The following is a 113,708-nucleotide window of genomic DNA, read 5'->3' as shown; positions in this document are numbered from 1 at the left end:
TATGCAGGAAGAACATATGGCGTTCGTATTGATCGAGAATATCGCCGATCACCTGTTCCTTGGTGTAGCCGGCCAGGTCGTAGCCTTGGCCACCCTCACCGATGTGCACTTCCTGGCGGTAATAATGCGAGCCAGCCCCGGTTGCGCGCATGGCGAACGCCGGCATGGCGCACCGACGTGGCCAGATCTGGTAAGTGAAGTCCTGCTCGCCGCCCAGGTCCACGTTCAGTTCAAGGTGCTCGTCTTCGCCAGTCACCTCGACGACCTCCACCTTGAAGCCTTTCTCGGCCAGCACTTCATGGATCGACTCCATCGCCGGCTTACCCACTTCGCTCAGAAAACGTTGCACCTGTTCATGGCTGGGGAAGCTCATCGCCCGGGCCAGCCGCTGCCGCCAGTTATGCGCGCCGCCTGCATCGAGCATGGTGCGCCCGGACAGGTAGCCGGCCATGCTGCCGCGATAACTGTCTTCCTTGAGCCCCTCGACCTTCAAGGCCTTGTACAGCCCCAACATCATCAAGAACAGCGTCACGGCAAAGGGCAGCCCCATGATCACTACGGTGCCTTGCAGCGCGCCGAGGCCGCCAGCCATCAATAAGGCCAGGGTCAACACCCCGATGATCGCGGCCCAGAGCACACGCATCCAGGCCGGCGCATCGTTGTTGGGGTCGCGCAGCACCGAAGTCAGGTTGGACAACACCAGCGAGCCGGAGTCGCCCGAGGTGACGAAGAACACGATGGCCAGAACGGTCACCACCCCAGTGGTCAGCCCCACCCAGGGGAAGCTTTGCAGAAACAGGTAAATCGACGAACCCGGATTGTTCATGGCTTGCACGCCAAACTCCGCGACGCCCGTGTCGGTCATCACCAGATCGATAGCGCTGTTACCCATGATCGACATCCACGCCATCATGAACGTCAGCGGCAGGATCAGCGTGCCGGCGACGAACTGGCGAATGGTCCGCCCGCGGGAAATACGCGCCAGAAACAGCCCTACAAATGGACCCCAGGCGATCCACCAGGCCCAGAAAAATACCGTCCAGGCATTCAGCCAGTCGGTGGGCGGATCAAACGAGTAAGTGTTCAGCGACAGGCTGGCAAAATTGCCAATGTAATCGCCGATGTTCAACACCAGGGTGTTGAGCAGGAACAGGGTTTTACCGGAGAACAGCACAAACAGCAGCAGGAGCATCGCCAGCAACATGTTGAACTCGGACAGGCGGCGAATGCCCTTATCGACCCCAGTCACCGCAGAGATTGCGGAAAAGACCACGATCAGCACCGCCAGAACCGCCTGGGTGAGCGTGCCCTCGGGAACATCAAACATGTAGTTGAGGCCGAAATTGAGCTGGATGATGCCGATGCCCAGACTGGTCGCAATACCGAAGACCGTGCCCAATACGGCGGCGATATCCACCGTGTGGCCGATGGCACCATGGATGCGCTTACCGAAGATCGGGTAAAGAGCCGAGCGGATGGTCAGCGGCAAACCGTGCCGATAGCTGAAGAAGGCCAGCGACATACCGACCAACGTGTAGACCCCCCAACCCGAAACGCCCCAATGCAGGAAGGTCAGCTCCATGGCATGGCGAGCGGCTTCGACAGTACCGCCCTCGCCCACTGGCGGCGCCAAAAATTGCGTCACCGGCTCGGCGATGCAGAAAAACAGCAGGTCGATACCAATGCCCGCGGAAAACAGCATGGCCGCCCAGGTGATCACATTGAAGTCGGGGGTCGAATGGGCCGGGCCGAGCTTCAGATTACCGAAGCGCGACAGGCCAATGCAGATGACGAACAGCAAATACGCCACCACCGAAACGAAATAGAACCAGCCGAAGCTGTCGGATATCCAGGCCAGGATGGTGTTGATCACATTACCGGCCGACTGGGTAAACATCATGGTCCAGAGGGCGAAGGCCACAATGCCGATAGCCGAGCCGTAGAAGACGATAGGGTTGATGCGGTCCTTGGGCTCAGCCGGGGTTGCTTGCGTGCTCTCGGATTCGTTGGACATGCCAGTCTCCTTGAGGAGAAGCCAGTGCCATGCAGCCCAGGCATAACCAACAGCTGTCAGGTCAGATCGGCTAACGCTGGCACTCGGAAAAACGCCCCGAACGACAGTCCGGGTAACAGGCATAACGATAGTCAAGAATTCGCACCGAGAGCCAATAACCCGAAGACTGGCAATCAATGCCGGCCTGATACCTGCCAAACACATTCTTGTTCAGCCGTTTAGCCGCATTAACCACGGGGAGCTAACACTGAGAGCGTTGACTCAGGCTCAATGCACCAGTCGAGTGGCGCCTGCGAGCTTCGGGGGTCACGCATCCACCTCCCGAACTTGAACAAAGCAATTGCAGCCTAGAGCCCGCGCAAACGCCCCTCTCAGCGCATGCAGTGATAGTCACGAAGGTCCGGCACATGAGTCAGACGACGATAGGTGAAGGTATAACCCGGCCAGTTATTGGTGTTCTTGCCGGAGGCGGTCTTGTACCAACTGCTGCAGCCCTGCGCCCAGATCGTTTGCCGTACGCTCGCCTGAATCTGCCGGTTGAAGCGCAGCTGCACTTCGGCTTTCACATCCAGGTAGCGCAAGCCTTGGCGCTTCAACGCCTGAATGCAGCCCAGCACATAACTGAACTGGCTTTCCAGCATGTAGATGATCGAGTTGTGGCCAAGGTTGGTGTTCGGTCCATAGAGAATGAACAGGTTGGGAAAGCCGCTGACACTGATGCCCTTATAGGCCTCGGCACCGTCCTTCCAGGCCTGGTTCAACTCCAGCCCGTTGCACCCGGTGATACGCATCGGCGCAAGAAAATCCGTGGCGGTGAAGCCGGTGCCGTAGATCAACACATCGCAGCCATGCTCGCGGCCGTCGGCGGTGACGATGCCGGTCGGGGTAACCTCCTGGATCGGCTCACTGACAATCTGCACATTGCTTTGCGCCAGCGCCGGATAGTAATCGTTGCTGATCAGAATGCGCTTGCAGCCCATCGGGTACTCCGGCAACAGACTGCGGCGCCGTTCGACATCGGTCATACCCCGGGCCAGGTGCCACTTGAAACTCAACTGCAACGGCTTCATCAACCAGGGGCAACTGATGAAAGCCAGAGCTCGCGTCTCGTGCTGGATGTACTTGAGCGCCCGGTCGATGCGCTGCAGCCAGGGCAGCCGGCGCATCACCTTCAGCTCCCAGTCGCGGTAGGCGCGATCCGGCTTGGCGATCACATAAGCCGCCGAACGCTGAAACAGATGCAGGCTCTGCACTTTAGGTTGAATCTGTGGCACGAACTGGATCGCCGAGGCGCCTGTACCGATCACCGCCACCCGCTTGCCGGTCAAGTCCAGATCGTGCCGCCAGCGCGCCGAATGGAAGACAGCGCCGGCAAAACGCTCGATACCGGGTATCGCCGGGTAAGCCGGGTGATTGAGCTGGCCACAGGCACTGACCAACGCCTGGGCGCTGAGCACCTCGCCACTGCTCAGGGTCACCTGCCACAGCCCGGCCGACTCATCGAAGGCTGCTGACTGCACCTCACTGCTCAGGCGAATACGCGAACGCAACTGGTACTTCGCCACACAGTGCCGCAGGTAGTCGAGGATCTCCGCCTGGGGTGCGAACTTGCGCGTCCAGTCGGTTTTCAACTCGAAGGAGAACGAATACAGGTGCGACGGCACATCACAGGCCGCACCCGGGTAACTGTTATCGCGCCAGGTGCCCCCTACTTCACCGGCCTTCTCCAACAACAAAAAATCCTCGATCCCGGCCTGCTGCAAGCGAATAGCCATACCCAGGCCGCCGAAACCGCTGCCAATAATCAACACGCGCAACGGCGCGCCTGACTGGGATTTGTTGTGCATGGTTATCTCCCCAATCGCAGGTAGTGCGAATGCCAGCATGCTACTCGCCCCGCCAGAATAGCGTGATGGCATAGCCGCCAAGCCTTGCTACGTCTCGGACACCCAGGCGTACCTAGTATTCACCGCACCATATCGGCGAGCTGCGTCCGACACGGCAATGCCGAGTTTCAGGCTTGTGAGCAAAACAACTTCAGGCTTGAGCCGCGCACGCGGCTTCGGGCAGACTGCCGGCATCCTTATCCAAGGCGAACCAACATGGACGTGGTCAAAACCCTCAAGCCCGGCAAGAACGGCACCAAGCGCCTTGTCGAAATCTACGGCGACGACCTGGTCGCCGTGCGCTACCGCCTCGATTCCAAACGGCAACTCAGCTATACCACCGTCGAACTGATCATCGAGCGCAAGCCCGCACCCGATAAAGGCATCAATCGCACAGCCCAACGCATTTACCAGAACCGGCAAACCGTTGGCTTGCGCATACTCCGACACGAAACAGATTTGCAGCGACTGGTAAAAAGCCACGGCGCCAAATGGCAACCTGCCCGGCAGGTGTGGCTGATGCGTCGGGGCGATGCAATAAAGCTGGGACTCAGCGAGCGGATCATCGAACCATGATGGTCAGATATGGATACGCGATGCCTACATATGGCTACTGTTACCAGATACGGAAACAGTGGTCATATGTAGGCATGTCGCATAATTATAGTTACATCCCTTGCAGGGCCATATGCATTCATGAAAAAGACGAAGAAAGACCCCCTAGAAATTCTTCTATATCTCTCTATTCTTGGAATATTCATAGGGCTAGCGCTATCAATCTATTTATACAAAAGTATTTTCAATGGCGAGTTTTCTACTGAGTCTGCCGACTGGTCAGCATTAGGCTCTTTCATTGGAGGCATTTTTGCACCAACAGTTTCGTTTGTGACTCTAGTGGCAATATTAATCACAATAAGGCTGCAGAAGAAAATGCTGGAAACTCAAGCAAATGAATTCTTGAAACTTCACGAGATACAAATAAAAACCTTAGAAACACAAGAACATCAACTATCACACACAAAAGCAATTTTGGACAACGAAAAGATAGCGTCCTACAAGCAAACAATCTTTGGCGTTGTAGCACAACAAATCGACTTACATCAAAAAGTAATTGATCGCTCTTCACGCTCCTCGGAATATATGCTTGAAAAGAAATTAGAACATCCAGGAATTGATCTAGGCACAAAGCCGAATGAAATACTTAACCAAAAAGAAGAGTATGAGAAGAAAGTAAGTGACCTTGCTAATCTCTCGATCAGAATCGCAACAACTAAATATCAGTCGATCGCCGAGTTAGACAAAGCATTCGCAGAAGCATATATAAAGCTGTAGCGTACGGCATGTAACAACTGGTTCAAATCGTTCGCTACGCTCACTGGGACGGGCTAAAGCCCGCCCCTTAACCAAACGTTAGACACAAGGACGTATCCGTGGAAATCGAAACAATATTTAAATTAGTAACTGCTGTGTTAGGCATACTCGGAGTTGCAAAAATAATTTATGAATTCACTACCAGCAGCAAAAACAAGCTTCGTGAAGAATACAGATTCGCAAAAGAATTCCTACGTGATATCGCTCAAGAGCCAAAGCTGCACCCATTGGCAATAGAGAAAGGCTACTACGCTATTGCGGGAACAACCTCCATAAAAAGCAAAGAAATAGAATACGTATTGTCACTTGAAAACCCAGACACCTGCCTTAAGGATTACGCATTATCCCGGCAATATCTTGAGCACATCTCCCAAAATGGAAATTTCAAGATCGAGTTCTCCCAGAAATATAAAAGCGACTTTTCCCGAAACTGGAGAAAGACAGTACACGTACTTATATATTTCTTCGGCGCATTTATAGCCCTCTCGCCGCTCCTATTATTCAAACCTCTAGGTCTTAACATAAATCAGTTCATGGGCTTGGCCATCATAACAATGCCAGTATTTGGCTTCTTCGCCTTTGATTCACTAAAATCATTCATAAAAATTAAGCGTGGCGAAAAATTAGTTAGCAGCCAAGGCAAACACACGAAATTAATAATAGTTAAAAACCAGTCCGCGCAACCTTATGTCTAACAAGTGGTTCAAGTCGTTCGCTTCGCTCACTCGGGACGGGCTAAAGCCCGCCCCTTAACCAAACGTTATATTCGCAGAGATATCACGAATGTCTGATGGAAAAGATTACGAAAAATTCGTAAAAAGCCTCCAGCAAGCACTTTTGGACTCGGAGAAATTCTCCGAACAAAAGAACATCGAAATCGAGATAAATAAGAAGATACTTGATAACTTCGGGATTGAGCGCGAATTTGACCTGTACTGGGAATACGAATTAGCTGGTGTAACATACAAAACAGTAATTGAATGCAAAGATTACGCCTCGCGCGTCTCAATTGAAAAAATTGATGCCCTTATTGGGAAGATACGCGACATACCAGACTTAAAGCCAGTATTCGCAACCAAGACAGGCTACCAAAGTGGCGCAGAGGCAAAGGCAAAAGCCAACCGAATGGACCTTCTAATTGTCCGCAAGCAACGTGATGATGACTGGGAAGACAAGGACGGAAACCCACTAGTTAGAGAAATCAACATTGAAATGCAGATTCTACCCTGCCCAAGAATAACCAATTTCCGGCCTCGCATAGACGGAAACTGGGCAAAAGAAAATACAAACCTAAACACAAGCTCACAATTAATTTCGTCCGGCATGAATAATGAAATCTTCATTGAAGACGCTGTAAAGAATGAAACTTACTCACTATATGACTTAGCATATAGATTAGACTCAAAAGCGAATGGAGAGTACGGAGACTTAACCCATTCGGAGACTTTTCAAGAAGCGTATCTCATTAACAATGGGCTAAGACTTAAAATGCTTTCTTATGAGGTTGATTTTTTTCGACAAAAACCAATCATCAACCCAATAAATATTGATTTCTCAAAAGAGCTGGTCGGCGTAATTGAGTATCTACATAAGGGCTCCTCAACGGCAATCTTTAAGGACAGAATCATTAAAGATTGGAAGTAGAATATAACAACTGGTTCAAACCGTTCACTTCGCTCACTGGGACGGGCTAAAGCCCGCCCCTTAACCAAACGTTATACAACATGAGCAACCATGGCTAAATTCCTTTCAAACGGCACGCCTGATATTGATATCACCATAATTAAAGACACTGAAGTCGACAGGAAATCATTAATTAATTTAAAAAACCATGAAAAGCTAGGCGATGGTGTTGATTTAATCTACATGTACAGCCTAGAAAACGAACAGATTAATTACCCCAAGCAAGATGGAAATATCTTATACATTGGCGAAGCAGGAAGACAGAAAAAAACTGGCATGCGGTTTACTCAGCACATCAGTACAGAAGCTACTATTGGCGGCGACACGGGAACCAACTACACACTGTCATATTACTATTGGTCCGGAAAGAAAATTCGCCTAAAAATATTTATACTTGATACAGAAAATGATTCAAAATCCCGAAAAAATATTGAAATTCAAATAATCAGGCATCATCTCAAAAAATATGGCTCCCATCCAATTGCACAAGGTGCATCCGGAGAAAACTATACAGTTTCAAGCATCGAAAAACTAGAAGCGCCTTGTATTATTGAACAAATCATTACTTCACAAACCAACTGACCACTACGGAAAGCATTAATCCGCATGAAAATTAAAGAAATAAAAAACTTAGTCGCCACTGGAATTATAATTCTAATTAGTGGTTGCGGGTGGAGCCCGTCAGAAGAAGAAAAAATAATGTCTGAAAAGGCGTGCAAAAATTTACTTGATGAATCTATGCGAATTTTTACTACCGGAGAAAATGCTCCTAAAGTCTTTGACACCTACACAAAAAATGGGAAATTAGTCATGGAAATTGGCTATAAAATAGTTAAATATCAAGGCCATACCGAGCCTTATTCTGTTCGGCTTTGTGTAGTAGACTTAGAGAAAAAAACAGTAACTCTACCTAGCCCACTAAACTACAGCGAATGGCGCAAGTAAGCATAGTATAACAAGTCGCTCAAATCGCTCACTTCGTTCGCTGGGTCGGGCTAAAGCCCGCCCCTTAGCTTAATCATTAGACCCAGATCATGAACGGACTCACCCGAGAAAATTCATCAACAATTGCCTTTATCGTGAATTGCTACCTCAGCAACTCAATTAGCACAGATGAATTGCAGCAATGGGCTACACGAATCATGGAATCAGCTGAAGCATACCCTGATTACATAGTTGAATTGCTGAACTTTGATGCTCCTCGCTTCCATATCTACAAGACAATCGGCTTCAGCCCTAGCCGTAGTTTTACCGCGACTAAAGGGGTCGGAGTGATTTATTTTTAATCACTCTGACCCCTTTAGCGCTCTTTAGCGAACTCCTATAACAACTGCTTCAAGTCGTTCGCTTCGCTCACTCAGGACGGGCTAAAGCCCGCCACTTAACCAAACGTTATATTCCTAAGGTACGTATGCAAATCGACACAGCCACAAAAAGCGACTATTTGGCATTAATAGAAATCTGGGAGTCATCAGTGCGTGCCACACATGATTTCCTGGGCGAAGATAATATTAAATCTCTTAAACCTCTAATACTTGAGCACTATTTCGACGCAGTAGACTTGCGAGTTGCTAAAGATGAAAGCAATGCAATCGTTGGCTTCATTGGGGTCGCAGAACAAAATATTGAAATGCTTTTTATATCTCCATCGCACAGAAATAAAGGCATCGGATCACTATTACTAAAGAATGCTATAAAAAACCAGGATGCGCGAAAAGTTGACGTTAACGAACAGAACCCTGATGCAACCGGATTTTATGAGCATTTAGGCTTCAGTGTAACTGGTCGCTCCCCATTAGATGGGCAGGGCAATCCATTCCCACTACTCCACCTGGAGCTAACCGGAATATAACAATGTGTATATGGACTCTCTTCACCAGCGCCGAGTAACGCCCTTCCAGCCCTGTCGTCAGTACGGTTGCATTGGTATATCCGGCCGGTGCTGGGCGTTGCCGCCCCGCGGCCACCTGTAGTTCGCGCAATTGAAGTGGGCACATTCGTTGCTCTGATCGACAGCACGCCCCGCACACCAACAGCCCTACTCCGTCATCGCTGCTAGCGCCTGCTGCAGATCGCGGCGCAGGTCGTCGACATGTTCGATGCCCACCGAAAGCCGCACCAGGTTGTCGCTGATGCCGATCTGCGCACGGCGCTCGGCGGGGATCGAGGCGTGGGTCATCTTCGCCGGTTGGCTGATCAGGCTTTCCACCCCGCCCAGGCTCTCGGCCAGGGTGAACAGTTGAGTGGCCTCAAGAAAACGCCGGGTGCCTTCGGCATCGGTGGCCAGGTAGATAGTGATCAGACCGCCGAAGCCACTCATCTGTCGCGCTGCCAGCCCATGCTGCGGGTGGCTGGGCAGGCCGGGATAGAGCACCGACGCCACCTGGGGCTGCTGCTCCAGCCAGGTGGCCAGCTCAGTGGCATTGTCGACATGCCGTTGCAGGCGCAGCGCCAGGGTGCGCATGCCGCGCAGGCAGAGAAAGCTGGAGAACGGATCGAGAATGCTGCCCACCGAGTTGTGCAAAAACGCCAGTTGCTCGGCCAGCTCCGGCCTGTCGGCCACTGCCACCAGCCCGGCGATCACGTCGGAGTGGCCGTTGAGGTACTTGGTGGCCGAGTGCACGACGATGTCGAAGCCGTGCTCCAGCGGCCGTTGCAGGTAAGGTGAGGCGAAGGTGTTGTCGGCCACCGTGAGGATGTCGCGCGCCCTCCCCAGTTGGCCGACCTGAGCCAGGTCGCAGAGTTTGAGCGTGGGATTAGTCGGCGTCTCGACCCAGATCATCCGGGTCTCGGGCCTGAGTGCAGCGGCCAGGGTTGCAGCATCGGCGTCGGCCGGCACATAGCTGATTTGCAGACCCGCGCTTGGCTTGCGCACCCGCTCGAACAGACGATAGGTGCCGCCATACAGGTCATCCACCGCGACTATGTGGCTGTTGGCCGGCAGCAGATCCACCACTGTGGCACAGGCCGCCAGGCCGGAGGAAAAAGCATAGCCCTGGGTGCCACCCTCGAGCTCCGCGATAGCGCGCTCCAGGGCCTGGCGCGTGGGGTTCTGGCTGCGCCCGTATTCGTAACCGGCATGCACCCCCGGTGACTGCTGGCGAAAGGTCGAGGTGGCGTAGATCGGCGGCATCACCGCGCCGGTCCAGTCCGGCTCATAGCCGGCGTGCACGGTCAGGGTCTCGAATTCGCTCATGCTGCCTCCATTAGGTAATTGGATCGCCAGCTGACATGACCTGCGTGTAGGAGCCAGCTTGCTGGCGATCCCCGGTGACTGTTGATGGGTCGTCCAGTGGTGCTATTCATCGATTCGCTATCCATCCCGGCTTCACGTTCAGGCCACGGCGCATGGGTATCGCTGCGCTCAACCCATCCTACGCGCCGCCGGGTGAGTAGGAGTCAGCTTGCTGACGATCCGCCAAGCCGCTAATGATCGCCAGCAAGCTGGCTCCTACAGGGTTGTATCTGCGGTGCCGTCTGCCTTCTAGTTCGTAGGATGGGTTAGTCACGCAGCGGCGTTACCCATCGATTCGCTATCCATCCCTGCGTCACGTGCAGGCCACGGCGCATGGGTATCGCTGCGCTCAACCCATCCTACGCGCCGCCGGGTGAGTAGGAGTCAGCTTGCTGGCGATCCGCCAAGGCCGCTAATGATCGCCAGCAAGCTGGCTCCTACAGGGTTGTATCTGCGACGCCGTCTGCCTTCTAGTTCGTAGGATGGGTTAGTCGCCCAGCGGCGTTACCCATCGATTCGCTATCCATCCCGGCGTCACGTTCAGGCCACGGCGCATGGGTATCGCTGCGCTCAACCCATCCTACGCTCCGCAGGGTGAGTAGGAGTCAGCTTGCTGACGATCCGCCAAGGCCGCCAATGATCGCCAGCAAGCTGGCTCCTACAGGGTTTATCCACGGCGCCTCACCGGTATGGGAACTCTGCCCTTAACGCAGGGTGCGGCGCCAGAGGTTGAGTACATCGCTCTTGGTGATCAGGCCGAGGAAACGACCCTGTTCGACGATCAGTGCGACGTGGCCGGCATCGAAGGTTTGTAACAGGCGGTCCAGCGGCACATCCGGGTCCAGGGTCTGCAAATGGGTGACCATCGCCTTGCTGACCGGCAGCTGGAAATGCTCCGGGGCATCCTTCACCGCGCGCAACAGATCCCATTCATCGATCAGGCCGACCACCCGGTCGCCGTCCATCACCGGCACCTGATCGATGTCATGAAAACGCATGCGCCCATACACCGCTGCCAGGGTTTCCTCGGGCTTGCAGGTGACGGTGGTGCCCTCGTCGTATCGGCGCGCGATCAGGTCGCGCAGGTTGCCTGCCTGGGGTCGCTCGATCAGCCCCTGGTCGATCATCCAGTAGTCGTTGAACATCTTCGACAGGTACTTATTGCCGCTGTCACAGATGAAGGTCAGTACACGTTTGGGCGTGGTTTGCTCACGGCAGTAGCGCAACGCGGCGGCCACCAGGGTGCCGGACGAGGAGCCGGCCAGCACCCCCTCCTGCTGCAGCAACAGGCGCGCGGTGTGCAGGCTTTCGGCATCAGGGATGCGGTAGGCCCGCTTGACCAGAGAAAAGTCGGCGATGGCCGGCACGAAATCTTCGCCGATGCCCTCGACCAGCCAGCTGCCGGCCTCGCCGAAGTGGCCGGTCTCCACGTAGTCGGCCAACACCGAGCCTTGCGGGTCGGCCAGAACCATCTCGACCTGGGGCGCCACCCGCTGAAAAAAATGGGTCAGGCCGCCAAGGGTGCCACCCGAGCCCACGCCGACCACCACGGCATCCACCCGCTGTTCGAGCTGTTGCCAGATTTCCGGGCCGGTGCCGCTTTCATGCGCCCAGGCATTGGCACGGTTGTTGAACTGGTCGATGTAGAAGGCATCCGGCATCTGTTCGGCAATGCTGCGCGCCAGATCCTGGTAGTACTCGGGGTGGCCCTTGCCGACATCGGAGCGGGTCAGACGGACTTCGGCGCCCAGGGCCTTGAGGTGGAAGATTTTCTCGCGACTCATCTTGTCCGGCACCACCAGCAGCATGCGATAGCCCTTCTGCGCAGCTACCAGGGCCAGGCCCAGGCCGGTATTGCCGGCGGTGGCTTCGATGATGGTGCCACCCGGCTTCAGCTCGCCACTGCGTTCCGCGGCCTCGACCATGGTCAAGGCGATGCGGTCCTTGATCGAGCCGCCGGGGTTCTGATTCTCCAGCTTGACGAACAACTGGCAGGGGCCGCTATCCAGGTGGCTGAGCGGCAGTATCGGCGTATTGCCGATCATCTCGAGCAGTGGGTTGGTAGACATCGGCATGGCCCTCTTCAGAGCAGCCGATACGTCGTGGCGTTGGCGCGTTCGGCATAAGGGCCGAGGTGCAGGCGACGGCCGATCGGCCATGCCTTAGTTATAGGCAGCTCACCGCCCCAGGGCCAGCCGAGAAGTGGTTCCCTGGACGTGCGGTGCCAGTCTGTCCCGAGAGAGGCTGAGCACCCAGGTAACGGAATGCCGTGTAACCCAGCGCGGCAGCGGCAGCGCTGACGAGCTCATGAACTGTAGCCCGCGCCCCCTTACCACGCATGGCAAGGGGCGCAGATCGAGGCGTCACGCCCCGTCGTTCAACTTCAGCTGGGAACGGCCTTATTCCGCCCTGCCCGATATGCCATCCGTGACTCCGGCGGTGTTATCCAGCAGGCTCTTGGTGGCCGTCTGCAAAAAGGCTTCGAGGTCCTGTTGCAACTCGGGATCGATGTCTCCGGGTACTCGCTCGGCTTGCGGATGCGCGCCGAGCTGGTAGCTATACAAGCGCGGTTCGAAGTCCTTGGGCTGAATCAGGATGCGCTCGGGGGTGACGATGGCGACGGTCTGGTCGCCGCCGGACGGCTTGATCACACCGATGCCCTGATCTCCGGCCGGCAGGTTGAGCAGGTCGCGGCCCCAGCACTGGTGACGCACCTGCCCGCCGAGACGGCCCATGATGGTCGGCACAATGTCGATCTGGGTGCCGACGGTATGGCTGATGCTACCGAACTTCTCCTGAATACCCGGGGCGATCAGCAGCAGCGGCACGTTGAAGCGAAACAGGTCCATTTCGGTCAACTGTTCATCGCTGCCGAAACCATGGTCACCGACCACGACAAACAGGGTGTCCTTGAAATACGGCGCCTTGCGGGCCTTCTCGAAGAACTGGCCGAGCGCCCAATCGGCGTAACGCATGGCGGTGAGGTGCTCATCCCAGCTGCCGTAGCCGCTGACAGGCTCGACCGGCAGCTTGGCCGGCAGTGCATAGGGCGTGTGGTTGGACAGGGTTTGCAGCAGGGCATAGAACGGCTTGTCGCCGTAGTTTTGCGCCAGCTCGGCGGCGCCCCGGTCGAACATATCCTGATCGGACACGCCCCAGGTCGGGTCCATGAACACCGGGTCGACGAAGTCTTCGCGGCCGATGAAATTAGTCATGCCCTGGTTGCTGAAGAAGCCGGACTGGTTGTCCCACTGAAAGTTGCCGTTGTAGACGTACAGGTTGTCGTAATCACGGGCGCTGAGCAGCTGCGGCAAACCCGAGAACTGGTGCGCGCCCTCAGGTGTGCGCATCAGGTACTCGAAGCTCGGCAGGTTGGGGAAGCAGGCCATGGTGGCGAACATGCCCTGGTGAGTATGGGTGCCGTTGGAGAAGAAGCGGTCGAACAGCAGACCCTCGCTGGCCAATTTGTCGAAGTTCGGCGTGATATTGCTTGGGGAGCCCAACGCACCCACGAAGTGGCCGGCGAAGCTTTCCATGAGGATCACCACCACGTTGCGGATCGGCAAGGTGCCGTCGGCCGGTGGGGTGAAGTCGCGGCGAATCGCGGCGGTGTCAGCATCGACCAGTTGATCGTTCGGCGTCAGCAGCAGCTTGCGCACGGCTTTTAGCGCCTGCTCGTCGGCCATGGTCGATTTCCAGGCGTTGTCGCGGTGCGAGGAGAAGCTGGCCATGGCGGCCGAGGCCAGGGTCAGGGTGCCGTTCAAGCCGAGCTGGTTGGCGAACATCGAATCGGTGGTGTAGGCATCGCCCCAACGCAACGGCGGGCCTTGGCGCAAATGACCGCGAGCGGCGATCACCGCCACCAGCAAGCACAGCACGAAGACGCTGCCGCGCCAGTACCAGGCCGGCGCACGCGAGCTAGTCGATTTGGTTGCTTGCACAGGTGGCCGGCTGAGCAGATCCAGGCCCTTGAACAGCTTGGCCAGCAGCCAGGTAGCGATCACCCAGGCCAGCAGATAACGGCCAACCGGGAAACCGTTCCACAGCATGCTCAATACGGTCTGGGTGTCCTCCTGAAAGTACTGGAATACCAGACTGTTCAGGCGCTGGTGGAACTCGTGATAGAAGTCCAGTTCGGTGATGCCTAGGAACAGGGTGATGCTGGCGAACCCGGCCAGCCAGATGCGCTGCAGCCCCCGCGCGGCCATGGCGCGCACGCTGAGCAAGGACAGCAACAGCGGCACGCAGGCGTAGACCACCAGACGCAGGTCGAAGCGCAAACCGTTGTAAAAGGCCTCGACAAAGGTCGCCGCCGGCGTGGCGCCGATCAGTTCGCGGTTGTAGACCAGCAAGGCGACGCGCAACAACGCATAGAGCAGCAGCAAAGCCGCTGCGCTCAATGCGGTGAAGGTCAGGTGGCTGCTAATGCTCGGGTGAGACAAACGCGATGAGGACGACGAGTTACTCAGGGCATCCGTATGGGCCATTTGGTTCAAGATCCGCTGGGTAGACGAGTGAGTTCGAGAATGCGATCACGGCCTTGCTCGGCCACCAGGTAGTTGCCCGGAGTCGAAGCGATGATGGTTTGCACGGAACGCATGTGATCGAGGATGACCTGCAACTGTCCCTCTGGGTCCAGTAGCAGCACACGGGCCATGTGCGTGGCATCTTCGGTGATCCACAGGCCGTCGGCGCTGCACAGCAAAAAGCCTGGCGCGTTGAGGCCAGCCTGCACCAGGGTGTCCTCGCCGCTGGCTTGCCACTGTTTGACCCAGCCTTTGCTCTTCTCGGTATAGAACAACCGGCCGTCGGCGCAGGCGGTGATGGCTTCGCCTTCATCCAGACCGTCACGCAGGGTCACAACCTCGCCGCTAAGCGGGTCGAAGCGCAGCAGACGGCCGAGCTTCTTGTCCTCGATGGCATACAAGAAGTGCCCGTCACTGGCCAGGCTCTCGACGTCGTCGGCCCCAAACAAGGGTTCAGTCTGATTGCCCCGCAACAACAGTACGGGAAATTTCCCACCTTCCTGCCCTACTGCCACGCCGCCGCCATACAGGGCCAAACCATCGGGCTTCGACAGACCGCTCAACATGGTGGTGAGACTGCCATCGCTCTCACGCTTGAGAATGCTGCCCTTGCCGCCGGAGAGCTCCTGGCTGATGAACAGCGCGCCCTGCTCGTCCTGCACCAGCGCACTGACCTTGGGAATGTCGGCGTGAAAGACTTGATAGCCCCAACCCTGAGAGGCCGCCACTGGATATAAGTGGCGCCAGGCAGGGTATCCAATTGCCGGCACGAGCGAGATGCCGAGCACGAGCATCAGCCAACGTAGGTACTTCTGACGCAGTTGCATCGACATAAACACAGCTACTCCACACAACTTGATAAAAGAGTGGAGTGAGTGTGCTAAATGCGATGTGAAAATTCTGTCGAGAAGGCTCTAGCAAGCAGATCCTGGGTTAGGACCAACTTCCGGCGGGTTAATCGAGACTTTCGCAGTCAAGACTGCTCCCACAGGGCCAGACTCTTCGCAGCTCTTGTGGGAGCGGCCTGGGCCGCGAAGCTTTTGCTTGAGAGCATGAAAAAGGACCCGCAGGTCCTTTTTCATGCATTCGGCGGCTTAGTCGTTGCTAGGTTTGTTGATCGCCTGCAACACATATTGCGGCAGGGCGAAGGCGCCGATGTGGATCTCCGGGTTGTAGTAACGGGTGACGATGCCACTGCCGGCGAAGCGTTGGCGCAGGGTGTCCAGCGGCAGTTTGCGGTAGTCGCTGTTGGTGCTGCCCCAGGCGAAGGTCATGCTGCCACCGATATAGGTCGGCACCGCTGCCATGTAGAAGTGCCAATCAGCGAACAGACCATGCATGCGCCCGGCGGTGGTTTGCACTTCGGACAACTGCATGAACGGTGTGCCGTTCTGGGTCACCAGGATGCCCCCGTCATTCAGGCAGCGGCGGCAAGCCTGGTAGAAATTCTCGGAGAACAATACTTCACCGGGGCCAATCGGGTCGGTGGAGTCGGAGATGATCACGTCGAACTTGTCTGCGCAGGTGGCGACGAAGCGCATGCCATCGTCGATCACCAGGTTCAGGCGCTGATCATCGAAGCTGCCCTTGGAGTGATTGGGCAGGAATTCCTTGCACATCTCGACCACGGTGCCGTCGATCTCGACCATGGTGATGTGCTCGACGCCGTCATGTTTGCACACCTCGCGCAACATGCCGCCGTCGCCGCCGCCGATGATCAGCACGCGCTTGGCCAGGCCGTGAGCGAGGATCGGCACGTGGGTGAGCATCTCGTGGTAGATGAACTCGTCGGCCTCGGTGGTCTGGATCACACCGTCCAGGGCCATCACGCGGCCCATGCGCGGGTTCTCGAAAATCACCAGATGCTGGTGCTCGGTACGTACCTCATGCAGCAGCTTGTCCATGCGAAAGCGCTGGCCGTAACCGGTGTACAGAGTCTCTTGGTAATCGCTCATGACGCTGTCCCCTGATGCGGTGAAATAAGGCTGGCGAAGCATATGGATGTGAGCCGTGGAGCCCGCCTATCAATGCCTGTCCATAAAGCTAGGCATTCTATGTTGCCCTGCATGACAGGTCGAACCGTGCCCTTTGAAAGTCAGTTGTGCGCTGACAAGCCCATCGACTGCAGTTATCGTCCTGAGATGAATACAGCCGCCGAACACTGCCTGCACCTGCCCTACCAGCCCCCCTGGGATTGGCAGCAATTCCACAGTCATTACGCCCTGCGCGCCCTGCCCAGCGTCGAGCGTCTCACGCCCTCAAGCTACAGCCGCAGCTTTCGCCTGGGTGAGATCAGCGGCTGGTTCAGTGTGCGCCCCCTGGTCGAGCAGAGTGCGCTGGAGCTGCGCTACAGCGCCTCGGCAGCTCCTTGCCTGAGCGAGTTGCAGCAACGCGTGCGGCGGATGTTCGACCTGGACGCCGAGCCACAGCGGATTACCGCACACCTGGCCGACGATCCCCTGCTTGGCCCGCTGGTCACGCGCAACCCCGGCCTGCGTTTGCCGGTCGCTTTCGATCCCTTCGAACAGGCGGTGCGGGCGATAGTCGGCCAGCAGGTCACGGTGAAAGCCGCGGTCACCATCACCGGCCGCCTGGTCAGCCGCCTCGGTGAGCCCCTGTTGCCAGGCACCGACGGTCTCGAACGCTTGTTCCCCAGTGCCGCGACGATTGCCGGCGCCACCCTCGACGGCATCGGCATGCCGGGTAAGCGGGTGCAGACCCTGCAATATTTTGCCGAACTGGTCGCCAGCGGCGAGCTGCGTCTGGATCTGCAACAGGGCAGCGCGGCCTTAATCGAGCGCCTGTGCGCGCTGCCCGGCATTGGCCCCTGGACCGCTGAGTACATCGCCTTGCGTGCCTTCGGCGAAGCCGATGCCTTCCCCGCCAGTGACCTGGGCCTGCTGAAAGCGCCGCTGTGGGGCAGTGAGGGCATCAGTGCCAAGCAACTCAAGAGCCGCGCCGAAGCCTGGCGCCCTTGGCGCGCCTACGCCGCCGCGCATCTGTGGCACAACTATTCGGGAGGTTGAGTCGATGTTCTATCGCTACCACGAGAGCCCTATCGGTCGCTTGCTGTTGAGCGGCGACGCGCAGGGTTTGCAGCAACTGCTGATGGAGATAGAGAGTAAACCCTGGCGGATTGACAACGATTGGCAGCTCGCCAATGGCGAGCTGGATCAGGTGTGTCGTCAGCTGGATGAGTACTTCGCCGGTCGTAGGCAACGCTTCGATCTGCAGCTGGCGCCGCAAGGCACCGAGTTCCAGCGCGCCGTGTGGCAGGCACTGCAAGGCATTCCATTTGGTCAGACCCGCTGCTACAGCGCACTGGCTGAACAGATCGCCCGGCCCAAGGCGGTGCGTGCGGTGGGCGCGGCCAATGGCGCCAATCCGATCGCGGTGATCATTCCCTGTCACCGGGTGATTGGCCGCGACGGTAGCCTGACCGGCTATGCCGGCGGCCTGACGCGCAAAGCGCTGTTATTGCAGCTGGAGGGCGCACAGTTGCCAAAACAGGCCTCGCTGGCGCTATAAGCAGTATTCCCGCCTAAAACGCAGACCGGCTTTCTTGGCCTTCCGTTAGCCGGCGCCCCGCTCTGCGCGATTGCTCTCAAGGCGGTGGAATACGCGCCAGCACCTGCGCCGGCACCTTCAGCGGCCGGGCCAGAATCAGTCCTTCGCCAGAGGCCGGGTAGACGCCGGTCAGCGCGGTGATATTGACCTGATGGGAAACCAGCAGCATGACCGTGCCGGGCATCAAGGCGTTGACTGCCTCGACCAGTTGGGCAGTTTGCCCCGCCGCCTGCAAGCGGTCCTCATAGAAGGAGTCCAGCTCTGGCAAAGGCTCGACAGCGCCAAGCCCCATCTCCCTTGCGGTGTCGCGGGCACGGCACCAGCGGCTGCTCAGCAGTCGAGGACGGGCGATGCCCTGGCTGCGCAACAACCGACCCCAGCGCCTTGCCTGTTCGCGCCCACGGCGATCGAGGTTGCGCTGGGTCCTGCAGTCGCTTAAGTCAAAGTTCGCCGGGTCACCCATGCCGGGTGCCGTGGCATGGCGCAACAGCAGAACGGCTCGCCCCTCACGCAAAGCATCCCAGGCAGCGATTTCACTGGCCTGGGAGGAGCTCAACACGGCCAACCAGGCGCATAGCAGGAGCGCCGCCGAACGTGTCATGGGTCAAAGGCTCACATTGCCCCGCGGCCCGGCCAACGCCCAGATGATCAGGCCGATTACAGGCAGGAACAGCACCAGCAGCACCCAGAGAATTTTCTTCGCCGTATCGGTATTGCTTTTGATGATGTTGATGATGGCCCAGATATCCAGCGCCAGAATGATCAGGCCGAGCAGGCCATTCAATGTAGAACCCATGAGGACACTCCTGTGTGAAGGGTTGCCCTCGTAGGATAGACGTTACGCCCGAGAGTTCAGTACTCGACCGATTAGCGCATCGAGCTGCGCCGCTAAACCCCGTGGCTCACAGCCGGTTGAGGTCAATCACCGCGAAGCTGACGACGCTCTCATGGCCTGCCAGCTCTCCGCCGTCACGCGCCAGGCCGACGGTCTGCATGCCGGCCTGCTCGGCGGCATCCAGCTCCTCGACGACATCGGAGAGAAACAGGATCTCGTCCGCCGGGCGACCGATGGCCTGGGTGATGGTGCGGTAGGACTGGGCGTCACGCTTGGGCCCGCTAGTGGTGTCGAAATAGCCGCTGAACAGCGGCGTCAGATCGCCGGCCACCGAGCAGCCGAAAATTAGCTTCTGCGCCTGGATCGAACCGGAAGAATAGACGTACAGGTCATAACCGCCCTGCTTCCAGCGCTTCAGCGCTTCGACCGCATCCGGGTAGACATGCCCCTTGAGCTGGCCGCTGTGATACCCCTCAGCCCAGATCATGCCCTGCAGCGCCTTAAGCGGCGTGGCTTTTCGGTCCTCGGCGATCCAGCCCAGAAGAATCTCGATCAGCCGCGACACATCGGCATTCGCCTCGCCACTCTCCTCGCGCACGGCGGCCAGCTGCTCAGCCACCTGAGGCTCATCGGCGTGATTGCGCACGAAGTCAGGCAAATGCTTGGCAGCGAAGGGAAACAGCACCTCGAAGACGAAACTCACAGCGCTGGTGGTGCCTTCGATATCGGTGAGTATGGCTTTGACTGGCATGGGCACTCTCGACTCGATGGTTGCAGTACCCAGGCGCTGGCCTGGGAGCCTTTGGTGGACGCAGAGCCTGGGAACGCTGACCGTCAGTCGTCCAGGCGCGGGAAACGGCTGGCGATATCGTCACCGGTGAACTGAGCGACCCAACCTTCGGGATTGTTGAACAGGCGAATCGCCACGAAATGCGGGTGCTCGCCCATGTCGAACCAGTGACGGGTACCAGCCGGCACCGAGATCAGGTCGTTCTTCTCGCACAGCACCGCATAGACGTAATCGTCGATGTGCAGGGAGAACAGACCACTGCCCGCGACGAAGAAGCGCACCTCGTCCTCGGCATGCCGGTGCTCGTCGAGGAACTTGGCGCGCAGCTCGGCCTTCTGCGGGTGATCGTCGCTCAGGCTGACCACATCGACGGTGACATAGCCGCGCTCACTCATCAGGGTGTCGATCTGCGGGCGATAAGCGGCGATCACCTCATCCTGGCTGGCACCGGGGGCGATCGGCGCCACGGCTTGCCAACGCTCGAAGCGCACACCGACCTCGGCCAAGGTGCTGGCAATATCCTCGAGGTGGGTCAGTACCTTGTTCGGCAAATCGGGGGAAGTCTCGTGGTAAACGCTCAGGCTGCTCATGTTCAATACTCTCTCAATTTAGTGTCGTAGGCTGGCGTAGAGCGCAGCGAAACCCAGCGTTGCATTGACCCTGCTGGGTTTCGGCAGAAAGCCCCTCTACCCAGCCTACGGGAATCCCTATCAGCTCTTGTGCAGGGCGCGCACCTTCAGCTCGCACTCGAAGAGAAACTCGAAGGCCTCGATCTGGCGCAGGGCATCGCTCATCTGCGCGCCCCAGGTGTACAGACCGTGCCCGCGAATCAGGTAGCCCACGCAGTCCGGGTGCTGATCCAGCCAGGGCTGCACCTTGGCCGCCAGACGGGCGATGTCCTGATCATTGTCGAAGATCGGCACCTCGACCTGGGACTCGTGACTGCTGATGCCGGCAAAGGCTTTCTGCAGCTCATAGTCGGCGAACACCAACGAGTCGCTCAGACTCAGGCGCGACAGCACCGTGGCATTCACCGAGTGGGTGTGCAGCACCGCGCCGATCTCCGCTTTCCAGTTGTACAGCTGGGTATGCAGCAGGGTCTCCGCCGAGGGTTTCTTGCCGGCCTCCAGGCTGCGCCCCTGCATATCGGTGGCCAGCACATCATCGAGACCCAACTGGCCCTTGTGCTTGCCGGAAACGGTCAGCAACGCCTCGCTGGGCGACAGACGCGCCGAATAATTGCTGCTGGTGGCCGGCGACCAACCACGCTCATAGAGAAAGCGGCCGGCGTCGATGATCTGTTGAGCGAGGTGTTCGCGGCTCAGGCTCATGGCCTCTCCTCAGGCATACGGATGGCGGTGATTACGGCCGCCGCCAAGGCTACCAGGCTGGCAATGGCAAAGGTCCAGGCTGGCCCCAGGCTGTTCCAACTGTAACCGGAGTAAAGCGCACCGAGCGCGCCGCCTATCCCGGCCAAGGTGGCATACAGCGCCTGGCCCTGGCCTTGCTGGCGGTCGGCGAAGCTGCGTTGGACGAAATGGATGGCCGCCGCATGAAAGCTGCCAAAGGTCGCCGCGTGCATCAACTGGGCGAACAGCAGCACCGCCAGGTGATCGGCCAGGTTACCCAGCAGCAGCCAGCGCAGCGCGGTGATCAAAAAGCTCGCCAGCAACACGCTGCGCAGCGAATAGCGCGCCAGCAGGCGGGCCATGAACAGGAACAGCACGATCTCGGCTACCACACCGAGGGCCCAGAGCTGGCCGATCAGGCCGCGGGCGTAACCCAGCGCCTCCAGGTGCAGCGTGAGGAAAGTGTAGTAAGGGCCGTTGCTCAGCTGCATCAGGCCGACACTGCAGTAGAACGCCAGAATTCCGGGGCGCCGCAGTTGCTTGAGGAAACCGCCCAGCGCCGGGTCGCTCGGGCGCATCTGCGGCTCGGCATTGGGCACCCAGCAGCTGCTGATGACGATGCCGGCCATGATCAGCACCAGCGCCCAGGGAAAGGCATCCAGGCTGATGCGCTCGAACAGCTCGCCCAGGCCGACAACGGCGACGATAAAGCCGATGCTGCCCCACAGGCGGATCTCGCTGTAGCGGGTGGCTCGCTCGCGCAGGTGGGCCAGGGTGATGACCTCGAACTGCGGCAACACCGCGTGCCAGAAGAACGCGTGCAGGGCCATGATCAGCGCCAGCCAAGCGTAGCTCTGGCTGATGAAAATGCCGGCGAAACACAGCAGGGTGCAGACCGCACCGAAACGCACGATGGCCAGGCGCCGGCCCGTGTAATCACCCAGCCAGCCCCACAGGTTCGGCGCGACACAACGCATCAGCATGGGGATGGCCACCAGCTCGCCGATACGCGCCGCGGAAAAACCCAGATGATCGAAATACAGCGCCAGAAACGGCGCCGTGGCGCCGAGCAGGGAGAAGTAGAAAAAGTAGAAGCCGGACAGGCGCCAGTAGGGCAAGGCGGGGCTCATGAGTTGGCCCGCGGCATGCCTCAGAGCTGCCCCAGCACCGGCGTGGCGACGCTGACGCCGGCATTCTGTCCACGATGACGTAGCAGATGATCCATCAACACCATGGCCATCATCGCTTCGGCGATCGGCGTGGCGCGAATGCCCACGCAGGGGTCGTGACGGCCCTTGGTTATCATCTCCACCGGCTGACCGTTGACGTCGATCGAGCGCCCTGGCGTGGTGATGCTGGACGTCGGTTTGAGCGCCAAGTGGGCAATGATCGGCTGGCCGGATGAGATGCCGCCGAGGATGCCGCCGGCATTGTTCGACAGGAAGCCCTGAGGCGTCAGCTCGTCGCGATGCTCGGTTCCGCGCTGGGCGACGCTGGCAAAACCGGCGCCAATTTCCACGCCCTTGACCGCGTTGATACTCATCAACGCATGGGCCAGCTCGGCATCCAGGCGATCGAAGATCGGCTCGCCGAGGCCCGGCATCACCCCTTCGGCGACCACGGTAATCTTCGCGCCGACCGAATCCTGGTCACGGCGCAGCTGGTCCATATAGACCTCCAGCTCCGGCACCTTGTCCGGATCGGGGCTGAAAAAGGCGTTCTGCTCGACACTGTCCCAGCTCTTGAACGGAATCTCGATCGGGCCGAGCTGGCTCATGTAGCCGCGCACCTGAATTCCTTGCGTGACCAGGTACTTCTTGGCGATGGCGCCGGCGGCCACGCGCATGGCGGTCTCGCGCGCCGAGCTGCGGCCGCCACCACGGTAGTCGCGGATGCCGTACTTGTGGTGATAGCTGTAGTCGGCGTGAGCCGGGCGGAACAGGTCCTTGATCGCCGAGTAGTCCTTGGACTTCTGGTCGGTGTTGCGGATCAGCAGGCCGATGGCGCATCCGGTGGTCTTGCCTTCGAACACTCCGGAGAGGATTTCCACCACATCGTCTTCCTGACGCTGGGTGGTATGGCGGCTGGTGCCTGGCTTGCGCCGGTCTAGGTCGCGCTGCATGTCCTCGAGAGTCAGCTCCAGGCCCGGCGGGCAGCCGTCAACGATGGCGACCAGTGCCGGACCATGGCTTTCGCCAGCAGTGGTGACGGTGAACAGCTTGCCGTAAGTATTGCCGGACATATGCACAAGGCTCCGCGAGATTCAGCCCAGAGCCGGCCACCGCGCTTGCTCGCGCGCGCCAGACCCCGACACAATAGAAGGCCGCGAGTATACCCGTGGCGCCCGCCCAGTTCACCCCTCGAACCTTATGCCGTTATCCGCGTCCAACAGGTTCCTACCGCCATAGTGCCCCGCCATGCTGCGAGTATTTCTGTTGATCCTGCCCCTGTTTGCCGGCCTGGCCCACGCCACGCCACACACCGTCGAGCAGCGCCCACTAAGCCTGCAGACCGATCAGGGCACGCTGCACGGCACCTTGCTGCTGCCACAAAGCGATCGGCCGCTGCCCGTCGCGCTGCTGATCGCCGGCTCCGGACCAACCGACCGCGACGGCAACAACCCCGGCGGCGGGCATAACGACAGCCTCAAACGCCTGGCACAAGCCTTGGCCAAACAGGGCATCGCCAGCCTGCGCTACGACAAGCGCGGAGTGGCCGCCAGCCGGGCAGCCACTCCGAACGAACGGGATTTAAGTGTCGAGCGCTATGTCGCCGATGCCGTGGCCTGGGGCCGCCTGCTCAAGACCGACAGTCAATTCAGTCGGCTGATTCTGATCGGCCATAGCGAGGGCGCCCTGATCGCCAGCCAGGCCGCGCCAGAAGCCGGCGCCGATGCCCTGATTTCACTGGCTGGCAGTTCACGCCCGATCGACCAGGTACTGCGCGAGCAGCTGCATTACCGCTTGCCGCCCAAGTTGCTGGCGCAAAGCAACGCGCTGCTCGACGCGCTGGTGGCCGGGCAACAAACCGAGCAGGTGGCCGATGAGCTGCAGGTACTGTTCCGCCCCAGCGTGCAGCCTTATCTGATCTCGCTGTTCCGCCAACATCCCGCCGAGGCCTTTGCTCACTTGAAGATGCCGACGCTGATCGTCCAGGGCAGTCACGACATCCAGGTCGACGTGGCGGATGCCCAACGACTCCAAGCCGTCAAAGGCGACGCCGAACTGGCGCTGATCGAGGGCATGAACCATGTGCTGCGCATCGTGCCCCTGGATTTAAAGGCGCAGCTGGCCTCCTACGACAACCCTCGGCAGCCCCTGGCGCGGGTGCTGACCGAGCAGATCGTCAGCTTTATTCAACGCACCAAGCCTGTCGCGACCTCCAGTCACAGTTAAATCGGCCGATACTCTCAATGCCAGTGCGAAGCGAGCACTGGTCGTGCGCACAGGACCGCCACTCATGACCGATACCGACACCCCACAAGCCGACAACGCTGTCCCTACGGCGGTTGAAAAATCCCACCCCTGGGCCGCCCTGGATCCAGAGAGCTTTCGCCTGCTGCGACTGGCACCATTGCCGACCGATCGTCACACCGGAGCCCGACCATTGCGCTTCGTGCAGCTAGGTCAAGTGGAGCGTCACAGCAAGGAACAAAGCCTGCTGCGCCTGACCCTACAGCTGCCCGAGCAACGCACGCACAAGCAGCACAACGTGCTTGAGGTGTGGATCGACCGGCGCCATAAGGAGGCCCGCTTCGGCCCGGAAAAAGGCTTGCACATCGAGCCGGGCAATCGCGGCCTGGGGCGCTTCTTGCTGGCTCAAGGCATCGACTGGGCCAAGCAACACTGCCCCGACTATCAAGTGGAAGGCGCAGCGCTGCCAGCCAAGGACGCATTGAGCGAGGACCTGCGTGTACGCCGCGACCATTGCCTAGAAGCCCAGGGCTTCGTCGTCGAGTATCTGGACCCGCTGCTACTGAAAGCACGTTACAGCGCCGCACGGGTGAGCGATCTGCTCAACGACTGGTCTGCCGAGAAGGTGCAGGTCATCGACCTGCTCAATGCCGCGGCCATGCTGCAGCAGGCCGATCAGAACCTGCACGAACAAGACGTGAGCATCCGCAAGCTGGAAGAGCGCATTGCACGTTTCAGACGAGAAGACGGCAGCCTGCGCTTCACCATCAGTTGCCTGATCGCCTTCTGCCTGTTTCAGACAGGATTGCTGATCTGGATGGCGACGCGCTAGACGAACGCCGGAACCTGCACCGCGAGCCTTTACTGGTTCATTGGCGCCGCCCCCAAGTAGGCTGGGTAGAGGCGTTTTTTGCCGAAACCCAGCGAGCCATACGGCTCCTACTGGGCTCGCAAAGGGCGCTTCAACCGTTAAGGCGCTCGCGAAACAGCTGCTGATGTTCACGGCACTGCTGAGCCGCCAGCAGGAACACGCCGTGACCGCCACGTTCGAACTCCAGCCAGGTGAAATCCACTTCCGGGTACAGCGCCTCGACATGCACCTGACTGTTGCCCACCTCGACGATCAGCGTGCCCTTCTCCGTCAGATGATCAGCCGCCTCGGCCAACATCCGCCGCACCAGGTCCAGGCCATCGTTGCCGCAGGCCAAGCCCAGGGCTGGTTCGTGCTGATACTCCGCCGGCATATCGGCAAAGTCCTCGGCATCGACGTAAGGCGGGTTGGATACGATCAGATCGAAACGCTGGCCCGGCAAGCCGGCGAAGCCATCGCCCTGCACCGTGTAGACGCGATCCTCCAGAGCGTGCCGCTCGATATTCTGGTTGGCGACTTCCAGCGCCTCGAACGACAAGTCGCCCAACACCACTTCGGCCTCGGGAAACTCATAGGCACAGGCGATGCCAATACAGCCGGAGCCGGTACACAGGTCGAGTATGCGTGCCGGTTCCTGCGCCAGCCAGGGCTCGAAGTGCCGGGTGATCTGCTCGGCAATTGGTGAACGGGGAATCAGCACGCGCTCATCCACCAGAAACGGCAGATCACAGAACCAGGCCTCACCCAGCAGGTAGGCGGTGGGTACGCGCTCGTTGATGCGCCGCTCAAGCAAAGCATGCAGTTGGGCATGCTCAGCATCTTCCAGGCGGCAATCGAGGTAACTGTCGGCAATTTCCCAAGGCAAATGCAGCGCGCCGAGCACCAGCTGCCGCGCCTCATCCCAAGCATTGTCTGTGCCGTGACCGAAAAACAGCCCTTCGTTATGAAAGCGGCTGACCGCCCAACGAATGTAATCGCGCAGAGTGCGCAGACGGGTTTGGGTGGCGGGGGTAGCGGCAGTCACAGGGTCTCTCCGGTCAAAGGGTGGGCCATTTTAACCGAAGCGTCGGCAAGCGACGCATTGCCGAACTAAAACGCCGCCTCGGCACGAAAGTACCGCTGCCAAAGCGTCTGGCGCACCGATATAATTTGCAACGATTTCATAACCCTTCCTATCCCTTTGTTTAGAGACCCCCAGTAATGGTCATAGAACCCTTCTCGCTCACGGGCTTGCTCGTGCTGGCGATATTCCTAATTGGAATGACGCTTATCGTTTTTGAAGCACAATTAGAGATGGATAAATTCAAGCCGGCCATGTTCATGATGTCCGGCTTGATCGTAATTGGTGCCCACTACGCCCTCACCGACCCCAACGGCTTCCAGTATTTCCTCCACGCCCAGAGTGAGACCAAGGAAGAACTGTTCGGCCTGATCGCCTTCATGGCGTTCATGTGGATGATTGTGGAGTTGCTCAATGAGCGAAATGTGTTCACCGCCCTGAACGGCTACCTGATGCGCAAAGGCCTGGGCGCCAAAGGCATGTTCTGGGCCACAGGCGCACTGTCGGCACTGCTTTCACCCTTCCTCAACAACATCACCACGGCGATGATTTTCGGCAAGACGGTGAAAAGCATCTCCACCCATCCACGCTACACCCATGTGGCGCTGTGCAATATCGTGGTGGCGTCCAACAGCGGCGTCTGGTTCCTCGGCACCTCGACCAGCCTGATGGTGGTGCTCGCGGGCAAAATCAGCATCGCCGGGCTGCTGCTGCTGATTCCTTCGGCGCTGATCGGCTGGCTGCTGTTTGCCGCCACCCTGCACCTGTTCTACCTACGCAAGCTCGACGGGCAGAACCTGATCCACCTGGCGGATCAATCGGAAACCGCCCTGAAACCGGGGGGCGCCGGCCTGGCCATCGTCGGTTTCGTGTCCATAGTCGCCGCGGTACTGTGCAACATCCTGCTGAAAGTCAGCATCGAGTTCGCCATCGGCATCGCCCTGGGCATGGTGGCCCTGTATGCCTGGCTGCTGATGCATCGCGGCATCGAGCTACCCTGGCAGGATCAGCTGCAGAAGGTCGAATGGAACGCCCTGTTGTTCTTTATCGGCATCATCACCGCGGTTTCCGCCCTTAACCATGTGGGCTGGCTGACCTACATCTCACAGCTGTTCGAGTTGATGAGCCCAACCGCCGTCAACATGATCCTAGGTGTCGCCTCCGGGGTAATGGATAACGTACCGGTGGAAGCCGCCGCACTGATGTCCAACCCCGAACTGGGTCTGGATCAGTGGGCACTCAACGCGTTGATGGTGGGTATCGGTGGCTCGCTGACCGTGGTCGGCTCGGCAGCCGGGGTCATGGCCATGTCGCTGGACAAGACCTACAGCTTCGGCGTGCACCTGAAATTCCTGCCGGCCATCCTGGTCAACTTCTTCGGTTCGCTGGGGGTCTGGTACCTGCAATTTCAGGTATTCGGCCTCTATTAAGGCCCGCTGCCCAGCATTCTGCTGGGCACGCACCCGACTTATTTTTTCCGCCGAGCCGTCCGCCAGGATGGCTCGGGGCGGTTGCGCCTGAGCTCGCGAATCACTGCGATGGACACCGCCAAGGAAAACAATAGCCAGAAATGCGCGGAAAACTGCGATATCAGGTACATAAGCAACTCCTTTTGCCATACGACTCCAGCGTTTCTGGAGTGGTTCGATTCTGCGTGCACCATCGGTCGGTCGCAAGTCGACTGCTCGAAGAGGTTCACAGCAGCGCTGTACAGGCGGACAATAGGCGCAGTAGTCCGCGCCAGCGAGGAGTCCTCCCATGTCCTATCCGCAAACCCTGTTTCAACTCACTGGCCGCAGCCATGCGCCGGCCAGCCTGAGCAATGCGACCCTGTTGATCATCGATGCACAGGAGGAATACCGCAGTGGTGTTCTGCAATTACCGGGGCTGGAGGCAGCTCTCGCGGAAATCAGCAAACTCTTGACTGCCGCACGGGGCATGGGCGCCTCGATCATCCACGTCAAGCACCTGGGAATTCCCGATGGCCTGCTCGATCCACGCGGCCCACGCGGCCATCACCTACCCGAGGTTGCACCGCTGCCCGGCGAGATCGTCGTGGAGAAACGCCTACCAAATGCCTTCGCCGGCACCGACCTGCATGAGCGTTTGCAAGCACTCGGCCATCTGGACCTGATTGTCTGCGGCTTCATGACCCACTCCAGCATCAGCACCACAGTGCGCGCCAGCAAGGATTACGGTTACCGTTGCACCCTGGTCGACTCTGCCTGCGCCACCCGCGACTTGCCAACTCCGGATGGCAAGGTGATCAGCGCGGCCGAGATGCATCGCGCCGAGATGATCGCCTTGGCCGACAATTTTGCCGCCTTGGTACCGCAAGCCAGCGCCTTGGTCTAAGGCATACAGCGGCTGAAACGCGGGCGAGGTCACATCCTGCAGCCATGCGCGGCAATGTGTTGAACCACAGCGTCGCATATCGGTCTTACCGCCGATATTCTCTGAGGAAATCGGAATGAAGTTATCCGATGGTTTCGATGCCCGCCGCTTACGCCCACGCGAGTCGAGCAACTGGCGCCCACGCTTGCTTGCCATGCTAGGTGCGCTGTTCGCCACCTTCGGCGTATTGCTGGCGATGGCGGGTAGTGCCACCTTGCTCGGCCGACCACCAGCACTCGGCGCGCTGAATGATTCGCCCGGCGCAGCCGGCGTGTTGTTGCTGCTGGGCCTGCTGCTGCTGTGGGGCGGAATTGCGCTATGGCGTACGTGCCGTCGTCGCCTGCGCCGCGCCAACGATCTGAACATGGCACCGCACCTGATGAAAAAACGCGATTGAAGCCTCCCCGAGGGTCTGTTGCCGTTTCATTGCGAGCCGCGTTGCCGCGAGAAATTACCCCCAATTAGACGCAGGACGCAGGTAATGGTCCTAGTCAAAGCAGCACGAAACCCATCACCTTGGTTACACTAGCGGCCTTCGCGGAGGCCCAGATGCAAGACGACGATTTATCCCTATTCAAAGCTGAGCTGCGCGGCGTCAAGCCGATCAAGCACGACCGCGCAGACACCGGCAAACCGAAAAGCGACCGCAAACAGCTGGCCACCCTGCGCCAGGCTGCTTCGCTGCGCGTGGAATCGACCAAGGTCGATGGCCTCTCTGACCAGTACGTGATTGACGTTGGACCCGAGGATGTTCTGCACTGGGCCGCCAACGGCGTGCAAGAAGGCCAGATGCGTAAGCTCAAACTCGGCCAGATCGCCTTCGAAGGCAGTCTCGACCTGCACGGTATGAGTGTGGAAAAGGCCCGTGACACACTGTGGGAATTCCTGGCCGAAGCCAACAAACTCGAAGTTCGTTGCGCACGCATCACCCACGGCAAAGCCGTGCGCATGGATGGCCGAAAACCCATGATCAAGAGCCACGTCAACACCTGGCTGCGCCAGCACCCCATGGTTCTCGGTTTTACCTCATGCCTGGCCAAGCACGGCGGTACCGGCGCAATTTATGTGCTGCTCAAGCGCACCATGATGGACGGGCGCGACGAATAATCAGGCGGGCAAACACAGTGCACGCACCTTGTTGCTCCAGTGGCCCGCCCGAAGTAAACAACTGTCTTGCTAGGCAATCGCACTGTTCGACCAGTACCTGCCGCTGGCGGGTCGGGCAAAAGGCTGGACTATCAACCCAGCGACATGCGCAGAAAATTCGCGACAACAGGCGTACGGTCCTCTTGCCAGGCTGGCAACTGCGCCCTACCCTGCGCTCCTGTGCATTCCGATAGTCCTCACAGGTAGATCCATGTCCCTGGAACAGAATTACACCGCGATTCTCGGCCAAATAGGCGAGGACGCCTCCCGCGAAGGCCTGCTCGATACGCCCAAGCGTGCTGCGAAAGCCATGCAGTATCTTTGCCGCGGCTATCAGCAGACCCTGGAAGACGTTACCAACGGCGCGCTGTTCAGCTCCGATAACAGCGAAATGGTGCTGGTCAAACACATCGAGCTGTACTCGCTATGCGAGCATCACCTGCTGCCGTTCATCGGTAAGGCTCATGTCGCCTATATTCCCAACGGCAAGGTGCTAGGCCTGTCCAAGGTGGCGCGGATCGTCGACATGTACGCTCGCCGCTTGCAGATCCAGGAAAACCTCAGCCGCCAGATCGCCGAAGCCGTGCAAGAGGTCACCGGTGCCCTGGGCGTGGCCGTAGTCATCGAAGCCCAGCATATGTGCATGATGATGCGCGGCGTGGAGAAGCAGAACTCCTCGATGGTCACTTCGGTGATGCTCGGTGAGTTCCGCGAAAATGCCGCAACACGCAGCGAGTTCCTCAGCCTGATCAACAACTGATCGGATCTGGATGAAAAAACCGGCTCAATGCCGGTTTTTTTTATGCGGTGCGTAAAGGTTGGTCGACAAAGAAGCGCTTGATCGAGCGCGAGAGCCAGCCACCGGCCTGCTTGTCACTGGCCAAAGCATGCATGTTGTCCTTGACCGCTTGCACGTAGCCGGCGTCGTCACTGCGAATATGGTTAAACAACCAGCGCGAAAGCAGGCCGATGAGTTCCTGGGTAATATCTTCGCCGGCCCGGTAACGCACTCTGTAATCGCTGACCCTACCAATGAAGACTTCATGGACACGCTTATGCGGGCGACTGAAGGCGTAACCCGCTTCCTCCAGCAGGGACTCCTCGAAGGCGAAATGCGACAGGGTGTAATCCACCAGCTCGTTCAATACGTCGCCTACTTCACTGCGGCTACGCTGCGACGCTTGGGCTTGGGCTTGGTGCAGCTGATTGATCATGTCGACAATGCGTTTGTGTTGATCGTCAATCACCTGAATGCCGGTATTGAGATCCTCTTGCCATGCCAGATAAGCCATCTAGTTTTGTCCTTAGCCTGCCACTCAACCCATGTGAGTGTTCCACCCAGGCTACCCAGGACACCTAGAACTGGGGCTGACGCAGATCAATCAGCAGTTGTTTAGTAAGCTATCAGAAACCTATCAGGCTCCAGCAATCACCCGGCCGCCCCTGCTTATCGCGACGGCGAAGCTCGCAACGGCTCCAACAAAGGCGATAAGCCGTTGTGGTCAATCTCCTGCATCAATGCCAGCAAGCGACCGATCTCCCCGGAAGGGAAGCCCTCGCGCGCAAACCAGTTGAGATAGCGCCCAGGTAAATCGGCGATCAAACGCCCTTTGTATTTGCCGAAAGGCATTTCGCGTGTCACCAGCAGCTGTAGGTCTTCGGGGCGCATTCTGTACTCAGGCAGTTGATGATCCATCCGCAGTGACAGATCGACGTAAAACAGACCCGTGAATTATGCCTAAAGCCGGGCCGGTTTGGCGGGCTTACAACTACCGTTCAGCCTTAGTCCAGGCCAGCGCCAGCAAACTCGGGTAAGCTGCGCGCCCAGAATTTTCCAACCGAGGCACCCTTCGCGATGATTATCAAAGCACTCAGAATCGGCCTAGGCCAACTGATCGTCTTCATTGACTTCATCACCCGTCCGCGCAAGATGAAGCGCACACCCGAAGCTCAGGCTGCGGTCGAGCAAGCCGCTGCGGGGCTATCGCTGTTTCAGTTTCATGCCTGCCCGTTCTGCGTGAAAACCCGCCGGACCCTGCATAAGTTGAACGTGCCGGTAGCCCTGCGTGACGCGAAGAACAACGAACAGGACCGGCAGGCGCTACTCGAGCAAGGTGGCAAGATCCAAGTGCCGTGCCTGCGCATTGAGGAAGACGGCCAGAGCACTTGGTTGTATGAGTCCAAAGCCATCAGCGCCTACTTGCACGAGCGCTTTCTGCCGCAATAACTGGCACGCTTGACCGGCGCGCCATATTCGCGCCGGTCAATAGTCATTGGCTCAGGGAGGGAGGAGCAAGTCGGAACCACGGGCCGCCAGCTTGCGCCTTAGCCTTGCCCAATGATGAAGCCTTCTTCGCGCATTTTCGCCTGCAGCATCTGCCAGCAAGGCAGGCGCGCGACAGAGCCGACACGCTTAAGGCCTTCCGACTGGACTGAATATAGCCCCTTGGCATCGAACGCGTAGAGCAGCAACAAGTCCTTGCGCTCTGTGGCAGGAAGAATGTCATCGACCAGGTTATCCATCAACAGGGGCTCGGCAGTCGCGGTTGAGTAGTAACTCAAGACCATGTGCGCCAGATCCGGCTTCAATACTTTGGCGTAGGTGATCCGCAGTTTTTCCTCTGGCACTCCCATCTGACGCAGGGTGAAATACTTGGCCAACGAGAAATCTTCGCAGTCGCCGGCCCCCTTGACCAAGGTTTCTATGGGTGTCGCCCAATAGTCGTTCTGACTCCAGATAGCGATGTCCTCACTGAAGCGTATCTGGCTGTTGAAAAACTGGTTCACCACTTTCAGCTTTTCTACTTCTGGAAGAAATCGCCCTCTTTCGATCAGCTCATTCCAAGACACCAGACGCTTCTTCGCAGGCGTAAATCGCCCATAGCGCTTTTCCGCCTTGCGCAGGATGAGTTCAAAGCTCCAGTTAGCCTTGGCCTCAACTTTGGGCATGCCACAAAGCAAGCTGCCGCTGATAGTCGTCACTGCGACCATGCGCCACAAAGCGCTGGAATATTTGGACTTAACGGCTCGACGGAGTAACACGTATAGATTTCCTCGAGTGCGGCCATGACCGCGTTCAACCTGGCTGATCATTCCATTGCGCTGCTGATGCGCAGCAAGACCCACACTGCAAACAGTTCGCTGGCACGGGCCTGCGATTCTCGATACGGATTCATCACGGCAGGCCGGCGCCAGCTACGCGACTCGGCCCAACGGAACAGCGTGGGTGACTGTCAGCTCAAGCTAACGTCATTACAAACCGTCGATCAAGCGTTCCACGGCCTGCGTCATCCACTACTCCCTCCCGACAAAGGGCTTTGAGCCATGTCCGATATGCCTGACAGCCCTCTCAGTCATGCTTGAGAGGGCTGTCAGGACAGGTGCTTTAGAACCATAAACACCTGAAATGTAGCGTTGTTAAGGCCCTCAGGCGAATAGCTTGTCAAGGACGCAGTATTCGCCAATTTTTTCGACCAACGGTTACCCGTCCTCGCATCACCTCCAGTCGGATTAACGGCTGGAGATGATGCGACTCATCGTCATTCCCGCGCCCTCATGGAGAGGACAGCCTGTAACAAAGGCATCGCTAGCCCATCCAAAAAACAGAGCGCGTAGGGGTCATGCGCTGATGTTTGTACCCTTGCTCATGTCGCCCTCGGCACGGTAAAGCGCGGCGTGCAGTGGGCACTCATCCGCCACATTGCCAGGACCCAAATGATCGGTCACTGACACACTGCGCCGGAGGTTCCTATGGTCAAGCCAGACAGGCTGACAAACAGAATCCGTTCACCACGGCTCAAGCGACTGCTATCTACCTTAAGCATAGCTACCTGTTTACTCGGCGCAGCTCCCACCTTGGTAGCCGACATACCGGTTGGTGACACCCACCTGTTGTCCACCAGCCCCGAGGCCTATGCGAAATTCATCCGCCCGGGCGGCCCAGGCAAGGACGGCATTCCCTCGATAGACCGGCCCCGTTTCAGTGATGCAGAGTCGGCCGATCAGTTCCTGCAGCCGCATGACATCGTCTTCGGCGTCTACCATCAGGGCCAGGCACGCGCTTATCCCCAGCGCATTCTGGTCTGGCATGAGATCGTCAACGATCAGGTGGGTGATGACCCGCTGAGCATCACTTATTGCCCGCTAACCGCCACAGCACTGGCTTTCAAACGCGGCACGAGCGAGTTCGGGGTTTCCGGACAGCTGCTCAACAGCAACGTGGTGATGTACGACCGAGCCAGTGACAGCCTCTGGTCACAAATCACCGGGGTCGCCATCAAGGGTCGCGCCCAAGGGCAAATGCTCGCCGAAGTCCCGGTGATCTGGACCACCTGGGCCCAATGGAAACAGCGTTACCCGCAGACCCAGGTGCTGACTCGCGAGACTGGCGCCATGCGCAACTACAACCGTGACCCCTATGGGCGCTACACCCCGTTGCAGGGCTATTACGCCGAGCCCGGAGTCATGTTCCCAGTCATGCATCAGGACAGCCGCTATGCCGCCAAGCAGACGATTCTGGGTTTTCGTAGCGAACACATCGCCGTCGCCGTGGACCGTGATTATTTACGCCAACACAGGGTGATCCATTACCGACATGTCGATGACTATTTTATCGTCATACAAGACCCCGGCCTGGACAGCGCCTGGGTCTTGCGCGCCAAGCAGCCGGTGAACCTAGATCCAGATGATCTGCGCTTTACCCAGGAGGGACCCCAGGCTCCTGGCCTCGAAGGGCTTGAGCCAGTTAACGCATTCGAGGCGATGTGGTTCGCCTGGTATGCCTTCTACCCGCAAACGGTGTTGCTAAATGGCCAGCAAGCCCAACCTTAGCAGGCTATTGAAAAACTACTGCGCTCAGCTATGCGGCGTTGCAACGCAGCGAAGCGGAGCAACAGCCGAAGGCTGGCCCGCAGGGCGAGCGAAGCGAGTCAATCAGCCTGGGACGCGGCGTCTCGAAATGCTCATGTACAACTCGTACACTGCGCTTTATCGGCTGATTTCGCCTTGCCTAGCCTTCGCTCGCTACATTTTTCAACGGCCTGCTAGAGGGCCGTTGATCGGATCGATCGCGGTTCTCTACGCCCTGTTCTACCTCTACGTCATCGGTGACATCGACCTGGGGCCTGCACAGTGGCGCTGGCAAAGCCTGGAGTGGCAATGGCAACGGCTCTTCGCCCAACGCTCGAGCTGGCATTTCGAAGCCTTGGCACTGCTCGAACTGGGCTATCTGCTGATTCTGCTCAGCCCAGCCAATATGCTCATAGCTGCGCTACTGGGATCACTGCTGGCCCTGAACCTTCACGGCGCACTGGCTCTCCGGGAGCGGGCAGCATGTCGCCTGTCCGAGAGCGCTGCCTGGAGTGCAGGGGTGTGGCCCGCCCTGCTCGCTGGTGGCGCCTGCTGCGCGCCGAGCCTGCTACTGATGCTAGGCATTCCTGGGATGGGGGCCTTCATCGGCTTATTCGCCTGGCTCGTGCCGCTCTCGGCTACCTTGCTGGTTGCCAGTCGCTGCTGGCAACGCAGGCGGGGCGCGCCAGCCATAATGCACTGGCTATGAGCGGTGCTGCGAAGCTGTGTAGCGCTTAGTCCAGCAATAGCGAACGCCAACTGCCAGAGTGCAGTTAGCGTATGCCGATAAATATGAAGATGTAGTTTTCGTTCTGCGGGCGCAGAACGAGGAAGTGCACTGCAGCGCCGTCGGACAGGATCGAATGACCCGCCGGAGTGAAGTAAACCCTATGCCTTGTGCAGGACCGGCTTCGTCTCACTCTCACTTTGTCTTCCTCCGGGCACACATTCATACGCTGAGCACCCGGAGCGGCAAACTGCAGAAATCAATGCAAACCGTACTCAGACCGGTCCCGGTGAATCGGAGACTTGTACTGCTGTTCGGACTGCATTGTCGACCGATCACCCTCGAACTGGGACTGCGGTCCCGCCGCAGTGGGTTTGCGCTCGAGCATCCGGGCGAACCCCTGGCTTTCGTCCCCACGGTTCTGATGGCGGTCTTCACGCTCCATGCGGTGGTCCAGCAAGTAACTACTACCACCCTCCGCCAGCATGAATGCTGACTCCTGTGCAGCCGATGGGAACGGCGCGCTGACTGCTTGCCCAGCAACGGCGGCCGTGAGTACCAACAACAGGCCGCTAAGAGCCGTCGTAGCGTGTGCCGATTTCATGGTGTCATCCTCTCAATCCCCCTGACCCCGTAGATTGGACAGGACGCTGAGAACTTTGTTACATCAACATGAAGCCGTCGGATAAGCGGTAGCTGAACCAGCATTCCACTGCCTGTACGCCCTGATCCCCCCCAGTGATCAGTCGTGCATCCCGACATGCCGTGGCTGGCTGGCCACTCGATCCATCCAGGCGCGAATCGCCGGATAGTCGCTGAGCTCGAAACCGCCCTCATCAGCGACATGGGTATAGGCGTACAGAGCGATATCGGCAATGGAGTACTGGTCACCGACCAGATAAGCGGTGCGTTGCAGTTGCTGCTCCATGACCTTCAGTGCCTTGTGCCCGCGCACATGGCAGATCCGGTATTCCTCCATACGCGCCTCCGGCATCCCCTGGTACAGCTGGATAAATCTCGCCACGGCGATATAGGGTTCGTGACTGTACTGTTCGAAGAACTGCCACTGCAGCACCTGAGTGCGCAGGCGCGGCTCGCTCGGCAAAAAAACACTGCCATCGGCGAGGAAATTTAGAATCGCGTTGGACTCCCACAGGCAGGTGCCGTCCTCCAACTCCAGTACTGGGATCTTGCCGTTGGGGTTCTTCGCCAGGAACGCTTCGCTCTGTGTCTCACCCTTGAGCACGTCCATCGGCACCCACTCGTAGGCGATGCCGAGCAGACTCAACAGCAACTTGACCTTGTAGCAGTTGCCCGAACGACTATCACCGTAAACCTTCAACATAGTCACTCCCCCTTAGATGCTGAGGCGCGGATACAAGCCGCGCGCATGTCTTATGTCTGTCTGGACGCTCTCAACTTCCCTCAGGCCGCCGCGCTGGACTGTGCCTCTCTGATAACACCGGCCAGGCGCTGCAGACCTTCGCTCAGGCGCTCCGGTGCCACATGGCTGAAATTCAGACGCAAGTGCCCTGGATGTTGATCCGGGTCGATGAAGAAGGGTTCGCCGGGCATGAATGCGACGTTCTGCGCCAGAGCAGGCGCGAGCAAGGTGCGCGTATCCAGCGGTTGCTTGAGCGTCAGCCAGAAGAACAGACCGCCCTGGGGAACGTCCCACTCAGCCAGATCACAGAAGTGCTCTTGCAGCGCCACCTGCATCGCGTCGCGGCGCATTCGGTAGAAATCCCGCAGCTCGGCCAGATGCTGACGGTAGTGCTCGCTGCCCAGCCACTGCAGAGCCTGCCACTGGCCAATACGGTTGGTGTGCAAATCCGCCGACTGCTTGAGACGCAGCAAATAGGGGAACAGATCCGGGGTGGCTATCAGGTAGCCGACGCGCAGGCCCGGCAACAGGGTCTTGGAAACGGTGCCTGTGTAGATCCAGCTGGCCTTTTGCAAACGACTGACGATAGGCGTGGCGCTGCCCGCATCGAACACCAGATCGCGGTAGGGCTCGTCCTCGATCAGCGTCACGCCGAACTCATCCAGCAAAGCCGCTACGGCGTCGCGCTTGGCTTCGCTGTAGCGTACCGCCGAGGGGTTCTGGAAGGTTGGAATCAGGTAGGCGAAGGCCGGTTTGTGCGTTTCCAGGCGCTGGCGCAGTGCCTCAATCTGCGGGCCGTCAGCCTCCTGGGGCACGCTGATGCAATCGGCACCGAACAACTGGAAGGCTTGCAGCGCGGCCAGATAAGTGGGCGCTTCGAGCAACACTTCGGTGCCCGGATCGATAAACAGCTTGCTGGCCAGGTCCAGGGTCTGCTGCGAGCCACTGACGATCAGCACCTGGCTGGCCTCGCAAGGCACGCCCAAGGCGCGCGCCTCGGCGGCAATCGCCTCACGCAACGCTGGCTCACCCTCGCTCATGCCGTACTGGCCCATGCTCGCTGGCATGTCCGCCCACTCGACTTTGGGCAACATCGGTTCGGCAGGCAGGCCGCCGGCGAACGACATGACTTCCGGACGCTGCGCCGCGGCGAGAATTTCACGGATCAGGGAGCTTTTCAGGCGGGCAACGCGTTCAGAGAAGGCCATGGAGGTCACCGGTAGCATAGGCAAGGGAAAATAGGTCAAACTGCTTGACTGAAACTACGACGAGCCAGGCAGATACGTCAATATGCTTGACCTTAAAAACCCAACCATCCAGCAATCCGCCATGGAAGCCTTCTTCTTCGGCTACCAGGCGTTCACCGCCAAGGCTGACGAAATGCTCGCCCGTCGCGGCCTGTCGCGGGTGCATCACCGCATCCTGTTCTTCATCGCCCGTTATCCGGGGCTGAGCATGAAAGAGTTGCTTGGCTACCTGGGGGTGAGCAAGCAGGCACTAAACATTCCGTTACGCCAATTGCTGGAAATGCACCTGGTCACCAGCGGGACCGCCGAAGACGACAAGCGTAAGCGCCTGCTCGGCTTTACGCCTGAAGGCGCCAAGCTCGAGCTGGCCTTGCGCCGCGAGCAGGCCAAGCTGCTGCAACGCGCCTTTGCCGACGCGGGGGAAGCGGCCGTCAACGGCTGGCTGCAGGTCAACCAAGCGTTAGGCAACAGCCGTCAAACGGGCCTGGGCGACAGCTGAATCGGCCGACAACGCGCTCGGCCGCGACTGTATCGCCCATTACCGCCCTCGCTGTACCGCGACGCACTCGGTGCCTGCCCTTAGGCTGCTGGCATTGCCACCGAGTACCCACACCATGACTGCTGAACTGCTGATTGCCTTTATCGTCTTCGCCTTTGTCACCTCGGTCACCCCGGGACCGAACAATATGATGCTGCTCGCTTCCGGGGCCAACTTCGGCCTGCGTCGCACCCTGCCGCACATGCTCGGCATCAGCCTGGGCCTTATGTTGCTGGTGCTGTCGGTCGGCTTGGGTCTCGGCCAGCTGTTCGAGCAGGTGCCGCTGCTCTATAACCTGCTGCGCTACGTAGGCGCCGCCTATTTGTTGTATCTGGCCTGGAAGATTGCCCAGGCGGGTGCACCCGATAGCCGAGAGGGCAAACGTGGTAAACCCTTCAGCTTCCTCCAGGCCGCGGCCTTCCAGTGGGTCAACCCCAAGGCCTGGATCATGGCCATCGGCGCCATTACCACCTACACCCCACAGGACGACTTCGTGATCAACGTGCTGTGCATCGCCGCCCTGTTCGCCCTGGTCAACTGCCCGACCATGAGTGTCTGGACACTGGCCGGCAGCCTGTTGCGCAACTGGCTGGACAAGCCGCAGGTGCTGCGCGGTTTCAATATCGGCATGGCTTTGTTGCTGGTCGCCTCGCTGTACCCGATCATGGCTGACGTCAAAGGAGCCCTGTGATGCCAGAAGCAACCCAGGCGCGCTTGCGCCCGCTGGCCGACACCTCGACCTCTGCTGTGGTCGCCGGCTTCATCGCCATGCTCACCGGCTATACCAGCTCGCTGGTGCTGATCTTCCAGGCAGGTCAGGCGGCAGGACTGAGCAGCGGGCAGATTTCGTCATGGATCTGGGCACTGTCGATCGGCATGGCGATCTGCTGCATCGGCCTGTCGCTGCGTTACCGCGCGCCGGTGATGATCGCCTGGTCGACCCCCGGTGCCGCGCTGTTGATCAGCAGCCTGCCGGGAGTGCCTTACGGTGAGGCGATTGGCGCCTACATCCTCGCCTCAGGGCTGATCGTGCTGTGTGGCCTGACCGGCAGCTTCGATCGCATCATGCGGCGGATTCCCGGCTCCATCGCCGCGGCCTTGCTGGCCGGGGTGCTGTTCAAGATCGGTCTGGAAATCTGCGGAGCGGCCGAGCAGCAACCCACACTGGTGGTCGCCATGCTACTCGCCTATCTGCTCGGCAAGCGTCTGCTGCCGCGCTATGCCGTACTCGCCGCGCTGCTGGTGGGCACGTTGCTGGCCGGGGTATTCGGCTTGCTGGACTTCTCGGATTTCGAGTTGCGACTGGCCACGCCCGAATGGACCACCCCGAGCTTCTCGCTGGCCGCGGCGATCAGCATCGGCATTCCGCTGTTCATCGTGGCCATGGCCTCGCAGAACCTGCCCGGCATGGCGGTGCTGCGCGCCAACGGTTATGACGTGCCCGCTTCGCCGCTGCTGAACATCACCGGCCTGACCTCGATCCTGCTGGCGCCCTTCGGGTCTCACGGCATCCACATGGCCGCCATCAGCGCTGCGATCTGCGCCGGCCCGGAAGCCCATGAAGACCCTGCCAAGCGCTACACAGCGGCGGTCTGGTGTGGCGTGTTTTATGGCATCGCCGGGATCTTTGGCGCCACCCTCGCCGCGCTGTTCACCGCCCTGCCCAAGGCGCTGATCCTGTCGATTGCCGCCCTGGCCCTGTTCGCTTCGATCATCGGCGGCCTGACCCAGGCCATGAGCGTAGCCAAGGAGCGCGACGCCGCGTTGATCACCTTCCTGGTAACGGCCTCCGGCATGACCCTGTTCTCGGTCGGCTCGGCCTTCTGGGGCATAGTGGCCGGCCTGCTGACCCTGGCCATTCTTAACTGGGGCAAGGATTGATGGGTATCGCTTCACACAACCCATCCTACCCGCTGCGCCCTCATCGCCCACAAGTAAGGCGCCCTTGAGCGCCTTTCAGTTTTCCAGCCTGAGCGATCAGATCGCCGTGGCGCCACCGTCGACGGCCAGCGCATGGCCGGTGGTGAACGCCGCGTTGTCACAGCACAGGTACAGCACCGCGGTGGCGATCTCCTCAACTTTGCCGATGCGCCCGACCGGGTGCATGGCGGCAGCGAACTCGCCCTTCTTCGGATCGGCCTCATAGGCACGGCGGAACATGGCGGTGTCGATCACCGCCGGGCACACCGCGTTGACGCGGATTTTCTTCTTCGCGTATTCGACCGCCGCCGACTTGGTCAGGCCAATCACCGCATGTTTGGACGCCGCGTAGATGCTCATCTTCGGCGCCGCGCCGAGACCGGCGACCGAGGCGGTGTTGACGATGGCACCGCCGCCCTGAGCCAGCAGCAGCGGAATCTGGTGCTTCATGCACAGCCACACGCCTTTGACGTTGACCCCCATGATGGCGTCGAACTCGGTTTCGTTGCCGTCCGCCAGCTTGCCCTGCTCGATCTCGATACCGGCATTGTTGAAGGCATAGTCCAGACGTCCGTAGGCGGCCAGAATCGCCTCCATCAGGGCCTTGACTTGCGCATCCTGGGTAACGTCGCAAGGCACGAAAGTCGCGTCGCCACCGGTGCCACGGATCAGCTCGACAGTGCCTTCACCGCCCGCCGCGTCAACATCGGAAACCACTACCTTGAGGCCTTCATTGGCGAATGCCAGGGCGGTCGCGCGGCCGATGCCAGCAGCGCCGCCGGTGACCAGGGCAACCTGGCCGGAAAAGCTCAAACTCATCTGCGTATCCTCGCAAGGATTGAAAGTCTGCGCAGAGTCTAGTCAGAGCAACGCCCGGCGCGGCAGCACTATTCGAAGAACAGTTTTTCCCTCATGGAAAATAATGATTAAGCACCCCACACCCTCATCACCCTGATGGATTGACCTCTATTCGGCTGAGTGGCTTAGCTTGCCCAGCGCACGGCGAAGGGCTATCACCTTGGTTTCCGCTCAGTGAGTACCGACCATGACTGCCACACTCAACCGTCAATTTCTGCTCGCCCAACGGCCTGTCGGCCTGCCCAGCCGCGAGACCTTCAGTTATGTCGAAACCCAGGTCGGCGAACCCGGCCCGGGACAGATCCTGGTGAAGAACGCCTACCTGTCGCTCGACCCCGCCATGCGCGGCTGGATGAACGACGCCAAGTCCTACATCCCGCCGGTCGGCCTCGGCGAAGTGATGCGCGCCCTCGGCGTTGGCGAGGTAATCGCCTCGCAGCACCCGGATTTCGCCGTCGGCGACCACGTCAACGGCGCCCTCGGCGTGCAGGACTACTTTCTCGGCGAGCCCAAGGGCTTCTACAAGGTCGACGCCAAGCGCGCCCCGCTGCCGCTGTACCTGTCGGCTCTGGGCATGACCGGGATGACCGCCTACTTCGCCCTGCTCGATGTCGGCGCGCCCAAGGCCGGTGAAACAGTAGTGATCTCCGGCGCCGCCGGGGCGGTCGGTAGCGTTGCCGGACAAATCGCCAAGCTCAAGGGCTGCCGTGTGGTCGGCATTGCCGGGGGCGCCGACAAGTGCAAGTTCCTGGTCGAGGAGTTGGGTTTCGACGGCGCTATCGATTACAAGAACGAAGACCTTCACGCTGGCCTCAAGCGCGAGTGCCCGAAAGGTGTGGATGTGTATTTTGACAACGTCGGCGGCGACATCCTCGATGCCGTGCTGACCCGCATCAAGTTCAAGGCACGGGTGGTGATCTGCGGCGCCATCAGCCAGTACAACAATAAGGAAGCGATCAAGGGCCCGGCCAACTACCTGCAACTGCTGGTCAACAGCGCGCGCATGGAAGGCATGGTGGTGATGACCTATGCCCCGCGCTTCGCCGAGGCGGCGCAGGAAATGGGCGGCTGGCTGGCCAGCGGCCAGCTGAAGTCCAAGGAGGACATAGTCGAGGGTCTGCAGACCTTCCCGGAAACCCTGCTCAAGCTGTTCAGCGGGGAGAACTTCGGCAAGCTGGTGCTGAAAGTCAGCTAAACGACCGGCCTCGCCTACGCCCCCCCAGCGTAGGCGAGGTCAGCGAGTAAGTTGGGTGAGCGGCACATGCCGCAATTTGGCCGCGACGGCGCTCCAGGCCACCGCCTAACCCAGCACAATGGCATTAGTCACGAAGCTGTAGCTGGGTTTCGCTGCGCTCTACGCCAGCCTACGCAGCACTGATCTGCGGCGACTCACTCTTGACCGGCCGCCAGTACGTAGCCCGGATGCAATCCGGGAGCGAGAGCAGTACTTGCGCTAATCTCCTGCTTACATCCGGGCCACAAAGCTGTAGCTGGGTTTCGCTGCGCTCTACGCCAGCCTACGCAGCACTGGTCTGCAGCGCCTCCCGCTGGATAGGCCGCCAGCGCCGTAGCAGCAGATACAAGGTCGGAATCACCAACAGGGTAAAGAAAGTGCCGACCAGCAACCCGCCGACTATCACCAGGCCGATCTGCTGACGACTCTCGGCACCGGCGCCGCTGGCTATCGCCAAGGGCAACGAGCCGAGCACCATGGCGCCGGTGGTCATCAGGATCGGCCGTAGCCGCTGCACCGAGGCCTGCAATACCGCCTGGTGCAACTCCACACCGCGACGTTGCATCTGATTGGCGAACTCGACGATGAGAATGCCGTGCTTGGTGATCAGGCCGATCAGCGTCACCAGACCGACCTGCGAATAGATGTTCAGGGTGCCGCCGAACAACGTCAGGGCAAGCAAGGCTCCGGCCATCGACAAGGGCACGCTGAGCAGAATGATCATGGGGTCGATGAAACTCTCGAACTGTGCCGCCAGCACCAGAAAGATGAAGGCCAGCGCCAGGACGAAGATCAGCGCTAAGCCGCTGCTGGACTCCTTGAATTCGCGCGAAGTACCGGTGTAGTCGAACTGGGTATCAGCCGGGAACAGCTCGCGGGCCGCGGCCTGCAGGTGGTCGAGTGCCTCTCCGAGGGTGTAACCGGCGCCGACGTTGGCACTCAGGGTCACCGCGCGCAGTTGATTGAAGTGGTTGAGTTCGCGCGGCGCCACCGTCTCGCGCACCTCGATCAGGTTGGACAGCTGCACCATGCCGCCATCGCGGCCCCGCACATAGACGCGATCGAGATCCGCCGGGTTGCTGCGGTCGACATCGGCCAGCTGCACCAGCACGTCGTACTGCTCGCCATGACGCTTGAAACGGGTTACCTGGCGGCTGCCGAACAGACTCTCCAGACTGCGACCGATGGTTGCCACGTCGCTGCCCACCGCCACCACCTGTTCGCGATTGACCGCCACTTTGAGCTGCGGGGTATTCAACTTGAGGTCGCTGTCCAGACTTTCCAGCCCGGGGTAGTCGCGCACCCGATCCAGTAGTTGCTCGACCAGCTGTTCCAGCTCGACATACTCCAGGGAAGAACGGATCACCAGGTTGACCGGCTGATTTCGCGCGCTCTGCCCCAGCGGCGGGCGGTTGACCGGGAAGGCGCGAATGCCGGGGATATCCTGCAGCTTGGGTAACAGCTCCTGGCGGATCTCGAACTGACTGCGCTGACGCAGGGCCCAGTCCTCCAGCTTCATGAAGGAGATGCCCTGGGTCACCGTGGGAAACCCGGTCACCACCACATAGCGATTGGTCTCGTCTACCGTGTCATAGACTGCCTCGACCTGTCGGGCATAGCGGCTGGTGTAGTCGATGGTGGCGCCATCGGGGGCATTGAACACGCCGATGATGGTGCCGGTGTCTTCAGTCGGCGCCAGTTCCGACTTGAGCCCGCCGAACAACCAGACACAGGCCAGCAGCACGGCCAGCAACAGCGTGACAATCAGCCACCAGCGCTGCAGCACCCAGGCCAGCACGCCCTGATAGTGTTGGGTCAGGTTGTGCAGAAAGTCCTCGATCAGGTTATAGGCACGGTTATGCCGGGCGTTCGGCTGGTGCGCCTTGAGCAGCAGCGCGCACATCATCGGTGACAGACTCAGGGCAACGAAACCAGACACCAGCACCGCGCCGGCCAGGGTCCAGGCGAACTCGGTGAACAGTTTGCCAGTGGCGCCGGGCATGAAGCCGATCGGTGCGTAGACCGCGACCAGGGTCAGGGTCATGGCGATCACCGCGAAGGCGATTTCACGGCTGCCGGTGAACGCCGCCTGTAGTGGTGTCATGCCGGCCTCGATATGCCGGTGGATGTTCTCCAGCATGACGATCGCATCATCCACTACCAGGCCAATGGCCAGCACCATGGCCAGCAAGGTCAGGGTGTTGATGGAAAAACCCATCAGCGCCATCAGGGCGAACGCACCGATCAGCGAGACCGGGATGGTCATCAGGGGAATCAGGGTGGCGCGCAGCGAGCGCAGGAACAGGAAGATGATCAGAATGACCAGCGCCACAGCCTCCCAGATGGTGGCGTAGACGTTGTCGATCGACTCGCGGATGAACAGCGAGTTGTCGTGCGCGACTGCCACCTGCATGCCCTCGGGAAGCAGCGCGCGAACATCCGCAAGCGCCGCATTGAGGCCATCGGAAATATCCAGCGGATTGGCGGTGGCCTGCTTGACCATGCCGATGACCACTGCCGGACGGCCGTTGTAACGCACCACGCTGCGGGTGCTGGCGGGCGCAACTTCGGCATGGCCGACGTCGGCGAGGCGCAGCAGGTAACCCTGCGAGTCGTCGAGAATCAACTGCTCGAACTCCTCCGCACTGCGCAGATCGGTTTCCGAGAGCAGGCTGAACTCACGCTGCGAGGATTCGATGCGCCCGGCCGGAATCTCGACGTTCTGTCGGCGCAGGGCATCCTCGACGTCCTGCACCGTAAGGCCATGGGCGGCGAGTTGTTCCGGGTCCAGCCAGATGCGCATGGCCGGGCTGCGCCCGCCGCGAATCTGTACCTCGGAAACCCCGGGGATGACCTGCAGGCGGTCCTTGACCAGCCGTTCGAGCAGATCGGTAATCTCCATCGCCGAGTGACGCTCGCTGAAGAACGCCAGGAAGACCACCGGCTGGGCATCGGCCTCGACTTTCTGCACGATGGGCTCGTCGATCTCGTCCGGTAGCAGCCCGCGCACTCGCCCGAGACGGTCGCGCACGTCATTGGCCGCCTCGTCGGCGTCGCTACCGAGACGGAACTGCGCGGTGACCTGGGTGCTTTCCGAACGGCTGATGGAGCTGACGAAGTCCAGCCCCTCGATGCCCGAGAGCACATCTTCGACCGGTTGCGCGACCTGCGACTCCATGATCTCCGGGCTGGCGCCCGGATAGCCGACGTTGACCGTGACGATTGGCACGTCGATGTTCGGGTACTCACGCACGGTCAGGCGCTGATAGGCCATCAGGCCGAGCAGCACCAGCACCAGAGACAGCACACTGGCAAATACCGGGCGGCGGATACAGACATCCGAGAGGGTCACACACCCTCCTCGGCACTCCGGGTACGCACCGCCATGCCCGGCCTGACCTTCTGCCAGCCGGCACTGATCAGGGTCTCGTCGCCGCTCAGCCCCTCACGCACTTCGACGCGTCCGCGCAGACGCCGACCCAGCTTGATCTCGCGCTGCACCACCTTGCCGTCGATCACCAGGTTGACCAGCAAACGCTCGCCCAGCGGCATCACAGCTTCCTCCGGAATAACCAGCGCCTGCGGGCGCTCGGCGAGAATCACGCTGACCCGCACAAACTGCCCAGGCTTGAGCCGCAGCCCTGGATTGGCCAGCCTGGCGCGGATCGCCTGGCTACGGCCGGCTTCGTCCAGGCGCGGGTTGATGGCACTGATCTCGCCGCGAAACACCTCGTCGGGATAGCTATCCAGGCGGATCTCGATAGGCTGGTGCAGGCGAACCTGACCAACGGCCTTCTGCGCCACGCGGAAGTCGACCTTGAGCGGATCGAGCACCTCAAGGTTGACGATGTCCTGACCGGCGTCCAGGTAATCGCCGACACTGACCTGGCGCAAACCGAGCACGCCGTCGTGGGGCGCCTTGAGTTGGGTCTTGTCCAGCCGCGCCTGAGACAAGGCCAGGCTGGCTCGCGCTGCCTGCTGCTGGGACTGTACTTCGTCCAGCGCCTGGGCATTGCTGGCACCGCGCTGGAACAACAGCTGGGAGCGGCGGAAGCTCTTTTCCGCCAGGTCCAGATTGGCCCGGGCCAGGGCCAGTTCGGCGCGGGCGATGGCATCATCCAGGCTGACCAGCAAGTCGCCCGCAGCGACGGCCTGCCCCTCGCGAAAATGCAGGGCGGCAAGCCGCCCTTCGATCTCGGGCCGAAGCATCACCGACTCGTCGGAGCGCAACGAGCCAAAGGTCACCAGCTCATCGCGCACTAACTGGCGCTGCGCCGTCACCACCTCGACCAAGGGCTCCTGGGCTGCCTGAACCGAAGGCAGCCAAGCCGCAAGCAACACCAGCAATGCAGAAAGCACACGAGTCAGCATGGGCTTATACAACCTCATTTTTATTGAGGTCGAGTCTAACTGGCAACAACTTACGACACAGACGTCGAAGATGTTTCCTTTTGTTTTACTGGCTTAGTGACCTGGACGATTGACTGGGTTCACCCAAATGAACGAACCACACAGGCCACTGGCCTTGCCGACCATGCTTTACTGGCGCATCCCTCTGCCGCTGACCAGCAAGCGAATGCACACCGCATACAGCAGCGCCATGGCGACCAACATGAAGCCGATGGCCACGCCGATGCCGATATCCGAGACGCCGAGGATGCCGTAGCGAAAGGCATTGACCATGTGCAGCACCGGGTTGGCCAGCGACACCGTCTGCCAGAATGGCGGCAGCAGAGCGATTGAGTAGAACACCCCGCCCAGGTAGGTCAGCGGCGTAAGGACGAAGGTCGGGATGATCGAAATATCATCGAAGTTGCGCGCGAACACCGCATTGACGAAGCCTCCCAGGGAGAAAATCGTCGCAGTCATCAGCACTACCAGGACGGTCACGCCCAGGTGGTGCACCTGCAGTTTGGTGAAGAACAGCGACAACAGGGTGACGATCAAGCCCACCGCCAGCCCGCGCAACACACCGCCAGCGGTATAGCCCAGCAGAATGATGTGCGGCGACACCGGCGACACCATCAGTTCCTCGACTGAGCGCTGAAACTTGCTGCCGAAAAAGCTCGACACCACGTTGCCGTACGAGTTGGTGATCACCGACATCATGATCAGCCCGGGCACGATGTACTCCATATAGCTGAAGCCGCCCATGTCGCCGATCTGCCGACCGATCAAATTGCCGAAAATAACGAAATACAGAACCATGGTGATCGCCGGAGGCAGCAGGGTCTGCGGCCAGATGCGGGTGAAGCGGCGGATCTCCCGGTAGACGATGGTGCGCAGCGCCACCATGTTGGCGGCGAACTCGCTATTCAGATAAGTCGTACTCATACCGTCTCCTTGGCCAGGTTTTTCTCGACCAGGGAAACGAACAGCTCTTCCAGGCGATTGGTTTTATTGCGCAAACTGAGCACTTCAATCTGCTGCAGCGCCAACTGGCGAAACAGTTCGGTGACGCCCTGAGTCTTATCCACCTGCACCTCCAGCGTATGGTGATCGAGCAACTGCGCCGGATAACCGACCAGTTGCGGCGGAACCAGCAAAGACTCTTGCAAGTCGAGCAGAAAGGTCTCCACATGCAGCTTCTTCAGCAGCTCACGCATGCTGGTGTTCTCGACGATGCGGCCGTGGTCGATGATGCCGATGTTGCGGCACAGCTGCTCGGCCTCTTCCAGGTAATGGGTGGTGAGGATGATGGTGATGCCCTGTTGATTCAGTTCGGTGAGAAAACTCCACATCGAACGGCGCAGTTCGATATCTACCCCCGCGGTCGGCTCATCGAGAATCAACAAGCGCGGCTGGTGCACCAGGGCGCGGGCGATCATCAGGCGCCGTTTCATGCCGCCGGAAAGCTCGCGCGAGGGCACATCGCGTTTGTCCCACAGGCCCAACTGCTCGAGGTACTGCTGGGTTCGCGCCTTGGCGATCTTCGCTGGAATACCGTAATAACCGGCCTGGGTGACGACTATGTCGAACACCTTCTCGAACTGGTTGAAGTTGAACTCCTGCGGCACCACGCCGATGCAGCGTTTAAGCGCGGACGGCTGCTGGTCCAGGTCATGGCCGAACACGTTGACCAGGCCACTGGTCTTGTTCACCAGGGTCGAGAGGATGCCGATGGTGGTGGACTTGCCGGCGCCATTGGGGCCGAGCAAGGCAAAGAAATCGCCTTCGGCGACATCCAGGTCGATGCCATGCAAGGCCTGGAAGCCGTTACCGTAAGTTTTGGTTAACTGCCGGATAGACAGAGCTGAACTCATAAGGGGCACGCACGCAGGGAGGAATAGATTAGATAAGGTCTGACTCGGGCAAATGCAATCGCTGGTTTCAGGTCAGCGGCGTCATCACGCCGCGGCGGTATGCCGGCCTTTCCCGAAGTCGCTGGTACCAGGCGGCCAGATGCGGCAATTCGGGACGCACGATCGGCATTTCGAACCAGGCGTAGGCAAGACACCCCAGCGGAATATCGCCCATGGCGAACGCCTCTCCGGAAAGGTAAGGGCGATTGGCCAGCACCTTCTCAGGGATTGCCAACAGCTCGACACAGCGCTCAAGGGCTTCGCCCATCAACCGCTGGTCGCGCTGCTCGGGAGCTGTACGCACGGTGCCGACGAACACATCGCTGAAAGGATCGATCAGACAGGAGGAAACCCAGTCCATCCATTGCTCGCTTTGAGCACGCTGCACGGCAGACTCCAGGTAGAGACTGCCTGGCGCATAGCGGGCCGCCAAATAGCGCACGATGGCGTTGGACTCCCAGAGCACCAGGTCGTCGTCCTCGATCATCGGGATCAGGCCATTGGGGTTCTTCGCAAGGTACTCAGCGTCACTCACCAGACCAAAGGCACCGCCAGCATTGATCGACTGATAGGCTACGCCAGCCTCTTCCGCACACCACAGTACCTTGCGCACGTTGTTTGAATTCTGCCGCCCCCAAATTTTCAACATCTGTCGTTGCTCCTTGTTCAATCGGTACTGGTATTCGTGCAGCGCTCAACACAGGCCGCAAAACTAGGCACCCTACCACTGTGAATTCAAGAAGAAAGACACGAGTACTGATGTTAACTATCGACCGGCTGCATGCTCTGCACTCCCCTTAGCGCAACGACCGGGAAGCCAGCACAGCCGGTTCGGCTCAGCCAGAGCCGAGGAGCGGACTTTATGAGCCAGCGACCTGAACTACAGCTTAGCGCCTGCAAGGTGATTCGCTGACAGGGCGAAAGCCGGACTTACGCATAACCAGGATCGTTCGACGGGCTACCTAGTCGCGTGACCAGGTGTACTGCTAGCGGCCGCCTCAGCCTGCAAGTCGCCATCTATAAATACTGAGTCCGCTTCGAACAGATGCGGATAGCAACGCTGCAGATGGCCGAAGAATAATCGCTCCGGCAGGTCGGCAAACTGGCCATGATCGGCCAGATACTCCATATAGCGCTCACCCTGCTGGTTGAACGGATGGAACACGCTGTCGTTATGGCCATCGAACTCCAGCGGCGCTACCTTGAACGTTTGGCACAGGGCCTGATTGAACGCCGGAGTGGCCTTGACCCAGCGCCCATCCAGATGGAACTCGGTATAGCCGTGCATGGCGAATACCTCGCTACGCAATAGCTCCAACAGCCGTGGTGTTGCCAGGTGGTTGCGCACATCGGCCAAGCCGATCCGTGCGGGAATACCGCAATGTCGTGCGCAGGCCGCCAGTAGCGTGGCCTTGGGTACGCAGTAACTTTCACCGTGCAGTAGCGCATGGCTACCTTTAAGGGTTTCCGGGTCGCGACTGAACACGTAAGGGTTGTAGCGGATGCCATCGCGCACCGCGTAATACAGCCTTACAGCTTGCTCGCGAGGGTCGCGGGATGTGCCACGTGCTTGCTCGGCGAACTCAAGCAGTGCAGGGTGGTCACTATCGATGAAGCGGCCGGGTTCGAGGTATTCGCGCATCAGCAGTGCTCCGTGGTTAGACTGTCAGTCTAGCGAGGACGACTACGCCGATGTCACGCCGATCCGGCCAAGTTAACCGCCCTTGTCGCCATCTTATTGTCGACTACGCTCACGACGGCCGCGTCCACTGCGCCGTCTTCATGGAGGATTCTGCATGCTCGCTGTCTGGTTGATCGTATTGGTGCTCGGCGCGACCTATCTGGCCCACCGCCGCACCGCGCCGCTTCCCGCTCTGGCCATAGTGGCGGGTTACTTGTTCGTCATGGGCCTGTTCAGCCATGCACCAGGCTGGCTATTGGTCGTGTTCTGGCTGTTGTGGCTGGCCGTGGCATTGCCCCTGGCGCTGCCTGAGCAACGCCGCAGGCTGTTCAGTGCGCCGCTGTTCGACTGGTTCCAGCGGGTGCTGCCACCAATGTCCGACACCGAACGCGATGCCATCGAAGCCGGCACTGTGTGGTGGGACGGCGAATTATTCAGCGGTCGCCCGAACTGGGACAAACTGCTCGCCTACCCCAAGGCCAAGCTGAGCGAAGAGGAACAAGCCTTTATCGACGGGCCGACCGAAGAGCTCTGCGCCATGGTCAGCGACTGGGAGATCGGCCAGCAGATGGACTTGCCAGCCAAAGCCTGGGAACACATCAAGCAGCACGGTTTCTTCGCCCTGATCATTCCCAAGGAATACGGCGGCAAGGGATTTTCCGCCTACGCCCACTCCCAGGTGGCGATGAAACTGGCCACCCGCAGTGGCGACCTGGCCTCCACCGTGATGGTACCCAACTCCCTCGGTCCCGCTGAACTGCTGCTGCATTACGGTACCGACGAACAGCGTCAACATTACCTGCCACGCCTGGCATCCGGGGAGGACATCCCCTGCTTTGCCCTCACCGGCCCGCTGGCTGGCTCCGATGCTGGCGCCATGCCGGATACCGGCATCGTCTGCAAGGGCCAATGGCAGGGCCAAGAAGTACTCGGCCTGCGCCTGACCTGGGAGAAGCGCTACATCACCCTCGGCCCGGTCGCCACCTTGCTCGGGCTGGCTTTCAAGGCCTATGACCCCGACCACCTGCTCGGCGAGGAGGAAGAGCTCGGCATCAGCCTGGCCCTGGTGCCCACCGATATCCCCGGGGTGGAAATCGGCCGCCGCCACCTGCCACTCGGCGCCGCGTTCATGAACGGCCCGAACTCCGGCAAGGACGTGTTCATTCCCCTGGATTACCTGATCGGCGGCCAGGACATGCTCGGCAAAGGCTGGATGATGCTGATGAACTGCCTGTCGGTCGGCCGTTCGATCTCGCTGCCCGCAGTCGGCACCGGCGCGGCCAAGTTCACCAGCCTGGTCACCGGCCAGTACAGCCAGGTGCGCGAACAGTTCAACGTGCCACTGGCGGCTTTCGAAGGCATCCAGGAAGCACTCGCACGCATCGGCGGCAACGCCTGGCTGATGGACAGCGCGCGCATTCTCACCGCCAACGCGGTGGATCTGGGTGAAAAACCTTCGGTCCTCTCGGCAATTCTCAAATACCACCTGACCGAGCGCGGCCGCGAGTGCATCCAACATGCCATGGATGTGCATGGCGGCAAGGGCATCATCATGGGCCCGAACAACTACCTGGGCCGTTCCTGGCAAGGTGCGCCGATCTTCATCACCGTGGAAGGAGCGAATATCCTCTCGCGTAACCTGATGATCTTCGGCCAGGGTGCCATCCGCTGCCATCCCTATGTACTCAAGGAAATGGCCCTTGCCGGCCGTGAAGATCGTGATCAGGCGCTGCTCGAGTTCGATCAGCTGCTGCTGCAACACATTGGTTTCGCCGTAAGCAACGCCGCCAGCAGTTTGATCCTCAGCCTGAGTCTCGGCAGCTTCGGCCAGGTTCCGGGGGACAACCTCAGCCAGCCCTATTTCCGCGCCCTGAATCGCCTCGCCGCAGCCTTTGCCATGCTCGCCGACTTCAGCATGATGCTGTTGGGCGGCGACCTGAAACGTCGCGAGCGTTTGTCGGCGCGACTTGGCGATGCCCTCAGCCACCTTTACCTGGCCTCGGCCGCGCTCAAGCGCTACCACGACCTGGACTATCCGGAACATTCGCGACCGCTGCTGCGTTGGGCCCTGGAGGAGAGTCTTGCGCTGGGTGAACAGGCACTCGACGAGCTACTCAGCAATTTCCCCAATCGCTTGATGGGCGGTGCTCTGCGCGTACTGGTATTCCCCCTCGGGCGCCGGCATAGAGGTCCTAGCGATGAACTGGATGCACAAGTCGCAGAAATTATCGGACGCAACAGCGGCGATCCAGCCCTGGAAGAAATACTCGCCGGCTGCTATCGCCCACAGGCAGAAAAAGACCCGGTAGGCGCCCTGCAACTGGCGATGAACCTGCTGGAAAGCACGCAGCCCATTCGGAAAAAACTGCAGCAAGCACTCAAAGACGGCCAGGTGCTGGAGTCACCAGGGCAGAGCCAGCTTGATGCGGCGGTCAACGCCGGCGCCTTGACCGCAGAGGAAGCACACAGCCTGCAACAAGCCGAAGCGGCCCGACGCGTAGTGATCGACGTAGACGACTTTGCCAAGGACGAGTTGAAACTCAGCCGCGGCAAAGTCCGCTAGCGGGACACTGGGCGCGCGGAGCCTTATACTCCCGCGCCCGTTTTACTTAGAGAGCTTTTGCCATGGCCAGCGCCCACCTCGATCACCACCTCGCCCTGCTCGCTCACCTGCGCGGCATTCTGGTTGCCCTGGGTGAAGCCGAGCAGATACTCGACAGCAGCCACTCGCTGTTTCTCGAGCGCTTCGATGAACTGGTCAGCGACTTGCCTCGCGACCCGGAGGCCAGCCTGTATCTGGGCCAAGAGCTGATCAGCCAGATTTTCCACCGCTATCCGCAAATTGCCCATCTGGTCCCGCGCGACCTGCTGTGGTTTTTCGGTGGCGACTGCCTGCACTTCATGCCAGATGAAGAGATCGAACTGTTCCAACGCTTAGACGAACGACGCTTCGAAGCGCAGCAGAACGACGAACCCTTCGACTGGAATCAGGAAAAACAGCTGCTGGCGCTACCACCGGAAAGCAGCAAGCATTAAGCATCTGCCGCTCACTGCGCTACGTCCATAGAAAAGCCCGCACAGGATCACCGGCGGGCCTTCTTTGCTTAGCGGAAAAATCAACAGGCACAAAAAAGCCGCTCAATGAGCGGCTTTTTTGTTTATTTGGAGCGGGAAACGAGACTCGAACTCGCGACCCCGACCTTGGCAAGGTCGTGCTCTACCAACTGAGCTATTCCCGCGTTTACAACGTACTGCTTACAACAAAAATGGCGTCCCCTAGGGGACTCGAACCCCTGTTACCGCCGTGAAAGGGCGGTGTCCTAGGCCACTAGACGAAGGGGACCTGGAACTTCTTTGTCGAAGCGCAGCCAGCGCGTTCGATCTAAACACCGCTCATCGAGCGATATCTGAAACTTGGAGCGGGAAACGAGACTCGAACTCGCGACCCCGACCTTGGCAAGGTCGTGCTCTACCAACTGAGCTATTCCCGCAATTGCAACCCACCTCTGTTAAGAAGTGGCGTCCCCTAGGGGACTCGAACCCCTGTTACCGCCGTGAAAGGGCGGTGTCCTAGGCCACTAGACGAAGGGGACGCAGCCCGGAACCTACAAAAAACTTCCGGCTTCTACCGCTCTGCCGTTAAGCATTGCGCTAGAAGTGGCGCGCATTCTATGGAGCCTTTGCAGGATCGTCAACCTCTCTATAATTTTTTTTTAAAATCAACGACTTCAAGCCTTTACGTGACACTGCACTATGAGCCTCGCGGCTAAGGCACTACACTCGGACGAAAATTCGAGAGGCTGAAACGATGTCCCCACTCGTGATTACCCTGCTGATTGTCGGCGGCATTTTCATTCTGATTGCGATCGCCTACATCAATCACATGGTCGAGAACAACAAGCTGGAAAAGTCTCGCCTCAAGGCCGAGCTGAATGATCGCATCCGGCGCAGCGCCACGCTTTCCGAAGCCCTTCCCGGGCAACTGATGACGCCCCCCCTGAAACTCCTGCTGAGCCGCCTGCAACTGCATTTCAGCGAACGCTTGCAGCAGGTTGATAAAGGCGATGCCGACAATCAGGCGCGCCTCACCGAACTGCGCCAATTGATTGCTCAAGGCGAGTCGATCCCCGTGCGCAATCCGCCTCAACCCATTGCCACGGAAGCCAAGGCCAAAGAGGTGCGTTTCCAGTTGGAGAACCTGCACGGGCAGATCACCCGCTCGGCTCAGGATGGCGTCCTGCCAACCAATGAAGCCAAAGCCTGGATCAATGAGATACGCCACCTCTTGGCGCAGCTGCATATCGAATTTTTCAGCTCACTCGGCCAGCAGGCGCTGCAACAGAACCAGCCCGGCCAGGCTCGCCTGGCGTTCGAGCGGGGCGTGCAGTACCTACGCAAGCAATCCAACCCAGCACGCTACCAAGCACCACTGCAGAAATTCGAACAACAGCTGGCCCGCGCCAACGCCCTGGTTCTGGAAACCGCCAAGTCCAACCCGGAAGAGGACAGCGAGCTGAATGAAGGCCTGAAATCCCTTGAAGGCGATGAGGACTGGAAGAAGAACAATATTTATGACTGAGACCCAAGCGCTCTGACTGCCTTCCACAGCGCTAGCGAACCGATAAGGACACCCGATGAGCCTGACTGTATTTGGCGCCCCACTTTCTCCTTTCGTACGCAAGTTGCGCCTGTGTTTGGCGGAAAAGCGCCTGGACTATCAGCTGGAAATCGTTCTGCCCTTTGGCCGTCAACCAGACTGGTACTGCGAACTCAACCCGCTAGGCCGCATCCCTGCCCTGAGGGACGGCGATTTCGACTTAGCCGATTCCAGCGTCATCTGCCAGTACCTGGAAGACAAATACCCTGACCGCTCACTACTGCTGGGTCAAAATTCCGAACAACGCGCACGGGTACGCTGGCTGGAAAAATATGCCGATTATGAGCTGGCGCCGCTGAGCACCTTCACCGTATTCCGCAACCGCGTGCTCAAGCCGAGCATGGGCCAACCCAGCGATGAAGCTACAGTCCAGTCAGCCCTGAGCGAAAAACTGCCGCCGCACTTCGATTACCTGGAACAGTGCCTGGGTGACGCCGAGTACTTTGTCGGTGACAGCTTAAGCCTCGCCGACCTCGCATTCGCCTGCCAGATGGTCAACATGGAGCACGGCGGCGAGCAGCTGGATGCCAAGCGCTGGCCGAACCTGGCGGCACTGTACATGCGCATCAAGGCCCGCCCCTCGCTGCAGGCGATTTTGCCGGGCGAACAGAAGGTGCTCGCCAAGATGAGCACCCCGGCCTGATCCAGGCAGTATGAAGAAACCCGGTACACCGGGCTTCTTCATACAATGCGACTCAACAGTCGCTGAGCCGCAAAAACACCTCGACCAGGCGCTCTATCCCGGTCTGATCCGCCTCAGTGAAGCGCGCCAATCGCGGGCTGTCCAAATCCAGCACGCCGATCAGGCGACCGGCCTGCACCAGCGGAATGACCAATTCACTGTTAGACGCACTGTCGCAAGCGATATGCCCAGCAAATCCATGCACGTCATCGACCCGCTGAGTCTGCCGAGTGGCCGCCGCTACACCGCAGACACCACGGCCGAGCGGAATCCTGACACAGGCCACCTTGCCCTGAAACGGGCCGAGCACCAGCTCATCACCCCGTAACAGATAGAAGCCAGCCCAATTGAGCTCGGCCAATTCCTGAAACAGGAAGGCTGAGAATTGCGCCGCATTGGCAATGAAGTCACGCTCCCCAGCCAGCAAGGACTCCAGTTGCGCAACCCATAACGAATAGCCTTCCAGGTCGATGGCAACTTGCTTGAGGTCATTCATGCTCGGCTCTCCAACATCTGCAGGCCCACCCACTGCCGGGCGAACTGATAAGCGCAGCGACCATTGCGATTACCGCGTCCCAGCGCCCAGCGTATAGCGGTTTTTTCCAGCTCCTCGCTCCACTGCCAAGACAACTGGGCTTGCGCCGCCTGCACCTCGATCCAGTGGCGCACCACGTCGAGGAAGTGCTCCTGGGTGAACGGGTAGAAGGACAGCCAGAGGCCAAAACGATCGGACAGCGCGATCTTGTCCTCCACCGCCTCGTTCGGGTGCAGTTCGCCGTCGACCCTCTGCCAGTGTTCGTTATCACTGTGTTTTTCCGGCACCAGATGCCGGCGATTGGAGGTGGCGTATAGCAAGACATTCTCCGGCGCGCGCTCCAGCGAGCCGTCCAGCACGCTTTTCAGCACCCGATAATCGCCCTCGCCTGCCTCGAACGACAAATCATCGCAGAACAGCACGAAATTCTGCGGCTGCGTGGCCAGTAGCTCGACGACCCGCGGCAAATCGGCCAGGTGATCACGCTCGATCTCGATCAAACGCAGCCCCGCCGCGGCATGTTCTGCCAACAGGGCACGCACCAGCGAGGACTTGCCTGTGCCACGCGCTCCCCAGAGCAAGGCATGATTCGCCGGCAGGCCCTGCACGAATTGCCGGGTATTGCGCGCCAGCTGCTCACGCTGGGTGTCCACACCGATTAGATCGCTCAGGCTCAGATCGAGGCTGATGTTCAACGGCTGCAAATAACCACTGCGCCCCTCGCGGTGCCAGCGGGCAGCCAGGCTCTGCTGCCAGTTGATATCACTGCGCTTGGCAGGCAGTAGCGGTTCAAGTCGCGTCAGGACGCTCTCGGCACGCAGTAAAAAAGCATTCAAACGGGAGTCCATCATCTGTTCCTTGCTATTGGTCCTGCCCACTCCTCGCTGCTGCCAGATGCAGCAGATGAGCTATGCTTGGCAGGCGAACGGACACGAGATAAGCCAGCCCTTATGGATATAGCGCTCACCCAACGCCTGTCATTCAAACAGGCCGGCTGGACCGTGCTGGTGGCGTTTATCCTCGGCATGGCGCTTAGCGCGCTTCAAGTCGGCATCGATTATGCCAGTGAAGATGCCTCCATCAACCGCGAGATTCGTGCGCTGATGGAGATCAGCCACAATCCGGCTGCACGCATCGCCTACAACATTGACGCTGAACTGGCCCAGGAGCTGGTCCGCGGCCTGCTGCGCTCGCCTGCCGTGATCAGCGCCCAGATCATCGACAATAACAGTACCACCCTGGCCAGCGTCAGCCGCCCCCCCAGCGAAAGCCCCTACCGACTGCTCAGCGACTTTCTGTTCGGCGAGCAACGACAGTTCGAGACAGCCTTGTTCGTCAGCCACGCCCCTGAGGAGGCGCTCGGCCTATTGCGCCTGGAAGTCGACACCTATGCATTCGGCAGCCACTTTCTGCGCCGCTCGCTCTTCACCCTGCTGGCGGGCTTCGCTCGCAGCTTGCTGCTCTCGCTGATCCTCCTGGTGCTGTTCTATTTCATGCTGACCAAGCCGCTGATCGAGGTCATCCGCGCCCTAAGTGCACGCGACCTGCACACCCCCAAGCACAACAGACTGCCCTGCCCGCCCGGCCATGAACACGATGAGATCGGTACGCTGGTCGACGTCACCAACCAACAGCTCTCCAGCATTGCCACGGAAATACAACAGCGCCACCATGCGGAGGATCGCCTGACCCAGTACCTGGGAGAGCTGGAAAACATAGTCTCGGCGCGCACCACCGAGCTGGAAACCACCAACGCACGATTGACGGAGTCCAACCAGCAGCTCGAACAGGCGCGACGTACTGCCCTGCAAATGGCCCAGGCGCGCTCGACGTTTCTGGCAAATATGAGCCATGAGATCCGCACGCCACTCAACGGTTTGCTCGGCATGCTCTCGCTGTCCCTCGATGGCCCGTTGAACGGCGAGCAACACCGGCAGCTGTCGATTGCCCACGACTCTGGCAAGGTGCTGGTCGAGCTGCTCAATGACATTCTCGACCTGTCGAAATACGAGGCAGGGCAACTGGAGCTTGAGAGTATTCCCTTCGACCTCGGCACACTGACCGAAGACACCGCCAACCTGCTCTCGCAGAATGCTGCAGCCAGCGTCGAACTGACCTGCTTCATCGACCCGCAGCTACCCGCCCAAGTAATCGGTGACCCGACCCGCGTACGTCAGGTAGTGAGTAACCTGCTGTCCAATGCCTTGAAATTCACGCGATTCGGCCGCGTCGATATCCGCATCAGCGCCAGCCAGACTGGCGTCCAGATAGTCGTGCGCGATACGGGCATCGGCATCGCCGAAGACGCCCAAGCACGGATCTTCCAACCCTTCGCCCAAGCCGACGCCGGCATCAACCGCCAGTTCGGCGGCACCGGCCTGGGCCTGGCACTGACCCGTCGACTCTGCGAAGCCATGCACGGCGAACTCAGCCTGAAATCCGCGGAAGGCTTCGGCTCACAGTTCTGCGTTGAACTGCCGCTGCCTGCCCACAGCCCTTCGGTGACGTTCACGCCCCCAGCCCTAACCGGGCAAGTGATCGCGTTGTGCGCCTCCAACTCAGGCCTGCATGAACTGCTCAGCCACCAGCTACCTCACTGGGGGCTGGACTATCAGCGCCTGTCCCCCGAAACCCAACCAGCCGAGATGACCGCCGACCTGCTGATCAGTGACGACCCAGAGTGCCTGCCTGGTCTGCGTCAGACGTGTCAAGTGCCGTTCCTGCTGATCAGCGCTTATGGCAGCTTCTTAGCTAGCGAACAGATACGGACGCTGGAGCCTGTCGAACAGCTGGCTCGGCCTTTGTCGCGCCAGGTGCTGCTCCAGGCGCTACGCCGCAGCCTAGGGCAACCTGCACACACAGTTCCAGCTCCGACCGACGTCGAACAAAGGGTCAGCAGGCAAATGCGCGTGCTGTTGGTCGAGGACAACCAAGTCAACCAACTGGTCGCTAAAGGCATGCTCGGTAAACTTGGCTGCGAGGTACTACTGGCTAACCACGGCGCCGAGGCGCTGAACCAGCTTGAGCTGAACGACGTCGATCTGGTGCTGATGGACTGCAACATGCCAGTGATGGATGGCTACGAAGCCAGTCGGCGCATCCGCCAGGGCGGACACTACCCTGGGCTACCAATCATCGCACTGACAGCCAACGCCCTGCCCGACGAACGCGAGCGCTGCCGCGCCGCCGGCATGAACGACTACCTGGCCAAACCTTTTCGCCGGGAAGAACTCGCCGCCCTGCTCGACCAGTGGCTACCGACTAGCGTAGTGCCATAAACCGCTCAAGCAGTTGCCCCACATGACTATGCAGCTCTGCCATCCCATCCAGATCGACACCACGCTCGCAGAGCAGCTGATTTCTCAAGGGCGACACCCGCTCACGCAACTCGCTGCCTGCCGCGGTCAATAGCAGGTGCACCTCGCGCTCATCCTCGCCAGAGCGCTGACGCACCAGCAAACCCAGTTGCTCCAGGCGCTTGAGTAGCGGGGTCAAGGTGCCGGAGTCGAGCAGCAAGCGCAGCCCCAAGGCCTTGACCGTAGGTTGCAGCGGCGGCGCTGCCTGCCACTCCCACAGCACCAACATCACCAGATACTGCGGGTAGGTCAGGTTTAACTGATCGAGCATGGGCTTGTACGCGCGAGTCACTGCTCGCGAAGCCGCGTACAGCTTGAAGCACAGCTGGTTATCCAGCAGCAAAGCAGTATCCAGCGCATCACTCGCTTGCTTCATTTGAGCAGTGCTTCAATCTCGGCCGTCAGGTCTTCCGGCTTGGTGGTCGGGGCGAAACGCTTGACCTGCTGGCCATCGGCACTGATCAGGAACTTGGTGAAATTCCACTTCACACCCTGGCTGCCGAGCAAGCCCGGGGCACGTTTTTTCAGCTGTACGTAAAGCGGGTGGGCATCGCTACCGTTTACCTCGACCTTCTTGAACAATGGAAAACTCACCCCGAAGTTCAGCTCGCAGAACTCGGATATAACCCCTTCATTACCAGGTTCCTGCTTGCCGAACTGATTACAAGGGAAACCCAGCACAACCAGCCCCTTGTCCTTGTACTGCTGCCACAGGCTTTCCAGGCCCTTGTACTGCGGCGTGAAACCGCACTTGCTGGCCGTATTGACCACCAGTACGGCCTTGCCTTTGAAGTCAGCCAGGGTTTTCTGTTCGCCTTTGATGGTGGTGCACGGGATGTCGAACAGCTCGTTGCTCATGATGATTGCCTTTACAGTTTTAATGAATGCACAAAAGGTATCGAACAATTAAATTGCGCACAATTCAATTGTGGAAAAATAAGGCCCACTGATAGGCAGACCTCATTCTCATCAAGCTTCGCGCGGTACCAACTTGAGCGATACCGAGTTGATGCAGTAACGCAAACCCGTGGGCGCCGGACCATCTGGAAAAACATGCCCCAGATGCGCGTCGCACTGAGCGCACTTCACCTCGATGCGATGCATACCATGACTGAAATCGTCCAGACTACGGATCGCCTCCCTGCTCACCGGCTGAAAATAGCTGGGCCAACCACAGCCCGAGTCAAACTTGGCTGCAGAATCGAACAGCTCAACACCACAGCAGACGCAGTGATAGATGCCGGGGACTTTGCTGTCATGGTATTCGCCGGTAAAGGCTCGTTCCGTGGCGCCTAAACGGCAGACATTAAACTGGGTTTCCGACAGCTCTTCGCGCCAGACTTCCAGGGGTTTTTCGAGCTTGTCCACAGGCAGGTCTCCTCAACTGAAAAAAGCCCGATCCGTCGCTTTGCCAAGATCGGACTGCCACGTATGATTCGACCCCAGTCTGTCACCCGCGTTACAGCCTGCCAAGACTTGCCGAGCAGGGCCTTGTGTACCGCCGCACAGGTCGCGCGAACAGCATGATGCGCGACTAGACAGCGCTACTGCCTGTCTTGGCCGAGCCAATCTGCGCTCGTCACGCTTCACAGGATCGGAATCAGCGGCGCCTCATCATTTCGGGATCACTTACATGCAGGTCAGCAAATCGAACAAGCTCGCCAACGTCTGCTATGACATCCGCGGGCCTGTGCTCAAGCACGCCAAACGCCTGGAGGAGGAAGGCCACCGCATCCTCAAGCTAAACATTGGCAATCCGGCGCCGTTCGGATTCGAGGCTCCCGAGGAGATTCTCCAGGACGTAATTCGCAACCTACCCTCCGCGCAAGGCTATAGCGACTCCAAGGGCCTGTTCAGCGCGCGCAAGGCAGTGATGCAGTACTACCAGCAACAGCAGGTGGAGGGCGTTGGCATCGAGGACATCTACCTCGGCAACGGCGTCTCCGAACTGATCGTGATGGCCATGCAGGCACTGCTCAACAACGGCGACGAAGTGCTGATCCCGGCGCCGGACTACCCGCTATGGACCGCTGCGGTGGCACTGTCTGGCGGCAAGCCGGTGCACTACCTGTGCGACGAACAGGCCGGCTGGTTCCCCGATATCGCCGACATACGCGCGAAGATCACCCCAAGCACCAAAGCCCTGGTACTGATCAACCCGAACAACCCGACTGGTGCGGTCTATTCCAGAGCCGTACTGGAGGACCTCGTCGAACTGGCGCGGCAACACAACCTGGTACTGTTCTCCGACGAAATCTACGACAAGATCCTCTACGACGAGGCCCAGCACACCTGCACCGCCGCCTTGGCGCCGGACGTGCTGTGCCTGACCTTCAACGGCCTGTCGAAGTCATACCGCGTCGCGGGTTTTCGCAGCGGCTGGGTGGCGATCTCCGGGCCCAAGCACCGGGCACAGAGCTACATCGAAGGCCTGGATATCCTCGCCAACATGCGCCTGTGCCCCAACGTGCCGAGCCAGCATGCGATCCAGACCGCCCTCGGCGGCTACCAGAGCATCAACGACCTGGTACTGCCCAACGGCCGCCTGCTGGAGCAACGCAATCGCACCTGGGAGCTGCTCAACGACATTCCCGGGGTCAGCTGCGTCAAGCCGATGGGGGCACTGTATGCCTTCCCGAAGATCGATCCAAAAGTCTGTCCGATTCACAACGACGAGAAGTTCGTGCTGGATCTGCTGCTCTCGGAGAAACTACTGGTTGTCCAGGGCACTGCGTTCAACTGGCCGTGGCCGGATCACTTCCGCGTGGTCACCCTCCCCCGGGTAGACGACCTCGAACAGGCGATCGGACGCATCGGCAACTTCCTCAAGGGCTATCAGCAGTAACCGGAACAGTCCATGCCCCAGGCCAAACGCTATTTATCCACCGGCGCCAGTCCCGGGAAATACTTGGTCGCCAGCTGCCGCTACCACCCACCGCTATGATTGCCAAGTTCTGAGCCCATGGATCTACAAATCGACGATTTCTACAAGGATGCCGCCCGCGGCCTGCTGCTGCTCTACCAGGTCTTCCCGCGCAAGATGGCGCTGTATGTGGAGGACCTGATCGGTCGCGAAGAGGTGGACGAGTTCGGCCTGCCAAGCAAACGCCACCAGAGCTGCCTGGGCGCCCTGCTGTGGCTGGCAGAGGAAGGTTACCTGCGCTTCGAGTCGAGTATCGCCTATGACGCCCTGGATCAGGCGGTACTCAGCGAGAAGGGCTTTCTGCGCCTGTCACGTAGCGTGCCCCACGCCTTGCGTGATGCGGAAGTAGTGCCGCCCAGCGTGCGCCGCGTGCACGGCACGCTGGCCTTCCAGCTGCGCCAGGCGATCGCCGAGCAACACGGCGAACGACTCGCGCGCCTGACCCGCCTGCTCTTTGAAAGCACTCTACCGGGCGCAAACGACACAGTTTGAAATAGTCCCTCGATTGAAGATCAGGGCCCTGCACCCTTATATAGCCCGCATAACCAGTACGCCCTTCCCGTGAGGAGTAGTTTCACACCATGATGCGCATTCTGTTGTTCCTGGCCACCAACCTGGCCGTCCTTATCATCGCCAGCATCACACTCAAGCTCCTGGGAGTAGACCGCTACACGGGCCAGAACTACGGCAGCCTGCTGATCTTCTGCGCCGTGTTCGGCTTTGCCGGCTCACTGATCTCGCTACTCATCTCCAAATGGATGGCGAAGATGAGCACCGGCACCGAGATCATCAGCCAGCCGCGCACCCGCCACGAACAGTGGTTGCTGCAGACCGTGGAAGAGCTGTCCCGCGAAGCCGGCATCAAGATGCCCGAAGTGGGCATCTTCCCGGCTTACGAGTCCAACGCCTTTGCCACCGGCTGGAACAAGAACGACGCGCTGGTCGCCGTGAGCCAAGGCCTGCTGGAGCGCTTCTCCCCCGACGAGGTGCGCGCCGTACTGGCCCACGAGATCGGCCACGTGGCCAATGGCGACATGGTCACCCTGGCGCTGATCCAGGGCGTGGTGAACACCTTCGTGATGTTCTTTGCGCGGATCTTCGGCAACTTCGTCGACAAGGTGATCCTGAAAAACGAAAGCGGGCACGGCATCGGCTATTTCGTCGCGACTATCTTCGCTGAACTGGTACTTGGCATCCTGGCCAGCATCATCGTCATGTGGTTCTCGCGTAAAAGGGAATTCAAGGCCGACGAAGCGGGCGCCCGCCTGGCCGGCACTAACGCCATGATCGGTGCGCTGCAGCGCTTGCGCGCCGAACAAGGGGTGCCAGTGCAGATGCCCGACAGCCTGACCGCGTTCGGCATCAACGGCGGCCTGAAGCATGGCCTGGCTGGCCTGCTGATGAGCCACCCGCCACTGGAGGAGCGCATCGAAGCGCTGCGTCAGCGCGGCTAAGCACGGCACGCACAAAAAGGGCGACCCTCGGGTCGCCCTTTTTTATAGTCAATCGCCAGCTCAGAGCCAGACCCGCGCTTGCTGCCGAAGCCAGCCAGACTTGCTGTAACGAACCTTAAGCGCGCACCCCTGTCGGACTTTAGGAAGGTCGAGAACCTCAAGGACTGAGCGAGCCTCGGCACTGTTCCGAGCACGACGACAACGGGAGACGATGACATGAGCTACAACTGGGATCTGATCGAACGTTTACTGCATGAAGTGCAGAACTCGGCCGGCAAGCGCTTCGCCCCGCGCACTTACGCCGAGGAACTGGCTGCAGAACTGAAACAAGCCGGCCAGCCCATCGACAACCTGGACGCACTGAAGGCGCAGGCGACAGAATATGAGTCACTGCTGCTCAAGGCGGGCTTTATTGCCGCACGCCCTGAAAGCGAGGGTGGTAATGGCGAGAACTTCGTATTGACCGATCGCGGATTACAGCTGCTTAGCATGATCGACAGCAGTTTCCCCGGCGACGAACATCCACGTGAAGTGCTCGACAAACAAGGACTGGCCGCACTGACGCCAGAGGTCTTCGACAAAGTTTGCAGCGAAGCGACCCTGACCTAGCCCAATCCTTTAGCAGCATGATCGCGGCATAACTACCCCACCTGGGGCCTGATTACCCCAGGCGGGCCATGCAGGCGCAGTCTTCTGGATACGCGCTGCCCACTAAGTACGGATCAGTCGATAAGCCCGCTCATCCAAGCGCGTCAGTCCTCGCTGCCGAAACTTCACGTTTTCACCCAGCACATCCCGCGCCTCCACTAACCTCATCTGCCAACCACTCTGGAACAGTCCCCGCACCTCATCCTCATCCAGCGCAAAGGGCGGCCCCTGCATCTCTGCTTGCGGGTAATCCAGAGTCACCAGCAGTCCCTGGCAACCAGGCGCGAGAAGCTCACGCAGGTGCTCCACATAACGCGCACGCATCTCGGCGGGCAAGGCGATCAGAGCGGCGCGGTCATACAACGCCTGGCAATCGCCCAACTGCCGCGCAGTCAAGGCAAAGAAGTCACCGCAATAGATCTCCAGCGAGCCGGCGCGATAGACCTTGAACGCCCCCTCCTGACTGATCTGCGCCTGCAATTCATGCATAGCGAAGAAATCCTCTACTGCCTTCTGCGCCAACTCGACACCCACAACCCGACAGCTCTGCGCCGCCAGCCAGGCCAGGTCCAGGCTTTTCCCACACAGCGGCACCAACACACGTGCACCACCAGGCATCGCCAGATCAGGCCAGTAGCGTTGCAGGTAGGGATTGACCTCGTTCGCATGAAAACCGATTTCGTTACGCGCCCAACGCGCCTGCCAGAAGTCCTCGTGCATGCTGCCCCCCTAAATTCTTAACTGAGCAATCCTGACCCAAACTGCGCGCGAGGCCAACCCACTCTACTCCCGGGGCTAGTTGAAACTGAGCATTCAGACGCCGATCAGACCCTCGCGGCAAGGCGCGAATAACGCCCCAAGCCGGCGCCTGCCAAAGCATCTATTAAGCCGATGAAAAAGTCCGATTATTCCCGTTTGATTCCCCCGAATGACCGATAGAAGATCGTCCTCATTGATAAGGAGTACGCCATGCTACCTAGCCTGTTCATCTCTCACGGCTCCCCGATGCTGGCCCTGGACCCCGGCGCCAGCGGACCAGCCTTGGCTCGCCTCGCAGCAGAACTGCCGACACCCCGCGCAATCCTGGTGGTATCCGCACACTGGGAGAGCCCGGAGCTGTATGTCACCAGTTCAGCCCGACCTGAGACCTGGCACGACTTTCATGGTTTCCCAGACGAGCTCTATACCCTGCACTACCCCGCCCCAGGCCATCCGCAACTGGCGCAAGAGGTCGTCGAACACCTAAAGGTTGTCGGACTGCACGCCCAACTCGACCCTCAGCGTCCGCTGGATCACGGCGCCTGGGTACCGCTGTCGTTGATGTACCCGCAGGCCGAGATTCCCGTCGTGCAACTGTCCTTGCCCAGCCGCCAAGGCCCTGCATTACAGACCCAGATCGGCCTTGCCTTGGCCGGGCTGCGTGAAGATGGCGTGCTGCTGATCGGCTCCGGCAGCATCACCCACAACCTGGGCGAGCTGGACTGGCACGCCGGCCCGGAGGTAATTACCCCCTGGGCTCAAGCTTTCCGTGACTGGATGGTGACAACCCTGGAGCGCGACGATGAGACCGCATTGCATGACTATCGCCGACAGGCTCCGGCTGCCGCGCGCAATCATCCAAGTGACGAGCACCTGCTGCCGCTGTTCTTCGCCCGTGGCGCCGGCGGCACCTTCAAGGTCGAACACAGCGGCTTCACTCTCGGCGCACTGGGCATGGATATCTACAGCTTCGCTTAAAGCACTGCCAGCGCGCCTTCCGGGCCAAACAACAGCCATGAAAAAGCCCCGCACTTGGCGGGGCTTTTTCATGAAACGCTGATCAATCTTCGCGATAGCGACGCAGCTTCAACGGCTTACCGCCAACGCGGGTGTCTTTCAACTTGGTCAACAGACGCTCCAGGCCATCTTCCGGCAACTCAACCAGACTGAAGCTTTCGCGCACCTGAATGCGGCCGATCGCTTCGCGAGCCAGACCACCTTCGTTAAGAATGGCACCCAGCAGGTTCTTCGCCGCAATACCATCACGCGCACCCAGTGCGGTACGGCAACGGGCACGACCCTCAGCCAACGGCACGGGTGCGCGACGCTCACGACTGTCGCCACGGTCGGAGCGCTCGGAACGTTCGCTGCGTTCACGCGGTGCATTGTTCGGCACCAACGGCTGCTCGCGCTCGACTTCAGCCAGGGTCAAGGCCTGACCCTTGGTGGCCAGGCGCAGCAACGCGGAAGCCAGGGCACGCGGGCTGCAACCGATATCGGCAGTCAGACGATCCAACAGCTCACCATGAGTGGCTTCAGCATCAGCCACCAGCGGCGTCAGGCTGGTGGTAAGCTTCTTGATCCGCGCATCCAGCACTTGCTGGCCGTTTGGCAATTTGACTTCGCCAACCTTCTGCCCGGTCACACGCTCGATCACCTGCAACATACGACGCTCACGTGGCGTCACCAACAGCAGCGCGCGCCCGGTACGACCAGCACGCCCGGTACGACCGATGCGGTGTACATAGGATTCTGGATCGTAGGGCATGTCCACGTTCATCACGTGGGTGATACGCGGTACGTCAAGACCGCGAGCGGCAACGTCGGTAGCAATGACGATGTCCAGGCGGCCATCTTTCAGCGACTCGATCACCCGCTCACGCTGGTTCTGAGCGATATCGCCATTCAGCGCTGCGACCTTGTAGCCCTTGGCCTCCAGGGTGGCGGCCAGGTCCAGAGTGGCTTGTTTGGTGCGCACAAAACCGATCAGCGCATCAAATTCCTCAACTTCCAGCAGACGCAGCACCGCGGCGTGCTTCTGGTCAGCATGGACCATCAGGTGAGCCTGCTCGATGGCAGTCACAGTCTGGGTCTTGGAAGCGATCTTGATGTGCTGCGGATTGCGCAGGTGCTTTTCGGCAATGGAGCGAATCGAGTGCGGCAGGGTCGCAGAGAACAGCACGCTCTGACGACTTTCCGGCATGGCCTCGAAGATCACTTCGAGGTCGTCCATGAAGCCCAGCTTGAGCATCTCGTCGGCCTCATCGAGCACCAGGTACTGAATGGTCGACAATACTTTCTCGTCGCGACGCAGGTGGTCGACCAGACGGCCCGGAGTGGCGACGATCACTTGCGCGCCCTGACGGATAGCCTTCAACTGTGGACCCATGGGGGCGCCACCGTACACCGCAACCACATTCAGGCCGGGCATCTGCTTGGAATAGGTTTCGAACGCGGTCGCCACTTGCAGGGCCAGCTCGCGAGTTGGCGCCAGGATCAAAGCCTGCGGCTCGCGCTTGCTCGAATCGATTTTCGACAGCAATGGTAGAGCGAAGGCCGCGGTCTTGCCGGTGCCGGTTTGCGCCTGACCGATCATGTCCTGGCCGGCGAGAATCACCGGAATAGCCTGGGCCTGAATGGGCGACGGCTCTTCGTAACCGACGGCAGTCAGTGCGGAGAGAACGTTGGGGTGAAGTCCGAGCGCGGCGAAGCCGCCGATTTCCTGGGTCATGGGTCTGCCTCAAGTGCATCCGCAAAGACCCATGTTCCAAAGCTGCGCATGCCGTGTAAGACCCTAAAGTCACCCTGGCAGCCCTGTCGGCGGGGATTTGCGAAAACGTAGTGAAAAATAAATCGTCAAGGATAGCCCGCTAGGCGGACTGGCTGCCGAAGATAGCCTTCGAGCGAATTGCACAACCTGAACGTGGCCAAGAATTGACCGGCGCGCACTATACCGGAAAACCTGACTCGTGTGCTAATTTTTGCCATCACTTAACGTGCGTACAGCTAAACGGTCACTCTTTACTGGCATATCCAGCCCATGCCAGCGACCTTGGACAAGCCCGAGCAAGGCGGCTATACCCCAGTTACCTGTTCTTTGCCCAAGGAATTTGTGCCATGCCCCAGAGAACCAGCCACCGTGTCAGCTGTGAAAAGCGCGGCCATATCATGCGAATCGGCCTGGATCGTGCAGCCAAGCGCAATGCCTTCGACCTGGACATGCTCAATGACCTGTGCCTGGCATATGGTGAATACGAGCAAGACAGCGAGGCCCGCGTGGCGTTGGTCTTCGCCCACGGCGAGCATTTCACCGCGGGCCTGGACCTGGCCAATGTCGCCGCCCAGTTTGCCGCCGGCTGGCAGATACCCACCGGCGGCTGCGACCCCTGGGGCGTATTCGGCGGGCCGCGGGTAAGCAAGCCGGTCATAGTCGCGGCCCAAGGTTACTGCTACACCATCGGCATCGAATTGATGCTCGCCTCGGACATCAACCTGTGCGCCAGCAATACCCGCTTTGCGCAGATGGAGGTGCAGCGCGGCATCTTCCCATTCGGCGGCGCCACCCTGCGCATGCACCGCAGCGCCGGCTGGGGCAACGTCATGCGCTGGCTGTTGACCGGCGATGAATTCGATGCTCATGAGGCTTATCGCCTGGGCCTGGTTCAGGAAGTGCTGGCCAGCGAAGAGCTGATGCCGCGCGCGTTATGGCTGGCCGAACGCATCGCCGACCAGGCTCCGCTCGGCGTGCAGGCGACCCTGGCCTCGGCGCGCCAGGCTGTGCATGAGGGGGAAGCCGCCGCCGCGCAGCATCTGCACACGACCATTACCCGCCTGATGGCCAGCGAGGATGCCCAGGAAGGCGTGCGCGCCATGCTCGAACGCCGGCCAGGTGACTTCAAGGGGCGTTGATCCAGGGTTTAACCGCGCGCCTACAGTCAGCTGGCTGGGCGTAGAACTTCGAGCAATGGCTGCAAGGAGTAGCCCAGGCGCGTGGCCAAGGCCTCAGCACGGCGCTGCAAGCCGGGCAGATCGAGTTGCTGGTCCAGATCGGCGGGCACCAGCAGGATGACGTTGCCCTCTTTCACCGGACACTCCCAATAATGTCGATGGTAGAGGCCGCGCAGCAAAGGTGCGCCGAGCGGCTTACCGTCGTTACCGGCCCACTGGTTGATAATTAGCCAACCACCCGGGTTGAGGCGTTTCTGGCAATCCTCGAGAAAACGCCAGGCCAGGTGACCGACACCCGGACCATGATCGGTGTACAGGTCGACGAAGATCAGATCCGCGGTTTCTGCGGTTTCCAGCAGCTCCAGGGCGTCGCCGATGCGGATGGTCAGTCGCGGGTCGTCGTCCAGCCCGAGGTACTGCATGGCCAGGCGTGGCACTTCCGGGCGCAACTCGATGGTTTCGACGTCGTCCAAGGGCAGGAACTTGAGGCAGGCCTGGGTCAGGTTGCCGGCACCAAGGCCCAAAAACAGTGCACTTTCCGGCGCCGCATGACTGAGCGCGCCGAGCAGCATGGCGCGGGTGTAGTCGTACTCCAGCCAGCTCGGGTCGGCGGTAAATACGCAACTCTGCTCGATCGCATCGCCAAATTCGAGGAAGCGGTAGTCACCGACCTCCACCACCCGAATCACGCCAAATGCGTCCTGCACTTCGGCGAGCAAGACTTCCTCTTTCATCTCATCCACCGGGGGTAAACCTGGCATCCACCTCATCTCCACCATGACCGCCCCGACCAAGCCATGCCGGGAAAAACGCCAATTGTCATGGAAGCGCACTACCTGGGTCACGCGCTAATTCCGACCGGCCCGCCCCATGGCGGCGACCGCAGCATTTAGTCCCCTACAGCACGGTCCATGCAACGGCTCTATCACGGCTATCGGCTTGAAGCCGCAGGCTGATCGGTTACCATGCCAGTCTGCCTAACCGCCATAAGCCGAGAATCTTGATGTCGCAACCCTGGAGCCCCGAAAGCTGGAGAGCCAAACCGATCCAGCAACAGCCGCAGTACCCTGACGCTACCCACCTGGCAAACGTCGAGCAGACCCTCGCCGGCTACCCGCCGCTGGTGTTTGCCGGCGAAGCCCGTGAACTGCGTCGACAGTTTGCCGAGGTGACTCAGGGGCGCGCCTTTCTGTTGCAAGGCGGCGACTGCGCCGAGAGCTTCGTCGAGTTCAGCGCCGCGAAAATCCGCGACACTTTCAAGGTGCTGCTGCAGATGGCCATCGTAATGACCTTCGCCGCCGGCTGTCCGGTGGTGAAAGTCGGGCGCATGGCCGGGCAGTTCGCCAAGCCGCGCTCGGCCAATGATGAAACCATCGGCGACACCACCCTGCCGGCCTACCGCGGCGACATAGTCAACGGCATCGGCTTCGACGAAAAAAGCCGCGTGCCTGATCCGGAGCGCCTGCTGCAGGCCTACCACCAGGCGACTGCGACCCTGAACCTGCTGCGCGCCTTCGCCCAGGGCGGCTTTGCCGACTTGCACCAGGTGCATCAATGGAACCTGGATTTCATCGCCAACTCGGCGCTGGCGGAAAAGTACAGCCATTTGGCTGACCGCATCGACGAGACCCTGTCGTTCATGCGCGCCTGCGGCATGGACAGCTCGGCGCAAGTGCGCGAAACCAACTTTTTCACCGCCCATGAGGCGCTACTGCTGAACTACGAAGAAGCCTTCGTGCGCAAGGACAGCCTCACCGGCGGTTTCTACGATTGCTCCGCGCACATGCTGTGGATCGGCGATCGCACCCGCCAGCTGGACGGTGCCCACGTCGAGTTCCTGCGCGGCGTCGGCAACCCGATCGGGGTGAAAGTCGGCCCGAGTATGGACAGCGAGGAGCTGATCCGCCTGATCGATATCCTCAACCCGGACAATGACCCGGGTCGCCTCAACCTGATCGTGCGCATGGGCGCCGACAAGGTCGAAGCAGGCCTGCCGCGACTGATCCAGACTGTGCAACGCGAAGGCCGCCAGGTGCTGTGGAGCTCGGACCCGATGCACGGCAACACCATCAAGGCCAGCAGCGGTTACAAGACCCGCGACTTCGCGCAGATCCTTGCCGAGGTGAAGCAGTTCTTCGCCGTGCACCAGGCCGAAGGCAGCTACGCCGGCGGCATCCATATCGAAATGACCGGACAGAACGTCACCGAGTGCATCGGCGGTGCACGGCCGATCACCGAAGATAGCCTGTCGGATCGCTACCACACCCACTGCGACCCGCGGATGAATGCCGACCAGTCGCTGGAACTGGCCTTCCTGATCGCCGAAACCCTCAAGCAGGTGCGGCGCTAGAACCAGGCGCGCCGGGCAGACTGGTCTTGTTTACGACTCGCTGCCCTGGCGTACCGGCCTCCCCCATATAGTTTCGCCCTATGCCTGTACGCAGCGCCTGACAGCGATGCACGTCAGGCGTATGGTGAAATCTAAATCATTCAAGGGGGTAGTGATGACTTGGTATATCTGGCTCCTGATCATTCTCGTACTGGGCTCAATAGTCGGCGGACTGATGATGCTGCTACGCACCGCCAAACCCCTGCCACTAAGCGAAGAACAGCTGAAAAAAGTCCGTGAACGCAAAGTCGAGATGGAAGCCCAAGACGCTAAGGACGCTCGCGAGCGCTAGCCTGCTGGTTAGCTTGGTGACGGGCTGCACACAGTTGAAGCCCGTGCCAGTCGACGCCTGCGTGGCACTATTCAGTGACATGCAGTCCGCCACCGAGACTCACAGGGACGCCCAGTACCATCCCCTGCAAGGTTTTCCCGGCCTGCGCAGCGATAGAATTCTGGCGACCCTCGGACCCAGCCTGCACAGCCCGGAGCAGCGGCGTTTGTGGCTGCAACGTCTGGCCGAGCACGATGCCGAAGCCAGCCGGATCGAAATCGCCCAGTTGGCGCCCAGGCCACAGCAGCTCTGGCTCAGCGCCCCTCGGCAGACCGCCCTCAAGCAGTGCCGCCAAACGCAGATCGAGCGCCTGACCGATGATCCTGCGGCTTTCGCCCGCGCAGTCGACGCCGCGCAAATGCCCGATGACTACCGCGACGGCGCCCGCACATTTGGCCTCTACCCCCTGTTCAAGCCCCTCTACCGCAGTCTTATTGCCGCTTGGCAGCGCGCTGCCGCCGATGTCATAGCGCCCAAGGACACCCCCCACTGGCTGGGCTATCAGCCGGTGCCAACAACCCCAGTCGCGCAACAGCCTATAACGCTGCACGAAGATGCATTGGGCTTGCCGCAGGCGGATGCAGAACAACTCGAGGCACTCTTCGCCCGCCACGCACCCTGGCTGAAGATCGAGCAGGCCAGCCGCAACGACCGCATCGGCAGCCCGCGCTACGACAATGTAGGCGCGCGTGACTTCAATCCACTGCAAACACGTCTCTACCAGCACACCAGCTGGAGCCAATTGAATGGTCGCTGGCACCTGCAGCTGATCTACCAATTCTGGTTCAGCCAGCGCCCCAAACCCCAGCCCCTGGATTTGTACGGCGGCGAGCTGGACGGCCTGCTCTGGCGGGTGACCCTCGACCGCAACGGCAATGCAGTGTTGTATGACAGCATCCACCCCTGCGGTTGCTGGCACGGCTTCTACTTGCCGGCCGACTCGGCGCTGCGCTTCCGCCAACCGGCTGGCGAAGAGCAGCGCCTGGCGCAACGCCTGACGCTCAACGGCGAGCAGGCACCGACGCTCTGGCTGAGCGCGGGCGAACATCGCCTGCAGTGGATCGATGGACGACGCTCGCCCTATCCCTCGGTGACCTATCAGCGCACGGCACTCAATGACCTGCGCCAACTGCCCCACCCGCAAGGGCAACGCAGTCTCTATGCCAGCGATGGCCTGGTGCCCGGCAGTGAGCGCCTGGAACGCTGGCTGCTGTGGCCTTCCGGGGTACGCTCCGCCGGCGCAATGCGCCAGTGGGGTCGGCATGCCACGGCCTTTATTGGCCGCGCCCACTTCGATGACCCGCAGTTACTGCAACGCTATTTCCAATAACCCCGAACGCCACACCGCAGCCAGAGAAACCCAGCCGCTGCACTGCGCGCCGCACAGGGAGGTGTCATGCCGCTGCCCACCATGCGTTTTCTACTACCGGCACTAGCCCTGGGAGCCGGGCTTGCTTCGGGATTCGTTCAACCTATTGGCCTGTTCATCGGAGCCACGTTTATCGCCCTGTTGCTAGTCGGCGAAAAATACCTGTCCAACGGTCTCTGGCTGGGCCTCAGCCTGCTCGCCTGCATTGCCCTCGCCGCGCATCTGCTGCCCGGCTTCAGCCCATGGCAACTGTGGCCGGCCCGCCAGATCAGCGTCGATGCGCCACCCTATGCCTTGCGTCTGTCGTGGGACAAACTGCTGCTTGGCTTGACCTTGCTAGCCTGGTGGCTGGGCCAAGATCGCTCACCGTTTAATCAGCTGCAGCCGCTTAAGCTAGGGGCTGCGATGCTACTGACGCTGATCGGCGTGCCATTGCTGGCCGTGCAACTGGGCGTGGTCGCCTGGCAACCGAAATGGCCGCCAGGCCTGTGGCTCTGGTTGGCGGTCAATCTGGGTGTCACGGTGCTGGCCGAAGAGCTGCTGTTTCGTGGACTGCTGCAACCCCGCCTGATCGCCTGGCTCGGTGCTTGGCCCGGGATAGCGCTGACGGCGCTACTATTCGGCGCCGTGCATGCGCCATTCAGTCCATTATTCGCCCTGGTCGCCGGAGTGGCCGGCCTGGGCTATGGCCTGACCTTTCACTACAGTGGCCGCCTGAGCCTGGCAGTAGTCCTGCATGCAACGGTCAATCTGCTGCATCTGCTGTTATTGAGCTATCCACTGCGCCTGACTTAACCACTATCTGATAGCGACCGAAGATGTCGGCCAACTGACCATTCTGCCGTAGCTGCTCCAACAATCCGGCGAACTGCTCGGCACTTATGGGTGAACCGGGACGTATCAACACATGGTGCAGATAGCGCTGGTCGACTCGTTCCGAGATCAGCAGCTGTCCACTGTATTGTCGATGCCGCCGGAGGAAATCGCCGATATACGAGCGAGTCACCAAGGCGATGTCCGCCCGTCCATGCAGCACCATCAGCAGGTTGCTGTCATGCGAATAGCTCAGGCTGGCATTGAAGGCCGTACGGAGAAACTCGGGTTCGGCGTTGAAGCCGGCGAAGGCGTAGTGATAACCGCTGAACAGCGCCAGGCGCTTGCCGCCCAGCGTGCTGAAGTAGTCTTGCTGGCGTCCTGGCCGAGCCCGGGCGACAAACACTTCCGAGTCTTCCAGGCCCATGTCGACGACGCTATGCGCGATGGGCTGCCAGCCCCAGGCTGGATTCTCGAAGATCGCCAGGTCGATGCGTCCCTGCTCGAAGTCACGGTAGCGGCGTGGAATCGAGGTCGGGTGGGTGACAAAGTGAAAATCAGCCTGCTGCCGATTCAGCGCATCGAGTAGCTGAGGCAATAGAGCGGCGCCCTGCGACTGTTCAGGCTTGAACACATAAGGCGGAAAATACACGCTACCGACACGCACCGTTTGCTCGGCAGCAAGCGGCCCCGCCAGCAACAGGCTCAACAACAATGGCCAAGCGCTCAATACTCTACGCATAGCTAACGACGCCCCCTCAGCATTTCCTTGCTGCATTAAAGCCGGCCTAAGTCAGGCAACCCGACCAACCAGCGCCGCTAGTCACCTGGCGAACCTGGCACCATCAAATGATAACGGTTGAGCAACGCATCCAGCTGCCCGTCGCGGTTGAGCGCCAGGAGTAAGCCAGCGAAGACTTCGGGCGTCAGGGACGACTCGGGGCTAAACAATGCATGGTGCTTATAAACTTGATCGACCCGCTGCGACACCAGCAGATCCGAGTTTCGCTCAGGGTAGCGATCCTGATAGATCTGCAAATAGGAGCGGGTAATCACCGCAATATCCGCCCGCCCACGCAAGAGCATGGTCAGATTGCTGTCATGTGAATAGGTGAGTACCGCATCAAATTCCTGGGTGAGGTACTGCTGATCGGCATTGAAGCCGGCAAATCCGTAGTGATAGCCACTGTAGAGTGCCAGTCGTTTGCCCTTGAGCTGCTCGAAATAACCTTCATCGCGCCCAGACTCGGCGCGCGCGACATAGACTTCGGCATCTTCGATGTGCAAATCGAGGGCGGTGTGTGGTGTGTCTTGCCAACCCCAACCGGGTGACTCGAATAACATCATGTCGAAACGACCGCTCTCCATATCTCGGTAGCGACGGGTCACCGAGGTCGGCACCAGCACGAACCGATAGTCGTCTTGTAGCCGATTCAATGCCGCCAACAGCTCCGGGAGCACCCCCCCAGGCTTGAGGCTTTCCGGTTTCACCGCATAAGGAGGGAAATGGTAAGCGCCGACCTGCACACGCTGCTCAGCCACTGCGGGAAGCCCCGCCAGCAGAGATAACGCAAACAGCAGTCCCTTGAATAACCGGCTCAAACGGCACACCTCATAGCGAACAAAACCGCAGTTTGCTCCCTGTATTGGCTGGGCGTACACATCCTTGTTGCGCGCATAGTATCAAAAGGCCACCTTAGCCTAGCTGATTATATTCAAACTTCCTTGAGCACCAGTGATAGCGCTTCTTCGGCCAGTTGATCCAGGCTCATCGGGCCCTCAGGGCGAAACCAGGTAGTGGTCCAGCTCAGCGCACCGGTAAGAAAGCGGCGCAGGATAAATGGATCGGCGTTGAAATAGCCCTCAGCCCTGGCCTCGTTGAGCACATCGAGCCACAGCTGCTCATAGCGATCACGCAGCTCAAGAATGAACGCCTGTCCCTCTGCCGAAAGTGAGCGCCACTCATAGACCAGCACGGCCATCGCCTCGCCAGTACCGCCCATGATTGATTGTAGCTCGCAGCGAATCAGTGCCAGTACCCGCTCTCGCAGACTGCTCGCCTCGGCCAGAGAGGCCTGCATCAACGCCGTGTTGTAGCGAATGGTCTGCTCCATTACCGAGCGCAGGATCTCATCCTTGCTCTTGAAGTGATGAAAGATGCTGCCCGACTGAATACCCACCGCACTGGCCAGATCGCGCACCGTGGTGCGCTCGTAACCCTTGCTACGAAATAGATGCGCCGCGGTCTGTAGCAGCTTGCCCCGGGCGCTGTCTGGGTCGGTGATCAAGCCACTGCTCACCAGCTCGTGCAACACCGCCTGTGCCTGTTGATCATCCACGCAGATCGTTCTCCCCTGTTTTTGTTATCTATGAGCAATCCGCAGATCACCGCACCTGAGCAGCAGCTCTGAAAGGTCCGGCAAGTGCTTGGCGTAATTGGTGAAATTTATGCTTCAGCAAGGCACCAAGCAAGCGCTTGGGCGCTATTTTGGCCAAATCACCCTCACTTCGCACTTTTCAACCAAGCGCTTGCTTGGTAGCCTCTGATTTATCTTCTCAGCGTGTTACGGACCCCTCCCATGACTAAAACCGTACGCATCGGCTGCGCCTCCGCTTTCTGGGGCGACACGTCCACCGCCCCCGCCCAACTGGTAAGAGGCTGCGAACTGGATTATCTGGTATTCGATTACCTGGCCGAGATCACCATGTCGATCATGGCCGGAGCCAGGATGAAGCAGTCCGAAGCCGGCTATGCCAGCGATTTTGTCGAGGTACTTGCGCCGCTGCTGCAGACCCTCGCGGCCAAGAACATCCGGGTGATCAGCAACGCCGGCGGGGTCAACCCGCAAGCTTGTGCCAGAGCACTGGCCACGGCCTGCAAACAGGCCGGAGTGGACCTGAAGATCGCCGTGTTGCATGGCGATGACCTGCGCCCCCAGCTCGGCGAGCTCAGCCAAGCCGGCACCCTGGAAATGTTCAGCGGCGCTCCGCTGCCGCCGATGTGCGTGTCGGTCAACGCCTACCTCGGCGCACCGGGCATCGTCGAGGCGCTGAAGCTCGGTGCCGACATTGTCATCACCGGCCGCGTGGTGGACAGCGCCGTGGTCAGTGCGGCACTGGTACACGAATTCGGCTGGGCTTGGGACGACTACGACAAGCTGGCCCAAGCCGCACTGGCCGGGCATATCATCGAATGTGGAGCGCAGTGCACCGGCGGTAACTTCACCGACTGGGAATCCGTGCCGGACTACGAACACATCGGCTTCCCGGTCGTCGAAGTAGTAGCCGACGGCAGCTTTGTAGTGACCAAACCGGAAGACTCCGGTGGCCTGGTTACACCTTTCTCCGTTGGCGAGCAGATGCTCTACGAGATAGGCGATCCGCGCGCCTACCTGCTGCCGGATGTGGTCTGCGACTTCACCCAGGTCCGCCTGGAACAGGTCGGCAGCAACCGTGTCGAGCTCAAGGGCGCTCGCGGTCTGCCACCAACCTCCAGTTATAAGGTCAGCGCGACTTACCCGGACGGCTTCCGCTGCACCGCCAGCTGCCTGATCGCCGGCATCGATGCGGTGAAAAAAGCCCAACGGGTTGGCCAGGCGATCATCAACAAGACCGAAGAAATCTTCGCCGAGCGCGGCTGGCCGCCTTATCAGGAAGTCAGCGTCGAACTGCTCGGCAGCGAGGCGACCTACGGGGCTCAACGCCAGCGCCAAGACACCCGCGAGGTGGTGATCAAAATCGCCGTGCGCCACGCCAAGAAGGAAGCGCTGATTCTGTTTTCCCGCGAGATCGCCCAGGCCGCCACCGGCATGGCGCCAGGCCTGACCGGCATAGTCGGCGGCCGACCTACGGTATACCCGGTGATCCGCCTGTTTTCCTTTCTGGTGGATAAAACGGCCTGCAGCCTGGAGGTTGAACTGAATGGCCTGCGCAAGCCGGTCGCCTTGCCATCCCTGGCAACATTCGCCGGCCCGCCTGAGGCCGCAGAACCGCCCCTGCCAGAGGGGCTATGCGCCACCCGCGTGCCACTGATCAAGCTGGCCGTGGCCCGCTCCGGCGACAAGGGCAACCACAGCAATATCGGGGTGATGGCGAGAAAGCCCGAGTATCTGGCGTGGATCGCCGCTGCATTGAGTGAGGTCGCCGTGGCCGAATGGCTGCAGCACGTTCTGGACCGAGAAACCGGCCAAGTCAGTCGCTGGTACCTGCCGGGCAGTCACAGCCTGAACTTCCTACTGGAAAACGCCCTGGGCGGCGGCGGTATCGCCAGCCTGCGCATCGACCCGCAAGGCAAGGCCTTCGCCCAGCAGCTACTGGAATTCCCGGTGCCAGTGCCCAGGGCACTGGCCGACAGTCTGTAGGAGCGAGCTTGCTCGCGATCAGCCACAACGCATGAAGCATCGCCAGCAAGCTGGCGCCTACCAGAACAAATGCAGGCGCAACGAGGAGCAGAACAACCATGGCATACGACTCCAACTTCAAACCCGGCCTGTTCGCAGGCCAGATCATCCTGGTCACCGGTGGCGGTAGCGGTATCGGTCGTTGCACCGCCCATGAATTGGCGGCCCTGGGCGCTCATGTGGTACTGGTCGGGCGCAAGCTGGAGAAATTGGAAAAGGCCTGCAGCGAAATCATCGAGGATGGCGGCCAAGCCAGTTTCCAGGTCTGCGACATTCGTGACGAGGACGCAGTAAAGGCCATGGTCGCGCAGGTTGTCGCCGAACATGGACCGATTCATCACCTGGTCAACAACGCCGGCGGTCAGTACCCCGCACCGCTCGCCTCGATCACCCAGAAAGGCTTCGAGACCGTGGTGCGCACCAACCTGGTCGGTGGCTTTCTGGTGGCCCGCGAAGTATTCAACCAGAGCATGAGCAAGACCGGCGGCAGCATCGTCAACATGCTCGCCGACATGTGGGGCGGCATGCCCGGCATGGGCCACTCCGGCGCGGCGCGCGCCGGCATGGAAAACCTCACCAAGACCGCCGCCGTCGAGTGGGGCCATGCCGGAGTACGGGTCAATGCGGTGGCTCCGGGCTGGATCGCTTCCAGCGGCATGGACACCTATGAAGGGGCGTTCAAGGCGGTGATCCCGACCCTGCGCGAGCATGTGCCGCTCAAGCGCATCGGCAGCGAATCGGAAGTCTCCGCCGCCATTGTCTTTTTGCTGTCGCCGGGCGCCGCATTTATCAGCGGCAACTGCATCCGCATCGACGGCGCCGCCAGCCAGGGCAGCCGGGCCTTCCCCCTGTTCAAGGCGACTCCTGGGCTGAGCAAGTCCTACAACGGCTTCCATCGGGCCTATCTGCCCGATGTGCTGAAAGAACAAGAGGAATAAGCGATGCCGGTGATCCAGTCCGAGATCGACGTACACAGCCCAGACTTCGCGAAGAATCGCCAAGCCATGCTGACCGCCGTGGCTAGCTTTCGCGAAGTCGAACAGCAGTGCCTGCACAAGGCCTGCGAGGCCAAGGCCAAGTTCGACAAGCGCGGCCAGTTGCTGCCGCGTGAACGCCTCAACCTGCTGCTCGACGCTGGCGCGCCCTTCCTCGAACTGTCCTCGCTGGCCGGCTACAAGCTGCACGACGACAAGGACGGCACCCAGGCCGGCGGCGGCATCATCTCCGGCATCGGCTACATCGCCGGGGTGCGTTGCCTGATCAATGCCAGCAACAGCGCGATCAAGGGCGGCACCATTTCACCCAGCGGCCTGAAGAAAACCCTGCGCCTGCAGCAGATCGCCTTCGACAACAAGCTGCCGGTGGTGACACTGGCCGAAAGCGGCGGCGCCAACCTCAACTACGCGGCGGAAATCTTCGTCGAAGGCGCACGTGGCTTTGCCAATCAGGCGCGCATGTCGGCCATGGGCCTGCCGCAGATCACCGTGGTGCATGGCTCCAGCACCGCCGGCGGGGCTTATCAGCCGGGGCTGTCGGACTACGTGGTGGTGGTGCGCGGCAAGGCCAAGATGTTTCTCGCCGGGCCACCGCTGCTCAAGGCCGCCACCGGCGAGGTCGCCACCGATGAACAACTGGGTGGCGCCGAGATGCACGCCCAGGTCGCCGGCACTGCCGAATACCTGGCGGAAAACGACGCCGACGGCGTGCGCATCGCCCGCGAGATAGTCGCCATGCTGCCGTGGAATGCCCAACTGCCGACACGGGTCAAGCCCGGCTACCGCGAGCCGTTATACCCGGCCGACGAACTGCTCGGCCTGGTGCCCGCCGACGCCAAGAAGCCCTACGACGTGCGCGAGATCATCGCGCGCATCGCCGACGGCTCCGAATTTCTCGACTTCAAGAACGAGTTCGACAACCAGACCATCTGCGGTCACCTGCGGATCGAAGGCCAGTCCTGCGGCTTTATCGGTAATAACGGCCCGATCACCCCGCAAGGGGCGGCGAAGGCCGCGCAATTCATCCAACTGTGCGACCAGAGCAACACGCCGATTTTGTTCTTCCACAACACCACCGGCTTCATGGTCGGCACCGAGTCGGAACAGCAAGGGGTGATCAAGCACGGCTCGAAGATGATCCAGGCGGTGGCCAATGCTCGCGTGGCCAAGCTGACCATAGTGGTCGGCGGTTCCTACGGCGCCGGCAACTACGCCATGTGCGGCCGCGGCCTCGACCCGCGCTTCATCTTCGCCTGGCCGAACAGCAAGACCGCGGTGATGGGCGGCGCCCAGGCCGGCAAGGTGTTGCGCATCGTCACCGAGGAGAAACACGCCAAGCAAGGCAAGCAGGCAGATCCGCAGATGCTCGACATGCTGGAGAACGTCACCGCGCAGAAGCTCGACAGCCAGTCCGGCGCGCTGTACGGCACCGCCAGCCTGTGGGACGACGGTCTGATCGACCCACGCGACACGCGCAAACTACTCGGTTACCTGCTGGATATCTGTGCCGAAGCAGACATGCGCCCGCTGAAAGCCAACAGCTTCGGCGTGGCAAGATTTTGATTTCTAAATCGTCGGCTGGGTAGAGCGAAGCGAAACCCAGCGCTGTGTAACCCACTGGGTTTCGGCATCAAAACGCCGCTACCCAGCCTACGTAAGATCGGGAGAATAAGAAGATGATCTTTACCCAGGAACACGAAGAACTGCGGCGTACCGTGCGCAACTTTGTCGACAAGGAAATCAACCCGCACGTCGATGAATGGGAGAAGGCCGGTCGCTTCCCGATCCACGACATCTTCAAGAAGGCCGGCGAGCTGGGTCTGCTGGGCATCTCAAAGCCGGAGCAGTTCGGCGGCATGGGCCTGGACTACAGCTACTCGATCGTCGCCGCCGAGGAATTCGGCACTATTCATTGCGGCGGCATCCCCATGTCGATCGGCGTGCAGACCGACATGTGCACCCCGGCGCTGGCGCGCTTCGGTTCCGACGAACTGCGCGATGAATTCCTGCGCCCGGCCATCAGCGGCGAGATGGTCGGCTGCATTGGCGTTTCCGAAGTGGGCGCCGGCTCCGACGTCGCCGGGCTGAAAACCCTGGCCAGGAAAGACGGCGACGACTATGTGATCAACGGCAGCAAGATGTGGATCACCAACTCGCCCTCCGCCGACTTCATGTGCCTGCTGGCCAACACCAGCGACGACAAGCCGCACGTCAACAAGTCGCTAATCGTGGTGCCGATGAACAGCCCGGGCATCAGCGTCAGCCCGCACCTGGACAAGCTCGGCATGCGCAGCTCGGAGACCGCCCAGGTATTCCTCGACAACGTCCGCGTGCCGCAACGCAACCGCATCGGCCACGAAGGCACCGGTTTCATGATGCAGATGCTGCAGTTCCAGGAAGAACGCCTGTTCGGCGCAGCCAACATGCTCAAGGGCCTGGAGCACTGCGTCGACGCCACCATCGAGTACTGCAAGGAGCGCAAGACCTTCGGCAGCGCGCTGATCGACAACCAGGTCATCCACTTCCGTATGGCCGAACTGGCCTGCGAGATCGAAGCCCTGCGCGCCCTGGTCTACCAGGCCACCGAGCTGTACGTGAACGGCAAGGACGTCACCAAGCTGGCCTCCATGGCCAAGCTCAAAGCCGGGCGCCTCGGTCGCGAAGTCACCGACAGCTGCCTGCAGTACTGGGGCGGCATGGGCTTCATGTGGGACAACACGGTGTCACGCGCTTACCGCGACACCCGCCTGGTGTCGATCGGCGGCGGCGCAGACGAAATCATGCTGGGCATCATCTGCAAGCTGATGGGAATCCTGCCCGGCAAGAAGAAAGGCTGAACCAGATCGTAGGAGCCAGCTTGCTGGCGATCGGCGGCACTGCGATCGCCAGCAAGCTGGCTCCTACAGAAAGCCAATAGCGAACCTGTCGAGTACTGCGCGATGCCCTCACTACCCACCTGCGACACCCTGCTGCTCAAACTGGAAACCGGCGTGTTGCACATCACCCTCAACCGACCGGACAGCCGCAATGCCATGAGCCTGGCCATGGTCGCCGAACTGCGCGCGGTGCTGGCCGCAGCTCGTGATGATCGCAGCCTGCGCGCCCTGGTTCTGCGCGGGGCCGGCGGACACTTCTGCGCCGGCGGCGACATCAAGGACATGGCCTCGGCGCGCAGCGCTGGCGCCGCGGCCTACCGCGAACTGAACCGCGCCTTCGGCAGCCTGCTGGAAGAAGCTCAATGCGTGCCGCAGGTGTTGATCGCCGTGCTGGAAGGCGCAGTGCTCGGCGGCGGCTTCGGCCTGGCCTGCGTGTCCGACATCGCCATCGCCGGCGCGGACGCCAAGTTCGGCCTGCCGGAAACCAGTCTCGGCGTTATTCCCGCACAAATCGCACCCTTCGTGGTCAAGCGCATCGGTCTGACCCAGACCCGGCGCCTGGCCCTGACCGCCGCACGCTTTAATGGTGCGGAGGCGGAGCGCCTGGGGCTGGTGCATTTCAGCGAAGCCGATGAGCACGCCATCGAGCGTCGACTGGACGAGACCCTGGAGCAGATCCGCCAATGCGCGCCCGGCGCCAATGCGGCCACCAAAGCGCTGTTGCTGGCCAGCGACAGCGAGCCGCTCGACGCCCTGCTCGACCAGGCGGCCGAACAGTTTGCTGCGGCAGTGACCGGCGACGAGGGCAGCGAAGGCACTCTGGCCTTCGTGCAAAAACGCGCACCTAACTGGGCCCAGTAACCAACACCCTGTGGGAGCGGCCTTGGCCGCGAAACAACAGCATCGCGGCCAAGGCCGCTCCCACATAAATCAACAGGAGCCTCGTGCATGCCCGCCTTCACCAAGATCCTGATCGCCAACCGTGGCGAAATTGCCTGCCGGGTGATCCATACCGCACACAATCTGGGCTACCGCACAGTGGCGGTGTACAGCCAGGCCGATGCCGAGTCGCGCCATGTGCAACTGGCCGACGAGGCGCTGTGCATCGGTCCGGCGCCGGTCAATCAGTCCTACCTGCTGATCGACGCCATCATCGCCGCCGCGCGCAAGACCGGCGCCGACGCCATTCACCCCGGCTATGGCTTCCTCTCGGAGAACGCCGAGTTCGCGCGGGCCTGCCAGGCCGCCGGCATCCAGTTCATCGGCCCGTCCGCCGAGGCCATCCGCCTGATGGGCAGCAAGCGTCTGTCGAAAATCGCCATGCTGCAGTCCGGGGTTCCCTGCATTCCCGGCTACGAAGGCGCCGAGCAGGACGATGACACGCTGAGCCACGAGGCCGAGCGCATCGGCTACCCCTTGATGATCAAGGCCAGCGCCGGCGGCGGTGGTCGCGGCATGCGCCTGGTCCATCACGCCTCCGAATTGCTCGCGCAGATCCGCACCGCCCGCTCCGAGGCACAGAATGCGTTCGGCAGCGGCGAGCTGATTCTCGAGCGGGCGGTGACCCAGCCGCGCCATGTGGAAATTCAGGTGTTCGGCGACCAGCACGGCCACATGGTCTACCTCGGCGAGCGCGACTGTTCGGTGCAGCGCCGCCACCAGAAGGTGGTCGAGGAAGCCCCCTGCCCGCTGATGACGCCCGAGCTGCGCCAGGCCATGGGTGAGGCAGCCGTAAAGGCCGCTGCGTCAGTCGATTATGTCGGCGCCGGCACCGTGGAATTCCTGCTGGATCAGAGCGGCGCCTTCTATTTTCTGGAAATGAACACCCGCCTGCAGGTCGAGCACCCGGTCACCGAACTGGTCACCGGGCAGGACCTGGTGGCCTGGCAAATTCGCGTCGCCGAAGGCCAGCCGTTGCCACTGAGCCAGGACGAGATTCGCCTGAGCGGGCATGCCATCGAAGTGCGCCTGTACGCCGAGGATTCCAGCCACGATTTCATGCCGCAGACCGGCCATGTGCTGCGCTGGGAGCCGGCGTTGCTCGACGGCATCCGCATCGATCACGGTTTGATCGAAGGTCAAGCCATCACTCCGTTCTACGACCCGATGCTGGCCAAGATCATCGCCTACGGCGCCACACGCGACGAGGCGCGGCGCAAGCTGGTGCGCGCGGTGGAGGATTGTGTGCTGCTGGGGGTCAAGGCCAACCAGCGCTTCCTCGCCAACCTGCTCCAGCATCCCGAGTTTGCCGCCGGCAACGCCACCACCGCCTTTATCGCCGAACACTTCGCCGCGGACCCGAGCCTGATCCCGCAACCGCCTAGCCCGGCCGAGCTGGCCAGCGCCGCTGCCCTGCTCTATCAGATCTCGGCACAGTCCAGCGCGCACCAGACCGGGCTGGCGGGGTGGCGCAACGCCGGCAATGCACCCTGGCGCTTTCTGCTCAAGCACGGCGAGCAGCAGTTCGCGGTCGAACTGTCGGTATTGGAAGCCGGCCTACAGCCCCGGCTCGACGTAAAAATCGGCGAACAGCAGCTACAACTGCGCCTGCTTGGCGCAGACGGTCGCTGGGCCACTCTGGAGCTGGACGGCGTGCGCCGACGCCTGGCCTATCAACAAAGCGCCAGCTCAGTGTGGCTGTACGGCGACAACGGCAACCTGGAACTGATCGACGTCAGCCATGTGCCCGCCAGCGCCGCGGTGGGCACAGGCTCAGGCATGATCAAGGCACCGATGGACGGCGCCATCGTCGAAGTGTTGGTAGAGGACGGCAGCAAAGTCAGCAAAGGCCAGTTGTTGCTGGTGCTGGAAGCCATGAAGATGGAACACCCAGTGAAAGCCTCTATCGACGGCATCATCCGCCGCGTGCAGGTGAGTAAGGGCGATCAAGTGCGTAACCGGCAGCAACTGCTGGAAGTACAAGCGGAATGAGAAACGGAGCGTTTTCACCTCATGACCCTGACATGAGACGCATTACTGACGCCAAGATAGTGGCTTTTTGCATCCAAGCAGATCATTATTCTGCCCGAGCAGTCACAAGGATGCCGCATGCCCACCCCTCTGCCAAACAGCGAAGCCACTGCCTCTCCACACTTTCGGGCGACGTTCGCCCGACGCACCCTTCCTGCGATTGTGACCGTATTGTTGTTGGCGCTCGCCGCCACCACGCTCACTCTGTTCCACGTCGCGCACCAGCAAGATGTACAAACGGCACAGCAGAGCCTGCTCTTCGCCAGCAAGGCGGTAGAGACACGCCGGCAGGGTCTGATGGGGTCGGTGAGCGATAATGCTTTCTGGGGCGATGCATACCAAAACCTGCATCAACGCGTCGACCTGGAGTGGGCCTACACGCGTCAGAACCTAGGGCCCTCGTTGTACCAGGACTTCGGCTATGAAGGCCTGTTCGTGGTCGCCCCGAACGACAAGACCGTGTACTCGGTGATCGAGGGCAAGTTACACACCCTGGACATTCGCCAGTGGCTGCACGGCGATCTCGACACCCTGCTCGCCCGCGCGCGCGACACTACGGAGGATGCCGAGCCACAGGTTGCCATCATGCAGGTCGGCGACTATCCCGCACGAGTCGCCGCAGCCCGCCTAACCAGCGGTGACGACCCTTCGGTCAGTGAAATAGCGGGGCCCGCCTCGGTGCTAATCTTCGTTGACGTGCTCGACGCACAAAAGCTGGAGGACTACGGGCAAAACTATCAGTTGGCAAATTTACGCATCCCCCGCGATGCGCAGGATGCCGCCGAGCAACCCGCCCTGACTCTAGTCACCGACACCGGCACACCGCTGCTGTTGCGCTGGGACCAGGCCCAGCCGGGTCGGAAAATGTTGCTGATGGTCATGCCGCTGCTGGGCTTGCTCGGTCTGGCCCTCGCAGCCCTGACCTGGTTGGTTCTGCGCCATGCCATGGCCAATGCACGCTTGATGGATCTCAGCTACCACCGCCTGGAAAGCAGCAAGGCCGCACTCGCCGCCAGCGAGGCGCGCTTTCGCGATGTCGCCGAAGCCGCCTCGGACTGGATCTGGGAAGTCGATGCCGACTATCGCATCACCTACCTCTCCGGGCGTTTCGAGGCGGTCACCGGCCTCCCTTCGAGCAGCTGGCTGGGTCGCCCGCTCAGCGAGCTACTCAGCTGTGACAGTCAACCGATAAACGACTGGCTCTCCAGCGCCCCTCGCACCAACGCAGATCGCACCACCCTCGACTGCCACTATCAGACTGTCGTCGGTCATCAGCGCATCTGCCGCATCGCCAGCAGAGCGATCAGGGAGGAGATGCGCAGTGACAGTCATTACCGAGGCACCGCCAGTGACATTACCGAAGAAATCGAGGCTCAGGCACGCCTGCAGCATCTCTCGCAACACGACGCCCTGACAGGCCTGGCCAACCGCAACCATCTGCGTGAGTTTCTCGAAGGCAAGCTCAACAATCTACCGCCCATCGAGCAACCGCTGGTGATGCTGAGCATCGACCTGGATCGCTTCAAGCCAATCAATGACGCTCTAGGTCATGCGGCAGGCGACCATGTACTGCATGAAGTCGCCCGGCGTCTGCACGAATGCACCCGCGGTGACGATCTGCTGGCCAGACACGGCGGCGACGAATTCGTCATGGTACTCAGCGGCACCTACTCGCGAGAAAACATCGATCATCTGTGTAAGCGGCTGACAGAAAAGATCAAGCAACCCTATCTAGTCGAGAATCAGGAAGTGTTTATCGGTGCCAGCATCGGCATCGCCATGGCCCCGCAGGATGCCTGCCAGGTCGAGGAGCTGTTGCGCTACGCCGATTTGGCCCTCTATCAAGCAAAAGCCGCAGGGCGCAATACGTGGCGTTTCTATGCCCAGGAGATGAACGAGCGCATCGTCGAACGCCGGCAACTGGAACAGGATCTACGCCAGGCCCTCTCTCAGAGTGACCAGTTGTGCCTGCATTATCAGCCGCGTTACCGTGTCGATGGCTTGCAACTGGCCGGCGCCGAAGCTCTCGTCCGCTGGCAGCATCCGCAACGCAACCTGCTCGGTCCCGACCGTTTCATTCCCCTCGCCGAGGAAACTGGGCTGATCGTCCCGCTGGGCACCTGGGTCTTGCGCAGCGCCTGCATTGAGGCCATGCGCTGGACACAACCACTGCCAGTGTCGGTGAACCTGTCGCCCTTGCAGTTTCGTTGCAGCGATCTGGTCGATCAGGTCAAGAGCGCCCTCGACGAGAGCGGGCTGCCCGCCAGTCGACTGGAGCTGGAAATCACCGAGAGCGTGATGCTCGAAGATGCCGAGGGCGCACGGGTGACCCTCAAGCAGCTCAAGGCACTCGGCCTGCACTTGTCCATGGACGACTTCGGTACCGGTTACTCCTCCCTGAGTTACCTGCACACCTACCCTTTCGACACCTTGAAAATCGATCGCAGCTTTATCGCCGACCTCGACGTCTCGCAAGACCGCCGCGCCATCGTTCAGGCCATCATCGGTCTGGGGCGCGCGCTGTCCATGACCGTCACTGCCGAAGGGGTGGAGAATCAAGCGCAATTAGGCCTATTGCAGGCGGACGGCTGTTATGAAGCTCAAGGCTACTACCTGAGTCGCCCCCTGCCCGCCGAAGCATTACGCTCATTACTGAGCTGCGAGGTCGACGCCTAGACTCAACACACTAATCCGCCAGAATTATTTCTTGTCAGCTCATGCCACAACCACCATACCGGAGGAGCACCATGACACTCGCCAACAAGACCCTGTTCATCACCGGCGCCAGCCGTGGCATCGGTCGAGAAATCGCCCTGCGTGCAGCACGCGACGGCGCCAACATCGTCATTGCGGCAAAGAGCGCGGAAGCCCACGCCAAGCTGCCGGGCACCATCCACTCGGTAGCGGAGGAAGTTGAGGCGGCCGGCGGCAAAGCCCTGGCCCTGCAGCTGGATGTGCGTGACGAACAGGCGGTAAAAGCCGCCATGGAACGCGCCGCCGAGCACTTCGGCGGCATCGATGGCCTGGTCAACAACGCCGGGGCGATCAAGTTGCTCGGTGTCGAGCAGCTGGAGCCCAAACGCTTCGACCTGATGTTTCAGATCAACACCCGGGCGGTAATGGTTTGCAGCCAGGCCGCCCTGCCTTACCTGAAGCAGAGCGGAAATGGTCATATTCTCAGCCTGTCACCGCCGCTGAACATGGCCAGCAAGTGGTTCGCCCAGCACGCCCCCTACACGGTCACCAAGTACGGCATGAGCATGCTCACCCTGGGCATGAGCGAGGAGTTCAAGAAGTACGGCATCAGCGTCAATGCGCTGTGGCCGCAGACCATGATCGCCACTGCCGCCATCGAATTCGAGCTGGGCAGCCGCGAGGCCTTCAAGCGCTCGCGCACCCCGGCAATCATGGCCGACGCCGCCCACGCCATCCTCTCCAGCAGCGACCGCGCCATCAGCGGGCGGTTGCTGATCGACGAGGAGATCCTCCGCGAGCAGGGCAAGACCGAGTTCGACCACTACCGCTTCGACCCGAACGGTGGGACTCTGATTCCCGATCTGTTTCTCGATTGAGCCCTGTAGACGCCCGCAGGTGAGCTGCATGAATGCAGGTACCCGCGGGCATCTACAACGGTTTTCTGCGCGACCTTGAGCGCCCTGCCCGCCTACCGGACCATTCAGCCGCAGCCCAAGCCGCGCGTTTAGTGCCTGAATTCAAACTGCACTTCAGCACCGTCCAGCAACTTCGAGGAATCCTTGTCTCCCTCATTGCTGAGCAATCGGCCATTGAGCAGGAAAGGATTGTCCACCTGTGCTTTCTCTTCGAATAACGACGGCAGTAATGGCTCCGGCGCTTGCTCTGCGTCGCCGCGTTCGGCATTTAGTTGCTCGGCCAGCTCAGGTGGCAAGCTGAGATCCAGCTTGCTCTTCGGTGGCTCTTTACGGGGATTCGCCAGCCTTGCTGCGGGCTCTGGTGCAAGCTCAGCAGGCGCAACCGGCGGCTTTTTTACTGGGACAGTTTGAGTGTCATGAGCTGGGACGGCAGGCTCAATGGCAATGGAAGGCGCTTCAGACTGCACACTTTTGGCAGGCTGGACTTGCTGCACGGCAGGCGCGCTGGATTTCTCCGACTCGACCTTGGCCGGCGCCAACTTGGGTTCGCACCCATTCAGTAACGGAACTAACAGGGCCACGCCCAGGTAACGCATAACAGTCATAGTCGCTTTAACAGGCACTTATTCAGTTGGAAAAATACAGGCGTTTGCCTCTTCGAGCCGCCAAGCCGAGCCACCTCGATAAGCTGGCGCACAACCTAACGATTACTCAGTCGGGGGCAGTAACTCGAACGCTGTCGCACCCTCGTCGAAGGCTTACCGCAAGCACTATGCTGGCCTGCCTGCGGGCGCCTGACAAGTCAGTTTTTTAGCTCAACGGGCCGCCTGTCCTGCGCCAACAAGCGCTTCAGCAGCGCCTCGAGATCCGCCTGCGGATAGCGTTGCTGCAGTTCATTGAGTCGTTCGGCTGCCTCCGCCTGCCAGCCTTGCTCACGTAACTCGGCAATTTGCCGCAAAGCGGTGTGCAACTCCGCCGCCAGCGGCGCCGCGACAGCCTCGCTGCGCGCCGCCAAACTGCTGCGTGCGCTCGGCGTCGGAGACGCCTCGGACAGTGGCGCCGCAACATCGGCCATCGCACTGGCCTCAGACTCAATACTGGTTTCAGGCTGATGCAGTTGGAATGACTCAGCCATGGTCTTTTTCTCCGGCGCCGCAGGCGCGGCATAACGCTGCAGCGCAGGTACCGCCGGCATCGGGCTGTCGTAGCTCGGTGCAATCGGCGCAGGCGTCCTCAGGCTGATACCCAGCCCCAGACCGAGCACCGCGACGCTGCCCAAAACCACCGACCAGCGCCTATGCGACGCACCGTCGAACAGCCAGGCCTGCACCCGCGCCATAGCGCTGGGCGGCTTAGGTTGTTGCGAGCGTAGCGCTGCGCTCGCGGCCGCAAGAATCCGCGCATCCAGTTCGGCGCAAGGTTCGCTATCGTGCTGCCCGCGATAATGTTGGAGCAACTGTTGCTCTTCGCTATCGGGTAATGACTGGTGATCTTTCATGCGGATACCTCTTCGACTGCGGCCGGGTCAGCCAACAGCCGACGTAACTTTTGCAGCGCATAGCGCAAGCGACTTTTCACCGTTTCCACCGGTGTGCGGGTCAACTCGGCGATCTCGTGCAGCTGCAGCTCAGCATGCGCGCGCAACAAGAAGACCTCACGCTGCTCCTCCGGCAAGTCGTCCAGCGCCGCCTGCAAGCGCTGCTGGTCGCGACTGAGACTGAGCTGCTGTTCGGGATTCGCCTGACTATCGGGCTCGGCATGCACCTGCTCGTCGAACGCGTCCTGCAAGCCCTGGCGCTTGCCGTGCTTGCGCCAATGATCGATCAAGCGGTTGCGCGCGATCTGGTACAGCCAGGTCTTGAACAGCAGTGCATCACGCGGCAACGACTCGCTGCGAATCAGGCTCAGCCAGGTGTCCTGGAACACCTCTTCGGCCAGCGCCGGATCACTGCACAGACCACAGAGAAAACGAAACAGGCCAAGGCGATGGCGCTGATACAACTGCGCAAAGGCCTCGATATCACCCTGCCGATAACGCCGCAGCAGTGCAGCATCGTCATCGGCAGAAAAACTCGCAACAGGCTTAACAGTCACACTCAATCGACCTCAGCGTTACTGGGTTGGGGATTCGGCGCGGGGACCGGAAGCGAATTCTGCAGGCTCTGGGTCAATTCGACCAGCTGGACGAACTCGCCGCGCAGGCCCAAACGATCCTCACCCTTAGCGCTGCGCGCCAGCGCGGCACTTGCCGCCAGGTCGAACTTGCCGGTGTATTGCCCACCCTTGAGCTGCTGGGCAAAGGCTGCCACCGCCGCGGCAAAGCGAAAGTCCTCGCTGGTTTCGTCGATTGGCGCTACCCGCTGCGGTGCATGGATCGGCAGTTCCAGTAAGCGACTGTCGTCCTGCTGCGGGGCCTTGTAGCGAATTCGCAGCCACGCCAACTCGTCAGCCTTGCCCTCGGCCTTGGCCACGCGCTGATAACGCAGCGGCTCCAGCCAACCCCGATGGCCGACCGGGACTATCTCGTACAATGCGGTGACGCTGTGTCCGGCGCCAATTTCACCGGCATCGACCTTGTCGTTGCTGAAGTCTTCGCGGCGCAGCGCGCGGTTCTCGTAGCCGAGTAGGCGGTATTCGCTGACCTGGGCCGGATTGAACTCAACCTGGACTTTCACATCCTTGGCCACCACCGCCAGGGTCGAACTGAGTTGCTCGACCAGCACCTTGCGTGCCTCGCGCAGGTTGTCGATATAGGCGTAGTTGCCATCCCCGGCATCGGCCAACTGTTCCATCAGTTGCTCGTTGTAGTTGTCCGTACCGAAGCCCAGGGTGGTCAGGGACACACCAGTTTTGCGCTTCTCGGCGGACAGCGCCTTGAGCGTAGCGAAGTCGCTGATGCCGACATTGAAGTCGCCATCGGTGGCCAGCAGGATGCGGTTGATGCCGCCGGCAATAAAGCCTTGCTGCGCCTGTTGGTAGGCCAACTGAATACCCGACTCACCTGCCGTCGAACCACCTGCGCGCAGTTGCTCGATGGCAGCACGAATCTTGGCCTTTTCCGCGCCGGATGTCGGCGCCAATACCACCCGTGACTCACCGGCGTAGACCACCAGCGCCACCTTGTCCTCGGCGCGCAACTGCCCAGTCAGCAGCTTCAAACTGCTTTGCACCAGGGGCAGCCCCTCACGGCGGTCCATAGAACCGGACACATCCACCAGAAACACCAGATTGGCCGGTGGCAGTGCCGCGACCTGGGTATCCGAGGCCTTGATGGCTATGCGCAGCAGTCGGCTATGCGGATTCCACGGCGTTACCGCCAACTCGCTGCCGACCCCGAACGGGGTATCCCCCTTGGGCTGCGGATAGGCATAGGGGAAGTAGTTGACCAGTTCCTCCAGGCGCACCGCCTCGTTAGGCGGCAACTGCCCCTGGTTGAGGAAGCGTCGCACGTTGGCATAGCTGCCGGTGTCCACGTCGATGCTAAAGGTGGATACCGGCGACTCGGCCACCGCATGAACCGGATTGGCGGCGAGGCGTTGATACTGCTCACGGTAGGCCTCCCGGTAAGCCGGCACTTGATAGTCGGCTAGCGCAGGCGCGGGCATCACACTCGACTGCAGAGCAGTCGCTGGGTAACGGGAGCGCTCGGTTTTTTTCTCCGGCAGCATGGCCAACGACTCATGCGCAGCTGGAAGCGCCAGTTGCCTATCGCTCGCCTGCTCGCTGGGAGGCTCGGTTTGAGTGGCATTACAGGCGGTTAGGCTCAACAACAGGCTTGCGCCAAAGCCAAGCCAGAATGGCTGCCGGGGCAGCGCGATAGACGGGTGCATGATGCGTCTCCTGGGCAGGAAAGAACTCCTGCCTCAGTAGACGCACTGCCTGACGGATTCGGGTTAACCCGCGCGAAGGTATGTTTAAAAGGTGCCGGTGGTCTCTTGGCACAACTGGTTGGCCAGCATGCCCAGGGTCATCAGCGCCCGCTCGGCCTCACGGTTCCAGGGAATGCCGCAGTTCAGTCGCACACAGTGATTGAACTGTTCGGTATTGCTGAAAATCAGCCCTGGCGCGATGCTGATGCCTTGCTGCAACGCACGTACGTGCAAGTCCTTGGTGTTGACCCGCGCCGGCAGACTGACCCACAGAATGAAGCCACCATTGGGCCGAGTGATCTGCGTACCTTCGGGAAAATTCTGCTGCACCGCCAATTGGAAGGCGCTGAGGTTCTTGCGGTACTCCTGACGGATATGCCGCAGGTGGCGATCATAACCACCATTTTCCAGGTAAGCCGCCACTGCCATCTGCGTCACACTACAGGCCGAGTGGGTGCTGAAGGTCTGCAGGCGCTGGATTTCATCCTGATACTTGCCGGCGATGATCCAGCCAATGCGCACGCCAGGCGACAGGGTCTTGGAAAAGCTCGAGCAATACACCACCCGCCCTTCTCGATCATGCGACTTCAGCGCTTTGGTCGGCCCCTGCTCGAACATCAACTCGCCGTAGATATCGTCCTCGACGATCTGGATATCGAAATCACCAGCCAGGCGCAGCAACTGTTTTTGCCGTCCTTCCGGAATGGTGCCGCCCAGCGGATTGCTCAGCCGTGCGGTCAATACCAGAGCCTTGATCGGCCATTGACTGGCGGCCAGTTGCAAGGCCTCCAGGCTGATACCGGTGGTCGGGTCGCTGGGGATTTCAATAACTTTCAGGCCAAGCAGATCGGCCAGTTGCAGCAACCCATAATAGGTCGGCGATTCAGCGGCGATCAGGTCTCCCGGTTTGGTGAGCACGCGCAGCGACATTTGCAGGGCATCGACGCAGCCATGGGTGATCACTACCTCGGAAGGATCGACCACCACTCCGGCATCACGCATGCGAATCGCAACTTGACGGCGCAGCGGTTCGAAACCAGGGCTGAACATGTAACTGAAGGCCCGCGGGCTATGGAAGCGGGTGACCTTGGCCAACTGCTGATGCAAGGCACGCACCGGCAGATACTCGACATGGGGCACGGCGGCCCCTAGCGGAAACACCCCTTCACGGCGCGACTCGGTCAATATCTGGTTGATGATACTGCTGCGCGTCACCAGGCCGGGCCGCTCGACACGGGCGATATCCGGGGTCGGCGCAGTAAGCGCAGGGGTCTGATGCACATAGAAACCCGATTGCGGTCGAGCGCGAATCAGGCCCATATCTTCGAGATTGGCGTAGGCCTGTAAAACAGTGGCATGGCTGACGCTGAGCTGTGAACTCATCTTGCGCACCGACGGCACCCGCTCGCCCGGCTGATAGACACCTCGACGGATATCTTCCGCCAGCTGCTGGGCGATACGCTGATAGAGCAACAGATTGGTCATAGCCGCTTTCCCGTCTAACTGAACCACAACAGTAACCCTGCACACTGAAAGTGCACCGGTACAGATCTAGAAATTGTGGACGATACAGTGCAAATCCGCTAGCGACTGTATCGGCCTAATTGATCGCGTAGAAGACTGTTCTGGAAATAAGCCAACCTGTCGCCGTGCAATGCACACGGGTTAACCGCCTGGGCGTCTGCGACAAAATGGCGCCTAGCAACTAGCAATCAGTCCGGCGGGTGAGGAATTGCGAAAACAAAAAAAACCCGGAGACCTCAGGGTAGCCGGGGTTTGGGTGACTTCATCAAATCAGCGAGCAGCGCCCAGGCGCCCCTGCTCGTCGGAGAAGACGATCTCGACCCGGCGGTTTTGCGCACGTCCTTTGGACGAAGCATTCTCCTTTACCGGGAAGTTTTCCCCATGACCTTGCACCTCAATACGCTTGGCGTCGATACCCAGATCAACCAGCATGTCGGCCACGGTCTGCGCCCGCGCCCGGGACAATTCGAGGTTCACCTGTTTGTCGCCCCGGTTGTCGGTGTAGCCCTCGATGCGTACCACGCGACGCGGGTTGAGCTGGAGGAAATGCACCAGCTTCAGCACAGTACGGTTGGCCGAGGCCTGCAGATCAGCTTGCCCGGCATCGAACAACACGTCGCCCAGGGTCATCACCAGGCCTCGCTCGCTCTCGCTAGTCGCAAGGCTGAGCATTTGCTCTTCCAGCCAACTGCCATGTTCCTGCACGCTCAGCAACTTGGCCTCACGCAGGGCCAACTGCAGGCGCTGGACTTCCAGCTCGAGCTTGACCGCCCGCTCCTGGTTCAGGTTCAGATCACTGTGCTGTTCGGCGATGTCGCTGTAACGCTGACTCAGGTAAGCGTAATGCCTGACATCATCGGCACTGCCCCAGTAGCTCGACAAACGGTCTGCACGGGCCAGCGACTCACCAGCACGAATCACATCTTTAGGCGCACTGCGCAGCACATTGGAGTCCTCCCTGACTGCCTGAAAACGGCTGCGAGCTGCCTCGAGCGCCTCACCACTGTTCGGCTGCGAGCTCGCACAACCACTCAACAACAAGGCCAGCATGACACTGGTGATCGCTTGGGTTTTAGCGCTCATTGGAGTTCCCCCAGCTGCTTGCGCAGGCGGTTGATCCGATTGTGCAACTCGCTCAGTTGAGCCTGGCTTTTCTCGGTCAACACCCGCGCTTCCGCCAAGCGTGCATCCAGTTCGGCCTGCTCGGCGAACATCCGGGCATCCTTGTACGCTTCTTGCGCCATGGCAGCCTGGGCCTGCACAAGCTTGTTCTCGGCCAGGGTCAACTCGGCCACTTGCTCACTCGCACCGACGGCTTTCGCCTGGCTCATCGCCTGTTCGCTCAGCCGCAATTGCTCGGTTGGCGCCGGATCACTGGCGCAACCGGTCAGGGCTATCAGCACCAGTGCGCTGTATAAACATCGATTAGTCACTAATATTTCCTACTGATTCGAGGCGCTGGCGGGTCGTAACCGCTGCTCCTTCCATCGCAGCAAATTGCGCTGCAACAAGTCCTCCGGCAAGCCGGCGGCGGCTAATTCTGTCATTTTTTTCGCCAACTGTCCGCGCAGCCAGGGGTCGTTACACGCCGAGTTGTGCGACAGCGAGAGGTACAGGCCTTCGCTGGAAATCGGTGGGGACAGTGCCAGCAGGTCGTCCTGCAACCCCAGGGTGTAGGCCAGCGCTTGCCCCGGCTCTCGCTCATGCAGCACATAATCGACTTCGCCAAGCATCAACTTCTGAAACAGCTGGGTGAGACTGGCGCCTTGCTCAAGGCTCAAGTTGGCTTTGGCGAACTCATCGAATGCTGGAGCGAAATCACTGCTGGCCATTGCCCCCCGACGCTCGCGCAGGTCAGCCCATTCGATATAGGGGAAACTCGCCAAGCGACGCACCCAGACCACCTTGGCGCGACTGAATATCGGCGGATACACATAATCCATCGCCTCCAGATCGACGAGGGTCAGCGCCGCACCCGCCAGCAAATCTATCCGCCCGCTACGCACTTCCTCCTGGGCCTTGTCCCATGAGCGGTTGTAGAGCATCTCGATCCGCACTCCCAGCTCTTTGCCCAGGTGCTCCAACAGGTCCGCTTGAGCACCGATCAAGCGCTGCGGGTTCTGTGGGTCACGCCAACTGAAAGGCGGATAATCGGGATGACCAGTGGCGACCAAGCGCTCGCACTTGCCCGCCGCCATGGCTAATCCAGGCAGACTGAGCAATGCGATAAGCAATAAACAGGACTTCAGAAAAACACGATCAAGCATTGAATAGGTCTCGACTTAACGTCCGCTGGGGCGCGCGCCACTGCCGAACGCCAGGGTTGTTCTTCATGCTAGGTTAGCGGCCGCACACTAGTAATTCGCGATAAGGACATGCCATGAAAAAATTGTTGCTCGCTCTACTCCTGGTAATCGGCGTCACCGCCGCCGGGCTGTATGCCTTCCCTGCCGCCCTACTGACCAGCGCTCAATACCTGGAGCGGCAAATAGCCGGGCTATCCAGTGAGCAGCTGGAGGTCGCGAATCTTAGCATCCATTACTACGAAGGCGGCCCGAGCGACGCTGAAACCCTGCTGATGATCCATGGTTTCGGCGCCAACAAGGATAACTGGTTGCGTTTTGCCCGCCACTTTACCGAACGCTACCACGTGATTGCCCTCGATTTACCCGGTTTTGGCAACAGCAGCCAGCCACACGCCAGCTATGACGTTGGCAGCCAGGTGGAGCGAGTGATGGCCTTCACTCAGGCTCTGGGAATCAAAAAACTGCACCTGATCGGCAACTCCATGGGCGGCCATATCAGTGCCCTGTATGCCGCACGCTACCCAGAGCAGGTGCTCTCCGTGGCCCTGTTCGACAATGCAGGCGTTACTGCACCACAGAAGAGTGAACTGGCTGAGCGACTCGAACACGGCGACCGCAACCCTCTGATAGTGAAAGAGCCTGAAGACTTCAACCGTCTGCTGGATTTTGTCTTCGTCGAAGCGCCACCCCTACCGACTGTGCTGAAGGACTATCTGGCCGAGCAAGCTATCGCCCAGCGTGATCACTACGAGATGATTTTCGACCACCTGCGAAACCGCTACATCCCCCTCGAACCCGAGCTTCCTAAAATCCAGGCCCCCACCCTGCTACTGTGGGGGGATAAGGACAAGGTACTGGACGTATCCAGCATCCAAGTCATGCAACCATTGCTGCGTAAACCCAGCGTGGTGATCATGGAAAGCTGTGGCCATGCGCCGATGATCGAGCGTCCGGAAGAAACCGCACACCATTATCAGGCGTTCCTCGACAACATCGATGGCTAGTTGCAGGCTACAAAAAACCCGCTTGATCAGCGGGTTTTTTGTAGGGCAAGAAAAGCTGGCTTACACCAGGTTTTCGAACTCCGGGATGGCTTCGAACAGGTCAGCAACCAGGCCGTAATCGGCCACCTGGAAGATTGGCGCATCCTCATCCTTGTTGATCGCAACAATCACCTTGGAGTCTTTCATGCCAGCCAGGTGCTGAATCGCGCCGGAAATACCGACGGCGATGTACAGCTCCGGGGCGACGATCTTACCGGTCTGACCGACCTGCATATCATTCGGCACAAAACCAGCGTCGACCGCGGCGCGCGAGGCACCGACAGCGGCACCGAGCTTGTCGGCCAGGGCATACAGGTGCTTGAAGTTGTCACCATTCTGCATGCCACGGCCGCCGGAAACGACGATCTTGGCAGCGGTCAGTTCAGGACGATCGGATTTGGCCAGCTCTTCGCCAACGAACGCCGACTTGCCGGCATCGCCACCAGCCGTCACGGCTTCAACGGCAGCAGAACCGCCCTCGGCAGCAACCGGGTCGAAACCGGTAGCACGCACGGTGATCACTTTCACCGCAGCCGAGGATTGCACGGTGGCAATGGCGTTACCGGCGTAGATCGGGCGCTTGAACGTATCGGCGCTTTCGACGGCAATGATCTCGGAGATCTGGTCAACGTCCAACTGCGCCGCAACGCGCGGCAGGATGTTCTTGCCGTTACTGGTAGCGGCAGCCAGGATGTGGCTGTAGCCCTTGCCCAGTTCGGCTACCAGCGGCGCGATGTTTTCCGGCAACTGATGGGCGAAAGCCGCGCTGTCAGCAACCAGTACCTTACTGACGCCAGCCACTTTGCCAGCGGCTTCAGCAGCGGCGCCACAGCCCGCACCGGCTACCAACACGTGAATATCGCCACCGATGGCTTGCGCCGCGGCAACGGTATTCAGAGTGGCGCCAGCCAGGGCAGCGTTAGTGTGTTCTGCAACAACTAAGATAGCCATTTAGATTACCTTCGCTTCGTTCTTCAGTTTCTCGACCAGTTCAGCCACGGACTTGACCTTGATGCCGGCACTGCGGGTAGCAGGCGCTTCGACTTTCAAGGTCTTCACGGTGGAAGCGGTGGAAACACCGAGGGCGTCCGGAGTAACCACTTCCAGCGGCTTCTTCTTGGCCTTCATGATGTTCGGCAGCGACGCGTAGCGTGGCTCGTTCAGACGCAGGTCGGTGGTGACGATTGCCGGCAGGTTCAGCGCGACGGTCTGCAGGCCACCATCAATCTCGCGAGTGACGTTGACCTTGTCGCCGGCCACTTCGACCTTGGAGGCGAAGGTGCCTTGTGCGTAACCGCTCAATGCAGCCAGCATCTGGCCGGTCTGATTGTTATCGCTGTCGATGGCCTGCTTACCCAGGATCACCAACTGCGGCTGCTCTTTGTCGACCACCGCCTTGAGCAGTTTGGCCACACCCAGAGAGTTCAGCTCATCGCTCGACTCAACCAAGATGGCACGGTCGGCCCCCAGCGCCAGCGCGGTGCGCAGCTGCTCTTGAGCAGCGGTCGGGCCGATCGATACGACGACGATTTCGCTCGCCACGCCCTTCTCTTTCAGGCGTACGGCTTCTTCCACGGCGATTTCGCAGAAAGGATTCATCGACATCTTGACGTTGGCAAGATCAACGCCGCTGTTGTCCGCCTTGACGCGAACCTTGACGTTGTAGTCGACCACTCGTTTGACAGCTACAAGAACCTTCATGGATTCCTCGTTACTCTCCGGTGAATAAGAATGTCGCCAAAGCGAACATAGCGGGGATGCAGACCGGCCGGAACCGACAGTCAGCCTGTAACGGCAGACTCAAAACCGCCCGTATCTTGACCGCACGGCCTAGCCTGGTCAATACAATGAGCTGGCCAGTCACCCGCGATGTAGTAGGATTCTAACAGCCCTACAGAAAATTCAAACAAACGTTTGTATTGGACCATTCCCTAGCTGGGGATATAATGCGCGCGCACCGCTCAGGGAGCGAGCCTGCCCGTCAAATTAAAATATCAAGAGAGCCTTGAGTAGGAGATAGCCTGTGGAACGCGAGTTTATGGAATTCGACGTCGTCATCGTCGGCGCCGGCCCTGCTGGTTTGTCCGCTGCCTGCCGATTGAAGCAGAAAGCCGCCGAAGCCGGCAAAGAAATCAGCGTCTGCGTGGTCGAGAAAGGCTCCGAAGTCGGTGCGCACATTCTCTCCGGTGCGGTATTCGAGCCGCGCGCCCTGAACGAACTGTTTCCCAACTGGAAAGAACTCGACGCGCCGCTGAACACCCCGGTCAAGCGCGATGACATCTACCTGCTCAAGAACGCTGAAAAAGCCAGTCGCATTCCTGACCTGTTCGTGCCCAAGACCATGCACAACCAGGGTAACTACATCATTTCCCTGGGCAACCTGTGCCGCTGGCTGGCCCAGCAAGCCGAGAATCTTGGCGTAGAGATCTACCCAGGCTTCGCCGCCCAGGAAGCTCTGATCGACGAGAACGGTGCGGTGTATGGCATTCTCACCGGCGACCTCGGCGTCGACCGCGAGGGCAACCCGAAAGAGGGTTATTACACCCCAGGCATGGAGTTGCGCGCCAAGTACACCCTGTTCGCCGAGGGCTGCCGTGGCCATATCGGCAAGCAACTGATCAGCAAATACAAGCTGGACAGCGAAGCCGACGCCCAGCACTACGGCATTGGCCTCAAGGAAATCTGGGATATCGACCCAGCCAAACACGAGCAAGGCCTGGTGGTGCATACCGCAGGCTGGCCACTGTCGCTGGTGGATAGCGAAAACACCGGCGGCTCCTTCCTCTATCACCTGGAAAACAACCAGGTGGTAGTCGGCCTGATCGTCGACCTGTCCTACAGCAACCCGCACCTATCTCCGTTTGATGAGTTTCAGCGCTATAAACATCACCCGGTGATCGCCCAGTATCTGGAAGGCGGCAAGCGCGTAGCTTACGGCGCGCGCGCCATTAGCAAAGGTGGTCTCAACTCGCTGCCGAAGATGGTATTCAAAGGTGGCGCACTGATCGGTTGCGACCTGGGCACCCTGAACTTCGCCAAGATCAAGGGCAGCCATACTGCAATGAAGTCCGGGATGCTGGCTGCCGACTCGGTCGCCGACGCACTGTTCGCAGGCCATGAAGGCGGCGATGAGCTGACCAGCTATGTCGATGCCTTCAAGGCCAGCTGGCTGTATGACGAACTGTTCCGTAGCCGCAACTTCGGCGCGGCAATCCACAAGTTCGGCGTCCTCGGCGGCGGCGCGTTCAACTACGTCGATCAGAACCTGTTCGGCGGCAAGATCCCCTTCACCCTGCACGACACCAAGCCGGATTATGCCTGCATGAAGCTGGCCGCCGACTCCACCAAGATCAGCTACCCGAAGCCGGACGGCAAGCTCAGTTTCGACAAGCTGAGTTCGGTATTCCTGTCCAGCACCAACCATGAAGAAGAACAACCCTGCCATCTGAAACTCAGCGACCCGAGTATCCCGATCGGCAAGAACCTGCCGATGTACGATGAGCCCGCGCAACGCTACTGCCCGGCCGGCGTATATGAGGTGGTGACTCAGGAAGACGGCGAGAAACGCTTCCAGATCAACGCGCAGAACTGCGTGCACTGCAAGACCTGCGACATCAAGGACCCTGCTCAGAACATCACCTGGGAGGCCCCTGAAGGTGCTGGCGGCCCGAACTACCCCAACATGTAAGACACGTAAAAGGCTCCCTCGGGAGCCTTTTCTTTTTCAGCAAGTCAACGATCGAACTCTAGCTGTGGAATTAATCGGGTTGCAGCCCGATTGGGAAAAACTGCCCACCACTCCAGACGCCCAGCCAGGTTTTACCGCCAATCTCGCGCGGCACCGCCAGCTCGACCAGCTGATAGAACACATTGCGATGGATCAGCGCCTCAAGGTTGCTGCGCACATGCACATAGGGCGAAGGCTCCTGAGTCTGCGCATCCAGCGCTACCCGTAGTGGGTGCTCGGCTCCAGCTATCGTTTCGTCTTCCACATTGGTGGTGAAGCGCAACACCTGCGCCTCACCCTCGCCTTCCACCTGCAAACTGACGGCCACGAAGGGCGCATCATCGACCCGGATGCCGACCTTCTCCACCGGGGTGATCAGAAAGTAGTCGTCACCATCGCGACGGATAATGGTCGAGAACAGCTTAACCATCGGCTTGCGGCCGATTGGGGTACCCATGTAAAACCAGCTGCCGTCGCGGGCGATGCGCATGTCGATGTCGCCGCAAAAATCCGGATTCCACAGGTGCACCGGCGGCAAGCCTTTTTTCTCGCTCTTGGGAATCTGTGCCAGCAAGTCGCTGGCTTTGCCTGGGGTAGTCATCTGCAACTCCTAGCGACTCAAGCCCAGCAGGCTACGGGCGTAGTCCTGCAAGGGTGGGCCGAGCAAATCTTCCGGCCTGGCATCATAAAACGTCAGGAAACCACCGCGGCTACGAATGCGTGCGGTATCGACAAGGTAACGGGTATTGGTCTCGATCAGCATCAACTGAATCACGCTACGGTCGGTACCGAGTCGATCCAGCGCCTCTTGATCCACCCACTCATCAGCGGTGCCTATACGATCATCCGCGTAAGCGAAGCGACCGTACAGCAGATAATGCGCCCCTAGCTCGCGCGCCTGCACCACGGCCTCCTCCAAGCCCGCCGGAGCTCGAGCACGGCGCACCATAGGGAAATACTCGACGAACCCCTTGAACGCCTCCTCGGCCACCACGTTAGGCCGCGGATAAGCATCGCCCGGAGGAACGAAGTGCCCCTGGGCAATAAAGATAAAGGAATCGGCCTGCAAACGCCGCGAACTGGCACGACTAGTCTGGCTATGGTCGAGCACGCCAGCATCGCGCAACTGATACGCGGCGCCATCGGCCAGATCACTGACCTTCATGCAGCCGCCAAGCGCTAACAACACCAGCGGTAGAATCAGGCTACGCATCACACTCCTCCCGTGCCGGTGACGAAAAACCGGCGGATAGCACTGCAATGCAGATTCCACGCCACAACAACCCATCACAAACCGCGCCGCCACCCCTCACGCACAAGGGCCTGTTGAGGATGCTCAATGGCCTGCCGCACCTCGGCCAACAGACGCGCTTTATCCTCGCCAGCATGCAGAAATACTCGAATTCAGCGCAGAGACTTAGCCGCCAATAATTTTCATAACCGTCACGCCGCCCGAGAAGGCGATCTCCTGCTTGTCGCCGAGCGCCTTGACCAGCAACCCCTGCAACGCTGGCAACGCCTCATGGCGCGGCTTGTCGAGCAGGTCGCCAACGTAATGGCGATTGCTCGATGACAGACACCCGTGCAGCCAACCGGTCGAGGACAAGCGCAAGCGCGAACAGGTGCGACAGAACGGTACGCTTTCGTTGGCGATGACGCCGAAGAAGCCCAAACCAGGGATCTGATAGCGCAACGCCGTAGCATCCAATGGCGCGTCGGCCTGGGCAAAAGCATGCCGCTCACCAATCATCGCCAAGAGCTCGGGCATACCGACAAACTGCTGGACGAAACTGTTGCCAGGCCGCGCCAGATGCCCCATGCGCATCAACTCGATGAAGCGCAACTCAAAACCGCGCTCCAGGCAATAATCGAGTAATGGCAAGACCTGGTCGAGGTTCTGTCCACGCAACGGCACCATATTGACCTTGATCGACACGCCCGCCGCGCGCGCCTCTTCCATCCCTGCCAGCACCGTAGCCAGATCGCCGCCGCGGGCAATCGTGCGGAACGCATCGGCATCGAGAGTATCCAGGGACACGTTCAGGCGGCGGATGCCGCTTTCCAGCAGCAACGGCAGCTTGCGCACGAGTAACTGACCATTGGTGGTGAGGCTGATGTCGGCCAAACCCAGCTGACTGACGCCACGTAACAGCATGTCCAGCTTCGGGCTGACCAAGGGTTCGCCGCCGGTGATGCGCAGACGCTCGATACCCGCCGCTTCGATCAGGTAGGCCACACCGCGCACCATGGCCTCGGCAGACAGTTCATCCTGCGCCGCCACCAGACGCTTACCGTCCGGCACGCAGTAAGTACAGGCGTAATTACAGGCGGCGGTCAGACTGATGCGCAGGTTGCGAAAGCGTCTACCTTGGCGGTCAACAATCATGAAAGACTCCGACGAAGAATACTCGGAGTATATCGCTGCAGCCTGCCCCGGCACATGCATCGCATACGCTATAGACCTGCTGAATAACGTCAACCAGGCGGATTTTCGCCGTCACGCTTGCGCTTGTTGCCCATGCGCACGCCGATATCCATGAGGAACTGGAAGAAGCCTTCCTGATCCTCCAGCACGTTACTCCAGAACGGCGAGTGATACAGCGCCACCGCCCCATGCACCAATGCCCAAGCGGCGCAGTAGTGGAAGTACGGCGGCACATCTTCCAGCTTACCCTCGGCAATCCGTCCCTTGATCAACAGGGTCAGGCGCTCGAAGTTTGAGGCGCGTATCTTGTGCAGCTGCTCGACCATTTCCGGCACCTGGTTGCCCTTGACCACCTTTTCCTCAAGACGATCAAACAACCGGTAGCGCTGCGGGTCACGCATACGGAACTCGAAGTAGGCGCGCGACAACGCCTCTTTATCACGGTCGACGTCGGCCGAGTGCAACAACTCGTTCAAGTCGCGCTCGTAGTCGAGCATCAAGCGCAGGTAGATCTCCGCCTTGGACTTGAAGTGCTTGTAGATGGTGCCTTTGCCGATACCGACCGCGTCAGCGATCATCTCGACAGTTACGCTATCCTCTCCCTGCTCCAGGAACAGTTTCAGCGCGGTGTCGAGAATTTCCTGTTCGCGGCGGCGGAACTCACGAACCTTACGGGGCTCTTTCAGCATATAAAGGGACTACAGGGTCAAAAATAGAAGCCGAGTATTATGCCTATTTAGCGCCAAATTGCACGGATCATCCGACCATGTACGCCATTCATGATGAGTTTCCGCAACATCCAGATATCCGTTATTTGAACCACGCCGCCATCGCCCCCTGGCCCAAACGCGCCGTCGCCGCCGTCAGCCGCTTCGCCGAACAGAACACCCAGACAGGCGCACGCGATTACCCTGAGTGGCTATTGGTCGAGCGAACCCTACGCGAGCGACTGCAACGCCTGCTCAACGCACCGTCCAGCGCTGATATTGCATTGGTCAAGAATACCTCCGAGGCGTTGTCATTCGTCGCGTTCGGCCTGGACTGGCAAGCGGGCGATCAGATCGTGATCAGCGATGAGGAGTTCCCCTCCAACCGAGTGGTCTGGGAAGCCCTCAAGCCCAGAGGCGTAGAGGTGATCCAGGTCAACCTGCAACAGGGCGACCCGGAAACCAATCTGCTTAATGCCTGCGGCCCGCGCACCCGCCTGCTGTCGATCAGCGCGGTGCAATATGGCAACGGCCTGCGCTTGGATCTGGAACGCCTCGGCCATGGCTGCGAAAAACTCGGCGTGCTGTTCTGCGTCGATGCGATCCAGCAACTCGGCGCCCTGCCCTTCGACGCCCAAGCCTGCCGGTGCGCTTTCACCATGGCCGATGGCCATAAGTGGCTACTCGGCCCGGAAGGCCTGGGCGTGTTCTATTGCCGCAGTGACTTACGTGAGCAATTGACCCTGCACGAATATGGCTGGCACATGCTCGAACACGCCGGCGATTTTCAACGCACAGATTGGCAGGTGGCACGCACCGCCAGACGGTTCGAATGCGGCAGCCCGAACATGCTCGGCACCATGGCTCTGGAAGCCAGCCTGGGGCTACTTGAGGAGGTGGGCATGCCCGAGGTGGGCAAGGCCCTGCAGGAGCGTACCCAGTGGCTGATCGACGGCCTGGAAAGAATTCCCGGGACCAGCTTGCACAGCCCACTCAATCCTTCACGGCGAGCCGGCATCGTCACCTTCAGCCTGTCCGGCTGGGAGAATCAGGCACTATTCGAACGCCTCAGAGCTGAACAAGTAGTCTGCGCGCTGCGCGGCGGAGGTGTCCGCCTGTCACCACACTTCTACAGTGAGCCGCGAATTATCGAGGAAACTCTACGACTGCTACGTCAGCTGGCATCGGCCTGAGAACTCAACAGCCGCACAGGTATTCCAAATTTGTTTAAAAAATGAGCTTAATCGACCTGGACGTTCGGCAAACTTCGCCAATACTCAAGGGTACTGGTGCGCGGCATCTCCCCCCAAGTGCCCCACCAGGCAAGGTACCGTGGACCGCGTACCTTGATTTACTCCTAATGGTCTTAACCCGGATTCATCCCCCAGAACCCGGGTTTTTTTTGCGTGTACCTTTCTCAGCCTCATCTTTCTGCCAAGGTTACAGCGTCAGTCATGCCACTCGCGCCAATGGAAACAAGCGCTTGAAATTGGCGGTGGTATGCTCGGCCAGCTGCTCGAAACTGACTCCGCGTAATACCGCCAGATACTCGGCCACGTCACGCACATACTCCGGCAGGTTCGGTTTGCCACGATGCGGCACCGGCGCCAGGTAGGGTGAGTCGGTTTCCACCAGCAGGCGATCGACCGGCACTTGGCGGGCGACTTCACGCAGCGCCTCGGCATTGCGAAAGGTGACAATGCCGGACAGGGAAATATAAAAACCAAGATCCAATGCCGCCTTGGCCATCGCCCAGTCCTCGGTGAAGCAATGCAATACACCCGCCTGCGGCAACGCCGCCTCGCGCAGCAGCGTCAGGGTATCGGCACGCGCCTCACGGGTATGCACGATCACCGGCTTTCCGGTGACCTGCGCAGCCTGTAGGTGCAGGCGGAAGGCGTCCTGCTGCAATTCAGCCGCCTCGGGTTCGTAGTGATAATCCAGCCCTGTCTCACCAATGGCCACCACACGTGGGTGGTTCAGCTCGGCCAACAGCCAGTCCAAAGCTGGCGCAGCCCCGGGCTCAAGATCCAGCGGATGCACGCCGACCGAGCAGTCGACATCGGCATAGCGTTCGGCCAACCCTTTTACCGCGGCGGCATTCTCGGCGCTGACGCCGATACACAGAAAATGACCGACGCCGCGCGCCCGCGCGGCGTCCAACGCCGCATCAAGGGAGCCGCTGTGCGCAGCCAGATCGAGGCGGTCGAGATGACAATGAGAATCTACCAGCATGGATAACAATCGCTTAAGAGTCGGTGCCAGCACTGGCAGCGCGAGCCTTACGGCTCTGATATAAGAATGGGTTACATGGTATGGGTCGGGCGATCCGACTTCAGCGCGCCTGCCAGGTAAGTTTCGATCTTGTTGCGTGCAGTGTTGTCGCCGTCATTGAACTGTACCCCCACACCCGCCGCCCGGTTACCTTGAGCGCCCTTGGGGGTAATCCACACCACCTTACCGGCCACCGGAATCTTCTCCGGCTCGTCCATCAGGTTAAGCAGCATGAACACTTCATCGCCAAGCTTGTAGCTCTTGCCGGTCGGAATGAACAGCCCACCATTCTTGATAAAGGGCATGTAAGCGGCATAGAGCACGGACTTGTCTTTGATGGTCAGAGACAAGATCCCACTACGCGAACCCAAGTTAGGTGGCAAGCTCATGTGGTGTTCCTGGTTTTTATGACTCGATGGCCGATTCTAGCCCGGTCCGGGCAGGCTTGCCCACTGCACCAGCAAGGCTTCGAGAAGCAAGACACGGTTGAGGTTAGCCTTGCCGATGACTTTCTGCCGTTGTGCCAGCAACCAATCTTGCACCTTCAGTACCTTGGGTTGCGGAGTTTTCTCCGCAAGGTACTGCACGACTTTACGCATATCGCCCTGACCCAAGCCTGCGTCGTCACGCGTCAACTGATAACGCAGCATCAGTTGCGCCCAATCGCAGAACCAGTCGAACAGCAATGGTAAAGGCACTGCGTTCCAGCTTTCAGCCAGCTGACTGGGCGCCAGCTGCTGCTTGAGCAACTTCTTCACCCCCTCAACCACCTGAGCTCTCTGCTGCCGGACACCCTGAGCTTGCAGGCGCACGGCCGCCAAAGGAGAACCCGCCGCCAGGTAAAGCAACTCATCGCGCTCCTCCTCACTGCAGTCGGGCAGCGCTTGCGCCAGCCAAGCCAGGCTCATCGCGGGCGTCGGCAATGGGCACGCCTGCTGCACACAGCGACTCTTTACCGTCGGCAGCAGTCGGCTTGGCTGATGACTGATCAGGAGCAAGACCGTATCGCCGGAGGGCTCTTCCAGGCTTTTCAGCAGGGCATTGGCGGCGTTCAGGTTCATCGCTTCGGCCGGCTCGACCAACACCACTTTGCGCCCACCCAGCTGCGCGGTCTGCACCACGAAACTGACCAGCTCCCGCACCTGATCGACTTTGATCGGCTTGTCCGGCTCCTCCGGCTGCAGGATGAAATTATCAGGATGAGTGCCGGCCGCGAGCAGATGACAGGCCTTGCATTGGCCACATGCTCCCACGTCCGTCGGTTGCCGGCAGAGCAGATAGGCCATCAACCGCTCGGCCAGAGCACGCTTACCAATACCCGCCACACCATGCAGCAGATAGGCATGGGCGTGCTGCGTACGCCCGACTAATTGCTGCCAGAGTGAGGCCTGCCAGGGATAAGCATCAGCCACGGCATAGCCCCACAATGTGCGGCAGCAAAGCATCCAGCGCCTGCTGCACCTGGCTGAGCGACTGCGCGGCATCCACGATCCGGTAACGCTGAGGTTCTAAACTGGCACGACGCAGGTAGGTCTGCCGAACAGCCTCGAAGAAGCCCTGCCCCTCCTGCTCGAAACGATCCAACCGACCTCGAGCTGCGGCGCGCGCCAGACCCACCTCGATCGGCAAATCGAAGACCAGCGTCAGGTCTGGACGCAACTCACCCTGGACAAAGTTTTCCAGCAACGCGATACGCGCCTCAGACAAACCACGACCACCGCCCTGATAGGCGTAGGTCGCATCGGTAAATCGATCACACAGCACGACACAACCACGCGCCAAGGCCGGCCCAATCACTCGAGCCAGATGCTGGGCACGCGCTGCGAATACCAATAACAACTCGGTATCGGCCGCCATCGGCTCATCGCTCTGCGCCAATAACAGTTCGCGCACGCGTTCCGCCAGCGGTGTACCGCCTGGCTCGCGGGTCAACAGCACTTCGATGCCTTGCTCACGCAGACGCTCGGCCAGATAGTCACGATTAGTGCTCTTGCCGGCACCCTCTGGACCTTCCAGGGTGATAAACAATCCGCTCACAGGCTGTCCTTATTAATTGCTTGGCTGTACTGGGGCGGGACTGGATCGGTAATCCGCACGACGATTGAGCTGATACTCGCGTACCGCACGATTGTGCGCCTCAAGAGAGTTGGAAAATACATGGCTGCCATCGCCACGGGCGACGAAATACAGACTCTTGCCCGCCACTGGATGCAGCGCCGCATGAATGGCCTCACGCCCAACCAAGGCTATCGGTGTCGGCGGCATGCCGTCGATCTGATAGGTGTTATAGGGCGTCACTTCGCGCAAATGAGCGCGCGTCAACCGGCCTTTGTAGCGCTCGCCCAGGCCATAAATCACCGTCGGGTCAGTCTGCAGGCGCATACCGATACGCAAACGGCGTATGAACACCCCAGCAATGGCGCCACGCTCTTCGGATACACCCGTTTCTTTTTCGATCATCGAGGCCATGATCAACGCGTCATAGGGCTCCTTGTAAGGCAACTCCTCGGCTCGCGCCTGCCACTCCTCGGCCAAGACCATCTCCAAGCGCGCATAGGCTTGCTTGAGCAAATCCAGGTCGCTCATACCGCGGACAAAGCGGTAGGTGTCTGGAAAGAAACGCCCTTCGGGATTGACCCCTGGCTGCCCCAAACGCTCCATCAACTGTTCATCGCCCAGCTCACTCAGAGTGAGTTCAAGCTTGCTTTCGCGAGCCAAGGCCTCACGTACCTGACGGAAACTCCAGCCCTCGACCAGGGTCAGGCTGTACTGCACCACCTCGCCGCGCCGCCATAGCGCCAGCATGTCACGCACCTTGAGCTCGGGAGTGAGGCGATACTCACCACTGTGCAGAGGCTGATCACGCAGATTGAACCGCCAATACAGTCGCAACCAAAACGCATCATGCAAGACGCCCTCGGCCTGCAGACGATTGAGCACTCCGCCCGGCGTGGCCCCGGCCGGCACTTCGAGCAGACGCTCTTCGACAAGGTTTAGCGGCTGCTCAAGCGCCGAGTGCTGCTGCCAGGCGAGGAACACCACAAGCAAGCCAGCCAGCAACACGCCGCCTTCCAGCAGTAGTAATAATTTGCGTATCACGAATCAGCTATCCAGTAGGTCGCGGGCAATAACCTGCAGTTTACGGGTCAGCGGGCCCACCGACCAGTCACGCCCGTGCAGTGCCCGCACCGGCCAAACGCCGTAGAGGCTATTGCAGAGGAAGACTTCGTCGGCCGCCAACAACTCGTCATAACCGATATCCCGCACTTCGCAGGTCAAGCCAAGCAACTCGGCCTGCGCCTGCAACTCCGCACGCATGACACCGGCCACGCCGCAGCGGGTCAGATCGGGAGTCAGCAACCGCCCATCCTTAGCCAGAAACAGGTTGCTGTAGACGCCCTCGATTACCCGCCCCGAGGTGTCCCGCATCAAGCCCTCAGCATGCTCGGCATCGTGCCATTCGCCACGCGCCAGAACCTGTTCCAGTCGATTAAGGTGCTTCAGACCCGCAAGCAAAGGCTGCTCGGCCAAACGCGTCATGCAGGCAAATACGCGCACGCCCTGCTCGGCATTCGCGGCTGGATAAGACGGCTTCGGATTGCCCTGCAGGAGTCGACGCGGCACCTGCGGCTGTGGCGGCGCATAACCGCGCAAACCATCGCCACGGGTAACCATCAACTTAGCCACGCCATCGCCCAGTTCATTGCTAAAGGCCAGCAACTCGGCACGAACCAGCATCAGGTCGAGCGGCATGGACAAGCGCGCACAGCCTTCGGCCAGGCGAGCGAGGTGGCGATCCAGCAAGCAAGGGACACCACGACTAACGGCGATGGTCTCAAACAGACCATCGCCGTAGGACAGGCCACGGTCACGGACGGACAGCAGCGTGGCTGGACAGCCGTCGATCCAGCTCAGCATCAATCGGCGAACCGGCGGAACACCAGCGAGCCGTTAGTGCCACCAAAACCGAAGGAGTTGGACAGCACTACATCGATTGGCATGGCCTTGGCTTGATGCGGCACGAAATCCAGGTCACAGCCCTCGTCCGGCTCATCCAGGTTAATGGTCGGCGGCGCCACCTGATCACGCAAAGCCAGCACACTGAAGATCGCCTCTACCGCACCCGCAGCACCAAGCAGATGCCCGGTCATCGATTTAGTCGAGCTGACCGCGAGCTGATGCGCATGCGCACCGAATACCGCCTTCACCGCCGAGACTTCCGCCTTATCGCCAGCCGGAGTCGAAGTGCCATGGGCATTGATGTACTGCACCTGATCGGCATTCAGTCCGGCATCGCGCAGCGCATTGGCCATGCAGCGCGCCGCACCGCCGCCATCTTCCGGCGGCGAAGTCATATGGTACGCATCACCACTCATGCCAAACCCGATCAGCTCAGCATAGATGGTCGCGCCGCGCGCCTTGGCGTGCTCCAACTCTTCCAGCACCAGGGTACCGGCGCCATCGGACAATACGAAACCGTCGCGCCCCTTATCCCAAGGACGACTGGCCCTAGCAGGATCATCGTTACGCGTGGACAGTGCGCGGGCAGCCGCAAAGCCGCCGATGCCGAGACCACAGGCGGCCATTTCCGCGCCACCGGCCAACATCACATCGGCCTCACCGTAGGCGATATTGCGTGCAGCCATACCAATGCAGTGAGTACCAGTAGTGCATGCCGTCGCGATGGCATAGTTCGGCCCCTGTACGCCTAGATGGATCGACAGAAACCCCGAAATCATATTGATAATCGAGCCCGGCACGAAGAATGGCGAAATCCGTCGCGGCCCCTGCTCAATCAGTGACTTGCAGCTGTTTTCAATATTAGTCAGGCCGCCAATGCCGGAGCCGATGGCCACGCCAATACGCTCACGATTGGCATCGGTTACTTCCAGACCGGAATGGCGTATCGCCTGAAAGCTGGCAGCCAGACCGTACTGAATAAACAGATCGATCTTGCGCGCCTCCTTGGCCGATAAGTACTCCTCGACATCAAACCCCTTCACCGAACCACCGAAACGAGTGGAGTAGGCCGAAAGGTCCATATGCTCAATTAAGCCGATGCCACTGCGCCCGGCCAAAATGCCCTGCCAGCTGCTCGGCACATCGTTACCCAGCGGCGACAACATGCCCATACCGGTAACCACGACGCGTCTACGCGACACAGCAATCTCCTCTTGTTCGATTTTTATAACGTCTGGGGCATTTAACGGGCCGTTGAAAAAGGTAGCGAGCGAAGACCAAAAAGCATGGGAGCGCAGCGCACAACCTAAGATGAGCACCCGAACCCGTGATCAACGCCATACAGCGTGCGAAGCCCGCACTGGTTTTTCAACGACCTGCTAAAGAAAAACCGCACGCCTGATAAGGGCAGTGCGGTTTTTCCAAGTCAGGAATCGACGATTAGCTTATTGCGCGTGCGCAGTCACGTAATCGATAGCTTCCTGAACCGAGGTGATTTTCTCAGCTTGCTCGTCCGGGATCTCGGTCTCGAACTCTTCCTCTAGAGCCATCACCAGCTCAACAGTGTCAAGAGAGTCGGCACCCAGATCTTCGACGAAGGAAGCGCTGTTGGTTACTTCGTCTTCTTTGACGCCAAGTTGCTCGGCAACAATTTTCTTGACGCGTTCTTCGATGGTGCTCATACCTTGTTTTCACTCCTATTGGACAAATCCAGGCAGCTGGTCTGCGGCCAAGTGTATAGAAAGGGTTTTTAGCATTTCAAGCTGAATGCTGGGGTGCCCCCAGGAACACTTCAACGATCTGTCTATAAACCTGTTGCAGCTTTATAACGGATTTTAGACAGCATCTATGACAGTTTTCTGAAGGCACCCGTCACATTTAGCTCATATACATACCGCCATTCACAGGGATAGTAGCTCCTGTGACGTAGGCTGCGCCATCCGAAGCGAGAAAAGCGACCACTTTAGCGATCTCTTCGGCTTGCCCCAAACGGCCCAGCGGAATCTGCGCCCGTAACGCATCACGCTGCGCTTCGGGTAACTCTCGGGTCATGTCGGTGTCGATAAACCCTGGCGCCACCGCATTCACCGTAATCGCCCGCGAACCGACTTCTCGCGCCAGTGCACGGCCAAAGCCTTCCAGCCCGGCCTTGGCCGCAGCATAGTTCACCTGACCGGCGTTGCCCATGGCACCGACAACCGAACCGATATTGATAATGCGCCCAAAGCGCGCCTTGGTCATGCCGCGCAACACCGCCTTGGACAGACGATAAAGGCTG

113 protein-coding genes, 4 tRNA genes and 1 pseudogene (2 of these 118 only partly in view) are annotated in these 113,708 nt (G+C 60.0%); 51 read left to right on the top strand and 67 right to left on the bottom strand.

Annotated features, from left to right (window positions below):
- Together betT and TMS3_RS22360 are read right to left on the bottom strand one after the other, a co-directional pair.
- Positions 1–2,014 carry the 5' portion of a choline BCCT transporter BetT gene (gene betT / locus TMS3_RS22365; RefSeq protein ID WP_025167530.1) on the bottom strand. 65 nt of this gene lie to the left of the window's left edge, so only the first 2,014 of its 2,079 coding nucleotides appear in the window; its start codon is at positions 2,012–2,014; the stop codon falls past the left edge of the window.
- 371 nt (positions 2,015–2,385) lie between these two features.
- Positions 2,386–3,861 carry a flavin-containing monooxygenase gene (locus tag TMS3_RS22360; RefSeq protein ID WP_025167529.1) on the bottom strand — a complete coding sequence of 492 codons (1,476 nt, stop codon included), beginning with the start codon at positions 3,859–3,861 and terminating at the stop codon, positions 2,386–2,388.
- Between the two features lie 255 nt (positions 3,862–4,116).
- Here TMS3_RS22360 and TMS3_RS22355 point away from each other — a divergent pair, with 255 nt between their 5' ends.
- From TMS3_RS22355 to TMS3_RS24820, 8 genes are all read left to right on the top strand, one after another.
- Complete coding sequence (locus TMS3_RS22355; RefSeq protein ID WP_025167528.1) at positions 4,117–4,476, top strand: hypothetical protein; 360 nt, start codon at positions 4,117–4,119, stop codon at positions 4,474–4,476.
- 120 nt (positions 4,477–4,596) lie between these two features.
- Complete coding sequence (locus TMS3_RS22350; RefSeq protein ID WP_025167527.1) at positions 4,597–5,232, top strand: hypothetical protein; 636 nt, start codon at positions 4,597–4,599, stop codon at positions 5,230–5,232.
- Positions 5,233–5,330: 98 nt separating this feature from the next.
- The gene (locus TMS3_RS22345; protein ID WP_025167526.1) at positions 5,331–5,966 is read left to right on the top strand and encodes a hypothetical protein; all 636 of its coding nucleotides are present in this window, start codon (positions 5,331–5,333) and stop codon (positions 5,964–5,966) included.
- Between the two features lie 88 nt (positions 5,967–6,054).
- Complete coding sequence (locus TMS3_RS22340; protein ID WP_025167525.1) at positions 6,055–6,915, top strand: restriction endonuclease; 861 nt, start codon at positions 6,055–6,057, stop codon at positions 6,913–6,915.
- Between the two features lie 90 nt (positions 6,916–7,005).
- Positions 7,006–7,536: a hypothetical protein gene (locus TMS3_RS22335; protein WP_025167524.1), complete on the top strand. Its 531-nt coding sequence runs from the start codon at positions 7,006–7,008 to the stop codon at positions 7,534–7,536.
- A 24-nt stretch (positions 7,537–7,560) separates the two neighbouring features.
- On the top strand, positions 7,561–7,899 hold the full coding sequence (locus TMS3_RS25200; protein ID WP_152985553.1) for a hypothetical protein: 339 nt from the start codon (positions 7,561–7,563) through the stop codon (positions 7,897–7,899).
- Positions 7,900–7,988: 89 nt separating this feature from the next.
- Positions 7,989–8,240: a hypothetical protein gene (locus TMS3_RS25195; protein ID WP_152985552.1), complete on the top strand. Its 252-nt coding sequence runs from the start codon at positions 7,989–7,991 to the stop codon at positions 8,238–8,240.
- Between the two features lie 125 nt (positions 8,241–8,365).
- A complete protein-coding gene (locus TMS3_RS24820; protein ID WP_083491822.1) occupies positions 8,366–8,806 on the top strand; it encodes an acetyltransferase in 441 nt (146 codons plus the stop codon).
- A gap of 186 nt (positions 8,807–8,992) precedes the next feature.
- Here TMS3_RS24820 and TMS3_RS22330 read toward each other — a convergent pair whose 3' ends face one another.
- The 5 genes from TMS3_RS22330 to speE form a co-directional block, all read right to left on the bottom strand.
- Complete coding sequence (locus tag TMS3_RS22330; RefSeq protein ID WP_025167523.1) at positions 8,993–10,150, bottom strand: trans-sulfuration enzyme family protein; 1,158 nt, start codon at positions 10,148–10,150, stop codon at positions 8,993–8,995.
- A gap of 743 nt (positions 10,151–10,893) precedes the next feature.
- Entirely contained in the window at positions 10,894–12,264 is a 1,371-nt protein-coding gene (locus TMS3_RS22325; protein ID WP_025167522.1) for a pyridoxal-phosphate dependent enzyme, read from the bottom strand.
- A 324-nt stretch (positions 12,265–12,588) separates the two neighbouring features.
- Complete coding sequence (locus TMS3_RS22320) at positions 12,589–14,676, bottom strand: LTA synthase family protein (RefSeq protein ID WP_025167521.1); 2,088 nt, start codon at positions 14,674–14,676, stop codon at positions 12,589–12,591.
- Positions 14,677–14,681: 5 nt separating this feature from the next.
- The gene (locus TMS3_RS22315; protein WP_025167520.1) at positions 14,682–15,548 is read right to left on the bottom strand and encodes an SMP-30/gluconolactonase/LRE family protein; all 867 of its coding nucleotides are present in this window, start codon (positions 15,546–15,548) and stop codon (positions 14,682–14,684) included.
- A 261-nt stretch (positions 15,549–15,809) separates the two neighbouring features.
- Positions 15,810–16,670 carry a polyamine aminopropyltransferase gene (gene speE, locus TMS3_RS22310; protein WP_025167519.1) on the bottom strand — a complete coding sequence of 287 codons (861 nt, stop codon included), beginning with the start codon at positions 16,668–16,670 and terminating at the stop codon, positions 15,810–15,812.
- A gap of 186 nt (positions 16,671–16,856) precedes the next feature.
- Here speE and TMS3_RS22305 point away from each other — a divergent pair, with 186 nt between their 5' ends.
- Both TMS3_RS22305 and TMS3_RS22300 read left to right on the top strand, forming a co-directional pair.
- On the top strand, positions 16,857–17,741 hold the full coding sequence (locus tag TMS3_RS22305; protein ID WP_025167518.1) for a DNA-3-methyladenine glycosylase family protein: 885 nt from the start codon (positions 16,857–16,859) through the stop codon (positions 17,739–17,741).
- 4 nt (positions 17,742–17,745) lie between these two features.
- Positions 17,746–18,243, top strand: coding sequence for a methylated-DNA--[protein]-cysteine S-methyltransferase (locus TMS3_RS22300; RefSeq protein WP_025167517.1), 498 nt, complete (start codon positions 17,746–17,748; stop codon positions 18,241–18,243).
- A gap of 76 nt (positions 18,244–18,319) precedes the next feature.
- On the opposite strand, the gene TMS3_RS22295 is transcribed toward TMS3_RS22300, so the two are convergent.
- The 7 genes from TMS3_RS22295 to aroC form a co-directional block, all read right to left on the bottom strand.
- A complete protein-coding gene (locus tag TMS3_RS22295; protein ID WP_025167516.1) occupies positions 18,320–18,883 on the bottom strand; it encodes a histidine phosphatase family protein in 564 nt (187 codons plus the stop codon).
- A 3-nt stretch (positions 18,884–18,886) separates the two neighbouring features.
- Positions 18,887–19,078, bottom strand: a complete 192-nt coding sequence (locus tag TMS3_RS22290; RefSeq protein ID WP_025167515.1) for a PLD nuclease N-terminal domain-containing protein — start codon at positions 19,076–19,078, stop codon at positions 18,887–18,889.
- 106 nt (positions 19,079–19,184) lie between these two features.
- Positions 19,185–19,868: an acireductone synthase gene (mtnC, locus tag TMS3_RS22285; protein WP_025167514.1), complete on the bottom strand. Its 684-nt coding sequence runs from the start codon at positions 19,866–19,868 to the stop codon at positions 19,185–19,187.
- An 83-nt stretch (positions 19,869–19,951) separates the two neighbouring features.
- The gene (locus TMS3_RS22280) at positions 19,952–20,497 is read right to left on the bottom strand and encodes a 1,2-dihydroxy-3-keto-5-methylthiopentene dioxygenase (protein WP_025167513.1); all 546 of its coding nucleotides are present in this window, start codon (positions 20,495–20,497) and stop codon (positions 19,952–19,954) included.
- Between the two features lie 120 nt (positions 20,498–20,617).
- Positions 20,618–21,238 (bottom strand): methylthioribulose 1-phosphate dehydratase, encoded by a 621-nt coding sequence (locus TMS3_RS22275; protein WP_025167512.1) that lies wholly within the window; start codon positions 21,236–21,238, stop codon positions 20,618–20,620.
- Positions 21,235–22,386, bottom strand: coding sequence for an MFS transporter (locus TMS3_RS22270; protein WP_025167511.1), 1,152 nt, complete (start codon positions 22,384–22,386; stop codon positions 21,235–21,237). Before TMS3_RS22270 ends, TMS3_RS22275 begins: the two co-directional genes overlap by 4 nt.
- A 20-nt stretch (positions 22,387–22,406) precedes the next feature.
- Positions 22,407–23,498, bottom strand: coding sequence for a chorismate synthase (gene aroC / locus TMS3_RS22265; protein ID WP_025167510.1), 1,092 nt, complete (start codon positions 23,496–23,498; stop codon positions 22,407–22,409).
- 175 nt (positions 23,499–23,673) lie between these two features.
- On the opposite strand from aroC, the gene TMS3_RS22260 reads away from it, so the two are divergent.
- Positions 23,674–24,651 (top strand): alpha/beta hydrolase, encoded by a 978-nt coding sequence (locus TMS3_RS22260; RefSeq protein ID WP_025167509.1) that lies wholly within the window; start codon positions 23,674–23,676, stop codon positions 24,649–24,651.
- A 64-nt stretch (positions 24,652–24,715) separates the two neighbouring features.
- The gene (locus TMS3_RS22255) at positions 24,716–25,501 is read left to right on the top strand and encodes a hypothetical protein (protein WP_025167508.1); all 786 of its coding nucleotides are present in this window, start codon (positions 24,716–24,718) and stop codon (positions 25,499–25,501) included.
- 130 nt (positions 25,502–25,631) lie between these two features.
- On the opposite strand, the gene prmB is transcribed toward TMS3_RS22255, so the two are convergent.
- Positions 25,632–26,564 carry a 50S ribosomal protein L3 N(5)-glutamine methyltransferase gene (prmB, locus tag TMS3_RS22250; protein WP_025167507.1) on the bottom strand — a complete coding sequence of 311 codons (933 nt, stop codon included), beginning with the start codon at positions 26,562–26,564 and terminating at the stop codon, positions 25,632–25,634.
- Positions 26,565–26,740: 176 nt separating this feature from the next.
- Between prmB and nhaD the strand changes: the two genes are divergently transcribed.
- From nhaD to folE, 5 genes are all read left to right on the top strand, one after another.
- On the top strand, positions 26,741–28,030 hold the full coding sequence (gene nhaD / locus TMS3_RS22245; protein WP_025167506.1) for a sodium:proton antiporter NhaD: 1,290 nt from the start codon (positions 26,741–26,743) through the stop codon (positions 28,028–28,030).
- A 328-nt stretch (positions 28,031–28,358) separates the two neighbouring features.
- Positions 28,359–28,955, top strand: coding sequence for a cysteine hydrolase family protein (locus tag TMS3_RS22240; protein ID WP_025167505.1), 597 nt, complete (start codon positions 28,359–28,361; stop codon positions 28,953–28,955).
- A gap of 115 nt (positions 28,956–29,070) precedes the next feature.
- A complete protein-coding gene (locus tag TMS3_RS22235; protein ID WP_025167504.1) occupies positions 29,071–29,391 on the top strand; it encodes a hypothetical protein in 321 nt (106 codons plus the stop codon).
- A gap of 152 nt (positions 29,392–29,543) precedes the next feature.
- The gene (locus tag TMS3_RS22230; protein WP_025167503.1) at positions 29,544–30,101 is read left to right on the top strand and encodes a Smr/MutS family protein; all 558 of its coding nucleotides are present in this window, start codon (positions 29,544–29,546) and stop codon (positions 30,099–30,101) included.
- 250 nt (positions 30,102–30,351) lie between these two features.
- Positions 30,352–30,900 carry a GTP cyclohydrolase I FolE gene (gene folE / locus TMS3_RS22225; RefSeq protein WP_025167502.1) on the top strand — a complete coding sequence of 183 codons (549 nt, stop codon included), beginning with the start codon at positions 30,352–30,354 and terminating at the stop codon, positions 30,898–30,900.
- Positions 30,901–30,940: 40 nt separating this feature from the next.
- Here folE and TMS3_RS22220 read toward each other — a convergent pair whose 3' ends face one another.
- Both TMS3_RS22220 and TMS3_RS22215 read right to left on the bottom strand, forming a co-directional pair.
- Positions 30,941–31,432: a bacteriohemerythrin gene (locus tag TMS3_RS22220; protein ID WP_025167501.1), complete on the bottom strand. Its 492-nt coding sequence runs from the start codon at positions 31,430–31,432 to the stop codon at positions 30,941–30,943.
- A gap of 155 nt (positions 31,433–31,587) precedes the next feature.
- Positions 31,588–31,809 carry a DUF3820 family protein gene (locus TMS3_RS22215; RefSeq protein ID WP_025167500.1) on the bottom strand — a complete coding sequence of 74 codons (222 nt, stop codon included), beginning with the start codon at positions 31,807–31,809 and terminating at the stop codon, positions 31,588–31,590.
- Positions 31,810–31,995: 186 nt separating this feature from the next.
- On the opposite strand from TMS3_RS22215, the gene TMS3_RS22210 reads away from it, so the two are divergent.
- Positions 31,996–32,367 carry a glutaredoxin domain-containing protein gene (locus TMS3_RS22210; protein ID WP_025167499.1) on the top strand — a complete coding sequence of 124 codons (372 nt, stop codon included), beginning with the start codon at positions 31,996–31,998 and terminating at the stop codon, positions 32,365–32,367.
- A gap of 98 nt (positions 32,368–32,465) precedes the next feature.
- Here TMS3_RS22210 and TMS3_RS22205 read toward each other — a convergent pair whose 3' ends face one another.
- A complete protein-coding gene (locus TMS3_RS22205) occupies positions 32,466–33,182 on the bottom strand; it encodes a transglutaminase-like cysteine peptidase (RefSeq protein WP_235576674.1) in 717 nt (238 codons plus the stop codon).
- A 24-nt stretch (positions 33,183–33,206) separates the two neighbouring features.
- On the opposite strand from TMS3_RS22205, the gene TMS3_RS25190 reads away from it, so the two are divergent.
- The 3 genes from TMS3_RS25190 to TMS3_RS22195 all read left to right on the top strand — a co-directional run bounded on the left by TMS3_RS25190 (position 33,207) and on the right by TMS3_RS22195 (position 35,697).
- A complete protein-coding gene (locus TMS3_RS25190) occupies positions 33,207–33,461 on the top strand; it encodes a hypothetical protein (RefSeq protein WP_152985551.1) in 255 nt (84 codons plus the stop codon).
- Between the two features lie 534 nt (positions 33,462–33,995).
- The gene (locus TMS3_RS22200) at positions 33,996–34,970 is read left to right on the top strand and encodes a DUF3179 domain-containing protein (RefSeq protein WP_025167497.1); all 975 of its coding nucleotides are present in this window, start codon (positions 33,996–33,998) and stop codon (positions 34,968–34,970) included.
- A gap of 223 nt (positions 34,971–35,193) precedes the next feature.
- Positions 35,194–35,697, top strand: a complete 504-nt coding sequence (locus tag TMS3_RS22195; RefSeq protein WP_025167496.1) for a hypothetical protein — start codon at positions 35,194–35,196, stop codon at positions 35,695–35,697.
- A gap of 277 nt (positions 35,698–35,974) precedes the next feature.
- Here TMS3_RS22195 and TMS3_RS22190 read toward each other — a convergent pair whose 3' ends face one another.
- The 3 genes from TMS3_RS22190 to TMS3_RS22180 form a co-directional block, all read right to left on the bottom strand.
- Positions 35,975–36,319 (bottom strand): hypothetical protein, encoded by a 345-nt coding sequence (locus TMS3_RS22190; protein ID WP_025167495.1) that lies wholly within the window; start codon positions 36,317–36,319, stop codon positions 35,975–35,977.
- Positions 36,320–36,457: 138 nt separating this feature from the next.
- Complete coding sequence (locus TMS3_RS22185; RefSeq protein ID WP_025167494.1) at positions 36,458–37,060, bottom strand: glutathione S-transferase family protein; 603 nt, start codon at positions 37,058–37,060, stop codon at positions 36,458–36,460.
- Positions 37,061–37,140: 80 nt separating this feature from the next.
- On the bottom strand, positions 37,141–38,307 hold the full coding sequence (locus TMS3_RS22180; protein WP_025167493.1) for an aminotransferase-like domain-containing protein: 1,167 nt from the start codon (positions 38,305–38,307) through the stop codon (positions 37,141–37,143).
- A gap of 82 nt (positions 38,308–38,389) precedes the next feature.
- Here TMS3_RS22180 and TMS3_RS22175 point away from each other — a divergent pair, with 82 nt between their 5' ends.
- The 3 genes from TMS3_RS22175 to TMS3_RS22165 all read left to right on the top strand — a co-directional run bounded on the left by TMS3_RS22175 (position 38,390) and on the right by TMS3_RS22165 (position 40,765).
- Positions 38,390–38,845, top strand: coding sequence for a MarR family winged helix-turn-helix transcriptional regulator (locus TMS3_RS22175; RefSeq protein WP_043301989.1), 456 nt, complete (start codon positions 38,390–38,392; stop codon positions 38,843–38,845).
- Between the two features lie 115 nt (positions 38,846–38,960).
- Positions 38,961–39,575 carry a LysE family translocator gene (locus tag TMS3_RS22170; protein ID WP_025167491.1) on the top strand — a complete coding sequence of 205 codons (615 nt, stop codon included), beginning with the start codon at positions 38,961–38,963 and terminating at the stop codon, positions 39,573–39,575.
- Complete coding sequence (locus TMS3_RS22165; protein ID WP_025167490.1) at positions 39,575–40,765, top strand: benzoate/H(+) symporter BenE family transporter; 1,191 nt, start codon at positions 39,575–39,577, stop codon at positions 40,763–40,765. The genes TMS3_RS22170 and TMS3_RS22165 overlap by 1 nt, the downstream gene beginning before the upstream one ends.
- Before the next feature lie 96 nt (positions 40,766–40,861).
- Here the strand turns inward: TMS3_RS22165 and TMS3_RS22160 are convergent, their stop codons facing one another.
- On the bottom strand, positions 40,862–41,623 hold the full coding sequence (locus TMS3_RS22160; protein WP_025167489.1) for an SDR family oxidoreductase: 762 nt from the start codon (positions 41,621–41,623) through the stop codon (positions 40,862–40,864).
- A 226-nt stretch (positions 41,624–41,849) separates the two neighbouring features.
- On the opposite strand from TMS3_RS22160, the gene TMS3_RS22155 reads away from it, so the two are divergent.
- Complete coding sequence (locus TMS3_RS22155; protein ID WP_025167488.1) at positions 41,850–42,857, top strand: NADP-dependent oxidoreductase; 1,008 nt, start codon at positions 41,850–41,852, stop codon at positions 42,855–42,857.
- A gap of 322 nt (positions 42,858–43,179) precedes the next feature.
- On the opposite strand, the gene TMS3_RS22150 is transcribed toward TMS3_RS22155, so the two are convergent.
- From TMS3_RS22150 to TMS3_RS22125, 6 genes are all read right to left on the bottom strand, one after another.
- Positions 43,180–46,248: an efflux RND transporter permease subunit gene (locus tag TMS3_RS22150; RefSeq protein WP_025167487.1), complete on the bottom strand. Its 3,069-nt coding sequence runs from the start codon at positions 46,246–46,248 to the stop codon at positions 43,180–43,182.
- Complete coding sequence (locus tag TMS3_RS22145) at positions 46,245–47,264, bottom strand: efflux RND transporter periplasmic adaptor subunit (protein ID WP_025167486.1); 1,020 nt, start codon at positions 47,262–47,264, stop codon at positions 46,245–46,247. The genes TMS3_RS22150 and TMS3_RS22145 overlap by 4 nt, the downstream gene beginning before the upstream one ends.
- A 171-nt stretch (positions 47,265–47,435) precedes the next feature.
- Positions 47,436–48,215, bottom strand: a complete 780-nt coding sequence (locus tag TMS3_RS22140) for an ABC transporter permease (RefSeq protein ID WP_025167485.1) — start codon at positions 48,213–48,215, stop codon at positions 47,436–47,438.
- Positions 48,216–48,226: 11 nt separating this feature from the next.
- Positions 48,227–49,159 (bottom strand): ABC transporter ATP-binding protein, encoded by a 933-nt coding sequence (locus tag TMS3_RS22135; RefSeq protein ID WP_025167484.1) that lies wholly within the window; start codon positions 49,157–49,159, stop codon positions 48,227–48,229.
- Positions 49,160–49,226: 67 nt separating this feature from the next.
- Positions 49,227–49,847, bottom strand: a complete 621-nt coding sequence (locus tag TMS3_RS22130) for a glutathione S-transferase family protein (RefSeq protein WP_025167483.1) — start codon at positions 49,845–49,847, stop codon at positions 49,227–49,229.
- Positions 49,848–50,156: 309 nt separating this feature from the next.
- Positions 50,157–50,840 carry a transglutaminase-like domain-containing protein gene (locus TMS3_RS22125; RefSeq protein ID WP_025167482.1) on the bottom strand — a complete coding sequence of 228 codons (684 nt, stop codon included), beginning with the start codon at positions 50,838–50,840 and terminating at the stop codon, positions 50,157–50,159.
- 154 nt (positions 50,841–50,994) lie between these two features.
- Between TMS3_RS22125 and TMS3_RS22120 the strand changes: the two genes are divergently transcribed.
- The gene (locus TMS3_RS22120; protein WP_025167481.1) at positions 50,995–53,442 is read left to right on the top strand and encodes an acyl-CoA dehydrogenase; all 2,448 of its coding nucleotides are present in this window, start codon (positions 50,995–50,997) and stop codon (positions 53,440–53,442) included.
- Positions 53,443–53,504: 62 nt separating this feature from the next.
- Positions 53,505–53,915 carry a PA2817 family protein gene (locus tag TMS3_RS22115; RefSeq protein WP_025167480.1) on the top strand — a complete coding sequence of 137 codons (411 nt, stop codon included), beginning with the start codon at positions 53,505–53,507 and terminating at the stop codon, positions 53,913–53,915.
- 127 nt (positions 53,916–54,042) lie between these two features.
- On the opposite strand, the gene TMS3_RS22110 is transcribed toward TMS3_RS22115, so the two are convergent.
- The 4 genes from TMS3_RS22110 to TMS3_RS22095 form a co-directional block, all read right to left on the bottom strand.
- Positions 54,043–54,118: transfer RNA gene (locus tag TMS3_RS22110), tRNA-Gly, on the bottom strand.
- Between the two features lie 28 nt (positions 54,119–54,146).
- A tRNA-Glu gene (locus TMS3_RS22105) sits at positions 54,147–54,222 on the bottom strand.
- A 72-nt stretch (positions 54,223–54,294) separates the two neighbouring features.
- A tRNA-Gly gene (locus tag TMS3_RS22100) sits at positions 54,295–54,370 on the bottom strand.
- A gap of 26 nt (positions 54,371–54,396) precedes the next feature.
- Positions 54,397–54,472 (bottom strand) — tRNA-Glu (locus TMS3_RS22095).
- 215 nt (positions 54,473–54,687) lie between these two features.
- On the opposite strand from TMS3_RS22095, the gene TMS3_RS22090 reads away from it, so the two are divergent.
- A complete protein-coding gene (locus TMS3_RS22090; protein WP_025167479.1) occupies positions 54,688–55,458 on the top strand; it encodes a hypothetical protein in 771 nt (256 codons plus the stop codon).
- 55 nt (positions 55,459–55,513) lie between these two features.
- Positions 55,514–56,179 carry a glutathione S-transferase family protein gene (locus TMS3_RS22085; RefSeq protein ID WP_025167478.1) on the top strand — a complete coding sequence of 222 codons (666 nt, stop codon included), beginning with the start codon at positions 55,514–55,516 and terminating at the stop codon, positions 56,177–56,179.
- Positions 56,180–56,231: 52 nt separating this feature from the next.
- Here TMS3_RS22085 and TMS3_RS22080 read toward each other — a convergent pair whose 3' ends face one another.
- Positions 56,232–56,714 (bottom strand): GAF domain-containing protein, encoded by a 483-nt coding sequence (locus tag TMS3_RS22080; protein WP_025167477.1) that lies wholly within the window; start codon positions 56,712–56,714, stop codon positions 56,232–56,234.
- Positions 56,711–57,601 (bottom strand): ATP-binding protein, encoded by an 891-nt coding sequence (locus TMS3_RS22075; protein WP_025167476.1) that lies wholly within the window; start codon positions 57,599–57,601, stop codon positions 56,711–56,713. Before TMS3_RS22075 ends, TMS3_RS22080 begins: the two co-directional genes overlap by 4 nt.
- Before the next feature lie 102 nt (positions 57,602–57,703).
- Here TMS3_RS22075 and TMS3_RS22070 point away from each other — a divergent pair, with 102 nt between their 5' ends.
- Complete coding sequence (locus TMS3_RS22070) at positions 57,704–60,031, top strand: hybrid sensor histidine kinase/response regulator (protein ID WP_025167475.1); 2,328 nt, start codon at positions 57,704–57,706, stop codon at positions 60,029–60,031.
- Here the strand turns inward: TMS3_RS22070 and TMS3_RS22065 are convergent.
- The 3 genes from TMS3_RS22065 to msrB all read right to left on the bottom strand — a co-directional run bounded on the left by TMS3_RS22065 (position 60,015) and on the right by msrB (position 61,477).
- Positions 60,015–60,485 carry a MarR family winged helix-turn-helix transcriptional regulator gene (locus tag TMS3_RS22065; protein ID WP_025167474.1) on the bottom strand — a complete coding sequence of 157 codons (471 nt, stop codon included), beginning with the start codon at positions 60,483–60,485 and terminating at the stop codon, positions 60,015–60,017. The two genes, TMS3_RS22070 and TMS3_RS22065, sit on opposite strands and share 17 nt — an antisense overlap.
- Positions 60,482–60,967: a glutathione peroxidase gene (locus TMS3_RS22060; protein WP_025167473.1), complete on the bottom strand. Its 486-nt coding sequence runs from the start codon at positions 60,965–60,967 to the stop codon at positions 60,482–60,484. The genes TMS3_RS22065 and TMS3_RS22060 overlap by 4 nt, the downstream gene beginning before the upstream one ends.
- Positions 60,968–61,078: 111 nt before the next feature.
- Positions 61,079–61,477: a peptide-methionine (R)-S-oxide reductase MsrB gene (gene msrB, locus TMS3_RS22055; RefSeq protein ID WP_025167472.1), complete on the bottom strand. Its 399-nt coding sequence runs from the start codon at positions 61,475–61,477 to the stop codon at positions 61,079–61,081.
- A gap of 265 nt (positions 61,478–61,742) precedes the next feature.
- Between msrB and TMS3_RS22050 the strand changes: the two genes are divergently transcribed.
- The 4 genes from TMS3_RS22050 (at position 61,743) to TMS3_RS22035 (ending at position 65,095) form a co-directional block, all read left to right on the top strand.
- On the top strand, positions 61,743–62,954 hold the full coding sequence (locus TMS3_RS22050) for a pyridoxal phosphate-dependent aminotransferase (protein ID WP_025167471.1): 1,212 nt from the start codon (positions 61,743–61,745) through the stop codon (positions 62,952–62,954).
- A gap of 117 nt (positions 62,955–63,071) precedes the next feature.
- Positions 63,072–63,524 carry a hypothetical protein gene (locus tag TMS3_RS22045; RefSeq protein ID WP_025167470.1) on the top strand — a complete coding sequence of 151 codons (453 nt, stop codon included), beginning with the start codon at positions 63,072–63,074 and terminating at the stop codon, positions 63,522–63,524.
- An 89-nt stretch (positions 63,525–63,613) separates the two neighbouring features.
- The gene (htpX, locus tag TMS3_RS22040) at positions 63,614–64,486 is read left to right on the top strand and encodes a protease HtpX (RefSeq protein WP_025167469.1); all 873 of its coding nucleotides are present in this window, start codon (positions 63,614–63,616) and stop codon (positions 64,484–64,486) included.
- A gap of 216 nt (positions 64,487–64,702) precedes the next feature.
- Entirely contained in the window at positions 64,703–65,095 is a 393-nt protein-coding gene (locus tag TMS3_RS22035) for a hypothetical protein (RefSeq protein WP_025167468.1), read from the top strand.
- A 102-nt stretch (positions 65,096–65,197) separates the two neighbouring features.
- Here TMS3_RS22035 and TMS3_RS22030 read toward each other — a convergent pair whose 3' ends face one another.
- Positions 65,198–65,854, bottom strand: a complete 657-nt coding sequence (locus TMS3_RS22030; RefSeq protein WP_025167467.1) for a thiopurine S-methyltransferase — start codon at positions 65,852–65,854, stop codon at positions 65,198–65,200.
- A 249-nt stretch (positions 65,855–66,103) separates the two neighbouring features.
- Here TMS3_RS22030 and TMS3_RS22025 point away from each other — a divergent pair, with 249 nt between their 5' ends.
- On the top strand, positions 66,104–66,871 hold the full coding sequence (locus TMS3_RS22025) for a DODA-type extradiol aromatic ring-opening family dioxygenase (protein WP_025167466.1): 768 nt from the start codon (positions 66,104–66,106) through the stop codon (positions 66,869–66,871).
- Between the two features lie 82 nt (positions 66,872–66,953).
- On the opposite strand, the gene TMS3_RS22020 is transcribed toward TMS3_RS22025, so the two are convergent.
- Entirely contained in the window at positions 66,954–68,624 is a 1,671-nt protein-coding gene (locus TMS3_RS22020; RefSeq protein ID WP_025167465.1) for a DEAD/DEAH box helicase, read from the bottom strand.
- A gap of 386 nt (positions 68,625–69,010) precedes the next feature.
- Between TMS3_RS22020 and TMS3_RS22015 the strand changes: the two genes are divergently transcribed.
- Positions 69,011–69,802 (top strand): crotonase/enoyl-CoA hydratase family protein, encoded by a 792-nt coding sequence (locus tag TMS3_RS22015; RefSeq protein ID WP_025167464.1) that lies wholly within the window; start codon positions 69,011–69,013, stop codon positions 69,800–69,802.
- A gap of 26 nt (positions 69,803–69,828) precedes the next feature.
- Here TMS3_RS22015 and TMS3_RS22010 read toward each other — a convergent pair whose 3' ends face one another.
- Positions 69,829–70,602, bottom strand: a complete 774-nt coding sequence (locus TMS3_RS22010; RefSeq protein ID WP_407691634.1) for a spermidine synthase — start codon at positions 70,600–70,602, stop codon at positions 69,829–69,831.
- A 242-nt stretch (positions 70,603–70,844) separates the two neighbouring features.
- Between TMS3_RS22010 and TMS3_RS22005 the strand changes: the two genes are divergently transcribed.
- The 4 genes from TMS3_RS22005 to TMS3_RS21995 all read left to right on the top strand — a co-directional run bounded on the left by TMS3_RS22005 (position 70,845) and on the right by TMS3_RS21995 (position 74,725).
- Entirely contained in the window at positions 70,845–72,191 is a 1,347-nt protein-coding gene (locus tag TMS3_RS22005; RefSeq protein WP_025167462.1) for a class II 3-deoxy-7-phosphoheptulonate synthase, read from the top strand.
- 154 nt (positions 72,192–72,345) lie between these two features.
- Entirely contained in the window at positions 72,346–72,522 is a 177-nt protein-coding gene (locus tag TMS3_RS24815) for a DUF2897 family protein (RefSeq protein ID WP_083491820.1), read from the top strand.
- 61 nt (positions 72,523–72,583) lie between these two features.
- Positions 72,584–73,891, top strand: coding sequence for a hypothetical protein (locus TMS3_RS22000; RefSeq protein WP_152985549.1), 1,308 nt, complete (start codon positions 72,584–72,586; stop codon positions 73,889–73,891).
- 66 nt (positions 73,892–73,957) lie between these two features.
- A complete protein-coding gene (locus TMS3_RS21995) occupies positions 73,958–74,725 on the top strand; it encodes a CPBP family intramembrane glutamic endopeptidase (RefSeq protein WP_025167460.1) in 768 nt (255 codons plus the stop codon).
- Here the strand turns inward: TMS3_RS21995 and TMS3_RS21990 are convergent.
- The 3 genes from TMS3_RS21990 to TMS3_RS21980 form a co-directional block, all read right to left on the bottom strand.
- Positions 74,676–75,485 (bottom strand): substrate-binding periplasmic protein, encoded by an 810-nt coding sequence (locus TMS3_RS21990; protein ID WP_029866561.1) that lies wholly within the window; start codon positions 75,483–75,485, stop codon positions 74,676–74,678. The two genes, TMS3_RS21995 and TMS3_RS21990, sit on opposite strands and share 50 nt — an antisense overlap.
- Before the next feature lie 77 nt (positions 75,486–75,562).
- Complete coding sequence (locus TMS3_RS21985) at positions 75,563–76,345, bottom strand: substrate-binding periplasmic protein (protein WP_025167458.1); 783 nt, start codon at positions 76,343–76,345, stop codon at positions 75,563–75,565.
- A 113-nt stretch (positions 76,346–76,458) separates the two neighbouring features.
- On the bottom strand, positions 76,459–77,082 hold the full coding sequence (locus TMS3_RS21980; RefSeq protein ID WP_043301988.1) for a TetR/AcrR family transcriptional regulator: 624 nt from the start codon (positions 77,080–77,082) through the stop codon (positions 76,459–76,461).
- Positions 77,083–77,322: 240 nt separating this feature from the next.
- On the opposite strand from TMS3_RS21980, the gene TMS3_RS21975 reads away from it, so the two are divergent.
- From TMS3_RS21975 to TMS3_RS21940, 8 genes are all read left to right on the top strand, one after another.
- Positions 77,323–79,104 (top strand): acyclic terpene utilization AtuA family protein, encoded by a 1,782-nt coding sequence (locus TMS3_RS21975; protein ID WP_025167456.1) that lies wholly within the window; start codon positions 77,323–77,325, stop codon positions 79,102–79,104.
- Positions 79,105–79,202: 98 nt separating this feature from the next.
- Positions 79,203–80,081, top strand: a complete 879-nt coding sequence (locus TMS3_RS21970; RefSeq protein WP_025167455.1) for an SDR family oxidoreductase — start codon at positions 79,203–79,205, stop codon at positions 80,079–80,081.
- A gap of 3 nt (positions 80,082–80,084) precedes the next feature.
- The gene (gene atuC, locus TMS3_RS21965; RefSeq protein WP_025167454.1) at positions 80,085–81,701 is read left to right on the top strand and encodes a geranyl-CoA carboxylase subunit beta; all 1,617 of its coding nucleotides are present in this window, start codon (positions 80,085–80,087) and stop codon (positions 81,699–81,701) included.
- 113 nt (positions 81,702–81,814) lie between these two features.
- Positions 81,815–82,975 carry a citronellyl-CoA dehydrogenase gene (atuD, locus tag TMS3_RS21960; RefSeq protein ID WP_025167453.1) on the top strand — a complete coding sequence of 387 codons (1,161 nt, stop codon included), beginning with the start codon at positions 81,815–81,817 and terminating at the stop codon, positions 82,973–82,975.
- A 102-nt stretch (positions 82,976–83,077) separates the two neighbouring features.
- Positions 83,078–83,875, top strand: coding sequence for an isohexenylglutaconyl-CoA hydratase (gene atuE, locus TMS3_RS21955; protein ID WP_025167452.1), 798 nt, complete (start codon positions 83,078–83,080; stop codon positions 83,873–83,875).
- A gap of 87 nt (positions 83,876–83,962) precedes the next feature.
- A complete protein-coding gene (locus TMS3_RS21950; protein ID WP_025167451.1) occupies positions 83,963–85,945 on the top strand; it encodes an acetyl/propionyl/methylcrotonyl-CoA carboxylase subunit alpha in 1,983 nt (660 codons plus the stop codon).
- A gap of 117 nt (positions 85,946–86,062) precedes the next feature.
- Positions 86,063–88,660: a bifunctional diguanylate cyclase/phosphodiesterase gene (locus TMS3_RS21945; RefSeq protein WP_025167450.1), complete on the top strand. Its 2,598-nt coding sequence runs from the start codon at positions 86,063–86,065 to the stop codon at positions 88,658–88,660.
- A 71-nt stretch (positions 88,661–88,731) separates the two neighbouring features.
- Positions 88,732–89,556 carry an SDR family oxidoreductase gene (locus tag TMS3_RS21940; RefSeq protein WP_025167449.1) on the top strand — a complete coding sequence of 275 codons (825 nt, stop codon included), beginning with the start codon at positions 88,732–88,734 and terminating at the stop codon, positions 89,554–89,556.
- A gap of 128 nt (positions 89,557–89,684) precedes the next feature.
- Here the strand turns inward: TMS3_RS21940 and TMS3_RS21935 are convergent, their stop codons facing one another.
- From TMS3_RS21935 to TMS3_RS21900, 8 genes are all read right to left on the bottom strand, one after another.
- Positions 89,685–90,191, bottom strand: a complete 507-nt coding sequence (locus TMS3_RS21935; protein ID WP_025167448.1) for a hypothetical protein — start codon at positions 90,189–90,191, stop codon at positions 89,685–89,687.
- A 206-nt stretch (positions 90,192–90,397) separates the two neighbouring features.
- Positions 90,398–91,093, bottom strand: a complete 696-nt coding sequence (locus TMS3_RS21930; protein WP_025167447.1) for a hypothetical protein — start codon at positions 91,091–91,093, stop codon at positions 90,398–90,400.
- A complete protein-coding gene (locus tag TMS3_RS21925; RefSeq protein ID WP_029866557.1) occupies positions 91,090–91,689 on the bottom strand; it encodes an RNA polymerase sigma factor in 600 nt (199 codons plus the stop codon). The genes TMS3_RS21930 and TMS3_RS21925 overlap by 4 nt, the downstream gene beginning before the upstream one ends.
- Before the next feature lie 2 nt (positions 91,690–91,691).
- Positions 91,692–93,425, bottom strand: a complete 1,734-nt coding sequence (locus tag TMS3_RS21920) for a vWA domain-containing protein (RefSeq protein WP_025167445.1) — start codon at positions 93,423–93,425, stop codon at positions 91,692–91,694.
- Positions 93,426–93,509: 84 nt separating this feature from the next.
- Positions 93,510–94,949 carry an aminotransferase-like domain-containing protein gene (locus TMS3_RS21915; protein ID WP_025167444.1) on the bottom strand — a complete coding sequence of 480 codons (1,440 nt, stop codon included), beginning with the start codon at positions 94,947–94,949 and terminating at the stop codon, positions 93,510–93,512.
- 309 nt (positions 94,950–95,258) lie between these two features.
- Positions 95,259–96,071, bottom strand: coding sequence for an OmpA family protein (locus TMS3_RS21910; protein WP_025167443.1), 813 nt, complete (start codon positions 96,069–96,071; stop codon positions 95,259–95,261).
- Positions 96,068–96,421 (bottom strand): DUF4398 domain-containing protein, encoded by a 354-nt coding sequence (locus TMS3_RS21905; protein WP_025167442.1) that lies wholly within the window; start codon positions 96,419–96,421, stop codon positions 96,068–96,070. The genes TMS3_RS21910 and TMS3_RS21905 overlap by 4 nt, the downstream gene beginning before the upstream one ends.
- A 9-nt stretch (positions 96,422–96,430) precedes the next feature.
- On the bottom strand, positions 96,431–97,255 hold the full coding sequence (locus TMS3_RS21900) for a substrate-binding periplasmic protein (RefSeq protein ID WP_025167441.1): 825 nt from the start codon (positions 97,253–97,255) through the stop codon (positions 96,431–96,433).
- Positions 97,256–97,368: 113 nt separating this feature from the next.
- On the opposite strand from TMS3_RS21900, the gene TMS3_RS21895 reads away from it, so the two are divergent.
- The gene (locus tag TMS3_RS21895) at positions 97,369–98,298 is read left to right on the top strand and encodes an alpha/beta fold hydrolase (protein WP_025167440.1); all 930 of its coding nucleotides are present in this window, start codon (positions 97,369–97,371) and stop codon (positions 98,296–98,298) included.
- 60 nt (positions 98,299–98,358) lie between these two features.
- On the opposite strand, the gene TMS3_RS21890 is transcribed toward TMS3_RS21895, so the two are convergent.
- Complete coding sequence (locus TMS3_RS21890; protein WP_025167439.1) at positions 98,359–99,288, bottom strand: electron transfer flavoprotein subunit alpha/FixB family protein; 930 nt, start codon at positions 99,286–99,288, stop codon at positions 98,359–98,361.
- Positions 99,289–100,038 (bottom strand): electron transfer flavoprotein subunit beta/FixA family protein, encoded by a 750-nt coding sequence (locus TMS3_RS21885; protein WP_025167438.1) that lies wholly within the window; start codon positions 100,036–100,038, stop codon positions 99,289–99,291.
- Between the two features lie 322 nt (positions 100,039–100,360).
- On the opposite strand from TMS3_RS21885, the gene TMS3_RS21880 reads away from it, so the two are divergent.
- Complete coding sequence (locus tag TMS3_RS21880; protein WP_025167437.1) at positions 100,361–102,025, top strand: electron transfer flavoprotein-ubiquinone oxidoreductase; 1,665 nt, start codon at positions 100,361–100,363, stop codon at positions 102,023–102,025.
- 70 nt (positions 102,026–102,095) lie between these two features.
- On the opposite strand, the gene TMS3_RS21875 is transcribed toward TMS3_RS21880, so the two are convergent.
- The 5 genes and pseudogenes from TMS3_RS21875 to TMS3_RS21860 all read right to left on the bottom strand — a co-directional run bounded on the left by TMS3_RS21875 (position 102,096) and on the right by TMS3_RS21860 (position 105,178).
- A complete protein-coding gene (locus tag TMS3_RS21875; RefSeq protein ID WP_025167436.1) occupies positions 102,096–102,665 on the bottom strand; it encodes a DUF1285 domain-containing protein in 570 nt (189 codons plus the stop codon).
- 9 nt (positions 102,666–102,674) lie between these two features.
- Positions 102,675–103,277 (bottom strand): DUF4823 domain-containing protein, encoded by a 603-nt coding sequence (locus TMS3_RS21870; protein WP_025167435.1) that lies wholly within the window; start codon positions 103,275–103,277, stop codon positions 102,675–102,677.
- 74 nt (positions 103,278–103,351) lie between these two features.
- Positions 103,352–103,447: pseudogene (locus TMS3_RS25700) on the bottom strand (radical SAM protein); the annotation flags it as partial.
- A gap of 34 nt (positions 103,448–103,481) precedes the next feature.
- A complete protein-coding gene (locus tag TMS3_RS21865) occupies positions 103,482–104,450 on the bottom strand; it encodes a GTP 3',8-cyclase MoaA (RefSeq protein ID WP_025167434.1) in 969 nt (322 codons plus the stop codon).
- Between the two features lie 89 nt (positions 104,451–104,539).
- On the bottom strand, positions 104,540–105,178 hold the full coding sequence (locus TMS3_RS21860) for a TetR/AcrR family transcriptional regulator (protein ID WP_025167433.1): 639 nt from the start codon (positions 105,176–105,178) through the stop codon (positions 104,540–104,542).
- Positions 105,179–105,255: 77 nt separating this feature from the next.
- Here TMS3_RS21860 and TMS3_RS21855 point away from each other — a divergent pair, with 77 nt between their 5' ends.
- Positions 105,256–106,389, top strand: a complete 1,134-nt coding sequence (locus tag TMS3_RS21855) for an aminotransferase class V-fold PLP-dependent enzyme (protein ID WP_025167432.1) — start codon at positions 105,256–105,258, stop codon at positions 106,387–106,389.
- A gap of 259 nt (positions 106,390–106,648) precedes the next feature.
- Here TMS3_RS21855 and TMS3_RS21850 read toward each other — a convergent pair whose 3' ends face one another.
- The 9 genes from TMS3_RS21850 to fabG all read right to left on the bottom strand — a co-directional run.
- A complete protein-coding gene (locus TMS3_RS21850; RefSeq protein ID WP_025167431.1) occupies positions 106,649–107,431 on the bottom strand; it encodes a TatD family hydrolase in 783 nt (260 codons plus the stop codon).
- 71 nt (positions 107,432–107,502) lie between these two features.
- On the bottom strand, positions 107,503–107,859 hold the full coding sequence (locus TMS3_RS21845; protein ID WP_025167430.1) for a PilZ domain-containing protein: 357 nt from the start codon (positions 107,857–107,859) through the stop codon (positions 107,503–107,505).
- Positions 107,860–107,895: 36 nt separating this feature from the next.
- Entirely contained in the window at positions 107,896–108,882 is a 987-nt protein-coding gene (locus TMS3_RS21840; protein WP_025167429.1) for a DNA polymerase III subunit delta', read from the bottom strand.
- Positions 108,875–109,507, bottom strand: a complete 633-nt coding sequence (tmk, locus tag TMS3_RS21835; RefSeq protein ID WP_025167428.1) for a dTMP kinase — start codon at positions 109,505–109,507, stop codon at positions 108,875–108,877. Before tmk ends, TMS3_RS21840 begins: the two co-directional genes overlap by 8 nt.
- 12 nt (positions 109,508–109,519) lie before the next feature.
- The gene (gene mltG / locus TMS3_RS21830) at positions 109,520–110,569 is read right to left on the bottom strand and encodes an endolytic transglycosylase MltG (protein WP_025167427.1); all 1,050 of its coding nucleotides are present in this window, start codon (positions 110,567–110,569) and stop codon (positions 109,520–109,522) included.
- 3 nt (positions 110,570–110,572) lie between these two features.
- Positions 110,573–111,388 (bottom strand): aminodeoxychorismate lyase, encoded by an 816-nt coding sequence (gene pabC, locus TMS3_RS21825; RefSeq protein WP_025167426.1) that lies wholly within the window; start codon positions 111,386–111,388, stop codon positions 110,573–110,575.
- Positions 111,388–112,632 (bottom strand): beta-ketoacyl-ACP synthase II, encoded by a 1,245-nt coding sequence (gene fabF / locus TMS3_RS21820; RefSeq protein WP_025167425.1) that lies wholly within the window; start codon positions 112,630–112,632, stop codon positions 111,388–111,390. Before fabF ends, pabC begins: the two co-directional genes overlap by 1 nt.
- A 243-nt stretch (positions 112,633–112,875) precedes the next feature.
- Positions 112,876–113,112 carry an acyl carrier protein gene (gene acpP / locus TMS3_RS21815; protein ID WP_025167424.1) on the bottom strand — a complete coding sequence of 79 codons (237 nt, stop codon included), beginning with the start codon at positions 113,110–113,112 and terminating at the stop codon, positions 112,876–112,878.
- 196 nt (positions 113,113–113,308) lie between these two features.
- A protein-coding gene (fabG, locus tag TMS3_RS21810) for a 3-oxoacyl-ACP reductase FabG (protein WP_025167423.1) crosses the window boundary here: on the bottom strand, positions 113,309–113,708 show its 3' portion. Its footprint extends 344 nt past the window's final position; only the last 400 of its 744 coding nucleotides appear in the window; the start codon falls outside the window, past its right edge; the stop codon is at positions 113,309–113,311.

The organism is Pseudomonas taeanensis MS-3 (assembly GCF_000498575.2).
GTDB classification, from domain to species: Bacteria; Pseudomonadota; Gammaproteobacteria; order Pseudomonadales; family Pseudomonadaceae; genus Aquipseudomonas; species Aquipseudomonas taeanensis.
This window is presented reverse-complemented; position numbering and strand designations above follow the sequence as displayed.

Bases quoted from the DNA above. Each gene is read 5' to 3' on its own strand.
- TMS3_RS22360 (WP_025167529.1), bottom strand. From the start codon at position 3,861: ATGCACAACAAATCCCAGTCAGGCGCGCCGTTGCGCGTGTTGATTATT.
- TMS3_RS22355 (WP_025167528.1), top strand. From the start codon at position 4,117: ATGGACGTGGTCAAAACCCTCAAGCCCGGCAAGAACGGCACCAAGCGC.
- TMS3_RS22350 (WP_025167527.1), top strand. From the start codon at position 4,597: ATGAAAAAGACGAAGAAAGACCCCCTAGAAATTCTTCTATATCTCTCT.
- TMS3_RS22340 (WP_025167525.1), top strand. From the start codon at position 6,055: ATGTCTGATGGAAAAGATTACGAAAAATTCGTAAAAAGCCTCCAGCAA.
- TMS3_RS22335 (WP_025167524.1), top strand. From the start codon at position 7,006: ATGGCTAAATTCCTTTCAAACGGCACGCCTGATATTGATATCACCATA.
- TMS3_RS25200 (WP_152985553.1), top strand. From the start codon at position 7,561: ATGAAAATTAAAGAAATAAAAAACTTAGTCGCCACTGGAATTATAATT.
- TMS3_RS25195 (WP_152985552.1), top strand. From the start codon at position 7,989: ATGAACGGACTCACCCGAGAAAATTCATCAACAATTGCCTTTATCGTG.
- TMS3_RS24820 (WP_083491822.1), top strand. From the start codon at position 8,366: ATGCAAATCGACACAGCCACAAAAAGCGACTATTTGGCATTAATAGAA.
- TMS3_RS22330 (WP_025167523.1), bottom strand. From the start codon at position 10,150: ATGAGCGAATTCGAGACCCTGACCGTGCACGCCGGCTATGAGCCGGAC.
- TMS3_RS22325 (WP_025167522.1), bottom strand. From the start codon at position 12,264: ATGCCGATGTCTACCAACCCACTGCTCGAGATGATCGGCAATACGCCG.
- TMS3_RS22320 (WP_025167521.1), bottom strand. From the start codon at position 14,676: ATGGCCCATACGGATGCCCTGAGTAACTCGTCGTCCTCATCGCGTTTG.
- TMS3_RS22315 (WP_025167520.1), bottom strand. From the start codon at position 15,548: ATGTCGATGCAACTGCGTCAGAAGTACCTACGTTGGCTGATGCTCGTG.
- speE (WP_025167519.1), bottom strand. From the start codon at position 16,670: ATGAGCGATTACCAAGAGACTCTGTACACCGGTTACGGCCAGCGCTTT.
- TMS3_RS22305 (WP_025167518.1), top strand. From the start codon at position 16,857: ATGAATACAGCCGCCGAACACTGCCTGCACCTGCCCTACCAGCCCCCC.
- TMS3_RS22300 (WP_025167517.1), top strand. From the start codon at position 17,746: ATGTTCTATCGCTACCACGAGAGCCCTATCGGTCGCTTGCTGTTGAGC.
- TMS3_RS22295 (WP_025167516.1), bottom strand. From the start codon at position 18,883: ATGACACGTTCGGCGGCGCTCCTGCTATGCGCCTGGTTGGCCGTGTTG.
- TMS3_RS22290 (WP_025167515.1), bottom strand. From the start codon at position 19,078: ATGGGTTCTACATTGAATGGCCTGCTCGGCCTGATCATTCTGGCGCTG.
- mtnC (WP_025167514.1), bottom strand. From the start codon at position 19,868: ATGCCAGTCAAAGCCATACTCACCGATATCGAAGGCACCACCAGCGCT.
- TMS3_RS22280 (WP_025167513.1), bottom strand. From the start codon at position 20,497: ATGAGCAGCCTGAGCGTTTACCACGAGACTTCCCCCGATTTGCCGAAC.
- TMS3_RS22275 (WP_025167512.1), bottom strand. From the start codon at position 21,238: ATGAGCCTGAGCCGCGAACACCTCGCTCAACAGATCATCGACGCCGGC.
- TMS3_RS22270 (WP_025167511.1), bottom strand. From the start codon at position 22,386: ATGAGCCCCGCCTTGCCCTACTGGCGCCTGTCCGGCTTCTACTTTTTC.
- aroC (WP_025167510.1), bottom strand. From the start codon at position 23,498: ATGTCCGGCAATACTTACGGCAAGCTGTTCACCGTCACCACTGCTGGC.
- TMS3_RS22260 (WP_025167509.1), top strand. From the start codon at position 23,674: ATGCTGCGAGTATTTCTGTTGATCCTGCCCCTGTTTGCCGGCCTGGCC.
- TMS3_RS22255 (WP_025167508.1), top strand. From the start codon at position 24,716: ATGACCGATACCGACACCCCACAAGCCGACAACGCTGTCCCTACGGCG.
- nhaD (WP_025167506.1), top strand. From the start codon at position 26,741: ATGGTCATAGAACCCTTCTCGCTCACGGGCTTGCTCGTGCTGGCGATA.
- TMS3_RS22240 (WP_025167505.1), top strand. From the start codon at position 28,359: ATGTCCTATCCGCAAACCCTGTTTCAACTCACTGGCCGCAGCCATGCG.
- TMS3_RS22235 (WP_025167504.1), top strand. From the start codon at position 29,071: ATGAAGTTATCCGATGGTTTCGATGCCCGCCGCTTACGCCCACGCGAG.
- TMS3_RS22230 (WP_025167503.1), top strand. From the start codon at position 29,544: ATGCAAGACGACGATTTATCCCTATTCAAAGCTGAGCTGCGCGGCGTC.
- folE (WP_025167502.1), top strand. From the start codon at position 30,352: ATGTCCCTGGAACAGAATTACACCGCGATTCTCGGCCAAATAGGCGAG.
- TMS3_RS22220 (WP_025167501.1), bottom strand. From the start codon at position 31,432: ATGGCTTATCTGGCATGGCAAGAGGATCTCAATACCGGCATTCAGGTG.
- TMS3_RS22215 (WP_025167500.1), bottom strand. From the start codon at position 31,809: ATGCGCCCCGAAGACCTACAGCTGCTGGTGACACGCGAAATGCCTTTC.
- TMS3_RS22210 (WP_025167499.1), top strand. From the start codon at position 31,996: ATGATTATCAAAGCACTCAGAATCGGCCTAGGCCAACTGATCGTCTTC.
- TMS3_RS25190 (WP_152985551.1), top strand. From the start codon at position 33,207: ATGACCGCGTTCAACCTGGCTGATCATTCCATTGCGCTGCTGATGCGC.
- TMS3_RS22190 (WP_025167495.1), bottom strand. From the start codon at position 36,319: ATGAAATCGGCACACGCTACGACGGCTCTTAGCGGCCTGTTGTTGGTA.
- TMS3_RS22185 (WP_025167494.1), bottom strand. From the start codon at position 37,060: ATGTTGAAGGTTTACGGTGATAGTCGTTCGGGCAACTGCTACAAGGTC.
- TMS3_RS22180 (WP_025167493.1), bottom strand. From the start codon at position 38,307: ATGGCCTTCTCTGAACGCGTTGCCCGCCTGAAAAGCTCCCTGATCCGT.
- TMS3_RS22175 (WP_043301989.1), top strand. From the start codon at position 38,390: ATGCTTGACCTTAAAAACCCAACCATCCAGCAATCCGCCATGGAAGCC.
- TMS3_RS22170 (WP_025167491.1), top strand. From the start codon at position 38,961: ATGACTGCTGAACTGCTGATTGCCTTTATCGTCTTCGCCTTTGTCACC.
- TMS3_RS22165 (WP_025167490.1), top strand. From the start codon at position 39,575: ATGCCAGAAGCAACCCAGGCGCGCTTGCGCCCGCTGGCCGACACCTCG.
- TMS3_RS22160 (WP_025167489.1), bottom strand. From the start codon at position 41,623: ATGAGTTTGAGCTTTTCCGGCCAGGTTGCCCTGGTCACCGGCGGCGCT.
- TMS3_RS22155 (WP_025167488.1), top strand. From the start codon at position 41,850: ATGACTGCCACACTCAACCGTCAATTTCTGCTCGCCCAACGGCCTGTC.
- TMS3_RS22135 (WP_025167484.1), bottom strand. From the start codon at position 49,159: ATGAGTTCAGCTCTGTCTATCCGGCAGTTAACCAAAACTTACGGTAAC.
- TMS3_RS22130 (WP_025167483.1), bottom strand. From the start codon at position 49,847: ATGTTGAAAATTTGGGGGCGGCAGAATTCAAACAACGTGCGCAAGGTA.
- TMS3_RS22125 (WP_025167482.1), bottom strand. From the start codon at position 50,840: ATGCGCGAATACCTCGAACCCGGCCGCTTCATCGATAGTGACCACCCT.
- TMS3_RS22120 (WP_025167481.1), top strand. From the start codon at position 50,995: ATGCTCGCTGTCTGGTTGATCGTATTGGTGCTCGGCGCGACCTATCTG.
- TMS3_RS22115 (WP_025167480.1), top strand. From the start codon at position 53,505: ATGGCCAGCGCCCACCTCGATCACCACCTCGCCCTGCTCGCTCACCTG.
- TMS3_RS22090 (WP_025167479.1), top strand. From the start codon at position 54,688: ATGTCCCCACTCGTGATTACCCTGCTGATTGTCGGCGGCATTTTCATT.
- TMS3_RS22085 (WP_025167478.1), top strand. From the start codon at position 55,514: ATGAGCCTGACTGTATTTGGCGCCCCACTTTCTCCTTTCGTACGCAAG.
- TMS3_RS22080 (WP_025167477.1), bottom strand. From the start codon at position 56,714: ATGAATGACCTCAAGCAAGTTGCCATCGACCTGGAAGGCTATTCGTTA.
- TMS3_RS22075 (WP_025167476.1), bottom strand. From the start codon at position 57,601: ATGGACTCCCGTTTGAATGCTTTTTTACTGCGTGCCGAGAGCGTCCTG.
- TMS3_RS22070 (WP_025167475.1), top strand. From the start codon at position 57,704: ATGGATATAGCGCTCACCCAACGCCTGTCATTCAAACAGGCCGGCTGG.
- TMS3_RS22065 (WP_025167474.1), bottom strand. From the start codon at position 60,485: ATGAAGCAAGCGAGTGATGCGCTGGATACTGCTTTGCTGCTGGATAAC.
- TMS3_RS22060 (WP_025167473.1), bottom strand. From the start codon at position 60,967: ATGAGCAACGAGCTGTTCGACATCCCGTGCACCACCATCAAAGGCGAA.
- TMS3_RS22050 (WP_025167471.1), top strand. From the start codon at position 61,743: ATGCAGGTCAGCAAATCGAACAAGCTCGCCAACGTCTGCTATGACATC.
- TMS3_RS22045 (WP_025167470.1), top strand. From the start codon at position 63,072: ATGGATCTACAAATCGACGATTTCTACAAGGATGCCGCCCGCGGCCTG.
- htpX (WP_025167469.1), top strand. From the start codon at position 63,614: ATGATGCGCATTCTGTTGTTCCTGGCCACCAACCTGGCCGTCCTTATC.
- TMS3_RS22035 (WP_025167468.1), top strand. From the start codon at position 64,703: ATGAGCTACAACTGGGATCTGATCGAACGTTTACTGCATGAAGTGCAG.
- TMS3_RS22030 (WP_025167467.1), bottom strand. From the start codon at position 65,854: ATGCACGAGGACTTCTGGCAGGCGCGTTGGGCGCGTAACGAAATCGGT.
- TMS3_RS22025 (WP_025167466.1), top strand. From the start codon at position 66,104: ATGCTACCTAGCCTGTTCATCTCTCACGGCTCCCCGATGCTGGCCCTG.
- TMS3_RS22020 (WP_025167465.1), bottom strand. From the start codon at position 68,624: ATGACCCAGGAAATCGGCGGCTTCGCCGCGCTCGGACTTCACCCCAAC.
- TMS3_RS22015 (WP_025167464.1), top strand. From the start codon at position 69,011: ATGCCCCAGAGAACCAGCCACCGTGTCAGCTGTGAAAAGCGCGGCCAT.
- TMS3_RS22010 (WP_407691634.1), bottom strand. From the start codon at position 70,602: ATGCCAGGTTTACCCCCGGTGGATGAGATGAAAGAGGAAGTCTTGCTC.
- TMS3_RS22005 (WP_025167462.1), top strand. From the start codon at position 70,845: ATGTCGCAACCCTGGAGCCCCGAAAGCTGGAGAGCCAAACCGATCCAG.
- TMS3_RS24815 (WP_083491820.1), top strand. From the start codon at position 72,346: ATGACTTGGTATATCTGGCTCCTGATCATTCTCGTACTGGGCTCAATA.
- TMS3_RS21995 (WP_025167460.1), top strand. From the start codon at position 73,958: ATGCCGCTGCCCACCATGCGTTTTCTACTACCGGCACTAGCCCTGGGA.
- TMS3_RS21990 (WP_029866561.1), bottom strand. From the start codon at position 75,485: ATGCGTAGAGTATTGAGCGCTTGGCCATTGTTGTTGAGCCTGTTGCTG.
- TMS3_RS21975 (WP_025167456.1), top strand. From the start codon at position 77,323: ATGACTAAAACCGTACGCATCGGCTGCGCCTCCGCTTTCTGGGGCGAC.
- TMS3_RS21970 (WP_025167455.1), top strand. From the start codon at position 79,203: ATGGCATACGACTCCAACTTCAAACCCGGCCTGTTCGCAGGCCAGATC.
- atuC (WP_025167454.1), top strand. From the start codon at position 80,085: ATGCCGGTGATCCAGTCCGAGATCGACGTACACAGCCCAGACTTCGCG.
- atuD (WP_025167453.1), top strand. From the start codon at position 81,815: ATGATCTTTACCCAGGAACACGAAGAACTGCGGCGTACCGTGCGCAAC.
- atuE (WP_025167452.1), top strand. From the start codon at position 83,078: ATGCCCTCACTACCCACCTGCGACACCCTGCTGCTCAAACTGGAAACC.
- TMS3_RS21950 (WP_025167451.1), top strand. From the start codon at position 83,963: ATGCCCGCCTTCACCAAGATCCTGATCGCCAACCGTGGCGAAATTGCC.
- TMS3_RS21945 (WP_025167450.1), top strand. From the start codon at position 86,063: ATGCCCACCCCTCTGCCAAACAGCGAAGCCACTGCCTCTCCACACTTT.
- TMS3_RS21940 (WP_025167449.1), top strand. From the start codon at position 88,732: ATGACACTCGCCAACAAGACCCTGTTCATCACCGGCGCCAGCCGTGGC.
- TMS3_RS21935 (WP_025167448.1), bottom strand. From the start codon at position 90,191: ATGCGTTACCTGGGCGTGGCCCTGTTAGTTCCGTTACTGAATGGGTGC.
- TMS3_RS21930 (WP_025167447.1), bottom strand. From the start codon at position 91,093: ATGAAAGATCACCAGTCATTACCCGATAGCGAAGAGCAACAGTTGCTC.
- TMS3_RS21920 (WP_025167445.1), bottom strand. From the start codon at position 93,425: ATGCACCCGTCTATCGCGCTGCCCCGGCAGCCATTCTGGCTTGGCTTT.
- TMS3_RS21915 (WP_025167444.1), bottom strand. From the start codon at position 94,949: ATGACCAATCTGTTGCTCTATCAGCGTATCGCCCAGCAGCTGGCGGAA.
- TMS3_RS21910 (WP_025167443.1), bottom strand. From the start codon at position 96,071: ATGAGCGCTAAAACCCAAGCGATCACCAGTGTCATGCTGGCCTTGTTG.
- TMS3_RS21900 (WP_025167441.1), bottom strand. From the start codon at position 97,255: ATGCTTGATCGTGTTTTTCTGAAGTCCTGTTTATTGCTTATCGCATTG.
- TMS3_RS21895 (WP_025167440.1), top strand. From the start codon at position 97,369: ATGAAAAAATTGTTGCTCGCTCTACTCCTGGTAATCGGCGTCACCGCC.
- TMS3_RS21890 (WP_025167439.1), bottom strand. From the start codon at position 99,288: ATGGCTATCTTAGTTGTTGCAGAACACACTAACGCTGCCCTGGCTGGC.
- TMS3_RS21885 (WP_025167438.1), bottom strand. From the start codon at position 100,038: ATGAAGGTTCTTGTAGCTGTCAAACGAGTGGTCGACTACAACGTCAAG.
- TMS3_RS21875 (WP_025167436.1), bottom strand. From the start codon at position 102,665: ATGACTACCCCAGGCAAAGCCAGCGACTTGCTGGCACAGATTCCCAAG.
- TMS3_RS21870 (WP_025167435.1), bottom strand. From the start codon at position 103,277: ATGCGTAGCCTGATTCTACCGCTGGTGTTGTTAGCGCTTGGCGGCTGC.
- TMS3_RS21865 (WP_025167434.1), bottom strand. From the start codon at position 104,450: ATGATTGTTGACCGCCAAGGTAGACGCTTTCGCAACCTGCGCATCAGT.
- TMS3_RS21860 (WP_025167433.1), bottom strand. From the start codon at position 105,178: ATGCTGAAAGAGCCCCGTAAGGTTCGTGAGTTCCGCCGCCGCGAACAG.
- TMS3_RS21855 (WP_025167432.1), top strand. From the start codon at position 105,256: ATGTACGCCATTCATGATGAGTTTCCGCAACATCCAGATATCCGTTAT.
- TMS3_RS21850 (WP_025167431.1), bottom strand. From the start codon at position 107,431: ATGCTGGTAGATTCTCATTGTCATCTCGACCGCCTCGATCTGGCTGCG.
- TMS3_RS21845 (WP_025167430.1), bottom strand. From the start codon at position 107,859: ATGAGCTTGCCACCTAACTTGGGTTCGCGTAGTGGGATCTTGTCTCTG.
- pabC (WP_025167426.1), bottom strand. From the start codon at position 111,388: ATGCTGAGCTGGATCGACGGCTGTCCAGCCACGCTGCTGTCCGTCCGT.
- acpP (WP_025167424.1), bottom strand. From the start codon at position 113,112: ATGAGCACCATCGAAGAACGCGTCAAGAAAATTGTTGCCGAGCAACTT.